Source organism: Kitasatospora sp. NPDC101108, from assembly GCF_055584725.1.
The window spans coordinates 54,222-162,578 of sequence record NZ_JBVJLM010000014.1; the positions used below are offsets into that span (position 1 = coordinate 54,222).

Annotated in this window: 94 protein-coding genes, 2 tRNA genes and 1 pseudogene (2 of these 97 running past the window's edge); 54 read left to right on the top strand and 43 right to left on the bottom strand. The window is 73.4% G+C overall.

From position 1 onward, the window contains the following. Positions 1 to 5: the 3' portion of a SigE family RNA polymerase sigma factor gene (locus ACZ6Z8_RS27100; RefSeq protein ID WP_465612640.1), read on the top strand. The gene continues 541 nt to the left of window position 1, outside the view; only the last 5 of its 546 coding nucleotides appear in the window; its start codon lies beyond the left edge, outside the window; the stop codon is at positions 3 to 5. Continuing rightward, a protein-coding gene (locus tag ACZ6Z8_RS27105) for a hypothetical protein (RefSeq protein ID WP_465612641.1) crosses the window boundary here: on the top strand, positions 1 to 1,152 show its 3' portion. The gene continues 3 nt to the left of window position 1, outside the view; only the last 1,152 of its 1,155 coding nucleotides appear in the window; the start codon falls outside the window, past its left edge; its stop codon occupies positions 1,150 to 1,152. Before ACZ6Z8_RS27100 ends, ACZ6Z8_RS27105 begins: the two co-directional genes overlap by 8 nt. 84 nt (positions 1,153 to 1,236) lie before the next feature. Then, positions 1,237 to 2,028 (top strand): SURF1 family protein, encoded by a 792-nt coding sequence (locus tag ACZ6Z8_RS27110; RefSeq protein WP_465612642.1) that lies wholly within the window; start codon positions 1,237 to 1,239, stop codon positions 2,026 to 2,028. 34 nt (positions 2,029 to 2,062) lie between these two features. On the opposite strand, the gene ACZ6Z8_RS27115 is transcribed toward ACZ6Z8_RS27110, so the two are convergent. The 4 genes from ACZ6Z8_RS27115 to ACZ6Z8_RS27130 form a co-directional block, all read right to left on the bottom strand. Continuing rightward, positions 2,063 to 2,743 (bottom strand): hypothetical protein, encoded by a 681-nt coding sequence (locus tag ACZ6Z8_RS27115; RefSeq protein ID WP_465612643.1) that lies wholly within the window; start codon positions 2,741 to 2,743, stop codon positions 2,063 to 2,065. Continuing rightward, the gene (locus ACZ6Z8_RS27120; protein WP_465612644.1) at positions 2,740 to 4,590 is read right to left on the bottom strand and encodes a S9 family peptidase; all 1,851 of its coding nucleotides are present in this window, start codon (positions 4,588 to 4,590) and stop codon (positions 2,740 to 2,742) included. The genes ACZ6Z8_RS27115 and ACZ6Z8_RS27120 overlap by 4 nt, the downstream gene beginning before the upstream one ends. Positions 4,591 to 4,805: 215 nt before the next feature. Beyond that, entirely contained in the window at positions 4,806 to 6,257 is a 1,452-nt protein-coding gene (locus ACZ6Z8_RS27125) for an MFS transporter (RefSeq protein ID WP_465612645.1), read from the bottom strand. Positions 6,258 to 6,407: 150 nt separating this feature from the next. Continuing rightward, a complete protein-coding gene (locus tag ACZ6Z8_RS27130; RefSeq protein WP_402817002.1) occupies positions 6,408 to 6,785 on the bottom strand; it encodes a nuclear transport factor 2 family protein in 378 nt (125 codons plus the stop codon). Between the two features lie 154 nt (positions 6,786 to 6,939). Here ACZ6Z8_RS27130 and ACZ6Z8_RS27135 point away from each other — a divergent pair, with 154 nt between their 5' ends. Then, a complete protein-coding gene (locus ACZ6Z8_RS27135) occupies positions 6,940 to 9,732 on the top strand; it encodes a helix-turn-helix transcriptional regulator (protein WP_465612646.1) in 2,793 nt (930 codons plus the stop codon). A 291-nt stretch (positions 9,733 to 10,023) separates the two neighbouring features. Here ACZ6Z8_RS27135 and ACZ6Z8_RS27140 read toward each other — a convergent pair whose 3' ends face one another. Genes ACZ6Z8_RS27140 through ACZ6Z8_RS27155 form a run of 4 tightly spaced genes read right to left on the bottom strand, consistent with a single transcriptional unit; the run spans position 10,024 to position 13,482 of the window. Next, positions 10,024 to 12,048: an Ig-like domain-containing protein gene (locus ACZ6Z8_RS27140; protein WP_465612647.1), complete on the bottom strand. Its 2,025-nt coding sequence runs from the start codon at positions 12,046 to 12,048 to the stop codon at positions 10,024 to 10,026. A gap of 49 nt (positions 12,049 to 12,097) precedes the next feature. Further along, on the bottom strand, positions 12,098 to 12,976 hold the full coding sequence (locus tag ACZ6Z8_RS27145; protein ID WP_465612648.1) for a hypothetical protein: 879 nt from the start codon (positions 12,974 to 12,976) through the stop codon (positions 12,098 to 12,100). A gap of 55 nt (positions 12,977 to 13,031) precedes the next feature. Further along, positions 13,032 to 13,316: a hypothetical protein gene (locus ACZ6Z8_RS27150; protein WP_465612649.1), complete on the bottom strand. Its 285-nt coding sequence runs from the start codon at positions 13,314 to 13,316 to the stop codon at positions 13,032 to 13,034. 4 nt (positions 13,317 to 13,320) lie between these two features. Beyond that, positions 13,321 to 13,482: a hypothetical protein gene (locus ACZ6Z8_RS27155; protein WP_465612650.1), complete on the bottom strand. Its 162-nt coding sequence runs from the start codon at positions 13,480 to 13,482 to the stop codon at positions 13,321 to 13,323. A 310-nt stretch (positions 13,483 to 13,792) separates the two neighbouring features. Here ACZ6Z8_RS27155 and ACZ6Z8_RS27160 point away from each other — a divergent pair, with 310 nt between their 5' ends. Continuing rightward, positions 13,793 to 14,794: a helix-turn-helix transcriptional regulator gene (locus tag ACZ6Z8_RS27160; RefSeq protein WP_465612651.1), complete on the top strand. Its 1,002-nt coding sequence runs from the start codon at positions 13,793 to 13,795 to the stop codon at positions 14,792 to 14,794. 412 nt (positions 14,795 to 15,206) lie between these two features. Here the strand turns inward: ACZ6Z8_RS27160 and ACZ6Z8_RS27165 are convergent. The 3 genes from ACZ6Z8_RS27165 to ACZ6Z8_RS27175 form a co-directional block, all read right to left on the bottom strand. After that, a tRNA-Pro gene (locus ACZ6Z8_RS27165) sits at positions 15,207 to 15,280 on the bottom strand. Positions 15,281 to 15,379: 99 nt separating this feature from the next. Beyond that, positions 15,380 to 16,324 carry a metallophosphoesterase gene (locus ACZ6Z8_RS27170; RefSeq protein WP_465612652.1) on the bottom strand — a complete coding sequence of 315 codons (945 nt, stop codon included), beginning with the start codon at positions 16,322 to 16,324 and terminating at the stop codon, positions 15,380 to 15,382. 24 nt (positions 16,325 to 16,348) lie between these two features. Then, positions 16,349 to 17,017, bottom strand: coding sequence for a CGNR zinc finger domain-containing protein (locus ACZ6Z8_RS27175; RefSeq protein WP_465612653.1), 669 nt, complete (start codon positions 17,015 to 17,017; stop codon positions 16,349 to 16,351). Positions 17,018 to 17,107: 90 nt separating this feature from the next. Here ACZ6Z8_RS27175 and ACZ6Z8_RS27180 point away from each other — a divergent pair, with 90 nt between their 5' ends. Further along, on the top strand, positions 17,108 to 17,560 hold the full coding sequence (locus tag ACZ6Z8_RS27180) for a GatB/YqeY domain-containing protein (RefSeq protein WP_030288130.1): 453 nt from the start codon (positions 17,108 to 17,110) through the stop codon (positions 17,558 to 17,560). Between the two features lie 197 nt (positions 17,561 to 17,757). Here ACZ6Z8_RS27180 and ACZ6Z8_RS27185 read toward each other — a convergent pair whose 3' ends face one another. Continuing rightward, positions 17,758 to 20,019 carry a transglycosylase domain-containing protein gene (locus tag ACZ6Z8_RS27185; RefSeq protein WP_465612654.1) on the bottom strand — a complete coding sequence of 754 codons (2,262 nt, stop codon included), beginning with the start codon at positions 20,017 to 20,019 and terminating at the stop codon, positions 17,758 to 17,760. A 504-nt stretch (positions 20,020 to 20,523) separates the two neighbouring features. Here ACZ6Z8_RS27185 and ACZ6Z8_RS27190 point away from each other — a divergent pair. Then, positions 20,524 to 20,847 (top strand): WhiB family transcriptional regulator, encoded by a 324-nt coding sequence (locus ACZ6Z8_RS27190; RefSeq protein ID WP_030240986.1) that lies wholly within the window; start codon positions 20,524 to 20,526, stop codon positions 20,845 to 20,847. 42 nt (positions 20,848 to 20,889) lie between these two features. On the opposite strand, the gene bagB is transcribed toward ACZ6Z8_RS27190, so the two are convergent. Continuing rightward, positions 20,890 to 22,044 (bottom strand): ATPase BagB, encoded by a 1,155-nt coding sequence (gene bagB, locus ACZ6Z8_RS27195; protein ID WP_465612723.1) that lies wholly within the window; start codon positions 22,042 to 22,044, stop codon positions 20,890 to 20,892. A gap of 17 nt (positions 22,045 to 22,061) precedes the next feature. Beyond that, entirely contained in the window at positions 22,062 to 23,150 is a 1,089-nt protein-coding gene (gene bagA, locus ACZ6Z8_RS27200) for an ATPase BagA (protein ID WP_465612655.1), read from the bottom strand. Between the two features lie 244 nt (positions 23,151 to 23,394). Between bagA and ACZ6Z8_RS27205 the strand changes: the two genes are divergently transcribed. From ACZ6Z8_RS27205 to ACZ6Z8_RS27225, 5 genes are all read left to right on the top strand, one after another. After that, positions 23,395 to 23,553, top strand: coding sequence for a DUF4177 domain-containing protein (locus ACZ6Z8_RS27205; RefSeq protein ID WP_094743074.1), 159 nt, complete (start codon positions 23,395 to 23,397; stop codon positions 23,551 to 23,553). Then, positions 23,550 to 24,017, top strand: coding sequence for a RidA family protein (locus tag ACZ6Z8_RS27210; protein WP_465612656.1), 468 nt, complete (start codon positions 23,550 to 23,552; stop codon positions 24,015 to 24,017). Before ACZ6Z8_RS27205 ends, ACZ6Z8_RS27210 begins: the two co-directional genes overlap by 4 nt. Before the next feature lie 63 nt (positions 24,018 to 24,080). Beyond that, positions 24,081 to 24,947, top strand: a complete 867-nt coding sequence (locus ACZ6Z8_RS27215; protein WP_465612657.1) for an NUDIX hydrolase — start codon at positions 24,081 to 24,083, stop codon at positions 24,945 to 24,947. Between the two features lie 112 nt (positions 24,948 to 25,059). Beyond that, the gene (locus ACZ6Z8_RS27220; protein ID WP_402816982.1) at positions 25,060 to 25,233 is read left to right on the top strand and encodes a hypothetical protein; all 174 of its coding nucleotides are present in this window, start codon (positions 25,060 to 25,062) and stop codon (positions 25,231 to 25,233) included. A gap of 34 nt (positions 25,234 to 25,267) precedes the next feature. Next, positions 25,268 to 26,101, top strand: a complete 834-nt coding sequence (locus ACZ6Z8_RS27225; protein WP_465612658.1) for an MBL fold metallo-hydrolase — start codon at positions 25,268 to 25,270, stop codon at positions 26,099 to 26,101. A 117-nt stretch (positions 26,102 to 26,218) separates the two neighbouring features. Here the strand turns inward: ACZ6Z8_RS27225 and ACZ6Z8_RS27230 are convergent, their stop codons facing one another. Both ACZ6Z8_RS27230 and ACZ6Z8_RS27235 read right to left on the bottom strand, forming a co-directional pair. Further along, positions 26,219 to 26,893: a Crp/Fnr family transcriptional regulator gene (locus ACZ6Z8_RS27230; RefSeq protein WP_030288117.1), complete on the bottom strand. Its 675-nt coding sequence runs from the start codon at positions 26,891 to 26,893 to the stop codon at positions 26,219 to 26,221. A 152-nt stretch (positions 26,894 to 27,045) separates the two neighbouring features. After that, complete coding sequence (locus tag ACZ6Z8_RS27235; protein WP_465612659.1) at positions 27,046 to 28,083, bottom strand: DUF5937 family protein; 1,038 nt, start codon at positions 28,081 to 28,083, stop codon at positions 27,046 to 27,048. Between the two features lie 113 nt (positions 28,084 to 28,196). On the opposite strand from ACZ6Z8_RS27235, the gene ACZ6Z8_RS27240 reads away from it, so the two are divergent. Beyond that, positions 28,197 to 29,015 carry an isocitrate lyase/PEP mutase family protein gene (locus tag ACZ6Z8_RS27240; RefSeq protein ID WP_465612660.1) on the top strand — a complete coding sequence of 273 codons (819 nt, stop codon included), beginning with the start codon at positions 28,197 to 28,199 and terminating at the stop codon, positions 29,013 to 29,015. 127 nt (positions 29,016 to 29,142) lie between these two features. On the opposite strand, the gene ACZ6Z8_RS27245 is transcribed toward ACZ6Z8_RS27240, so the two are convergent. Beyond that, positions 29,143 to 29,931 (bottom strand): alpha/beta fold hydrolase, encoded by a 789-nt coding sequence (locus ACZ6Z8_RS27245; RefSeq protein WP_465612661.1) that lies wholly within the window; start codon positions 29,929 to 29,931, stop codon positions 29,143 to 29,145. 143 nt (positions 29,932 to 30,074) lie between these two features. Between ACZ6Z8_RS27245 and ACZ6Z8_RS27250 the strand changes: the two genes are divergently transcribed. The 6 genes from ACZ6Z8_RS27250 to ACZ6Z8_RS27275 all read left to right on the top strand — a co-directional run bounded on the left by ACZ6Z8_RS27250 (position 30,075) and on the right by ACZ6Z8_RS27275 (position 36,391). Further along, positions 30,075 to 31,715, top strand: coding sequence for an FUSC family protein (locus tag ACZ6Z8_RS27250; protein WP_465612662.1), 1,641 nt, complete (start codon positions 30,075 to 30,077; stop codon positions 31,713 to 31,715). Between the two features lie 39 nt (positions 31,716 to 31,754). Continuing rightward, entirely contained in the window at positions 31,755 to 32,255 is a 501-nt protein-coding gene (locus ACZ6Z8_RS27255) for a MarR family winged helix-turn-helix transcriptional regulator (RefSeq protein WP_465612663.1), read from the top strand. A 260-nt stretch (positions 32,256 to 32,515) separates the two neighbouring features. Beyond that, positions 32,516 to 33,475, top strand: a complete 960-nt coding sequence (nth, locus tag ACZ6Z8_RS27260) for an endonuclease III (RefSeq protein ID WP_465612664.1) — start codon at positions 32,516 to 32,518, stop codon at positions 33,473 to 33,475. After that, positions 33,475 to 34,206: an NUDIX hydrolase gene (locus ACZ6Z8_RS27265; protein ID WP_465612724.1), complete on the top strand. Its 732-nt coding sequence runs from the start codon at positions 33,475 to 33,477 to the stop codon at positions 34,204 to 34,206. The genes nth and ACZ6Z8_RS27265 overlap by 1 nt, the downstream gene beginning before the upstream one ends. Positions 34,207 to 34,252: 46 nt before the next feature. Beyond that, a complete protein-coding gene (locus ACZ6Z8_RS27270; RefSeq protein ID WP_465612665.1) occupies positions 34,253 to 35,437 on the top strand; it encodes a MarP family serine protease in 1,185 nt (394 codons plus the stop codon). 252 nt (positions 35,438 to 35,689) lie between these two features. Further along, positions 35,690 to 36,391: a metal-dependent hydrolase gene (locus ACZ6Z8_RS27275; protein ID WP_402816960.1), complete on the top strand. Its 702-nt coding sequence runs from the start codon at positions 35,690 to 35,692 to the stop codon at positions 36,389 to 36,391. 109 nt (positions 36,392 to 36,500) lie between these two features. On the opposite strand, the gene ACZ6Z8_RS27280 is transcribed toward ACZ6Z8_RS27275, so the two are convergent. The 7 genes from ACZ6Z8_RS27280 to ACZ6Z8_RS27310 all read right to left on the bottom strand — a co-directional run bounded on the left by ACZ6Z8_RS27280 (position 36,501) and on the right by ACZ6Z8_RS27310 (position 46,937). Then, entirely contained in the window at positions 36,501 to 36,710 is a 210-nt protein-coding gene (locus tag ACZ6Z8_RS27280; RefSeq protein WP_465612666.1) for a hypothetical protein, read from the bottom strand. Between the two features lie 144 nt (positions 36,711 to 36,854). Continuing rightward, entirely contained in the window at positions 36,855 to 37,850 is a 996-nt protein-coding gene (locus tag ACZ6Z8_RS27285) for an alpha/beta fold hydrolase (RefSeq protein ID WP_465612667.1), read from the bottom strand. Between the two features lie 77 nt (positions 37,851 to 37,927). Beyond that, a complete protein-coding gene (locus ACZ6Z8_RS27290; RefSeq protein WP_465612668.1) occupies positions 37,928 to 38,404 on the bottom strand; it encodes a phage holin family protein in 477 nt (158 codons plus the stop codon). Between the two features lie 202 nt (positions 38,405 to 38,606). Then, entirely contained in the window at positions 38,607 to 40,145 is a 1,539-nt protein-coding gene (nhaA, locus tag ACZ6Z8_RS27295) for a Na+/H+ antiporter NhaA (protein WP_465612669.1), read from the bottom strand. Between the two features lie 719 nt (positions 40,146 to 40,864). Further along, positions 40,865 to 42,820: an acetate--CoA ligase gene (acs, locus tag ACZ6Z8_RS27300; RefSeq protein ID WP_465612670.1), complete on the bottom strand. Its 1,956-nt coding sequence runs from the start codon at positions 42,818 to 42,820 to the stop codon at positions 40,865 to 40,867. Between the two features lie 242 nt (positions 42,821 to 43,062). Beyond that, positions 43,063 to 45,474 carry a SulP family inorganic anion transporter gene (locus ACZ6Z8_RS27305; protein WP_465612671.1) on the bottom strand — a complete coding sequence of 804 codons (2,412 nt, stop codon included), beginning with the start codon at positions 45,472 to 45,474 and terminating at the stop codon, positions 43,063 to 43,065. 443 nt (positions 45,475 to 45,917) lie between these two features. Further along, on the bottom strand, positions 45,918 to 46,937 hold the full coding sequence (locus ACZ6Z8_RS27310) for an ATP-binding protein (protein WP_465612672.1): 1,020 nt from the start codon (positions 46,935 to 46,937) through the stop codon (positions 45,918 to 45,920). 216 nt (positions 46,938 to 47,153) lie between these two features. Between ACZ6Z8_RS27310 and ACZ6Z8_RS27315 the strand changes: the two genes are divergently transcribed. Further along, the gene (locus ACZ6Z8_RS27315) at positions 47,154 to 48,044 is read left to right on the top strand and encodes a Fic family protein (RefSeq protein WP_465612673.1); all 891 of its coding nucleotides are present in this window, start codon (positions 47,154 to 47,156) and stop codon (positions 48,042 to 48,044) included. Between the two features lie 426 nt (positions 48,045 to 48,470). Here ACZ6Z8_RS27315 and ACZ6Z8_RS27320 read toward each other — a convergent pair whose 3' ends face one another. After that, positions 48,471 to 49,379 (bottom strand): HAD family hydrolase, encoded by a 909-nt coding sequence (locus ACZ6Z8_RS27320; protein WP_465612674.1) that lies wholly within the window; start codon positions 49,377 to 49,379, stop codon positions 48,471 to 48,473. 723 nt (positions 49,380 to 50,102) lie between these two features. Here ACZ6Z8_RS27320 and ssd point away from each other — a divergent pair. From ssd to ACZ6Z8_RS27360, 8 genes are all read left to right on the top strand, one after another. Then, positions 50,103 to 51,227, top strand: a complete 1,125-nt coding sequence (gene ssd, locus ACZ6Z8_RS27325) for a septum site-determining protein Ssd (RefSeq protein WP_465612675.1) — start codon at positions 50,103 to 50,105, stop codon at positions 51,225 to 51,227. A 197-nt stretch (positions 51,228 to 51,424) separates the two neighbouring features. Continuing rightward, on the top strand, positions 51,425 to 52,594 hold the full coding sequence (locus ACZ6Z8_RS27330; protein ID WP_465612725.1) for a TadA family conjugal transfer-associated ATPase: 1,170 nt from the start codon (positions 51,425 to 51,427) through the stop codon (positions 52,592 to 52,594). Beyond that, on the top strand, positions 52,591 to 52,767 hold the full coding sequence (locus tag ACZ6Z8_RS27335) for a hypothetical protein (protein ID WP_465612676.1): 177 nt from the start codon (positions 52,591 to 52,593) through the stop codon (positions 52,765 to 52,767). The genes ACZ6Z8_RS27330 and ACZ6Z8_RS27335 overlap by 4 nt, the downstream gene beginning before the upstream one ends. Before the next feature lie 16 nt (positions 52,768 to 52,783). Beyond that, positions 52,784 to 53,800 (top strand): type II secretion system F family protein, encoded by a 1,017-nt coding sequence (locus ACZ6Z8_RS27340; protein ID WP_465612677.1) that lies wholly within the window; start codon positions 52,784 to 52,786, stop codon positions 53,798 to 53,800. A gap of 182 nt (positions 53,801 to 53,982) precedes the next feature. Next, a complete protein-coding gene (locus ACZ6Z8_RS27345) occupies positions 53,983 to 54,582 on the top strand; it encodes a type II secretion system F family protein (protein ID WP_465612678.1) in 600 nt (199 codons plus the stop codon). Positions 54,583 to 54,671: 89 nt separating this feature from the next. After that, the gene (locus tag ACZ6Z8_RS27350; protein ID WP_465612679.1) at positions 54,672 to 54,944 is read left to right on the top strand and encodes a DUF4244 domain-containing protein; all 273 of its coding nucleotides are present in this window, start codon (positions 54,672 to 54,674) and stop codon (positions 54,942 to 54,944) included. A 91-nt stretch (positions 54,945 to 55,035) separates the two neighbouring features. Next, positions 55,036 to 55,443 (top strand): TadE family type IV pilus minor pilin, encoded by a 408-nt coding sequence (locus ACZ6Z8_RS27355; RefSeq protein ID WP_465612680.1) that lies wholly within the window; start codon positions 55,036 to 55,038, stop codon positions 55,441 to 55,443. Further along, positions 55,431 to 56,060: an Rv3654c family TadE-like protein gene (locus tag ACZ6Z8_RS27360; protein ID WP_465612681.1), complete on the top strand. Its 630-nt coding sequence runs from the start codon at positions 55,431 to 55,433 to the stop codon at positions 56,058 to 56,060. Before ACZ6Z8_RS27355 ends, ACZ6Z8_RS27360 begins: the two co-directional genes overlap by 13 nt. Here ACZ6Z8_RS27360 and ACZ6Z8_RS27365 read toward each other — a convergent pair. Beyond that, positions 56,055 to 58,418, bottom strand: coding sequence for a DEAD/DEAH box helicase (locus ACZ6Z8_RS27365; RefSeq protein ID WP_465612682.1), 2,364 nt, complete (start codon positions 58,416 to 58,418; stop codon positions 56,055 to 56,057). The genes ACZ6Z8_RS27360 and ACZ6Z8_RS27365 overlap by 6 nt on opposite strands. A 221-nt stretch (positions 58,419 to 58,639) precedes the next feature. On the opposite strand from ACZ6Z8_RS27365, the gene bldG reads away from it, so the two are divergent. The 11 genes from bldG to ACZ6Z8_RS27420 all read left to right on the top strand — a co-directional run bounded on the left by bldG (position 58,640) and on the right by ACZ6Z8_RS27420 (position 75,376). Continuing rightward, positions 58,640 to 58,981, top strand: coding sequence for an anti-sigma factor antagonist BldG (gene bldG / locus ACZ6Z8_RS27370; protein ID WP_030289397.1), 342 nt, complete (start codon positions 58,640 to 58,642; stop codon positions 58,979 to 58,981). A 159-nt stretch (positions 58,982 to 59,140) separates the two neighbouring features. After that, positions 59,141 to 59,560, top strand: coding sequence for an ATP-binding protein (locus ACZ6Z8_RS27375; protein WP_465612683.1), 420 nt, complete (start codon positions 59,141 to 59,143; stop codon positions 59,558 to 59,560). A gap of 242 nt (positions 59,561 to 59,802) precedes the next feature. Continuing rightward, positions 59,803 to 60,171 carry a cyclophilin-like fold protein gene (locus tag ACZ6Z8_RS27380; RefSeq protein WP_465612684.1) on the top strand — a complete coding sequence of 123 codons (369 nt, stop codon included), beginning with the start codon at positions 59,803 to 59,805 and terminating at the stop codon, positions 60,169 to 60,171. 162 nt (positions 60,172 to 60,333) lie between these two features. Then, the gene (locus tag ACZ6Z8_RS27385) at positions 60,334 to 61,128 is read left to right on the top strand and encodes a small secreted protein (RefSeq protein WP_465612685.1); all 795 of its coding nucleotides are present in this window, start codon (positions 60,334 to 60,336) and stop codon (positions 61,126 to 61,128) included. 318 nt (positions 61,129 to 61,446) lie between these two features. Next, complete coding sequence (locus ACZ6Z8_RS27390) at positions 61,447 to 62,979, top strand: DUF7059 domain-containing protein (protein WP_465612686.1); 1,533 nt, start codon at positions 61,447 to 61,449, stop codon at positions 62,977 to 62,979. 140 nt (positions 62,980 to 63,119) lie between these two features. Beyond that, positions 63,120 to 63,590, top strand: coding sequence for a hypothetical protein (locus ACZ6Z8_RS27395; protein WP_465612687.1), 471 nt, complete (start codon positions 63,120 to 63,122; stop codon positions 63,588 to 63,590). Positions 63,591 to 64,015: 425 nt separating this feature from the next. After that, positions 64,016 to 66,880, top strand: a complete 2,865-nt coding sequence (gene topA, locus ACZ6Z8_RS27400; RefSeq protein WP_465612688.1) for a type I DNA topoisomerase — start codon at positions 64,016 to 64,018, stop codon at positions 66,878 to 66,880. Positions 66,881 to 67,027: 147 nt separating this feature from the next. Beyond that, positions 67,028 to 70,492, top strand: coding sequence for a dTMP kinase (tmk, locus tag ACZ6Z8_RS27405; RefSeq protein WP_465612689.1), 3,465 nt, complete (start codon positions 67,028 to 67,030; stop codon positions 70,490 to 70,492). 339 nt (positions 70,493 to 70,831) lie between these two features. Then, positions 70,832 to 72,043: a DNA polymerase III subunit delta' gene (locus tag ACZ6Z8_RS27410; RefSeq protein WP_465612726.1), complete on the top strand. Its 1,212-nt coding sequence runs from the start codon at positions 70,832 to 70,834 to the stop codon at positions 72,041 to 72,043. Between the two features lie 359 nt (positions 72,044 to 72,402). After that, positions 72,403 to 73,569 carry an alpha/beta hydrolase gene (locus ACZ6Z8_RS27415; protein WP_465612690.1) on the top strand — a complete coding sequence of 389 codons (1,167 nt, stop codon included), beginning with the start codon at positions 72,403 to 72,405 and terminating at the stop codon, positions 73,567 to 73,569. Positions 73,570 to 73,792: 223 nt separating this feature from the next. Beyond that, positions 73,793 to 75,376 (top strand): alpha/beta hydrolase, encoded by a 1,584-nt coding sequence (locus ACZ6Z8_RS27420; protein WP_465612691.1) that lies wholly within the window; start codon positions 73,793 to 73,795, stop codon positions 75,374 to 75,376. Positions 75,377 to 75,428: 52 nt separating this feature from the next. Here the strand turns inward: ACZ6Z8_RS27420 and leuE are convergent, their stop codons facing one another. Beyond that, positions 75,429 to 76,082 carry a leucine efflux protein LeuE gene (gene leuE / locus ACZ6Z8_RS27425; RefSeq protein ID WP_465612692.1) on the bottom strand — a complete coding sequence of 218 codons (654 nt, stop codon included), beginning with the start codon at positions 76,080 to 76,082 and terminating at the stop codon, positions 75,429 to 75,431. A 185-nt stretch (positions 76,083 to 76,267) separates the two neighbouring features. Between leuE and ACZ6Z8_RS27430 the strand changes: the two genes are divergently transcribed. After that, positions 76,268 to 76,341: transfer RNA gene (locus ACZ6Z8_RS27430), tRNA-Thr, on the top strand. A 78-nt stretch (positions 76,342 to 76,419) separates the two neighbouring features. Here ACZ6Z8_RS27430 and ACZ6Z8_RS27435 read toward each other — a convergent pair. Then, a pseudogene (locus ACZ6Z8_RS27435) lies at positions 76,420 to 76,794 on the bottom strand (site-specific integrase); the annotation flags it as partial. Between the two features lie 207 nt (positions 76,795 to 77,001). Beyond that, complete coding sequence (locus ACZ6Z8_RS27440; protein ID WP_465612693.1) at positions 77,002 to 77,712, bottom strand: Eco29kI family restriction endonuclease; 711 nt, start codon at positions 77,710 to 77,712, stop codon at positions 77,002 to 77,004. 179 nt (positions 77,713 to 77,891) lie between these two features. On the opposite strand from ACZ6Z8_RS27440, the gene ACZ6Z8_RS27445 reads away from it, so the two are divergent. The 6 genes from ACZ6Z8_RS27445 (at position 77,892) to ACZ6Z8_RS27470 (ending at position 86,509) form a co-directional block, all read left to right on the top strand. Beyond that, the gene (locus ACZ6Z8_RS27445) at positions 77,892 to 79,184 is read left to right on the top strand and encodes a DNA cytosine methyltransferase (protein ID WP_465612694.1); all 1,293 of its coding nucleotides are present in this window, start codon (positions 77,892 to 77,894) and stop codon (positions 79,182 to 79,184) included. Continuing rightward, complete coding sequence (locus ACZ6Z8_RS27450) at positions 79,181 to 80,065, top strand: very short patch repair endonuclease (RefSeq protein WP_465612695.1); 885 nt, start codon at positions 79,181 to 79,183, stop codon at positions 80,063 to 80,065. The genes ACZ6Z8_RS27445 and ACZ6Z8_RS27450 overlap by 4 nt, the downstream gene beginning before the upstream one ends. 467 nt (positions 80,066 to 80,532) lie before the next feature. After that, positions 80,533 to 82,881: an ATP-binding protein gene (locus ACZ6Z8_RS27455; protein ID WP_465612696.1), complete on the top strand. Its 2,349-nt coding sequence runs from the start codon at positions 80,533 to 80,535 to the stop codon at positions 82,879 to 82,881. Next, a complete protein-coding gene (locus ACZ6Z8_RS27460; protein ID WP_465612697.1) occupies positions 82,878 to 84,542 on the top strand; it encodes a DEAD/DEAH box helicase family protein in 1,665 nt (554 codons plus the stop codon). Before ACZ6Z8_RS27455 ends, ACZ6Z8_RS27460 begins: the two co-directional genes overlap by 4 nt. Beyond that, entirely contained in the window at positions 84,539 to 85,138 is a 600-nt protein-coding gene (locus ACZ6Z8_RS27465; protein ID WP_465612698.1) for a hypothetical protein, read from the top strand. Before ACZ6Z8_RS27460 ends, ACZ6Z8_RS27465 begins: the two co-directional genes overlap by 4 nt. Positions 85,139 to 85,147: 9 nt before the next feature. Beyond that, a complete protein-coding gene (locus ACZ6Z8_RS27470; RefSeq protein WP_465612699.1) occupies positions 85,148 to 86,509 on the top strand; it encodes a sigma factor-like helix-turn-helix DNA-binding protein in 1,362 nt (453 codons plus the stop codon). Between the two features lie 825 nt (positions 86,510 to 87,334). Here the strand turns inward: ACZ6Z8_RS27470 and ACZ6Z8_RS27475 are convergent. From ACZ6Z8_RS27475 to ACZ6Z8_RS27505, 7 genes are all read right to left on the bottom strand, one after another. Continuing rightward, a complete protein-coding gene (locus ACZ6Z8_RS27475; RefSeq protein ID WP_465612700.1) occupies positions 87,335 to 89,053 on the bottom strand; it encodes a phytoene desaturase family protein in 1,719 nt (572 codons plus the stop codon). Between the two features lie 427 nt (positions 89,054 to 89,480). After that, positions 89,481 to 90,035, bottom strand: coding sequence for a hypothetical protein (locus ACZ6Z8_RS27480; protein WP_465612701.1), 555 nt, complete (start codon positions 90,033 to 90,035; stop codon positions 89,481 to 89,483). A 154-nt stretch (positions 90,036 to 90,189) separates the two neighbouring features. Then, positions 90,190 to 91,848, bottom strand: a complete 1,659-nt coding sequence (locus tag ACZ6Z8_RS27485) for an ABC transporter permease (protein ID WP_465612702.1) — start codon at positions 91,846 to 91,848, stop codon at positions 90,190 to 90,192. Beyond that, entirely contained in the window at positions 91,842 to 92,738 is an 897-nt protein-coding gene (locus tag ACZ6Z8_RS27490; RefSeq protein WP_465612703.1) for an ABC transporter ATP-binding protein, read from the bottom strand. The genes ACZ6Z8_RS27485 and ACZ6Z8_RS27490 overlap by 7 nt, the downstream gene beginning before the upstream one ends. A 158-nt stretch (positions 92,739 to 92,896) precedes the next feature. Continuing rightward, positions 92,897 to 93,496 (bottom strand): TrmH family RNA methyltransferase, encoded by a 600-nt coding sequence (locus ACZ6Z8_RS27495; RefSeq protein ID WP_465612704.1) that lies wholly within the window; start codon positions 93,494 to 93,496, stop codon positions 92,897 to 92,899. Next, the gene (locus tag ACZ6Z8_RS27500; protein ID WP_465612705.1) at positions 93,493 to 94,137 is read right to left on the bottom strand and encodes a class I SAM-dependent methyltransferase; all 645 of its coding nucleotides are present in this window, start codon (positions 94,135 to 94,137) and stop codon (positions 93,493 to 93,495) included. Before ACZ6Z8_RS27500 ends, ACZ6Z8_RS27495 begins: the two co-directional genes overlap by 4 nt. A 273-nt stretch (positions 94,138 to 94,410) precedes the next feature. Next, the gene (locus ACZ6Z8_RS27505; RefSeq protein ID WP_465612706.1) at positions 94,411 to 94,878 is read right to left on the bottom strand and encodes a carboxymuconolactone decarboxylase family protein; all 468 of its coding nucleotides are present in this window, start codon (positions 94,876 to 94,878) and stop codon (positions 94,411 to 94,413) included. Between the two features lie 199 nt (positions 94,879 to 95,077). Between ACZ6Z8_RS27505 and ACZ6Z8_RS27510 the strand changes: the two genes are divergently transcribed. After that, positions 95,078 to 95,275, top strand: a complete 198-nt coding sequence (locus tag ACZ6Z8_RS27510) for a hypothetical protein (RefSeq protein ID WP_465612707.1) — start codon at positions 95,078 to 95,080, stop codon at positions 95,273 to 95,275. A gap of 111 nt (positions 95,276 to 95,386) precedes the next feature. On the opposite strand, the gene ACZ6Z8_RS27515 is transcribed toward ACZ6Z8_RS27510, so the two are convergent. Both ACZ6Z8_RS27515 and ACZ6Z8_RS27520 read right to left on the bottom strand, forming a co-directional pair. After that, complete coding sequence (locus tag ACZ6Z8_RS27515; protein WP_465612708.1) at positions 95,387 to 98,476, bottom strand: lysylphosphatidylglycerol synthase transmembrane domain-containing protein; 3,090 nt, start codon at positions 98,474 to 98,476, stop codon at positions 95,387 to 95,389. A gap of 56 nt (positions 98,477 to 98,532) precedes the next feature. After that, complete coding sequence (locus ACZ6Z8_RS27520) at positions 98,533 to 99,303, bottom strand: SDR family oxidoreductase (RefSeq protein WP_465612709.1); 771 nt, start codon at positions 99,301 to 99,303, stop codon at positions 98,533 to 98,535. 180 nt (positions 99,304 to 99,483) lie between these two features. Here ACZ6Z8_RS27520 and ACZ6Z8_RS27525 point away from each other — a divergent pair, with 180 nt between their 5' ends. From ACZ6Z8_RS27525 to ACZ6Z8_RS27540, 4 genes are all read left to right on the top strand, one after another. After that, positions 99,484 to 100,368 carry a helix-turn-helix transcriptional regulator gene (locus tag ACZ6Z8_RS27525; protein ID WP_465612710.1) on the top strand — a complete coding sequence of 295 codons (885 nt, stop codon included), beginning with the start codon at positions 99,484 to 99,486 and terminating at the stop codon, positions 100,366 to 100,368. Positions 100,369 to 100,405: 37 nt separating this feature from the next. Further along, positions 100,406 to 100,672, top strand: a complete 267-nt coding sequence (locus ACZ6Z8_RS27530; RefSeq protein WP_402816881.1) for a UBP-type zinc finger domain-containing protein — start codon at positions 100,406 to 100,408, stop codon at positions 100,670 to 100,672. 191 nt (positions 100,673 to 100,863) lie between these two features. Continuing rightward, positions 100,864 to 101,133, top strand: coding sequence for a hypothetical protein (locus ACZ6Z8_RS27535; RefSeq protein ID WP_465612711.1), 270 nt, complete (start codon positions 100,864 to 100,866; stop codon positions 101,131 to 101,133). Between the two features lie 150 nt (positions 101,134 to 101,283). Further along, a complete protein-coding gene (locus tag ACZ6Z8_RS27540) occupies positions 101,284 to 102,261 on the top strand; it encodes a sigma-70 family RNA polymerase sigma factor (RefSeq protein WP_465612712.1) in 978 nt (325 codons plus the stop codon). On the opposite strand, the gene ACZ6Z8_RS27545 is transcribed toward ACZ6Z8_RS27540, so the two are convergent. Beyond that, a complete protein-coding gene (locus ACZ6Z8_RS27545) occupies positions 102,169 to 102,504 on the bottom strand; it encodes a hypothetical protein (protein ID WP_465612713.1) in 336 nt (111 codons plus the stop codon). The genes ACZ6Z8_RS27540 and ACZ6Z8_RS27545 overlap by 93 nt on opposite strands. Positions 102,505 to 102,601: 97 nt before the next feature. Here ACZ6Z8_RS27545 and ACZ6Z8_RS27550 point away from each other — a divergent pair, with 97 nt between their 5' ends. After that, positions 102,602 to 103,093 (top strand): NUDIX domain-containing protein, encoded by a 492-nt coding sequence (locus ACZ6Z8_RS27550; RefSeq protein WP_402816873.1) that lies wholly within the window; start codon positions 102,602 to 102,604, stop codon positions 103,091 to 103,093. 66 nt (positions 103,094 to 103,159) lie between these two features. Here the strand turns inward: ACZ6Z8_RS27550 and ACZ6Z8_RS27555 are convergent, their stop codons facing one another. From ACZ6Z8_RS27555 to ACZ6Z8_RS27570, 4 genes are all read right to left on the bottom strand, one after another. Beyond that, entirely contained in the window at positions 103,160 to 103,921 is a 762-nt protein-coding gene (locus ACZ6Z8_RS27555; RefSeq protein ID WP_465612714.1) for a Clp protease N-terminal domain-containing protein, read from the bottom strand. A 120-nt stretch (positions 103,922 to 104,041) separates the two neighbouring features. Further along, the gene (locus ACZ6Z8_RS27560) at positions 104,042 to 104,779 is read right to left on the bottom strand and encodes a tyrosine-protein phosphatase (protein WP_465612715.1); all 738 of its coding nucleotides are present in this window, start codon (positions 104,777 to 104,779) and stop codon (positions 104,042 to 104,044) included. A 130-nt stretch (positions 104,780 to 104,909) separates the two neighbouring features. Beyond that, positions 104,910 to 105,623, bottom strand: coding sequence for a VC0807 family protein (locus ACZ6Z8_RS27565; RefSeq protein WP_465612716.1), 714 nt, complete (start codon positions 105,621 to 105,623; stop codon positions 104,910 to 104,912). A 213-nt stretch (positions 105,624 to 105,836) separates the two neighbouring features. After that, positions 105,837 to 106,019: a hypothetical protein gene (locus ACZ6Z8_RS27570; protein ID WP_465612717.1), complete on the bottom strand. Its 183-nt coding sequence runs from the start codon at positions 106,017 to 106,019 to the stop codon at positions 105,837 to 105,839. Between the two features lie 193 nt (positions 106,020 to 106,212). Here ACZ6Z8_RS27570 and ACZ6Z8_RS27575 point away from each other — a divergent pair, with 193 nt between their 5' ends. Next, entirely contained in the window at positions 106,213 to 106,989 is a 777-nt protein-coding gene (locus ACZ6Z8_RS27575; RefSeq protein ID WP_465612727.1) for an RNA polymerase sigma factor, read from the top strand. Continuing rightward, positions 106,986 to 107,960: a hypothetical protein gene (locus ACZ6Z8_RS27580; RefSeq protein ID WP_465612718.1), complete on the top strand. Its 975-nt coding sequence runs from the start codon at positions 106,986 to 106,988 to the stop codon at positions 107,958 to 107,960. Before ACZ6Z8_RS27575 ends, ACZ6Z8_RS27580 begins: the two co-directional genes overlap by 4 nt. Positions 107,961 to 108,357 lie beyond the last annotated feature (397 nt).

Below are 108,357 nucleotides of genomic sequence, written 5' to 3' on the forward strand. Positions count from 1 at the left end.
GCTGACGGCGCCTGGCAGCGGCCCGAGGACGACGACGTACCCGGCCTGTCCATCGAGGAACGGGCGTTGCGCGAGCTGATGCGGCACGCGGTGGCCGGCATCCAGCCCGGGGCCGGCGCCCTGCCCCGGATCCGGCAGGCCGTACCCCGGCGCCGGGCCGCCCGGCGCGGGGCCTGGACCGGCGCGGCGGCGCTGGCCCTGGCGGTCGCGATCGCCCTGCCCGTACTCCACGAGGGCGACCACCTCGGACTCTCCGGCGGGCCCGGCTCCACGACCGCCGACGGCGCGACCCTCGCGGCCCCCAGTGGTACCCCGGTCGGCGGCGAAGCCACCGGCACCGGAGTGCACACCGGCAGCGGCGGCGGCACCGCCTCCGTGCCGGGCGGCGGCCCCGCCTCCCCCAGCCCCGGCGCGGACGCCACCCGACCCGGTACCGCCACCCCCACCGGGGCCACCGGCACCGGCGAGAGCGGGATCCTCCCGCTCTGCACCCGGACCGATCTCGGCCAGGGCGCCGTCAAGGTCGGTCCGGCGGACGCCCAAGGTCGGATCTACGGCTCCTTCACGGTGTACAACGTCTCCGGGCACAGCTGCCGCCTCGGCGGGCCCGGCGCGGTGACCGTCACCGACGTCAGCGGCACCGACCGCGGCCGGGTCCGCAACGCCGACCACGCCCCGGGCGACCCGGCGGCCGGCCTGCCCGCGATGGACGCCGAACCGCCGGTGCTCGCGCCGCAGGCGGGGTACCGGGTGCCGTTCGCGTGGATCCCCGACCAGGGCTGCGGCTCCGGCGGCGCCACCACCGCGCCGAGCACCGGCGCCAACCAGGTCTCCCTGACCACCCAGGCCCCCGCCGCCGCCTCCGACGCCGCCCCGGCCTCCGGCGCCTCGGCCGCGCCGAGCGCCAACCCGCACGCCAGCTCCTCGCCCACCTCCGGCACCACCTCCGCGCCGAGCCCGACGGCCACCCCGAGCGGCAACCCCACCTCCGCGCAGGCCACCGCCACCATCGCCCACACCCCGGCCCCCGGCAGCCCGGCGGCCGCGACGGCCTCGCTGCCGGTCGGGTGCGGCGGGACGCTCTACCGGGGCGGCGTGCAGCCGGCCGCCGGCTCCGCGGCCCAGCCGACCGGGACGCCCGCGGCGGGCTGAGCGGACGCCCGCCCGGGCCGGCGCGGCGACCGGCGGCGGACCCTGTGGTCGGGAGCCGTGTGAGGAATGGTTACCGTGGGGGGTGTGTACCGGTTCCTCCTGACTCCGCGCTGGCTGGGCGGCACCGCCCTGGCGACGGCGGCCGTGGTGGTGTGCGTCTGGCTGGGCTCCTGGCAGCTCGGCCGGTTCGAGGACCGAGTCTCCACCCACCAGGAGACCAAGGCGTCGCTCACCGCTTCGGGTGACGCCCGGCCGATCGACGCGCTGCTCGGCCCGGCCACCCCGCAGGTGAGCACGGAGACCGTCGGCAAGCCCGTCACGGTGACCGGGACCTTCGACGCGGAACACCAACTCCTCGTCCCCAACCGGTTGCTGGACGGCAAGCAGGGCTACTACGTGCTCACCCCGCTGCGCACCGCCGACGGACACGCCGTCGCCGTGGTGCGGGGCTGGGCGCCCGGCGCCCCGTCCGGCTCGGCCCCTGCGGCCGAGGCCGCGCCCGGCGGGCAGGTGACCGTCACCGGGCGGCTGCAGGCCAACGAGTCGGTCGGCAGCAACGGCGCCGTCGCGGGCGGGCTGCCCGCCGGGCAGCTCGGCATGATCAACCGGGCCTCGCTGCTGAACGTGCTGGAGTACGACGGCTGGTACGACGGCTGGGTGGCCGCCGACCAGGTGCCCGCCGGGCTGACCGCGGTCCCGACCGTGCAGCCCCAGGGTGGGGACGGGCTCACCCTGCGGGCGTTCCAGAACCTGGGCTACACCCTGGAGTGGTTCGTCTTCGGGGGTTTCGTGATCTTCATGTGGTTCCGCCTGATGCGCCGCGAGGCGGAGGCGGAGCAGGACCGGGCCCTGGGTCTGGACCCGGTCCTGGACTGACCGGCCTGCGATCGACCGGCTTGGCGCTGACCGCTTATCTGGACGGCTTGCCGGTCGGAGTGGGCAGCGGCTTGGCCGGGGTCGCGACCGGCGTCGGCACCACGGTCGGCGTCGGCGTCGGCGACGGCGCCTGCGACTGCGACTGCGACTGCGAGGGGGCCGTGTCGTCGGCGTCCACCGGGGCGGAGCCGCCACTGCAGTGGCCGTTGCCGACCACGGTGTTCGTCGAGTCGTGGTGGTCGATGTGGTGGTGCGTGGTGCCGCCGCTCTTCGAGCCGGACGAGCCCTTGGAACCGGACGAGCCCTTGGAGCCGCTCGAACCGCCGGAACCGTGCGACCCGCCGGACCCGCTCGACCCGTGCGAGCCGGACCGGCCGCGCTCGGCCGCGTCCTCCTCCCCGCCCGAGGACTCCGTCGGGTCCGCCTCGTACGACGCCCGAACGACGACCGAGCCGTCGACCGAGCCGCTGCCCAGTGCGCTCGCCTTCGTCGCCGAACCCGTCGGAGCGACGGCCGTCGCGGCCGTCGCGGTGGCGGTCGCTGTCGGCGAGCCCGCTGTCGGCGAGCCCGCCGTCGGCACGCCCGCCGCCGGGCCCGCCGGCCGCGGTGCGACCGGCGGCGGGCAGTCCGCCTCGTCGCCGTGCGAGCCCGAGCAGCCGCTGAGCACCAGCGCCCCGGCCACAGCCGCCCCCGCGAGCGCCAGCAGACGTCTCACCCGGCCCCTCCGTTGCCGCCGCCCGGAACGCCGAGGTGCCGCCGGACGAAGTCGATCTCCAGCCGCAGCTGCTTGATCCGCTCCTCCACCACCAGCGAGCCGTGCCCGGCGTCGAACCGGTACACCTCGTGCGTCTTGCCGAGCTGTTCCAGCCTCTCGACGTAGTTGTCGATCTGCCGGATCGGGCAGCGCGGGTCGTTGACCCCGGCGCTGATGTAGACCGGCACCCGCACCTGCTCGACGTAGGTCAGCGGCGAGGAGGCGGTGAAGCGCTCCGGGACCTCCTCCGGGGTGCCGCCGAAGAGCGTGCGGTCCAGCGACTTGAGCGCCTCCATCTCGTCGGCGTACGCGGTGTGGTAGTCCGCGACCGGTACGGCGGCGACGCCCAGCGACCAGCTGTCGGGCTGCACGCCCAGGCCGAGCAGGGTCAGGTAGCCGCCCCAGCTGCCGCCGGTGAGCACCAACCGCTGCGGGTCGGCCAGGCCGCTGGAGAGCGCCCACTCCCGGACGGCCGCGATGTCCTCCAGCTCGATCAGGCCGACCCGCTCGTGCAGCGCGTCGGTCCAGGCCTGGCCGTAGCCGGTCGAGCCGCGGTAGTTGACCCGGACCACCGCGAAGCCGTGGTCCAGCCAGGCGGCCGGACCGGCCGCGAAGGAGTCGCTGTCGTGGTGGGTCGGGCCGCCGTGGATCTCGAACACGGTCGGGTACGGGCCCGGGCCGGCCGTGCGCGGGCGCTGCACCAGGGCGTGCACCCGCCCGCCGGGCCCGTCCACCCAGACGTCCTCGACCGGGACGGAGCCGGGCGGCACCGGGCCGGGCGCCCGCAGTACGACCGCCCCGGCGGTGGAGCGGACGGCGGACGGCTCGGCGGCGGAGGACCACAGGTACTCCACGGTGCCGTCCGGACGGGCGGTGGCGCCGCCGACGGTGCCGCGCGGGGTCTCCAGCCTGGTCAGCCGGCCGTCCGCGAGGGTGTACGTGAACAGCTCGCTGCGCGCCTCGTACTCGTGCTCGACCAGCAGCTCGGTGGCACCCGGGCGCCACTGCGCGGAGACGTCGCCGGGCAGCTCGCGGCCCTGCTCGTCGCGCAGCGGGAGGGCGGTCTCGGCGCCGGTGGCGACGTCCCAGATCATCGGCTCCCAGCGGCCGGTGCGCTGGTGGGCGACCAGCAGCCGGGTGTCGCCCTCGACCGGGGCGAAGCCCAGACAGGCGACGCCGCGCGGCTCGTCCCGGCCGGTGACCTCGTCCAGCTCGGCGACGGTCTCCACCCCGTCACCGGTGAGCCGGACGACCCGGATCGCGGAGTGCATGGCGTCGCCGTGCTCGGTGTGGTCGATGGCGAGCAGGGTGGCGTCGTGGCTGAGATCGCCGACGCCGCCGTACTCCTCGTGCCGGTAGATCTCGACCGGCTCGGCCGCGCCCGGGCGGCGCAGGTGCAGGGTGGTGCCGTCCTCGTCGGTGGACCGGCCGACGACCACCGTGCCGTCGCGGCCGAGGGCCAGGCCCGCCGAGTAGGAGGGGGCGAGGCCGGGCACGGCCTCCTCGTCCGGGCCGCCCGCGAAGGGCTGGCGGCGCCAGACGCCGAACTCGTCGCCGTCGTGGTCGTCGAACCACCAGATCCACTCGCCGTCCGGGGACAGCTCGGCGTCGGTGGTGCCGTTCGGGCGGTCGGTGACCCGGCGGTGGGTGCCGGTGGCCCGGTCCCAGGCGTAGACCTCGTAGGTGCCGGTCGCGTTGGACACGTACAGCGCCCGGTCGGGGGCGTCCTCGGCCCAGTCGGGCAGTGACACGCGTGCCGCCCGGAACCGCTGCTCCCATGCCGGTACGGCGCTCTTCTCCTCGCTCATCCGACCATCCAACCCGATCGGGGGGACGGAACGGAACGGGCGGGTGGGGGTAACCCCCACCCGCCCCGGCTCCCGCCCAATTCGCGTGCTGTGTTCACGAACCGCACGGACCGCACGGACCGTACGGACCGCACGGACCGCACGAAGTGCACGGAGATCGCGGAGTTCCGTAGTTCGCGGAGTTCCGAGGTTCGCGGAGTTTCGGAGTCCGGAGTTCACGGACGGCGCGGCAGCAGCCCGACCAGTCCCACCAGCACCAGCTCCAGCACCGCCAGCGCGGTCACGCTGCGGCCGAAGGCGGCGGCCGGGTCGCCGGCGCCGTAGTAGACCAGGCCGATCAGCGCGATCCCGACGGCCCCGCCGACCTGCTGCACGGTGGCCACCACCCCGGCCGCCGCACCGGCCAGTCGGGGCTCGACGGCCGCCAGGGCGACGGTGGTGACCGGCGCGATCACCAGGCCCATGCCGAAGCCGTCGACGAACAGCCCGGGCGCCAGCCACCAGACGCTCGCGTCCGCCGCGTCGTAGGCGGCGAGGGCGAGCAGGCCCAGCCCCGCGGCCATCAGCAGCCCGCCGACGGTGATCGTGCGGCGCTCGCCGAGGCGGGCGGTGACCAGGTGGGTGGCGTTCGAGGTGAGCAGGTAACCGAGGCCGATCGCGGTGAACACCAGCCCGGAGCCCAGCGCGTCCAGCCCGCGGCCCAGTTGCAGGTGCAGGGCGAGGACCAGGAAGAAGGAGGCCTGGCCGAGCCAGAAGGCGAGCTGGGCGAGCAGCCCGGTGCGGAACGCGCCGCTGCGGAACAGCCGGGTGTCGACCAGGGGGGTGCCGTGGGCGGCGGTCGCGCGGTGCTGGTGGACGGCGAAGGCGGCGAGCAGGACGCCGGCGGCGGCGAGGCAGAGCACCGTCCACAGCGGCCAGTGGAGTCCGGGGCCCTGGATCAGCGGCAGCACCAGGGCGGTCAGCGCGGCGGACACCAGCAGCACCCCGGCCGGGTCCAGGCCCGGCCGCTGCGGGGCGCGCGACTCCGGCAGGCAGCGGCGGACCGCGGCCAGGGCGGCCAGGCCGATCGGCAGGTTGATCAGGAAGCAGCTGCGCCAGCCGAGGCCCAGCAGGTCCGCGCGGATCAGCAGGCCGCCGATCAGCTGGCCGAACACCGCGCCGACGCCCATGGTCAGCCCGTACCGGGCGAAGGCCCTGGCCTGAGCGGCGCCGCTGAACGCCGTCCGCAGGATCGCCAGCACCTGCGGGCCCATCAGCGCGGCCGCCAGGCCCTGGGCGACCCGGCCGCCGACCAGCGCGGCGGCCGTCGGGGCGAGGCCGCAGCCCGCCGAGGCGAGGGTGAACAGGGCCAGGCCGAGCGCGAACACCCGTCGGCGGCCGTAGCGGTCGCCGAGCCGTCCGGCGGTGACCAGCCCGACGGCGATCGCCAGGCCGAACCCGGCCATCACCCACTGGACGACCGCCGGGCCGGCGCCCAGGTCGGCCTGGACGGAGGGGACGGCGACGTTGACGACGAAGGTGTCGAGGGCGGTCATGAAGGTGGCGGTCAGGACGACCGGCAGCAGGCCCCTGGGGGCGGGTGGCTGCTCCGTCGGGGTGGCGGCCGGGGCTTCTTCCGGGGCCTCCGGGGCTCCGTCGGGCCGCCGGGCGTCCAGGGCGGTGCTCATCTCGGGCTCTCCTCCGTCGGGCTCTCGGCGATCGGGTTCTCGTCCGGGGGGCTCTCTCGGCCACCGGGCTCTCGCTCACCGGACTCTCGTCCAGGGGTGGGGCGCCGCCGTGGGGGGTGCGGCGCCCCGGTCGAAGGGTTCGCGGACCGCTCAGGCGCCCGGCACGCGGTCCAGGAAGCCGTGCACGGTGGCGATCCGGCCCTCCGGGGTGGCCGCCAGCACGTCGAAGCCGATCACCACCGGCTCGGCGCCCGCCGGGCCGAGGTTCCAGGTGAACCGGGCGATGTCGTGGTGGGCGTCCACCGGGCCGAGGGTGAACTCCAGCCCCGGGAACTGGGCCTGGGCCGCGCCGATCAGCGCGTCGATCGCGTCCCGGCCGACCACGGCGGCCAGCGGGTCGGTGTAGCGGCCGTCCTCGGCCCACACCTCGTCGACCAGCTTGCGGCGGGCCGCCGGGTCGGTCTCGTTCCACACCGCGAGGTAGCGCTCGGCGAGCTGCTGGAGGGTGGCGGCGGTGATCTCGGTCATGGTCATCTCCCGTGTCCCGGTGGGCGGTTGGCGGGTCGTTCCCGCTGCTCACAAAGGTAGGGACGGACGGCCGCGGGCGAATCGGTCACGTATCCGTACCCGCCTACGTAGGTATCGCGCCCGGGTACCGGCGGCGGCTCGGTAGGGTCGGGACATGCTGCACGGGAGGGAACACGAACAGGCCGCCGTCGACGGCCTGTTGGCGCGGGCACGGGACGGACGCAGCGGAGCGCTGCTGCTCCGCGGTGAGGCGGGGATCGGCAAGACCGCCCTGCTGGACGACGCCGTCGCACGGGCCGGGCAGGGGTTCCGGGTGATCCGGGCCGCCGGCGTCGAGTACGAGGCCGAACTTCCCTTCGCCGGGCTGAGCCTGCTGCTGGCGTCCGGACTGGACCGACTGGACGCGCTGCCAGGGCCGCAACGGCGGGCCCTGGAAGCGGCGTTCGGCCTCGGCGACGGATCGGCCGGTGCGGGGGCCGAACCGGCCGTCGGCCCCACCGACCGGCTGCTCGTCGGCCTCGCCACCCTCGGCCTGCTCGCCGAACTCGCCGCCGACCGCCCACTGTTGTGCGTGGTCGACGACGTGCAGTGGCTCGACAAGGCCTCCCTGGACGCCCTGCTGCTGGCCGCCCGACGCCTCCAGGCCGAAGGCGTCGCCCTGCTGCTCGCCGCCCGCACCGAGGGCGGCGCCCCCGACGAGCGCCCACTCGGCCTGCCCGAACTGCGGGTGGCCGCCCTGACCGAGGCCGCCGCCAGCCGGGTGCTGACCGAGCGGGCCGGCCCCGACCTGCCCGCCGCCGTCCGTGACCGACTGCTCTCCGAGGCCGCCGGGAACCCCCTCGCCCTCACCGAACTCCCCGTCGCCACCGGCCCCCAGGCGCACACCGCGGGCGGTCTGCCGCTCACCAACCGGCTGCTGATCGCCTTCCACGGCCAGGTCACCGGTCTGCCCCCGGCCACCCAGACCCTGCTGCTGGTCGCCGCCGCCGAGGAGAGCGGCGAACTCGACGTCGTACTGCCCGCCGCCTCCGCGCTCGGCGTCGGCGCCGAACACCTCACCCCCGCCGAGGAATCAGGCCTGGTCACCGTCACCACCGACCGCCGGATCGCCTTCCGGCACCCGCTGCTGCGCTCCGCCATCCTCCAGCGCGCCCCGCACCACCAGCGGCTGACGGCCCACCGCACCATCGCCGAGGCCCTCCCCGAGGGCGACCGCCGCACCTGGCACCTCGCCCTCGCCGCCACCGCCCCCGACGCCGCCCTCGCCGACGCGCTGGAGCGCACCGCCGTCCGGACCGGAAGGCGCGGCGGCCACGGCGGCGCGGCCGCCTACGAACGGGCCGCCCGGCTCACCCCCGACCGCGACGGCGCCACCCGCCGCCTCGTCCTGGCCGCCGAAGCCGCCACCGAGGAAGGCGAGTTGGCACGCGCCGAAGCCCTCGCCGACGAGGCCTCCGCCCGTACCGACAACCCCCTGGCCCACGCCCTGCTGGACCACGTCCGGGCCACCGCGCACTTCTGGCGCGGCTCGTACCCGACGGCCTACCGGCTGCTGCTCGACGCCGCCCTCGCCGTGGACCACGCCGCCGCGAACGGCACCGCCGCGGACGGCTCCGCCGTCGAACCCGCCCACGCCGCCCGGATGCTGTTCCAGGCCTTCCACGCCGCCTGGTACGCGGGGGAGGAGTCGGTGGCCGACGTGCTCGACCGGCTCGCCGCCCTCCCCCTGGCCGCCGACGACCCCGTCGCCCCGCTCGCCCGCTACCTGCCCGCCGCCGTACTCCCGGCCCTCGGCCGTCCCGCCGCCCCCCTGCCGGCCGCCCGCGAGGCCGTCGAAACCGCCCGCCGCGCGGGCGCCGATAGCCCCGCCGACCTGGTCCAACTCTGCGGCGCCACCCTCGTCCTCGGCCGCGACGAGGAGACCGTCGACCTCGCCGGCGAACTGATCGCCGAGGCCCGCGCCAAGGGCACCCTCGGGGTGATGCCCACCCTGCAGTTCTTCCTCGCCGAGGCCGAACTCTTCCACGGCCGCCACGCCGACGCCGAACTCACCGCCACCGAGGCGCTCGCCCTCGCCCAGGACACCGGCCAGCACCAATGGGTCAGCCAACTCGGCGCACTGCTCGCCTACCTGGCCGCCCTCGACGGCCGCGCCGACCGCTGCACCGAACTGGCCACCACCGCCCTCGCCACCACCGGCCCGCAGACCGCCGCCCCCGCCGCCGGCCACCCCTGGGCCCACTGGGCCCTCGCCCTGCTCGACCTCGGCCAGGGCCGCGCGGCCGGCGCCGCCGACCGCCTCCACGCCCTCACCACCGGCCCGCACCGCCACCACGTCAGCGCCACCCGGGCCGTCCCCGACCTGGTCGAGGCCGCCGTCCGCCTCGGCACCCCGGACCGCGCCGCCGAACCCTACGAACGCTTCGCCCGCTGGACCGCCGCCGCCGACCGCCCCTGGGCCGAAGCCCTACGCCTGCGCTGCCAAGCCCTGCTCGGCCCCGACGAACTCGCCGAAGGCGCCTACCTCGCCGCCCTCGACCTCCACGCCACCGCCCACCGCCCCTTCGAACACGCCCGCACCGCCCTCCTCTACGGCGAATGGCTCCGCCGCACCCGCCGCCGCACCGACGCCCGCCCCCACCTCACCGCCGCCCTCGAAACCTTCGACCGCCTCGCCGCCCACCCCTGGTCCGCCCGCGCCCGCACCGAACTCTCCGCCACCGGCACCCTCGCCCCCCAGGCCCCCCTCCCCCAGACCCCCGCCACCCCCCTGAACTCCCTCACCCCTCAGGAACTCCAGATCGCCCGCCTCGCCGCCCAGGGCCTCACCAACCGCGACATCGCCGCCCAACTCTTCCTCAGCCCCCGCACCGTCGCCCACCACCTCTACAAGGCCTACCCCAAACTCGGCATCACCTCCCGCACCGCCCTCCCCACCGTGTTCTGACCGCTCAGCCGGGGAGCACCAGCCGGTAGCGGCAGATCAGGAAGCCCGACCGCCCCCTCTCGAACCAGCACTCCTTGACCCGCGAGGGTGGTGAAGTCGTTCGACAAGGCCCCGGACCTCCCAGGTGGCGGGCGTCTCTGCCGGGCGGGTCTCGCCCGGTTCACGGGGATTCTTCCGGACACGACGTCAGCGGGCCCGTCGGATCTCTCCGACGGGCCCGCTGCACCGGGTCGGGGTGGCGGGCTCTGAACCCACGGCCTCTTCGTCCCGAACGGCGTGTACCGGTTGCGGTCAGGCGAGGTCGGCGCGGAACCAGTTCCAGCTGCCGTTGACCTTGTCGTTGTTGTCCCAGGTGTTGACGGGGGTGTTGAGGGTGGAGCCGTTGCTGGCGAACTTGTAGAGGGTGACGAGGCTCTTGCCGGAGGCGTCCTGGCCGGCGTTGTACATGACGGTGAGGTCGGTCTTGCCGGTGCCGCTGAACTTGCCTGCGACGAGCTTGGCCTTGTCCCAGGTCCAGCTGCCGTTGACCTTGTCGTTGTTGTCCCACACGTTGACGGGGGTGTTGAGGGTGGAGCCGTTGCCGGCGAACTTGTAGAGGGTGACGAGGCCCTTGCCGGAGGCGTCCTGGCCGCTGTTGTACATCACGACGATGTCGGACTTGCCGGTGCCGCTGAAGTCGCCCGCGACGGCCTTGACCGAGTTCCAGTTCCAGCTGCCGTTGACGTTGTCGTTGTTGTCCCACATGTCGACGGGGGCGTTGAACGTCGAGCCGTTGCTGGCGAACTTGTAGATGGTCAGCATGTTCTTGCCGGAGGAGTCCTGGCCGCTGTTGTAGAGGACGCCGATGTCGTCCTTGCCGGTGCCGCTGAACTTGCCGACCACGGGCTTGATCGCGTTCCAGTTCCAGCTGCCGTTGACCTTGTCGTTGTTGTCCCACACGTTCACCGGGTTCAGGACGCCGCCTGATCCGTTGTTGGCGAACTTGTAGATGGTCAGCATGTTCTTGCCGGAGCTGTCCTGGCCGCTGTTGTAGAGGACGCCGATGTCGGCCTTGCCGGTGCCGCTGAAGTCTCCGACGACCGGCTTGAGGTTGTTCCAGTTCCAGCTGCCGTTGACGTTGTCGTCGTTGTCCCACATCTTGACCGGGTTGAGGAAGCCGCCCGAGCCGTTGTTGGCGAACTTGTAGAGCGTGGTGAGGTACTTCCCGGTGCTGCTCTGGCCGCTGTTGTACATCACGACGATGTCGGACTTGCCGGTGCCGCTGAAGTCGCCTACCAGGATCTTGGCGTTGTCCCAGGTCCAGCTGCCGTTGACCTTGTCGTTGTTGTCCCAGGCGTTGACCGGGGTGTTGAACGTGGCGCCGTTGCTCAGGAAGGTGTACAGCGTCACCAGGTTCTTGCCGGAGGCGTCCTGGCCGCTGTTGTAGAGGACGGCGATGTCGTCCTTGCCGTCACCGTTGAAGTCACCGGTGGTCGTGGTCGCCGTACCCCGGTTCGCCACGAAGAAGGTGATGGGTGTGGATGCGGTACCCGCCGCGCCGGCGGCGTTCTTCGCGCTGACCGTCAGGGTGTGCGGGCCGTCGCCCAGCTTCCTGGTGTCGAACGGCGCCGAGTAGTTGGGGCCGGAGCCCGTGGCGGAGGCGACCGGGTTGCCGTCGATCGAGAAGTCGGCTTCGGTCGGCGTGCCGGCGCTCTCCGACACCGACGCGGTCAGGTTGATCTGGCCGCTGACGATGGTGCCGGCGGAGAGGCCGGTCACCGAGGCGACGGCGGGGGACGCGTCGTCGGCGATGTTGTTGTAGCGCAGCGCGGTGTAGTAGTTGGTGGGCCAGCCTTCGACGGTGGAGTTGTTGATGTTGGCGGAGGACGGCCCGTGGGTCGGGTTGTGGGAGTTGCTCTCCGCGTAGTAGGTGAAGTCGCCGCTCGCCTTGTTGGTCCAGTTCGCGAACAGGAAGGTGTGCTCGGCGGTGTAGTCGAGCGCGTCACCGGGCTGCAGGTCGGAGAAGCTGATCGAGGTGGAGACGTCGGGCAGGGTCTGGGTGACCAGGCTGTCGGTCAGGTGCCAGGCCATGGATATGAACCCCGAACAGTCCTCGCGGTACGTGCCGTTGGCGTCGGTCTTGTAGCCCGACTGGTTGTAGGGCACGCCCTCGTCGACCCAACTCTGGGCGCGGGCCAGCACTTCGCCGCGGGAGATCGTGCCCCCGGCGCTCGAAGCGGCGTGGGCGGCGGGCATGGCGATGAAGAGCGAGGAGGCGGCACAACCGGCCACGACGACGGCGGTCGAGCGGAGGGCGGCACGGGAGATACGGGACATGGCGATGTGGTCCTGACGAGTGGAGGGAAGGTCTTCGGCGTGCTGCGAGCTACTTCGTGGCGCTCGCGGAGTTCATCTGGTCGGCGAGAGCGGTGAGCGCCGACTGGTCGTCCTTGGTGGCGTACTTGGCGCCGTTCTCGGCGAGCTCCGGGAACTGCAGGGCGGTCAGCAGGTTTCCGCGCTGGACGAGGTAGATGTGGCTGGTCTGGGGCCCGGCTGCGGACATACCGCCGACCGCGGTCCACTGACGGGCGTAGGCGGTGCCGTCGCCGGTGGTGGCGGTCCGGCTGACCTGGGCGTCGGCGTTCACGCGGGCCTTGGCCTGCAGAGCGCGGGAGGCGTCCTGGCAGGCATCCATCGCGGCCGTCAGCGACTGGTAGGCGCGCTGGGCGGTGGCGGAGTCGGCGAAGCTGAACGAGTCCTGGACCGCGGGGGTCTTGAACGCACTGACGTAGCCCTGCTGCTGCCAGGTCAGGGCGCCGTGGACGGACGCGCACTCGTTGAGGCCGATGTCATGGGTGACGGGCTGCGTGTGCGGGGGGGCCATCGGCTTCCAGGAGGCTGCGGCGCTGTCCGGCAGCTTGGCCGGCGCCAGCGGCGGCGGCGGGGTCGTGGCGCTCGGCGCGGCCGCGGGGGCCGCGGTGCCGCCCGGTGTCGACGGCGCGGCCGTCGCGGAGGTGGGCGCGGCGGCAGAGGCTACGGCGGAGGCGGAGGCGGCGGCCGAGGCAGCGGCGGGGACAGCGGAATCGCCGGGGGCGATGGCGGAGGGGGAGCCGGAGGGCGCGGCGGAGGCGGCCACCGGTTGATCGGGCGCGGCGGCCGGGTGGCCGGGCGACGCGTCCGCGAAGCCGCTCACGGTCAGAACCGCAGCGACCAGGGCCGGGGCGCCGGCGAAGAGAGCGATGCGCCGGATGCTGTGCTGAGACATGGGGAATTTCTCCGTGAGCGACCGGGAAAAGACCGGATTCATGGGGTGGCGGAATTCAGCTGTAGATTCCTGGAATTCCGTAGAGGGACAGCGCCGTGGCGTGCCGCGCTCTGCGCAGCAGGTCCTCGGACTGCGTCTTCGCCTGTTCCTGACCGCCGACCCCGCGGCCGAGGAAGAGCGTCAGGTCGATTCCGCCCGCCTCGGCCCGGGCCCGGACGTGCTCCAGCCGGTCGGCCGGTGTGGCGTGCGCCCAGAGGACGTCGTGCACCAACTGGGCGTCTGCGTCCGTGGGCTCGTCGGCGGTGACGGCCGGTTCCAGACGGGCAAGCGCGACGAACATCCGCTCAGTCCCAGCCGATGCCCGCGGCCCGGGCCTGGACGGTGCTGGCGCCCGCCGGGGCGACGTCCCAGCCGATGCCGCTCAGGACGCTCGCGGCCGGTGCGGCGGAAATCATGAGCGCGCCGGCCGCGGCGAAACCGGTGACAATGCGAGCGACCCTGGACATGGCGGTACCCCCGTACGAAATCGAATGGATTGGCTGTGCGGATATTCCGCGGCTTCCGTCGGTTCCGGTCTTTCCTCGTCCGGCGTTCCCGACGAGGAATACTCTGCCGGACCGGTAGGCCGCTGGGGAGGGGTTTCCGCTGTCACCAAGCGTCCTGGCACCTTGGTGCCAGGACGGCCGCACCGGCAACCGCCGTGCAGGCATTCTGGGTGGATTCGCCCCTTGAATCCGTTTTCTTGCACGGCCTGTATGCGACTGAAATGATCATCAACGCACGGGCACGGACACCGTGCCGATCGGGGGGATCTTGATGCAGGACGTACTGGGCCTTCTAGGGCTCGAAGCCACCGTCACCGCCGTCTACGAGACCATGCTCGCCTGCCCCGCCCACGGGGTGGCCGAGCTGAGCGCCCGGCTGTCCATGCCGGAGTCCCAGGTCCGCGACGCGCTCGACCAACTGGCCGACAGCGAGCTGCTGCGGCCTTCCCGCGACGCACCGGGCACCTTCCGGGTGGTCAGCCCGGAGCTGGCCCTGGAGGCCGCTCTGCGTCGACAGGAGCAGGAACTGCTCCGCCGCCAGCAGGAGCTGGTCGCACAGCGGGCCGCCGCTGCCCGCGCGGTCTCCGAGTACGCCGACCGGCGCCCGCTCGCCGAGCACGAGGGCAGTGTGCGCCTGGTCGGACTGGACGCCATCCAGGCCCAGTTGGAGGCGCTGGCGCGGGAGCTCAGCACCGAGTGCCTGAGCGTGATGCCGGGCGGTGCCCAGTCACAGGCCAGCCTGGACGCCTCCCGCCCGCTGGACGAGGACGCGATGAGGCGGGGGATCTCGCTGCTGACCCTCTATCAGAACAGCGTCCGCAATGACGCGGCCACCTTCGGCTACGCGCGCTGGATGACCGGGCTGGGCGGGCAGGTGCGGACCGCCCCGGTGCTCCCACCCCGGCTGCTGGTCTTCGACCGGAAGGTCGCCGTCGTCCCCATCGACCCCGCGAACACCCGGCGGGGCGCGCTGTGCACCCGCGAGCCGGCCATCGTCGCCAATCTCGTCGCCCTGTTCGAGCAGACTTGGGAAACCGCCGTCCCCCTCGGCGCCGACACCACCTCCGGCTCCGAGGTCGAGCCCGGGCTCAGCCCGGTCGAGAAGGAACTGCTCAAACTGCTCGCGACCGGACTCACCGATGAGACCGCGGCCAAGCGCCTGGGCGTCTCGCTGCGCACCGTCCGCCGGCAGATGGCCGCGCTGATGGAGCGCCTCGACGCCAGCAGCCGCTTCGAGGCCGGCCTGAAGGCGGCCCGGCTGGGCTGGCTCTGACCACCCCCGAAGGCTTGCCGCCCTCGGCGACCGGCTCAACCGCCACCCTCGCCGGACGCTCGGCTGGGAAACCCCAGCCGAGCGTCCGGCGGAGCGGGAGCACGGCTACGCGGCGAGCGGCATCAGGACCTGGCACAGCACGCTGCACCTGGTCCTCGGGGATGAGCGGAGTACTCCCGGCCCTGCCGGCCGGGCGGATCCAGGAGGCGCTCGCCGTCCGTCGGCGGATGTGTCCCCGCCCACCCGTGGCTGTGCTCGACGCCCCGCTGAAGGGGGGTCAGTGGAAGCCGGGCCGGAGCGGCCTTCCGTGATCCACTCCCGGCACACTCCCCAGCGGCCCCCCGAGGGGTCGAAAAACCAGTCAGGGCCGGTCTCCCTTGCGGGAGACCGGCCCTGAGCTGGTCCTACTGGGTCGGGGTGGCGGGATTTGAACCCACGGCCTCTTCGTCCCGAACGAAGCGCGCTACCAAGCTGCGCCACACCCCGGTCTTTCTTTTGCCGCTCCGTCTCCTTCGCGACGAGTAGAACTCTACCGGACGCTCGCCGAGACACGAAATCCGGTTTCGGGCGGGCGTCCGGCCGGGGTCAGCGGGGGGTGGGGGTGAGGGTGAGGAGGGTGGCTTCCGGGGGGCAGGCGAAGCGGACCGGGGTGTAGCGGTTGGTGCCGCAGCCTGCGGAGACGTGGAGGTAGGAGCGGTGGCCGCCGGCCTGGTGGGTGGAGAGGCCCTTGACCCGGCGGGTGTCGAGGTCGCAGTTGGTGACCAGGGCGCCGTAGAAGGGGATGCAGAGCTGGCCGCCGTGGGTGTGGCCGGCCAGGATCAGCGGGTAGCGGTCGGCGGTGAAGGCGTCGAGGACGCGCAGGTAGGGCGCGTGGACGACGGCGAGGGAGAGGTCGGCGTCGGCGGAGGGGCCGCCGGAGACCTCGGCGTAGCGGTCGCGGCGGATGTGGGGGTCGTCGAGGCCGGTGAACTCCATGTCGAGGCCGTTGACGGTGAGGCGGCCGCGGGTGTTGGTCAGGTCGAGCCAGCCGGCCGCGTCGAAGCCGTCGCGGAGCTTCTCCCAGGGGTTGTGGACGGCGCCGCTGATGCCGCGGTTGCCGGTGCCGTCGGGGTTGTTCATCCCGTGGACGCCGCTGCGCATGGCCTGGAGGTAGCGGGCCGGGTTCTTGCGGGCCGGGCCGTAGTAGTCGTTGGACCCGAAGACGTAGACGCCGGGGAAGTCCATGAGCGGCCCGAGCGCGTCGAGGGTGGCCGGGACGCCGAGCGGGTCGGAGAGGTTGTCGCCGGTGTTGACCACCAGGTCGGGGCGCAGGCCGGCCAGGCTCTTCAGCCAGCGCTGCTTCTTGCCCTGCCCGCTCACCATGTGGATGTCGGACACCTGGAGGATCCGGACGGGCTTGGCGCCGTGCGGCAGGACGGGGACCTCGACCCGGCGGAGCCGGAAGGCACGCACCTCGTACCCGACGGAGTAGGCGAGGCAGGCGGCGCCGGCGGCGGCGACACCGAGGGGAACGGAGTACAGCGGTCGCATCAGCCCATGCTCTCAGACGGTGGATCAGCTGGTGAACGTCCGGTGGCCCGCTGCGGGCACGGCCCCCGCGCCGGGCTCCTCGGACTCCCGCCGGGCGCGCAGGGCCCGGACCTTGTTGCGGTTGCCGCACCGCTCCATCGAGCACCAGCGCCGTCGCCCGGGCCGCGAGGTGTCGACGAAGACCAGCCGGCAGTTGTGCGCCCCGCACTCCCGGATCCGGTCCGCGTACGGGCCGGTGAGCAGGGCGATGGCGTCCCGGGCGAGGGTGGAGACCAGCTGGGCCCCGTCGGCGGGCAGCGGGGCGGCCGCGGTGCCGTCCGGGGCGATCTGCGGGACGAGCGGCGGGTGGGCGGCGGCCCGGTTGAGGGCGGCGTGGTCCGCCGCGGGACCGGTCGTGCCGTGGGCGCGGGCGGCGGCCAGCCGCCAGAGGGCGTCGCGCAGGGTGCGGGCGTCGGCGAGCTGCTCGGCGGTGATCCGTACGGCTCCGGCGGGCAGCCCCAGCCGGGAGCGGGGGAGCCAGTCGGCGAGGTCGGACGGGCGGTGCAGGACCTCGTAGCGGGCGAGGTCGCCCGGGCCGCCGGTGGTGAGCAGTTCGAGGCAGAGGGCGCCGGGGTCGAAGAGGAAGCTGCTGCCGCCCGGAGTGGTGAGGACCAGGCCGGGGGCGGGGTCCGGTGCTCCGTCTCGATCAGTCATGTAACCAGGGTAAGTGGTTACAGGTCGGGCACACGGGGCCCGGCGCTTAATGGCAAGCGACCGAACGGCGCAGGTGGGAGACTCGTGGCCATGACGACGCTCAAGGAGCAGCTGCAGGAGGACCTCACGGCTGCCATCAAGGACCGGGACGAGCTGCGCTCGTCCACCATCCGGCTCACGCTGTCCGCTGTCACCAGCGAGGAGGTGGCGGGCAAGGAGAAGCGCGAGCTGTCCGACGCCGAGGTGCTCAAGGTGATCACCCGCGAGGCGAAGAAGCGCCGCGAGGCGGCCGAGGCCTTCGACCAGGGCGGCCGGGTCGACCAGGCCGCGCGGGAGCGTGCCGAGGGCGAGGTGCTGGCGGGGTACCTGCCCAAGCAGCTGTCGGACGAGGAGCTGGCCGCGATCGTGGCCGCCGCCGTGGCCGAGAGCGGGGCGAGCGGCCCGCAGGCGATGGGTGCCGTGATGAAGCTGGTGAAGCCGAAGGTGGACGGTCTGGCCGAGGGCGGCCGGGTGGCCGCCGCGGTGAAGGCCGCGCTGGCCTGAGCGGGAAGCGCCGCACGCCGACGCACCGGCCCGCCGACCCGCCGACGCGCCGGCCCGCCGACCCGCTGACGCGCCGGCCCGCCGACCCGCTGACGCACCGGCCCGGCGACCCGCCGACACGCCGAAGGGGCGCCCCCCGGAAGATCCGGAGGGCGCCCCTTCGCCGTTCCTGCGGGTGAGAGGCGGGGCAGCCCCGGTCAGCCGTTGCCGCCGCCGTGCTTGCCGCCGTTGCCGTTCCCGTTGCCGTTCCCACCGCCGCCGATCATGCCCGGCGGGAGGGTGAACCCTCCTCCTATCACCCCACCGGGCCCGTTCCCAGGACCGGCCGGCGGCGGGTTCTGGGGCGCCGGCTGCTGCGGCGGCTGGGCGTTCGGGTCGGTCGCCGGGGGAGAGGCCGGCGGGGGCGTGGTGGCCTGGGGGTCCGGGATGTTGGTGGTCTGGATGGGCTCCAGGGGCGTGCCCTTGAGCGCCTGGTTCATCGCCATCTGCCAGATCGGACCGGGGCCGTCGGCGCCGAACACCTCGTCGAAGTGCTTGCCGCCGATGTTGATGTTCTTCATCTTGACGCCGCCGGCCGGGCCGCCGAGCCAGACCGCGGTGGCCAGCGACGGGGTGTAGCCGTCGAACCAGGCGGCCTTCTTCTCGTCGGTGGTACCGGTCTTACCGGCGATCTTGCGGCCGTCGTCGAGGCCGAGGGCGGCCGCGGTGCCCTTCTCGGTCACGTTGAGCAGGACGGTGTTGAGCGAGTCCGCGGTCTGCTCGGAGAAGACCTGGTTGCACTGGGACTGCGGGACCTTGAGGTCCTTGCCGTCGACCGTGGTGATCTTGTTGATCGCGATCGGGGTGCAGTACTTGCCGCGCGCGGCGAAGGTCGCGTAGACGTTCGCCATGGTCAGCGGGGAGAGCTCCAGGGTGCCGAGGACCATCGAGGGCACCTCCTGGAACGGGTCACCCTTGGCGGACTGGGTGATGCCCAGCTTGTTCGCCATCTGCTTCATCGCGCAGAGGCCGACCTGCTGCTCCATCTCGACGAAGTAGGTGTTGACCGAGAGCGCCATGGCCTGCTTGAGCTCGTACGGCCCGACCTCGCCGGCCGACTCGTTCTTCACCGTGGCCTTGGGCTTGTCGGTGTTCTTCCAGGTGCCGTTGCAGGTCGACACCTGGGGGTAGTCGATCTTGTTCTCGGACGGGAACGACTGGGTGTTCGACATGCCCGCCTCCAGCGCCGCCGCGGCGAGGATCGGCTTGAAGGTCGAACCGGTCTGGAAGCCGTTGCCGCCGCCCATCGAGGCGTCGACGTTGAGGTTGACGACGGTCTGGTTCTTGTTCGGGTCCAGGCCGTACGGGCGGGTCTGGGCCATCGCCAGGATCTTGCCGGTGCCGGGCTCCATCATGGTCGCCGCGGCCGACACCGGGTCGGTCACGTTGACCTTCTTGGTGACGGCGTTCTGGGCGGCGGCCTGCTTGTCCGGGTCCAGGGTGGTGTAGATGTTCAGGCCGCCGGTGTCCCAGAGCTTCTTGCGGTCGTCGGCGTTCTTGCCGAAGACCGGGTCCTGCTTGATCACGTGGCGGACGTAGTCGCAGAAGAAGCCCATGCCGGCCTGGGCGGTGATGCAGCCGTTCTGCGGGTCCTTGTACTTCAGGCCCAGCGGGGCGGCCTTCGCCTCCTTCGCCTGGTCGGCGGTGATGTGCTTGTTCTCCAGCATCTTGTCGATGACGACGTTGCGGCGCTTGATGGTGTTGTCCGGGTAGCGCACCGGGTCGTACTGCGACGGGTTCTGGACCAGACCGGCGAGGGTGGCGGCCTCGGCGACGGTCAGGTCCTTGTTGCTCTTGCTGAAGTAGCGCTGGGAGGCGGCCTCGACCCCGTAGGCCTGGTGGCCGTAGAAGGTGATGTTGAGGTAGTTGGTGAGGATCTGGTCCTTGGTCAGGTCCTCCTCCAGCTTGATGGCGACCTTGAGCTCCTGGATCTTGCGGCCCAGGGTCTTGCGCTGGGCCTCCAGGACGGCGGCCTGGTCGTCGCCGGCCTTCTCCACGTTGACGTTCTTCACGTACTGCTGGGTCAGCGTGGAGGCGCCCTGGGAGGCGGTGCCGCTCTCGGCGTTCTTGCCGACCGCGCGCAGGATGCCCTTGAGGTCGACGGCGCCGTGCTCGTAGAACCGGGCGTCCTCGATGTCGACCTGGGCGTGCCGCATGTACGGCGACATCTGGTCGGCAGCGAGCACGGTGCGGTCGCGCTCGTAGACCTTCGCGATCAGGCCGCCCTTGGCGTCGAAGATCTGGGTGGCCTGGGTGAGCGGCGGGGTCTTGAAGTCGTCGGGGATGTTCTGGAAGCTCTCCGCCGTGTCCTTGGCGGTCAGCCCCATGGCGCCGACGGCCGGCAGGGCGAGGCCTGCCAGCAGGACTCCGGAGAGCACGCTGACGCCCAGGAACTTCACGCCGTTGCCGACGTGGTCCATCGGTGATCCGCTGCTCCTGCGGCGCGGAGCTCCGGGGTTGCCTGGGGGCTGGGGGGCCGGTGGGCGCTTCGGTGCCATGGGGAGAACCCTACGTCCCCGAATACCGCACACAGGGGCAGGTGTTCGCCTAGGCTTGTCACAAGCTTGCGACAGCTTCGGTGCGTCAACATCACTCACTCTTGTGAGTGCGGAGACTTGCCCGAATTGCCCGCTGTTGCGCGGGTTTTGAGGCGGCTGAAGCCTGCCGCGTTCGAGTGGTCGGTCGCTCTCCGTGACGACGTCTGTGGCGAGAGTGCGGGCCTCCGGTCTGGCAAGGCCCGCGACCTGCGATCACTCCAACGAGTGAGATGACCGATACCCATAGTCCGATCGGGTCATTCGAGATTGAGCCCGAAGGGGCTGTTGCGCGCTGTCCTTCTTCCGTAACGTCCTCAACTGGCAACGGTGAATATGCCGTTGCCGCCGTGGGGGAGCCTCGAATCATCGGGAGAGGACGGCGCCGGCATGGGCTGGGTTGACGACTGGAGTGCGCAGGCCGCCTGCCGCACGAGTGATCCGGACGAACTGTTCGTCCAGGGGGCGGCACAGAACCGGGCGAAGGCGGTGTGCAGCGGCTGCCCCGTCCGTACGGAGTGCCTCGCGGACGCGCTGGACAACCGGGTGGAGTTCGGGGTGTGGGGCGGGATGACGGAACGCGAGCGCCGGGCGCTGCTGCGCCGCCGCCCGACGGTCATCTCGTGGCGCAGGCTGCTGGAGACGGCCCGCACCGAGTACGAGGAGTCCCTCGCGACCGGCGTGATACTGACGGACTACGCCCAGGCGGGCTGAGCCCGGCGGCAGCACGCCGTCGGCACCGGCCCCCCGGGGCGCTCACGCCGCGCCGCTGAGCCGCTCCCCGATGGCCCGCAGCCCGTCCAGGTCGTGCACGTCGCCCGGCAGCGCGGCCACCTCCACGATCGGCACGTCCGGGTACACCGAGACGAAGCGGTCCCGGGTGCGCCGCTCGCGCCCCATGATCTGCATCCGTTCGGCGTGCAGCCGCAGCAGTCCGGCCGCGAGCAGCTCCGCCTCGGGCGAGGAGTGCTCCGAGCCGTTCTCCTCCAGGGCCTCGGCGGCCGCCAGCGCCCGCTCCGCGGTGAGCTGCGGCGCGCCCGTGCTGTGCACCCGGTTGAGCACCAGTCCGGCCAGCGGCATCCGGTCCGCGGCCAGCCGGTCCACGAAGTACGCCGCCTCGCGCAGCGCGTCCCGCTCCGGCGCCGCCACCACCAGGAACGCCGTGCCCGGCGCCTTGAGCAGCTGGTAGGTGCGGTCGGCGCGCTCGCGGAAGCCGCCGAACATCGAGTCCGTCGCGCTGACGAAGGTCTGCACGTCGGTGAGCAGCTGGGCGCCGAAGATCTTGCCCAGGGTGCCGGTGAGCAGGCCCATCCCGGCGTTGAGGAACCGCATCGCGCTGCGCCCGCCGACCTTGGCCGGGGCGGTCAGGATCCGGATCACCCGGCCGTCCAGGAAGGACCCGAGCCGGTTGGGCGCGTCCAGGAAGTCCAGCGCCGAACGGGACGGCGGGGTGTCCACGACGATCAGGTCCCACTCCTCGGCGGCGCGCAGCTGCCCGAGCTTCTCCATCGCCATGTACTCCTGGGTGCCCGCGAAGCCGGCCGACAGGGACTGGTAGAACGGGTTCTCCATGATGGCCCTGGCCCGTTCGGGCTCGGCGTGGGCCAGCACGACCTCGTCGAAGGTCCGCTTCATGTCGAGCATCATGGCCTGGAGCTCGCCGTCGCCGGTGACGCCCTTGACCACCCGGGGGGTGTTGTCCAGCTCGGTCAGGCCCATCGACTGGGCCAGCCGCCGGGCCGGGTCGATGGTCAGCACCACGACCTTGCGGCCGCGCTCGGCGGCCCGCAGGCCGATCGCCGCGGCGGTGGTGGTCTTGCCGACGCCGCCGGATCCGCAGCAGACGATGATCCTGGTCCTCGGGTCGTCGATCAGCCCGTCGACCGCCAGCCGACTGCCGGTCGACGCCATGCCGTTGTCCGCCGCGGTCACGCCGCCCCCTGCCGCTTCAGTTCGCCCGCCAGCCGGTACAGCCCGGCGAGGTCCACACCCTCGCCCAGCAGCGGCAGTTCGTACGTCGGGATCCGCAGCTGCTGCAGGTCGGTGCGCTGCTCGCGCTCCAGCTCGACCCGCTCGGCGTGCTCCCTGGCCTGCTCCAGCAGCGGGTCGATCAGCGGCTCCACCGCGGCCCGCACCGTCTCCGCCCTGCGCGAGCGGCCCCCCAGCCCGGCCTCGCCGAGGGCCAGCGCCACCTCCTCGCGGTGGTCCCCGTCCACCGCGGAGACCGCCGCCGCGTCCAGCACCGGCGGCCGGACCATGTTGACCATCACCCCGCCCACCGGGAGCTTCGCCTCGCGCAGCTCCGCGATGCCGTCGACCGTCTCCTGCACCGGCATCTCCTCCAGCAGGGTGACCAGGTGCACGGCGGTCTCCGGCGACCTCAGCACCCGCATCACGGCCTGCGCCTGGGTGTGTATCGGGCCGATCCGGGCCAGCCCGGCGACCTCGGAGTTGACGTTCAGGAACCGGGTGATCCGCCCGGTCGGCGGGGCGTCCATGACCACCGCGTCGTACCGGCGCCGCCCGTCCGGGCCCTTGCGGCGGGCCGCCTCGCAGGCCTTGCCGGTGAGCAGCACGTCCCGCACGCCGGGGGCGATGGTGGTGGCGAAGTCGACGAAGCCGACCTTCTGCAGCGCCTTCCCGGCCCGGCCGAGCTTGTAGAACATCTCCAGGTATTCGAGCAGCGCCTGCTCGGTGTCGATCGCCAGCGCGAGCACCTCGCCGGCGCCCGTCCCGCCCGCGGGCGCCTCCCCGGCCGGCAGCCCCAGCTGGGACCGGGAGACCGAGGCGATCCGGCGCTCCTCGTACGGGAGCGCGGCGATCCCGAACAGCTCGGCGATGCCCTGCCGCCCCTCGACCTCGATCAGCAGCACCCGACCGCCGTCGGCGGCCAGGGCCAGGGCCAGCGCGGCGGCCAGTGTGGTCTTCCCGGTGCCGCCCTTGCCGCTGACCACGTGCAGCCGGACGCCTTCCCAGTCGGGGTCGCGCCGGGCCGCCTGGCCGGGGGTGCGTGCCACGCTCCGTCTCCGTCCGTCTCCGTCCCTACGGGCTCCCCTCCCGCGGGGCTCCCCTGTCGGGGGCCCGCGCGCGGACGGGGTCCCCCTCCATGAGGGTGCCCTCTCGCGAGGGTAACCAGGGAGCGCTCCCGATGCCTGGAGCACCCGGGGTGCCAGGACTGAATCATGCCCCCTTTGTGCCCCACCTCACACGCCGGTCGGCGGGCGGCGGCGATCGCCGGGACGCCTCGTCTAGAGTCTGGCCATGACCAAGTGGGAATACATGACGGCGCCCCTGCTCGTGCACGCCACCAAGCAGATCCTGGACAACTTCGGCGAGGACGGCTGGGAGCTCGTCCAGGTCGTGCCGGGCCCGAACCCCGAGCAGCTGGTGGCCTACTTCAAGCGGGAGAAGAACGCATGAGCCAGGTCGAGTCGAAGCTCGCCGAGCTGGGTCTGACCCTGCCGCCGGTGGCCGCCCCGGTCGCCGCCTACGTGCCGGCCGTGCAGTCCGGTGAGTTCGTGTTCACCTCCGGCCAGCTGCCGGTCGTCGGCGGCAAGCTGCCGAGCACCGGCAAGGTCGGCGCCGAGGTGTCCGCGGAGGAGGCCAAGGAGCTCGCGCAGACCTGTGCGCTGAACGCCCTGGCCGCCGTGAAGTCCGTGATCGGTGACCTGGACCGGATCGAGCGGGTCGTGAAGGTCGTCGGTTTCGTCGCCTCCGCCCCCGACTTCCACGGCCAGCCCGCCGTGATCAACGGCGCCAGCGAACTGCTCGGCCAGGTGCTGGGCGAGGCCGGCGTGCACGCCCGCAGCGCGGTCGGCGTCGCGGTGCTGCCGCTGGACGCCCCGGTCGAGGTCGAGATCCAGGTGCGCGTCAAGAACGCCTGAGTGTGATCGCGGAGGCGGGGTCGGGCCTGTCCAACCCCGCCTCCGTGCGCTTAGCATCCGGGCATGGACCATCGAGCTACGGCGCTCCCGATGCCGCCCGGCTGGCCCGCCCGGATCCGGGCGGTCGACTCCGGCCTGCTCACCCCGGCGGTGGCCAGGCCCGCCGCGACGGTCGTGCTGCTGCGCGACTGCCCCGACGGGCCGGAGGCCTACCTGCTGCGCCGTCGCACCTCGATGGCCTTCGCGGCCGGGATGTACGCCTACCCGGGCGGCGGGGTGGACCCGCGGGACGCCGAGGTCGAGCCCGGCTGGGCCGGGCCGTCCCCCGAGGAGTGGGCGCGCCGCCTCGGGGTGGACGCCCGGACGGCGCGGGCGGTGGTGTGCGCGGCCGTGCGCGAGACCTTCGAGGAGGCCGGCGTGCTGCTGGCCGGCCCGGACGCGCACAGCGTCGCCGAGCCGCGTGACTGGACCGCGGAGCGGGCCGCGCTGGAGGCGCACGAGCTGTCCCTCGCCGAGTTCCTGCGGGACCACGGGCTGGTGCTGCGCAGCGACCTGCTGGGCGGCTGGGCCCGCTGGATCACCCCGGAGTTCGAGGAGCGGCGCTACGACACCTGGTTCTTCGTCGCCGCCCTGCCGGCCGGTCAGCGCGCGGCGCTGGAGGTCGGCGAGGCCGACCGGGTCGCCTGGCTGACGCCGACCGAGGCGGTCCGGGGCTACCACGAGGGCCGGTTCGGCATGCTGCCGCCGACCGTGACGGTGCTGCGCGAGCTGTCGTCGGTCCGGACGGCCGCCGAGGCGCTGGCCGCGGCCGCCGGGCGGCGGCTGGAGCCGGTGCTGGGCCGGGCCGAGGTGCGCGGCGACCGGATGACGGTCCGCTGGCCCGGGTACGACGAACTGACCATCGACGGGGAGTTTCCCGAGGACTCCTGAGCCGGGGCCGCTGTTCCCGGGGCCGCTGACCACCACCGACCCCGGGGCCACTGACACCACTGACCACCGCTGAAAAGATGCCGATCAGACGATCAGAAAGGACCGATGACCGATGAACCACAACGACGTGGCTCGCCGGACGGCCCCCGAGCTGCCCGCCCGCCGACTGATCCCCCGTTCCCCGGCCTGCACCACCCAGGTCCCGTTCGTCGAGGTCGCCCAGCGCGCCCTCGTCCGGGCCCTGCCGCTGCGGGCCCTGCATCGCGACGGCGAGGGCGGCCGGTGAGCGAGCGGCGCGAGCGAACCACCGAGGGGTACGCATGAGCGGCCTCCTGCCGGGTGACCCCGCCGCCGTGGTCGGCGGCGAGGCCACTTCCCGGGCGCTGTGCGTGCTGGCGCCGAACCCGTCACCGATGACGCTGGACGGCACCAACACCTGGCTGCTCTCCGAGCCCGGCTCGGACCTCGCGGTGGTGATCGACCCGGGCCCGCTGCACGAGGGCCACCTGCGCCGGGTGATCGACCTCGCCGAGGAGCGCGGCAAGCGGATCGCGCTCATCCTGCTGACCCACGGCCACGCCGACCACTCCGAGGGCGCGGCCCGCTTCGCCGAGCTCACCGGCACCGAGGTGCGGGCCCTGGACCCCGCGCACCGGCTGGGCTCCGAGGGCCTGGTCGGCGGCCAGCGGCTGGACGTCGGCGGCCTCGACCTGCGGGTGGTCGCCACCCCCGGCCACACCTCGGACTCGCTGACCTTCCACCTGCCGGACGACGGCGCGGTCCTCACCGGGGACACCGTGCTCGGCCGCGGCACCACGATGGTCGCCCACCCCGACGGCCGGCTCGGGGACTACCTGGACTCGCTGCGCCACCTGCACACCATGGCCTCCGCCCACGGCGTCCGCACCGTGCTGCCCGGTCACGGGCCGGTGCTCGCGGACGCGCTCGGCGCCGTCGACTACTACCTGGCGCACCGGGCGACCCGGCTGGCCCAGGTGGAGACCGCGGTCGAGGCGGGCTGCCGGACGGCCGCCGACGTGGTCGCCCGGGTCTACGCCGATGTGGACCGGGCGCTCTGGCCGGCCGCCGAGCTGTCGGTGCGCGCCCAGCTGGAGTACCTGGAGGAGCACGGGCTGATCCCGGACCAGGACTGATCCGGGGCCCGGGCGTGCCCCGGGCCGGGAACGCCGAAGGGCCCGTCCGGTGGGACGGGCCCTTCACGGTGCTCGGGGCGCTCGGGGTGCTCGGACCCGCTGGACCCGCTCGGAGCGTCAGCGCGAGCGGCGGGACAGCCGCTCGACGTCCAGCAGGACCACCGCGCGCGCCTCCAGCTTCAGCCAGCCGCGGCCGGCGAAGTCGGCGAGCGCCTTGTTGACCGTCTCGCGGGAGGCGCCGACCAGCTGGGCCAGCTCCTCCTGGGTGAGGTCGTGGGCGACGTGGATGCCCTCCTCGGACTGGACGCCGAAGCGGCGGGAGAGGTCCAGCAGGGCCTTGGCGACGCGGCCGGGCACGTCGGAGAAGACCAGGTCGGACATCACGTCGTTGGTCCGGCGCAGTCGGCGGGCGATGGCCCGCAGCAGCGCGATCGAGACCTCGGGGCGGGCGTGCAGCCAGGGCTGCAGGTCGCCGTGGCCGAGGCCGAGCAGCTTGACCTCGGTCAGCGCGCTGGCGGTGGCGGTGCGCGGGCCCGGGTCGAACAGCGACAGCTCGCCGATCATCTCGCTGGGGCCGAGCACGGCGAGCATGTTCTCGCGGCCGTCCGGCGAGGCACGGTGCAGCTTCACCTTGCCCTCGGCGACGACGTACAGCCGGTCGCCCGGGTCGCCCTCGTGGAACAGCGACTCACCACGGGCGAGGGTGACCTCGGTCATGGAAGCGCGCAGCTCGCCGGCCTGTTCGTCGTCGAGTGCCGCGAAGAGTGCGGCGCGCCGCAGAACGTCGTCCACGTGCTTCCTCCTTCTCGGCCGTCCGGCGGGTGGGCCGTCCGGCGCAAGTTCCGTTCAGTGTTCTGCATCACCAAGCATGGCGCATGTCGCTCCGATCATATGAGGAGGGGGTGTGTCCGGGGGTGCGGTGCGGGGCCATTCGTACCGGCGGGTCACGGGGCGGGGCGCCCGGCGGGCGTCACCCGGTCGAACGTCTGCCCGTCGTGATCGAACAGGGAGTCGCCCACCGCCGTGCGGGCGGAGAGGACGGCGTGCCCGGCCCGGTGGGCGCTGGTCAGGCCCGCCGCGCGCAGGGCGGTGAGGTGCTGGGAGACGGCGGCCGGGGACAGTCCGGTCCGGCGGGCCAGCTCGGTGGTCGAGGCCGGGGAGTCCAGCTCGGCCAGCAACTGGGCCCTGGACCGGCCGAGGACGGCGGCCAGCGCGTCGGTGCGCGCCGCCGAGCCGGGCCGCTCCTCCCACAGCGTGGCCGTGCCGCGGGCCGGGTAGACCAGCTGCGGCGGGTCCGGCGGCAGCACCCGGGTAAGCACCCGCGGCCAGGCGAAGGCCGAGGGCACCAGCAGCAGCCCGGCCCCGGCGGTCAGCCGGGTGACGGCGCAGTGCCGCCGCTCCAGCCGCAGCGCGGTGCCGTCCCAGCGGACCGTCTCGTGCAGCTCGTCCAGCATCCGCGCGGGGCCGTGCTCGGCGGCCTGCCGGGAGCGGTGGAAGACGTCCGCCGCCAGCAGCGCCCGGATCCGCGCCCAGTACGGGGCGAGCGCCAGCTCCCAGTACGCCTCGATCTCGGTCGCGAGCCGGGGCAGCTGGCCGGACGGGTCGCGGTGCAGCGGCACCAGCGCGGAGGGCAGCCGGCCGCCGGCCTCGGCGGCCAGGATGTCGAGGTCGGCCCGGACCTGCTCGGCGCCGGTCGTGGTGATCACGGCCAGCTCCTCGGCGAGCGTGGTCGAGCAACCCGCGGGGGCGGGGTTGAGGAAGTCGGGCAGGTGGCCGTCGGGCGGGACCATCGCGGCCAGCCGGCCCCGGTCCAGCCCGGCGGCGGCCAGCCGGGCGCGCACCTGCCCGGCCCAGCGGCGGTGCAGCGCGGGGACGGCGGAGTGGGCGAGCGCGCGCAGGCTGGTCACCACCTCCTGCATGGGGCTGACGGCGAACCGGGTCAGTGCCAAGTCCTGGGTGGAGAACTGGAGTTCCGTCCGCATCCGCGGGCCCCCTTCGGAAGATTCGGCCCCAGCTTAATCACTGGTGGCGGCCTGCGGCCGGGGCGCAGGATGCCTGCGTCCCCACCGATCCGCACGAAAGCCGGTGACCCGATATGTCCACCACCCCCGAGGCCCGCGAGCGGGCGCTGCGGCTGCGCGAGCTCGTCGCGGAGGGCGTGCTCGTCCTGCCCAACGCCTGGGACGCGGGCAGCGCCGCGGTGATCGCCTCGGCCGGCGCCCGGGCGATCGCCACCACCAGCGGTGGCGTCTCCTGGTCGCTCGGCCACGGCGACGGCCAGCGGATGGACCGGGCGGCGGCGGTCGAGGCGGCCCGCCGGGTCGTCGCCGCGGTGGACCTGCCGGTCACCGTCGACGCCGAGGGCGGGTACGGGCCGCTGCCCGCCGACGTGGCGGCGACCGTCACCGAACTGGTCGGCGTCGGCGCGGCCGGGGTCAACCTGGAGGACTCGACGGCCGTCGGCGGGCCGCTGTTCGCGGTGGCCGAACAGACCGAGCGGCTGCGCGCGGCCCGCACCGCGGCAGCGGCGGCCGGACTGCCCGAGCTGCTGGTCAACGCCCGGACCGACGTGTTCCTGTTCGGTCTGGGCGGGCTCGACGACGTGCTGGCCCGGGCCGAGGCCTACGCCGAGGCGGGCGCCGACGGCCTGTTCGTCCCCGGGCTGCTGGACCTCGACGCCCTCAGCGAGCTGTCACGACGCTCCCCGCTGCCGGTGAACGCGATGGCCGGGGCGGGCGGTCCGAGCGTCACCGAACTCGCCGCCACGGGGGTGCGGCGAGTCAGCGTCGGCACCGGCCTCGCCCAGGCCGCGTACACCACGGCCCACCGGGCCGCCGTCGAACTGCTCGGCGCCGGGACGCTGACGGAGCTCGACGGGGCGCTCGGCTTCGGGGAGCTGAACGGGCTGTACTGAAGCGTGGGTTGCGGCGGCGTCAGCCGGTGCAGCCCAGTTCGGCCGGGCGATTCGACCCAAGGACAGCCGAGGCGTCGGTCAGGCGGAGGGTCGGACCCCCCGAGCGATGCCATCCACATCCTCACAGTCAGGCGTAGAACTTCAGCAGCTCCGGCACCAGTACCTCGGCCGCGACCTCGTGGGTCTGGTCGGCCAGCGTCCGGTACTCGGCGCCCGGCACGGCTTCGGCCACCGCGCGGGCGGGGGCCCGCAGCAGCTCCGGGCTGGCGCCGCCGTCCAGGACCAGGGTGGGCACCGCGACGGTGGCCAGCAGCTCGACCGGCACGGCCGCACCGGTCCGGGCGCCGAGCGCCGCCGCGTCGTACGCCAGGGTCGGCGCGACCGCCTCGAAGACCGGCCAGATCGGGGCGGAGCGCATCCCGTCCACCATCTCCCCGGGCATCCCCACGAAGGTCATGAAGGCCGCGACGGCATCCCCGCTCCGCCCCTCGGCGAGTGCTCCCTCCAGCTCGGTGACGTACCCGACGAAGCGCTCGGCCTGGCCGTCCTCGGTGCTGAACGGCGGCTCGTAGACGGCGAGTCGGGTCATCCCGACGCCCGCGGCGGCGGCCCGCAGCGCGAGTGCGGCGCCCGAGGAGATGGCGAAGACGGCCGCCGAGCCGCCGGCCGCCGCGACGACGGCGGCCAGGTCCTCGATCTCCCGCTCCACGGCGAACGGCGCGGTGTCCCCGCTGCCGCCGCGGCCGCGCCGGTCGTAGGCCCACACGGTGTGGTGCGCCGAGAGCTGCTCGGCGACCGCGACGCCCGGGTCGAAGGCGCGGTGGCCGATCGCCCCGTCGACCAGCACCACGGCCGGGCCGGAGCCGGTGACGGTGCAGGCGATGGTGGTGCCGTCGGCGGAGATCACGGTGCTCATGGGGGAGTTCCTTCTGTCGTCGTGCGAGTCGGTCATGGGGGTAGACCGGGGGTCACCGCAGAACTCATCGCTCCGGGAAGAAAATTTTTCCCGGCCCCCACGAGCAAACGTTTCACAGGTAAATTACCTGCTAATCTTCTTTCATGGCCACACCCGCCCAGTTCCGGCAGGCCCTCCGGGTCGGCCCGCCCGGGGACATCTGGCACAAGCCCGCGCTCAGCGCCGTCGTGACCCTCGGCCTCCTCAACCTCACCCTGCTCGCCCTCGGCCGACTCGACCTCGCGCTCTACACCTCGGCCGGCGGCCTCGGCGCGCTGTACGGCCACGGCCTGCCCTACCGCGCCCGGGCCCGCACCCTGGCCGGCGTGCTGCTGGGCACCGTGCTCAGCACCGCCGCCGCGCTCACCGCCTCCGCGCTGACCGGCGACGCCGTGGTGCTGGTCGCGGTGACGGCCGTGCTCGCCGCGCTGCACAAGCTGGGCTGCGACGCCGCCCGGATCGGGCCACCCGGCAGTCTGATCATCACCTTCACCACCGCCAGCTGCGCCTTCGTCCCGCAGCACCCCGCCGACCTCCCGCCGCACCTGGCGCTCACCGCGCTCGGCGCCGCACTGGCCTGGCTGGTCGGCATGGCCCCCGCGCTGCTGCGCCCGTACGGGCCCGAGCGGATCGCCACCGCCCGCGCGCTGGAGGCCGCCGCCCGGCTGGTCCGCACCCCGCCCGGCGCACCGGACGCGGCCGCCCGCACCGCCCTGGTCGGCGCGGTCGCCGCGGCCCGGCAGAGCCTCGCCCTCTCCTCCCCGACCCGGTGGCGCGCCCTCGGCGACGCGCCCGAGCGGCTGCTCGTCCACGCGGAGCGGGCGCTGGCCGCGCCCGCCGGGCGGGGCGACGAATCCGCTGGCGCCGCCGTCGCCGAGCGGTACCAGGCCTGGGCCCGTGACCTGCGCCGGGGCCGCCCCCTGCCGCTGCTCGACCTCACCGAGGCCGAGGCCGCCGAACTGCGCGCCCACCGCCCCGGCCCCCGCCCGCCGCTGCACCGGGTGCTGGGGCCGGGCTCGGCGCTGCTGCCGATCGGCCTGCGGGTCGCGGTCGGCTGCGCCGCCGCCGGGTGGATCTCGCTGGCGCTCGGCGTCGGCCGCCCGTACTGGGCGGTGGTCACCGCGGCCTCGGTGTTCCAGGCCAACAGCACGCTCTCCTGGCAGCGCGCGCTGCAGCGGGTGCTGGGCAACCTGATCGGCCTGGTGCTGTTCACCGCCGTGCTGCCCCTCGCCCACTCGGGGCAGCCCGCGATGATCGGGCTGGGGCTGCTGTGCCAGGTCGGCGCCGAGGCGACGATCGCCCGCAGCTACTGGCTGGCCACCGTCTTCGTCACCCCGATGGCCCTGCTGATGACCGAGTTCGCGGGCCTCCAGCCCGCCCGGACCCTGGTCGCCGACCGCTGGCTGGACACCTGCGTGGGCGCGTTCACCGGCCTCGCCGCCTGCCTGCTGGTCACCAACCGCCGCACCGCCACCCGGCTGTCCCGCGCCCTGGCCGCAGCCGAGACCGCCACCCGGGAGGCCCGGGCGGCGGTCGCCACCGCCGCGGCCGTCGGCTCCGGGTCCCTGGCGGCCCGGACCGGACTGGCCACCGCCCTGCTGGAACTGCGCGAGGCCGCCGACGCCGCCATCGGCGAGTGGCGCCGCCCCGCCCTCCCGCACCGGCGCACCGCCGACACCGAGCAGCACGCCCACCACCTGCTGGCGGCCCTCCTGGAGCGACGCGGCTCACCGGACACGCCCTAGGATCGACGGACGGTCGATCGCAGAACGGGAGCAGCGCACGTGGAGGACGTCGTCGCAGGTGTGCTGCGCCAGTGGGAGCGCGCCTACCCGGGCCTGGACACCGGGCCGATCGCCGTCCTCGGCCGGATCAACCGCTGCGCCGCGCTGCTCCAGCAGACGCCCGACCCGCTCACCCGGGCCGGCCTCACCCGCGCCGAGTTCGACATCCTCGGCGCCCTGCGCCGGGTCGAGGTCGAGCTGACGCCCACCCAGCTGGCCCGCGAGAGCTTCGCCTCCGGTGCCGCCGTCACCAAGCGCCTGCGACTGCTGGAGGAGCGCGGGCTGGTCAGCCGCCGCACCGACGAGCGGGACCGCCGGGTCGCCCACCTCTCGCTCACCGACGCCGGGCGGGAGCTGGTCGACGGCCTGATCCAGGAGCTCATCGCCTACGACCGGGCGCTGCTCTCCGGCCTCACCCCCGACGAGCAGGACCGCCTCGCCGAGGCCCTGGCCGGCCTGCTCAACACCCTTGAGGGCACCATCGGCCGCACACTGCGGTGAACGCCTCCCGGCCTCGGCCTCATGCGGCGTCAGCGGGTTCTCCCGCACCCCCAGCGCGGCGACGACCGTCAGATCGGCCTCGTACCCGAGCGGGGCGATCAGCCCCTGCCGCACGACGGTCATATTCTCGGCCAACAGGACCCTGATCATCCTTTCTCCCCCAGCCGGACCGCCCCCGTCGCACAACAGCCGCCCCGGCAGTCACTTCTTCCGTCCTTGATCGGCCCCGAGCGGTCCGCCGCTCGGCGTAGCCTTCGTGCATGGCAGAGAGCAAGGCCCGGAAGACCGCGACCGAGCCGGCCGCGGAGCCGGACGTGAAGCAGGCAGCGAAGCCTCCCGTGAAGCGGGCCGCGAAGGCTGCGAGGCCGGCCGCGAAAGCTGCGAAGGTTGCGCAGCCGGCCGCGAAGCCGAGGAAGCCGGAGTCGCACCTGGCGATGGTGCGGCGGGCCCGGCGGATCAACCGCGAGCTGGCGGAGCTGTACCCGTACGCCCACCCGGAGCTGGACTTCGAGAACCCGTTCCAGCTGCTGGTGGCCACCGTGCTGTCGGCGCAGACCACCGACCTGCGGGTGAACCAGACCACCCCGGCGCTGTTCGCGAAGTACCCGACGCCCGAGGACATGGCGGCGGCGAACCCGGAGGAGCTGGAGGAGGTCATCCGCCCGACCGGCTTCTTCCGGAACAAGGCGAAGGCGCTGATCGGCCTCTCCACCGCGCTGCGCGACGAGTTCGGCGGCGAGGTCCCCGGCCGGCTGGAAGACCTGGTGACCCTGCCCGGCGTCGGCCGCAAGACCGCCAACGTCGTGCTCGGCAACGCCTTCGGCGTCCCCGGCATCACCGTGGACACCCACTTCGGACGGCTGGCCCGGCGGTTCGGCTGGACCACCGAGGAGGACCCGGTGAAGGTCGAGCTGGCCGTCGCCGAGATCTTCCCGAAGTCGGAGTGGACGATGCTCTCGCACCGCGTGGTCTTCCACGGCCGCCGGATCTGCCACTCCCAGAAGCCCGCCTGCGGGGCCTGCCCGATCGCCCCGCTCTGCCCCGCCTACGGGGAAGGCGAGCTGGACCCGGAGAAGGCCCGCAAGCTGCTCAAGTACGAGATGGGCGGTCAGCCCGGCCAGCGGCTGAAGCCGCCGTCGGACTTCCCCGGCGAGGCCGCCGCCCGCGCCGACGCGGCCGCCCACCAGGGGCGGATCGCGGACCTGGGGGTGGACGCGTGATCAGGGGAGCCATCGAGCGGAGCGGCCTGCCGGGCTGGCTGGAACCGGTCCGGGACGCGGCCGAGCGGGTGCTGCCGGAGCAGCTGAGCCGCTTCCTGCCGCCGCGCGAGGGCGGCCGGGCGGCGGCCGTGCTGATGCTGTTCGGCGAGGGACCGGACGGACCGGACCTGCTGCTGATCGAGCGGGCCCGCTCGCTGCGCTCGCACGCCGGCCAGCCGTCCTTCCCGGGCGGCGCGCTGGACCCGGAGGACGGCGACCCGGACGGTCCCGGCCCGATCGCGGCGGCGTTGCGCGAGGCCTGGGAGGAGACCGGCCTGGACCCGGCAGGGGTGCAGGTCTTCGCCGCGCTGCCCCGGCTGTACATCCCGGTGAGCAGCTTCGTGGTGACCCCGGTACTGGGCTGGTGGCGCGAGGAGTCGCCGGTGCGCCCGGTGGACCAGGGCGAGACCGGCGCGGTGTTCCGGGTGACGATCGCCGAGCTCGCCGACCCCGCGAACCGGGTCCGGCTGCGGCACCCGTCCGGGCACATCGGGCCGGCCTTCGCGGTCGCCGGGCGGCTGGTCTGGGGGTTCACCGCCGGGGTGATCGACCGGGTGCTGCACCACAGCGGGCTGGAGCTGCCCTGGGACCCGTCCCGGATCGTCGACCTCTCGGACGACGCGCTCGCGCTCGTCCAGGGTGACCTCGAACACTCCCGTGCCCTGCCGGGCGGCGACGCCGCCGGCTCGTGACGGACCGTCGGCGCGGCACGGTCGCGAAGCGTGGGAGGGTGTCCGGGTGAACGTCCTGGATGTGCTGCTGATCCTCGCCGCTGTCGGATTCGCCGTTTCGGGCTACCGGCAGGGCTTCGTGGTGGGCGTCCTCTCCCTCGTCGGCTTCCTCGGCGGCGGCCTGCTGGCCGTCCAACTGCTGCCGCTGCTGCTCGACCACCTCAGCCCCGGCACCACCGCCTCGGTGGTGGCCGTCGTGGTGGTGATCGTCTGCGCCGCGATCGGCCAGGCGGTCACCGCCCACTTCGGCTGGAAGCTGCGGGGCCACATCGACCGCCGTCCGGCCCGGCTGCTGGACGCCTCCGGCGGCGCGGTGGTCAACGTGATCTCGATGCTGCTGGTGGCCTGGCTGATCGGCTCCGCGCTGGCCGGGACGTCGCTGCCGACGGTCTCCAAGCAGGTCCGGTCCTCGGCGATCCTCGGCGGCGTCCAGGACGCGCTGCCCGGTGACGCGCCGAACTGGTTCTCCGACTTCTCCAAGGTGCTCGCGCGCAACGGCTTCCCGCAGGTCTTCAACCCCTTCGAGCACGAGCCGATCACCCAGGTCGACACCCCCGACCCGGCGCTGGCCAACAGCCCGGCGGTGGCCAAGGCCCGGCAGAGCCTGGTCAAGGTGGTCGGCACCGCGACCTCCTGCGGCAAGACCCTGGAGGGCAGCGGCTTCGTCTTCGCCCCGCACCGGGTGATGACCAACGCCCACGTGGTGGGCGGCGTCGACGAGCCGACCGTGCAGATCGGCGGCGTCGGCCAGCTCTACGACGCCACGGTGGTCCGCTACGACTGGCAGCGCGACATCGCCGTCCTGGACGTGCCCAAGCTGAACGCGCCCCCGCTGACCTTCGCGGGCGAGGCGCGGACCAACGACAGCGCGATCGTCGCGGGCTTCCCCGAGAACGGCGCCTTCAACGTCCAGCCCGCCCGCATCCGCGGCCGGATCCAGGCCAACGGTCCGGACATCTACCACCGCGGCCAGGTGGTGCGCGACGTTTACTCGGTGCGCTCGCTGGTCCGCCAGGGCAACAGCGGCGGCCCGCTGCTCACCCCGGACGGCCAGGTGTACGGCGTGGTGTTCGCGAAGTCCCTGGACAGCGCGGACACCGGGTACGTGCTGACCTCGGCCGAGGTGCGCGAGGACGCGGTGGCGGGCGGCGGCGCGACCACCAGGGTGGACACCCAGGGCTGCGCGCTCTGACCTCCCGTCGTCCCGTGGGCGGTCGGTTCCGCGGGCGGTCAGCTCTGTGGGTGGTCGGCTCTGTGGGCGGTCGGTTCCGTGGGCGGTCGGTTCCGTGTGCGGCCGACGCGGGATTGCTGCCGGTGCGGGATTGCTGCCGGTGCGGGATCCGTCGAACCGTCAGTCCGCCCTGGTAGCCTCGGCCGCGCTCACCCGTTCGGCTCAACCGGGTTGCCGTCCCGGAGTGAGTCAACGGGAGGTCGTGGCAGTCCGATGATGGGTCATTCACACGCGGTGAGCGGGGCGATGCTGTACGCGGCCTCGGCCCCGTTCCTGCCTCCGCTGCTGCTGCACACCACGCTGCAGCCGGCGGACATACTGATGGGCACGGTGCTGTGCGCGGGCGCGGCGCTGCTGCCGGACCTCGACCACCACGACGGCTCGATCGCCAACTTCCTAGGCCCGGTCTCCAAGGCGCTCTGCCGCTTCGTGGCCTGGGCCTCCGGCGGGCACCGGCACGCCACCCACTCGCTGCTGTTCGTCGCGCTGATGGGCGGTGGCACCTGGGCGGGCGTCACCTTCCTGGGCCGCTACTTCACCCTTTCGGTGACGTTCTTCCTCCTGGCGCTGGCGATCCGGGCACTGCGACTCTGCCCGCCGAGCAACGGACCGGAGGCGTGGATCACCGTCATAGGCCTGGCCGCGCTCGGCACCTTCGGGATGAACACCTGGATGCCCAACTCTCCCGGCTGGCTGCCGTACGCGGTCGGACTGGGCACGCTGGCGCACCTGCTGGGCGACTGCCTGACCAAGAAGGGCGCGCCGCTGTTGTGGCCGCACAAGGAGCGCTACGAGATCGTGCTGATCAAGCGCAGCGGCAACAACGTCGAGACCAAGGTGCTGGTGCCGATCATGTCGGTGGCGACCTTCGTCCTGCTCTGGTTCACCGCGCTGTCGCCGCAGATCGTGAACTGAGCGACTGAGCGACTGAGCGGCTGTCCGGCTGTCCGGCTGAGTGACTGACCGGCTCAGCGGCTGCCCGGCCGTCGTCCGGTCGGTGGGAGCGGGGGAGCGGCGCGAGGCCTCAGGTCTCGCGCCGCAGTCGTGCGCCCACCCACCGGGCGCGCCGGCCGAGGATGCGCCGGATGCCCATCTGCCGTTGCACCCCGCGCTGACGGCGGTCGAGGCCGTCGAAGCCGAGGTCCTCCGCCCGGTCCGGGCGGTGTGCGGAGCGCTGGGGACTGCTGTGGCGTCGGCCGCGCGGGGCGTCGTCGCGATCGGGCATCCAGGTCATACCGGAATGGATGCCCCTGGGCCGGTGGGAGTAACCGCCCGGACTCGCCGAAACTGGCCTATGCGCTTGTCATATGAGCGCAACATCAGGGGAGTTGGGACGTTCGGCCCTTCCCTGGCGACCCTCTGCCGGGCCTTCCGGCCGTCACTCCTTGTGGCGGTCGACCCAGTCCAGCAGCTCGGTGGTGAACTCCTCCGGTGCCTCCTCGTGCGGGAAGTGCCCCACCCCCGGCATCAGCCGCCAGCGGTACGGTGCCGCCACGTACTCGCCGCCGCCCAGCGCGGTGTGCGACAGCAGCACCGGGTCCGAGGCGCCCTGGACGTGCAGGGTCGGCGCGGTGATCGGCTTCTTCATCCGCCGGGCGAACTGGATCCCGTCCGGGCGCGCCATCGAGCGCAGCAGCCAGCGGTACGGCTCGATCGAGCAGTGCGCGGTGCTGGGGATCTGGATGGCCTGCCGGTACGCGTGCACGGCCGCCTCGTCCAGCTTGTTCGGACCGGTCCACTCGTCGAGGTAGCGGCCGACCAGCGCGGCGTCGTCGGCGACCAGGCGGCGTTCCGGTATCCACGGCCGCTGGAAGCCCAGCACGTGGTCGAAGGCGGCCATCTGCTTGCGGTCCGTCAGCAGCGCCCGGCGCAGGTCCCGGGGGTGCGCCGCGGAGACCACGGTGAGGCTCTGGATCACCGACGGGCGCATCACCGCCGCCACCCAGGCCAGGGTGCCGCCGGACGCGTGCCCGACCAGGTGCGCCCGGCGTTCACCGAGCGAACGGATCACGCCGGTGATGTCCAGGGCCAGGTTGCCCGGGTCGTACCCTCGCGGGGTGCGGTCGCTGCCGCCGATGCCCCGCAGGTCGAGCGCCACCGCGCGGTAGCCGGCCGCGGCCAGCGCGGTCAGCTGGTGGCGCCAGGCCCACCAGTACTCGGGCCAGCCGTGCACCAGCAGCACCAGCGGGCCGGAACCCAGCTCGGTGATGTGGAAGCGGGCGCCGTTGGCCGCGAGGTCGCGGTGCGTCCACGGGCCCGGCTGCCGGATGCTCCAGGCCTCGGCAGCGCCGCCGCCGGAGCCGGGACCGGTGCCGGAGTCGGGGCCGGAGGTGGCGGACGGCTGCGCGGGCACGGGCGTCTGGTCGAGCGGCATACCGAGAGCGTGTCACATCCGCGAGCCCGACACGTGCCAGGTGCTCGTTGTCGGTGGGTTGGAGCCCCTCCCGCGGGTTACGGGATGCGGCCCAGAGCCCGGTCGATCTCCTCCTGGGTGGCCGGCCGCGGCCGGGCGTTCTTCAGCACCTCGGCGGTCTTCTGGACGCCCTCGATGGTGCGTTCCGGCTTGCTCACCTTCTTGAAGATGCGCACGGCAACGAAGCCGACCAACGCCGCGACGATCACGTGGAGGACGAACGAGATCGCGAACGACCAGCCCAGCGGCACACCCAGCCAGTGGAAGAAGAAGGCGATCGCGATGCTCGCCATCGGAATGCCGGCCAGGCCGATCACCCCGGCCACGACGAAGAAGATGCTGCCGGCGGCGCCGCGCTTGACGTCCGTCTTGATCTCGGCCTTGGCGAGCGCGATCTCGTCGTGGACCAGCGAGGACAGGTCGGCGGTGGCCGCCGCGAACAGCTGCCCCACCGAACGCTCGCCCTCGTAGGGCGCCCGGCCGTTGCTGGACGGGTCTGCGGCTCCTGCGGGCATCAGCGGTTCTCCTCTGCGGCTGTTGTGGCGTGACGCCGTCGCGGTGTGCGGTTTCCGGGGCCGGTGGGGGGTCCGGAGGCGTCAGTGGTGTGTCGACAGCTCAGAATCATGCCCCTACCGGTGAGTCGGACACCACTCCGGGGCCCCGGCGGAGGGACGTGTCCTGGCTTCGGAAGGCGTGCGGGACCCCTTCCGGGGGGCTTCAGCCGTCGGTGCCGTACCCCTCGCCGGGCAGGCGCCGGGCCGGTTCGGTGGTGGGCGCCGCGTCGGCTGCCGGTGTCGGGTCCGTGGTCGGCGTCGGGTCGGTGGTCGGTGTCGGATCCGTGGTCGGCGTCGCGCCGGTGGCCGGCGTCGCGCCAGCGGTCGGCGTCGGGTCGGTGGTCGGTGTCGGGTCGGCGGTCGGCCTCGGGTCGGCGGCCCGGGCCTGCCAGGCCGGGTCGTCCTGCTGGTGGACGTCCGGTACGCCGTCGCCGTCCACGTCCTGGTCTTCCTCCTCGCACAGCGCGCGGTAGCGCCGGTTGCGCAGCTTGAGCAGCACGGTGGCGACCGTCGCGCAGAGCAGGGAGCCGACCAGGACGGCCGTCTTCGAGCGGTCGGCGAGCGCCAGATCGTGCGGGAACGCCAGTTCGCTGATCAGCAGCGAGACGGTGAAGCCGATGCCGGCGAGCACCGAGACGGCGAACAGGTCGGCCCACTTGAGCTGCGGGTTCAGCTCGGCCCGGGTGAAGCGGGCGGCCAGCCAGGTCCCGCCGAATATGCCCACCGTCTTGCCGACCAGCAGCCCGGTCACGATGCCGAGCGGGGTGGCCTGGGTGAACACCTCGCGCAGCGCCGGGACGGAGATCGTCACCCCGGCCGAGAACAGCGCGAACACCGGGACGGCCAGCCCTGCCGAGAGCGGGCGGATCAGGTGCTCGATGTGCTCGCCGGGGGAGTGCTCCTCGTCGCCCTCCCGGTGGCAGCGCAGCATCAGACCCATCGCGACGCCCGCCACCGTGGCGTGGATGCCGCTCTCGTGCATCAGCGCCCAGACCACGACGGCCAGCGGCACGAACAGGTACCAGCCCTTCACCCCGCGCCGGTGCAGCAACCAGAACAGCACCAGGCCGGCGAAGGCCAGGCCGAGCGCCCAGAACTTGATCCCCGAGCTGTAGAAGATCGCGATGATCAGGATCGCGATCAGGTCGTCCACCACGGCCAGGGTGAGCAGGAAGGCGCGCAGCGCCGAGGGCAGGTGGGTGCCGACCACGGCCAGCACGCCGAGCGCGAAGGCGATGTCGGTGGCGGTCGGGATGGCCCAGCCGCCGGGGTGGCCGCCGCTGCCGGAGTTCATCAGGGCGAAGAGGATCGCGGGCATGGTGACGCCGCAGACGGCGGCGATCACCGGTAGCAGAGCGGCGCTCGGAGTGCGCAGCTCGCCCGCGACGAACTCGCGCTTGAGCTCGATGCCGGCCACGAAGAAGAAGATCGTCAGCAGGCCGTCCTTCGCCCAGGTGGCCAGGGTGAGGTCGAGGTGGAGCGGGGCCGACGGGCCGATCCGGTAGTCGAGCACGCTCTCGTACGCCTGCGGCCAGAGGTTGGCCCAGATCAGGGCGATCACGGCGGCGGTCAGCAGCAGCATGCCGCCGACCGTTTCGGCGCGGAGCGCGTCGGTGATGAAGGTGCGCTCGGGCAGTGACAGCCGGCCGAGGAACTGCCGGCGGCGGGTCGTCGGCTCGTGGACGGGCGGCTGGTCGGTCACGCGGGACCTCCTGGGGCGGGGAGCGGCAACGGATGCACGGGTGGTGCAGTTGCCGACCAGACTTCCCGGCGCGCCCTGTGACGCCCGCGACTCCTGCTCAAGGATCTTGATGCGTCCTTAGCAGTCTAACGAGACTTTCGGGTGACATCGGGATTGTCCTGTTAAAGGACTTAAGCCCTTCAGGCCGGTTCTGCACCCCCAGGGAACAGCGGACCGGCACCCGAACGACCGGGCCGAGCGCATCCGGGCGAACGCCTCCCCTCGCCGGTCGCAGCCCCGGACTGGTCGGGGCAGGCGCGCGGTGATCCGCGGCGACGAGCGGACGGTCGCCCGCCGGGCCACGCCGACCGCCCCGGCCGGTATCGGGCTGCTGCCGATGGCGGCCCCCGCCGGATCAACCGTCCGTACGCCACCTCCGGCCCGGCGCACCTGCTCAGGGCGCTGCCGCAGACCTCCGTCCGGGGAACGCCGGGCACCCGGGCGCACCCCTTCCTTCTCGGCTGCGGACCGCCGCCGACACGCCGTACGAGCCGTCGGCGGGCGCTACCGGCCGTGCGGGGGTGCAGGTGGGGCGGCGGGCGGCGGGCACGGCGGACGCGATGGCGTGCCCTTCTCCGCGGGCACGACGACGGGGCCCCGGGCGGTGGGAACACCACCCGAGGCCCCGCCGCAGCTTCAGCGCGTCGCGCCCGCTGCGCGCTCCGCCGTCAGCGCCGCACTCAGCCGTTGCTGCCGTTCGGCGGCAGCTGGGCCTGGATCTGGCTCATCACCGTGCTGTCGGCGAGCGTGGTGGTGTCACCGACCTCGCGGCCCTCCGCGATGTCCCGCAGCAGGCGGCGCATGATCTTTCCGGAGCGGGTCTTCGGCAGCTCGCCGACCACCTTGATCTGCTTCGGCTTGGCGATCGGGCCGAGCGTGCGGCCGACGTGCGCCCGCAGCTCCTCGACCAGCTCGGGGCTCTCGGTGACGCCGCCGCGCAGGATCACGAAGGCGACGATGGCCTGGCCGGTGGTGACGTCGGCGGCGCCGACCACCGCGGACTCGGCCACGGACGGGTGGCCGACCAGGGCCGACTCGACCTCGGTGGTGGAGATGTTGTGGCCCGAGACCAGCATGACGTCGTCCACCCGGCCGAGCAGCCAGATGTCGCCGTCCTCGTCCTTCTTGGCACCGTCACCGGCGAAGTAGCGGCCCTGGAAGCGCGACCAGTAGGTGTCGATGTAGCGTTGGTCGTCGCCCCAGATGGTGCGGAGCATGGACGGCCACGGCTCGGTGAGCACCAGGTAGCCGCCGGAGCCGTTCGGGACCTCGTTGGCCTCGTCGTCCACCACGGTGGCCGCGATGCCCGGCAGGGCGCGCTGGGCCGAGCCCGGCTTGGTCTCGGTGACGCCCGGCAGCGGGCTGATCATGATGGCGCCGGTCTCGGTCTGCCACCAGGTGTCCACGATCGGGCACTTGCCGCCGCCGATGTGCTCGCGGTACCAGACCCAGGCCTCGGGGTTGATCGGCTCGCCGACGCTGCCCAGCACCCGCAGCGAGGACAGGTCGAACTTCGCGGGGATGTCGTCGCCCCACTTCATGAAGGTGCGGATCGCGGTCGGCGCGGTGTAGAGGATCGTCACGCCGTACTTCTGGACGATCTCCCAGAACCGGCCCTGGTGCGGGGTGTCCGGGGTGCCCTCGTAGATGACCTGGGTGGCGCCGTTGGAGAGCGGGCCGTAGACGATGTACGAGTGGCCGGTGACCCACCCGATGTCGGCGGTGCACCAGTAGACGTCGGTCTCCGGCTTGAGGTCGAAGACCGCGTGGTGGGTGTAGCTGGCCTGGGTGAGGTAGCCGCCGGAGGTGTGCAGGATCCCCTTGGGCTTACCGGTGGTGCCCGAGGTGTAGAGGATGAACAGCGGGTGCTCGGCCTCGTGCGCCTCGGGGGTGTGCTCGGTGGACTGGCGCGCGGTGATCTCGTGCCACGAGACGTCGCGGCCTTCGGTCCAGGGGATCTCCTGCTCGGTGCGGCGGATCACCAGGACGTGCTCGACGCCTTCGACCTTGGTGAGCGCCTCGTCGATGGCCGGCTTGAGGGCGGAGGGCTTGCCGCGCCGGTAGCCGCCGTCGGCGGTGATGACGAGCTTGGCCTGGGCGTCCTGGATGCGGGAGGCGACGGCGTCGGCGGAGAAGCCGCCGAAGACCACCGAGTGGGTGGCACCGATCCGGGCACAGGCGAGCATCGCGACGACCGCCTCGGCGATCATCGGCAGGTAGACCGCCACCCGGTCGCCCTTGCGGACGCCGAGTTCCAGCAGCGCGTTGGCGGCCTGCGAGACCTCGTCCTTGAGCTGGGCGTAGGTGATCGAACGGCTGTCGCCGGGCTCGCCCTCGAAGTGGATGGCGACCCGGTCGCCGAGGCCGTTCTCGACGTGGCGGTCCACGCAGTTGTAGGCCACGTTGAGCTTGCCGTCGGCGAACCACTTGGCGAAGGGCGGGTTGGACCAGTCGAGCGTCTCGGTCGGCTCGACGGCCCAGCTGAGGCGGCGGGCCTGCTCGGCCCAGAAGCCCAGCCGGTCCTCGGAGGCCTGGGCGTACGCGTCAGCGGTGACGTTGGCGGCCGCGGCGAGCTCTGTCGGCGGGGCGAAACGCCGCTCCTCCTTGAGCAGGTTGGCCAGGCTCTCGTTGCTCAACGCGCACTCCTCATCGAGTCATGATCTCGGGCGATCCCGTGCGTGGGGATTGTCCCGTGTGTCCCAGCGCACAAGCTCACCAGGCGAACGGGTCAGTTGACAAGAGGCTCCCTGTAATTGGTGTAGACCTATGACCGAAGATCGAACGACCGGCCGCGCGGTCCGCCGCGCGGGGCGGTGGACCGCACGGCGGCCGGTGGGCCCGTGCCCCGGCCCGCCCGGCGGGGACACGGGCCCGGCTCTCAGGCGGCCAGCTGGGGGCCCTCCTCGCTTCCGTCGGCCGGAACCCGGCCGTCCTTTCTCACCCGTTCGGCCGACTCCCCGTCGGCTCGCGCGTCCGGCCGGGCACCGGCGCAGGCTCCGGTGGGGGCTTCGGCGCGGGCCTCGACCGGACTGAACGTCCCGGCGGCGCGGTCGAGGACGTAGGCCTGGGCGGTGGCGAAGTCGAAGTACATCCCGACCAGCCGCAGGCTGCCCTCCTCGACCCGGCGCTCCACCGCCGGATTCGCCATCAGCTGGTCCAGCTGCTGCACCACGTTGGTGATGCAGAGCTGCTCCACGAGGTCCACCACCGGCCGGTCGGCGAACTCGGCCGGGACCCGTCGCAGCCGGTCCAGCGAGCCGCGGCCGTTGCGCAGCCAGCGGGTCAGCGGGGTGGGCGATCCGCTGCGCTCGTGCACACCCTCCAGCAGGGCCTTCATCGCGCCGCAGCCGGAGTGGCCGCAGACCGTGATCGAGCGCACCTCCAGGACCTCGACCGCGTACTGCACGGCGGCGGCCACCGAGTCGTCGGCCGCGCCGGGCTCGAACGGGGCCGGCACCAGGTTGCCCACGTTCCGGACGGCGAACAGGTCGCCCGGCCCGCTGTTGGTGATCATGCTGGTCACCATCCGGGAGTCGGAGCAGGTCAGGAAGAGCTGGGAGGGTGTCTGCCCCTCCCGGGCCAGCCGGGCGAGTTCGGGCCTGATCAGCGGAGCGGTGTGCTGCTGGAACACCCGGACGCCGTCCAGCAGCCGGCCGTGCGGGTCCTCCTGCTGCTCGATGCAGTGGTGGCCGACCCAGGGCGTCCAGGCCCGGCAGCGGTGCGGGCCCGGTGAACTGCCGGTACGGACCGTGCCGTCGGGGTCGAGCACCTCGTCGTCCTGGCGCCGCGTCACCAGCGCTGCCCGACCGCCCGCGGCCTGGTGGTTCGTCCGCCAGTCGTGCAGCGTCTCGTACGCGGCGTGGTCCAGGAAGGAGCCGTCGTGCACCACGGTGACCTCGGCGGACACGGGGATCCCGGCCAGCACCCGGCTCAGCCGGGGAACGGCGGTGAAGGTGAGCGGCCCGTGGGTCTGGACGGTGACCGAGCCGTCGGGGCCGGTCTCGACGTCCACATGGGCGCGGGTCAGCCGGTAGAGCGCGAGCAGGACGGCGGTGGCGGCGCCGAGGCCGACGCCCCACAGCACACCGGAGGCGACCACGGCGAGCATGGTGATCAGGTAGACCGGGAACTCGCGGTGCCGGTGCACGTTGCGGATGTGCGCGAAGCTCACCATCTGCAGCCCGACCACCAGTACCAGCGCGGCCAGGGCGGCCAGCGGGATCCGGCGCAGCCCGCCGGTCAGTGCCAGCGCGGCCACGAGCACCCAGACGCCGTGCAGCACCGAGGCCCACCTGGTCCGCCCGCCGGCCCGCACGTTGGCGGTGCTGCGCACGGCGCCGCCGGCGATCGGCAGTCCGCCGACCAGCCCGCTGACCAGGTTGGCGAGGCCCTGTCCGCGAAGCTCGCGGTCGAGGTCACCGGTGCGCTGGGACATCCGGTCCACCGCCACGGCGGACAGCAGCGACTCCACGCTCGCGACGGCCGTGACGGTGAGGACGGCGGCGAGCACTCCGGCGAGCGAACCGTGCGGCAGTGCGGGCACGAGCGACTGCGGTTGCCAGGCGGGCAGTTCGATGTGGGCGAGCCGCAGGTCCAGGGCGAGGGCGAGTGCGGTGGCGGCGGCCACGGCAGCCAGCGGGCCGGGCACCTTGGTCAGTCGGGCGCCGAACTCGCCCGCGCGGCCGGGGAGTCGGTCGAGCCGGGGCCAGCCGAGCAGCACGACCACGGTCACCGTGCCGGCCAGCATCGCCGGTGGGTGCGGACCGGCCAACTGCCCCGGCAGCGCCAGGATGTTGGCGATCGCCGAGCTCTGCGGGGAGCCGCCGAGGACGACGTGCAGCTGCGCGATGGCGATGGTGAGCCCGACCCCGGCCAGCATGCCGTGCACGATCGCGGGCGAGACGGCGAGTGCCGTTCGGGCCACCCGGCGTGCTCCGAGCAGCAGTTGGAGCAGCCCCGCGGCGACGGTGACTGCGCAGGTGGCCCGCCAGCCGTACTGGGCGATCAGCCCGGCGGTGATCACGGTCAGCGCGGCGGAGGGGCCGCTGACCATCAGCGGGGTGCCGCCGGACAGTCCGACCACGATGCCGCCCACGGCCGCGGCTGCCAGTCCGGCGGTGAGCGGGGCGCCGGTGGCGAGCGCGATGCCGAGGGAGAACGGCACGGCGATCAGGAAGACCACCAGGGAGGCGGAGAGGTCGTGGGCCCAGCGGATCCGGGGGCCGGGGGCCGGTGGCGCGTGGTCGGTGGTGTCGGAGGCGATGGGGGCACTGGAGATGTCGAGGGTCATGGTCTTCCCGTCTGTCCGGGGGAACGAACGCAGTCAGGTCCGGTGGTGAGCCCGGGGTCGGGCTCCGGGGCGGATCGGCTGTCGTGGGTCGCGACGGTGTGGCGGGATGGCGTGGGCGCGGCGGGGGAGTGCGGGTGTCACCGGCCGGCGTCGACCATCTGACCCGCCGAGGGCCTGGGCGAGATGCGGGATGTCTCGCCGAGGGCCGTGGGGGCGGGCCGTCAAGGCTCGGTAAACCGAGGGTAATGAAAGCTTTGCACAGCGTCGTTCGCGGAGGGAAGCGGAAAATCGCCGGTTCACTCCATTGGGTGGAGCTCGAAGCGACGGGAATTCGCTGGTGAGCGGCCGTGCGGCGCCGACACGGCGGACGGGCCGCGGGCTCCCCTGGGTGGAGGGGAGCCCGCGGCCCGTCCGTACGGCGGCCCGCGTCTTCGCGCGCGGGATCAGGCGGTGGCGCCCGCCGGGGCGGCCGACGCGCCGTCGGTCGCGAACTCGCTCGGGAACCCACCGAGCACGAAGCCCTCGTCCACCTGGCTCGCGAGGTCGATGCCGACCTTGGCGTTGGCCCAGCTCTCCGCGTTGCGCCGGTGGAAGAGCACGGCCTGCTCGGTGTAGCGGCGCGCGTCGCGCAGCCCGTACGCCGCCTCGGCCTCGGTCCGCAGTTCCTCCAGCACGGCCCGGTTGGCCGGCTCCAGGGACTTCAGCGGAGGCTCGGCGCCCTGCTCCAGCCGGCGCACCCAGTCCGACTGCCCGAAGGTGGTGAACAGGTCCTCGCCGACCTCGCGGCGCAGGAACGCCAGGTCGTCCGGGCCCTGCACCTTGTTGCCGATCACCCGCAGCTGGACGCCGAAGTCCCGCGCGTAGTCCTTGTACTGGCGGTAGACCGAGACGCCCTTGCGGGTCGGTTCGGCCACCAGGAAGGTGAGGTCGAAGCGGGTGAAGAGGCCGGAGGCGAAGGAGTCCGAACCGGCCGTCATGTCGGTGACGAAGTACTCGTCCGGGCCGTCCAGCAGGTGGTTGAGCAGCAGCTCCACCGCGCCGACCTTGGAGTGGTAGCAGGCCACCCCGAGGTCCTCCTCGGTGAACGCGCCGGTGGCCAGCAGCCGGACCGAGCCCTCGTCCAGCGCGATCGGGCGGGCGCAGGCGGCGTAGACCGGGTTCTCCTCGACGATCCGCAGCAGGCGCGAACCGCGGCCGGGCGGCGTGGTCTTGATCATCTCGTCGGCCGAGCGGATCAGCGGATTGCTGCCGCGCAGGTACTCCTTGATCTCCGGCAGGTGCCCGCCGAGCGGGGGCAGTTCGGCCGCCTGGGCGTCGGTCAGGCCGAGGGCCGGGCCCAGGTGTTGGTTGATGTCGGCGTCGACGGCGATGACCGGCCGGCCGATGGCGGCCAGGTGGCGGATGAACAGTGCGGACAGCGTGGTCTTCCCGCTGCCGCCCTTGCCGACGAAGGCGATCTTCATCTGGGGCTCCGGCTCTCGCTCTGGGCCCTGGGGGCGGGCCGCGTGCTCAGGGGTGCGTGTGGGGGCACCCGTAATTGGAAATCGTTATCGTCTCCGATAGTGGCCATGCTAGCGGGGGTTTGCGCGCCGCCGGGGGAGGGAAGTGAGGATTGCCTCGAACGGGTGATGCGGGGTTGCTGTTCCGGGAGGGGCGGGCTGTTCATTACTCTCGGGTAGGTGAGCACTGGAACAGATCCCCTCGCCCCGCTGGCCCAGCTCCCCGGGGTGCCCGACGCCGTGGCCGAGGTGCGCAAGGCCGTCGACCGGCTTTACGGCCACCGGGTGATGCGCCGCCGCGCGGCCGAGGTCACCTCCGAGTCCGCGCTGCGCGGCGCCCGCGCGTCGGCGGCCGTGGCCGGGGCCGACTGGCCGCTGGAGGAGGTCCGGCGCCGTACCGACTTCAGTCTGGACGCCGAGGCCCGCACGGTCGGCGCGGCCCTGCGGATCGCCGCCGAGGCGGGGCAGCTGCTCAGCGTCTGGCGGCACTCGCCGCTGCAGGTGCTGGCCCGGCTGCACCTGCTCGCGGTCGGCGACGCCGACCCGTCCGCCGGTCGGCCGCGCCGGGCGGGGGAGCACGCCGAGGAACTGTTCCCGCTGGAGCTCAAGCCGGTGGAGAGCGTCGAGGTCGAGGCCGCGACGGGGCCGCTGCCGGTGCTGCCGCCCGCCCCGGGCGCGGAGGAGGTCGCGGCCCGGCTGGACCAGCTCTCCCGGCTGCTGGTGGCCCGCGCGGAGGGCCACGGGGTGGGCACACCCGCCCTGGTGGTCGCCGCGGTGGTGCACGGCGAGCTGCTGGCCCTGCGACCGTTCAGCGCCCACAACGGGCTGATCGCGCGGGCCGCCCAGCGGATCGTGCTGATCGCCGAGGGCCTCGACCCGAAGGCGATCTGCCCCGCCGAGGTCGGCCTGGCGGAGCTGGGCACCGACGCCTACCGTCGCGCCCTGGCCGGCTACCTGGCGGGCACGCCCGGGGGGATGGCGGCCTGGATCGGGCACTGCGGGAGGGCGCTGCGGCTCGGCGTGCGCGAGAGCACGGCGGTCTGCGAGGCGATGCAGCGCGGCATGGCCTGAGCGGGCCGAGCCTCCTCGCCCCGACGGGGCTGCGGGCCTGGTGGGCGCTGCCGGCCGGCGGGTGCCGCGGGCATCGTCGACCCCGCGAACACGAAGATGCGGCGGCACCTGATCCTGCTGGGTGCCGCCGCTGGTGCAGATACCGGGTGACCAAGCATGCACCGGAAGTGCCGATCAGACGGGGATCCTGCCCGTTCGTCTGGTCCGGCGGCCCGACAGCGGGTCGGCTGCATGTGGGTGCTCGGATATCTGTACGTGCGGTCCGTGGGGCCTGAACTGCGTTGTCGGTTTGACCTCTTCGGTCCTGACCGGGTCTCGCGGGCCGTGCTTCATTTGTATCGCGTTTCGGCCGAAAGGGGAACCCGAAACGAGAAGTCTGTGCCGATTGCCCGTTTCAGCGGCTTTCGTGCTTGATCACGGCTTCCGTCAGGAGCCCCGGACGGTGGGCCGGCGCCGACGCGCCAGGTACCAGATGACCCCGGCGGTCACCGCGGCCGTCCCGATCGCCACCGCGGTCAGCACCGAGCCGCTCGGCGCGGAGAACTCGGGCAGCCGCCGTCGCAGTTGCACCGGCCGGTCGAAGACCAGCACCGGCCACTCCCGGGCCTGCGCCTCCTTGCGCAGCGCGCGGTCGGGGTTGACGGCCGAGGGGTGGCCGACCGCCTCCAGCAGCGGCAGGTCGGTCGAGGAGTCGCTGTAGGCGTAGGACTCGGCCAGGTCGTAGCCCTCCGCCCCGGCCAACTCCCGGATGGCGGCGGCCTTGTTCTCGGCGTAGGCGTAGTACTCGATCTCGCCGGTGTAGCAGCCGTCCTCGACCTTGAGCCGGGTCGCGATCACGTGGTCCGCGCCGAGCAGCGCGCCGATCGGCTCGACCACCTCGGAGCCGGAGCTGCTGACGATCACCACGTCCCGACCGGCCGCGTGGTGCTGTTCGATCAGTGAGGCGGCTTCGTCGTAGATGATCGGGTCGATCAGGTTGTGCAGGGTCTCGGCGACGATCTCGCGGACCTGCTGGACGTTCCAGCCACGGGTGAGCGCGGAGAGGTACTCGCGCATCTTCTCCATCTGGTCGTGGTCCGCGCCGCCGACCAGGAAGACGAACTGGGCGTACGCACTGCGCAGTACGGCCCGACGGTTGATCAGGCCGCCCTGGTAGAAGGGGCGGCTGAAGGCCAGTGCGCTCGACTTGGCGATGATGGTCTTGTCGAGGTCGAAGAAGGCGGCCGTGCGCGGCCCGGTCGGCCGGGGACGGGCGGGCGAGGTCGGTTCGTCGGGCCCGGTGGGGCCGCCCTGGGACTCGTCGGCGTGGTCGTCGGCGTTCTCGGTGGTGTCCACGGGAACCGAGGATAGAGGGAGCCAGAAAACACCCCGCCATTCGGTGTACTCGTGGGCGTGCGGGTTTGTGTTTCTGGCCGCTCGGGTACACCATGGAAGTCACGGATCGTTCGCGACCGTGCTAACCCGGTCCGGCTCCTCCCCCCCGAGTCGGGCTGTGGATAGACGACCCCCGCTCTCCCCCCCGGCGGGGGTCGTCGCACGTCCGGGGCCATTTTCAGGGCTTGAAGCCCGTCGTGGCAGCTTCCGCGAAGCCTCGTCGTCGGGGTGCGGGGCTTGTCGACAGCTCCGTCCGTTCACCACCTTTCGTCACTCTGCGTCGCCGTTTGCTCATGCGGGCGCCTCGGGCGCGGTGCGGTTCCGATCCGGCCCGGAGGCCGCTCCGGCGGGGTGCGGAGGAAGCGGCCGCGCGGGTGTCGGTGAGGCGGCCGGGCCGAGGCAGACGGAGACCTGTTCATCTCCGTGACCCCCTTTCGTCAATTCTTCGCCGAATAGCCCCCCGCCCGGGTGAACGTTTTCGTCCACAGCCCCCGAGTTATCCACAGGCAATCGGAACGTGGATGACGGAATCGTGATCTCCCCCCCACCGTGATGGTCGGCGGCGGTCGCCGGGCAGGGCCTCATCCCCCTTCTTCGAGAGGTCCGCTCGGCGGCCGTCCGTCGGAACCGTCCGACGTGCGTCGTGGCCGCCCCGGTGGCCCGCGGCGCAGAGGGGAGAGCACCATGTCGACGCCGATCGCCGACCACGTCACCACCGAAGGCCCCGCGCCCGCCGGGCCGCTCGTCGTCACCGAGGACGAGGGCCTGGCCGAGCACCTGCTGCGGCTCTGCGCGGCGGCCGGCACCGAGCCCAGGCTGATCAGGGGTACGTCGCCGCCGCGCGAGCTCTGGGAGGCCGCCCCGCTGGTCCTGGTCGGGGACGACCAGGCCGAGCGCTGCGCCGGGCTGGGCAGGCGCACCGGGGTGCTGTTGCTCGGGCTGGACCTCGACGATCCCGGGGTGTGGGTCAGAGCCGTCCAACTGGGCGCCGAGCACGTGCTGTTCCTGCCCGACGCCGAGGCCTGGCTGCTGGACCGGATCGCGGACGCGGCCGAGGGCGTCGGCTCGCCGGCGGTCACCGTCGCCGTACTCGGCGGCCGGGGCGGTGCCGGGGCCTCGACGCTGGCCTGCGCCCTCGCGGTCACGGCCGCGCGGACCGGGCGGCGGACGATGCTGCTCGACGGTGATCCGCTGGGCGGGGGCCTGGACGTCCTGCTCGGCGGGGAGACGGCGCGCGGGCTGCGCTGGCCCGACCTGGCCGGTGCGCGCGGGCGGGTCAGCGGAGCCGAGCTGGCCCGGGCGCTGCCGGCCCTCAAACGGCTCTCCGCGCTGTCCTGCCTGTCCTGGGACCGCGGCGACACCCTGACGGTGCCCCCCGAGGCCATGCGCAGCGTGCTGGCCGCCTCCCGGCGGCGCGGCGGGCTGGTGGTGGTCGACGTGCCCCGCCATCTCGACGCGGCCGCCGGGCAGGCGCTGCAGCAGTGCGACCTGGCCCTGCTGGTGGTCCCGGCCGAACTGCGCGCGGTGGCGGCCGCCGATCGGGTCGCGGCGGCGGTCCGGATGCGGCTCGGGGACGTCCGGGCCGTGGTCCGGCCGATGCGGGTCGGCGGGCTCCCCGCGCACCGGATCGCCCGTGGGCTGCGGATGGAGCTGGCCGGGGAGTTGGAACCGGAGCCGGGCCTGGCCGAGGACGTCGAGAAGGGCGTCCCGCCCGGCATGAGGGACGGCGGCCCGCTCGCGCGCTTCTGCGCGACCTTCCTGAACGAAGTGCTGCCGCCGGTGTCGGCGGTCGGAGGAGGTGTGTACTGATGGTCCGTCTGCGCAGAACAGGTCTTCGGAGCGGTGCCCCGGGCCCGGGCGACGGTGTGCGGGAGCACCGGCCGCTCAGGAGTGTGCCGCTCAGTGGCGCGCCGCTCAGGAGTGTGCCGCCGCCCGGTGGGCCGCCGTCGGCCGAACACGGGCCCTGCCCGTACGGCCGGACGGCCCGCGAGGAACGGACTGCGGAGCTGGTGGACGCGGTGCGGCTGCGGCTCGCCGAGTCGGGGGCCGCCCCGACGGCGGGGTCGGTCGCGGCCGTCCTGCGGGCCACCCGGCCGCCGCTCGGCGGGGACGAGGTGCTGGACACCGTGCGCTCGTTGCGCGCCGAACTGGTGGGTGCGGGCCCGCTGGAGCGGCTGTTGTCGGCTCCGGACGTCACGGACGTGCTGGTGAACGGTCCGGAGGAGGTGTGGGTCGACCGTGGCGGCGGCCTGCACCGAGCCACCGGGATCCGGTTCGCCGACGCCGAGGCGGTACGGCGGCTGGCCCACCGGCTGGCCACCGCGGCCGGACGGCGGCTGGACGACGCCCGGCCCTGGGTGGACGCCCGGCTGCCGGACGGCACCCGGCTGCACGCGGTGCTGCCGCCTATCGCGGCCGGCTGCACGCACATCTCGCTGCGGGTGTGCCGGCCCCGGCCGTTCACGCTCGACGAGTTGACTGCGGGCGGGGCGCTGCCGCCGGAGGGCGCCGAACTGCTGGCCGGCATCGTGCGGGCGCGGCTGTCGCTGCTGGTCTCCGGTGGGACGGGGTCGGGCAAGACCACGCTGCTCGCGGCGTTGCTCGGCCTGGTCGGGCCGGACGAACGGATCGTGGTCGCCGAGGACTCCGCCGAGCTGCGGCCGGCCCACCCGCACGTGGTCCGGCTGCAGAGCCGACCGCCGAACCAGGAGGGGCTGGGCGAGTTCACCCTGCGGGACCTCGTCCGGCAGGCGCTGCGGATGCGGCCGGACCGGCTGGTGATCGGCGAGGTGCGCGGGGCCGAGGTGTCGGACCTGCTGGCCGCGCTCAACACCGGGCACGAAGGCGGCTCCGGGACCGTCCATGCGAACACCGCGTCGGACGTGCCGGTCCGGCTGGAGGCGCTGGGCTCGCTCGCCGGGCTCGACCGGCCGGCGCTGCACAGCCAACTGCGCGCCGCGCTGGACGTGGTGGTGCACCTGGTCCGGGACCCGGGCTCGGGGCGCCGCCGGGTGGCGGAGATCCACACCCTGACCGGGGACCGTGACGGGCTGGCCGTGACCACTCCGGCGGTGGAGTTCCCCGCGACGGGCGGCCTGGTGCCCGGGGCGGGCTGGGAGCGGCTGGTCAGGCTCCTGGCGGCGCGCGGGGTGGTGCTCGGGGCGGTGGCGCCATGAGTGCGGCGGCGGTGGCGGAGGTGTCGGTGCTGGTCACGTCGGTGTCGACGGCGTCGGCGGCTCAGGCGGAACGGCAGCTGCGGTTGGTCGAGATCGGTTTCGTGCTGTTGCTGGCCGCGTGCGCGACGGTCGCTGTGGTGCTGCTCGGCTCGTGCGGCCGGAAGGGGCGATGACATGGAGGTGAGGGACATGGCGCAGAGTCAGGTTGCCTTGTGCTGGGCGGCGGTGCTCTGCCTGCTGGCTGTCGCCGGGTGGCGTGCCGTCCAGGATCAGTTGCCGGGTGGGCGTCGCTCCAGGCTGGTGCTGGCGGGCAGTGGGCCTCCGGCCTGCGGGCCGGAGCCGCAGGCGGCGCGCTGGGAGCGGGCTCGGCTCCCGGGGCTGCTGGTGCCCGAACTGCTGCTCCTGCCGGTGGGCTTGGCCTTCGGGCTGGCCACCGCCTCGCCGGTGCCGGTGCTCGCGGCCGTACTGGCCTTCCTGCCGGTGCGGCGGTGGCGGCTGCGGCGGCGCCTGGTCGTGGAGGCCGGGCAGCGGGCCGCGGCGGTGGTGGAGCTATGCGCCGCGTTGGCGGGCGAGTTGCGCAGCGGCGCGACCCCGGAGCAGGCGCTGCACCTGGTCACCGTGCGGCTCGCCGCGGAGCCGGACGGACTGCGCCGGCTGGGCGCCGAACCGGTGGCCCGGCTGGCGGCGGGCCGCTACGGCGGGGACGTTCCCGCCGCGCTCCACCTCCTGGCGGAACTGCCCGGCGGCAGCGGGGCGGCGGCGATCGCGGCCTGCTGGCGCGTCGCCTCCGACGGCGGATCGGGGCTGGCCGCGGCGCTGGACCGGGTCGCGGAGGCGCTGCGCGGCGAGCGGGCCCTGGCGGAGGAGATCGCCGGGGAACTGGCCGGGCCGCGGACGACGATCGCGGTCCTGGCCGCCCTGCCGGGCGCGGGTCTGCTCCTGGGCAGCGGACTCGGGGCCCGCCCGCTGGAGGTCCTGCTGCACACCTCGGCAGGGCTGGGCTGCCTCGCGGCGGGGGCGGTCCTGGAGGGGCTGGGGGTGCTCTGGACGGCCCGCATCGTCCGGGTGGCGGCCCGGGGCGCCCTGGAGGCCCCGCGAAGCGCTGAGGGGCCGGGCGGCGGCGGTGATGGGCGTCGAGGACTCCTGCGGGCGCGGGCGCGGCCACGGGCGCGGACGGCATTCGGTGCCGGGGCGGGGATGGCGTGATGCGGGGCCTCGGATGGCTGGCGGCCGGGCCCCTGGTCGCGGCGGTGGCGACCTCGGCGGCCATGGCGGTGGAATCGGTGCGGCGCACCGCCGAGCGGCGGACGTTCGCCTGGGCGTCCGAACGTGAAGAGGTGCGACGGAGAACGCGCTTGAGGAGCCCGGGCGTTGGGGCATGGCGGCGATTGCTCTCGGCAGTTGGCGCGGGGCTGGCGGTGGCGGTGCTGGTCGGGGGTGTCGTCGGCGCTGCGGCCGGGGTGCTGGCAGCGGCGGGCGTCCATCGGTGGTCGGCCCGGGCCCGGTCGCCGACGGATCGCCGGGCGGCGCTGGAGGAGGAGCTGCTGACCAGGCAACTCCCGCTGGGTGCGGAACTGTTGGCGGCCTGCCTCGGATCGGCGGCGTTGCCCTCGGTGGCGGTCTCGGCGGTGGGCCGAAGTGTGGGCGCACCGCTGGGGCCCAGGCTGGTCGCGATCGGGGCCGAACTGGCTCTGGGTGCACCGCCGGAGCTCTGCTGGACCAGGCTGGGCGAACAGCACCCGGCACTGGCTCCGCTGGCGCGTTGCCTGGTCCGGACGAGCCTCGGCGGGGCTCCCGCGGCCGATCCACTGATCGGGTTGGCCCAGGCGCAGCGAACGGCGGCCGCCAGGGCGGCCCATACCCGGGTCCGCCGGGCGGCGGTGCTCGCCACCGCTCCACTCGGGCTGTGCTTCCTCCCGGCCTTCGTACTGATCGGGGTGGTGCCGGTGGTGATCGGCCTCACCAGCCGTTTCGCCCAGGCCATGTGAGTGCACGTCGGCTCCCGGATCACCGGAGCCGCCGGAGCCACGGGAAGACCGGAACGAACCGGAAGAAGATTCCAGACAGGAGAGTAATGATGGCTGCAGTGCTGATGATCAAGGCCGGGGCCGGGCAGCCGCTCCGGCAGCTGCTCGGGGTGTGGCGACGGAGGGGTCGCGGTGCCGACGGCCGGGTACGCCGGGCGCTCCGGTCCCGGGGCCGGTCGGACGCCGGAATGACCACCGCCGAATACGCAGTGGGGACGCTGGGCGCGTGTGCCCTCGCGGCCGGGCTCTACAAGGTGGTGACCAGTACGGCCATCACCGGAGCGCTGACCGAGATGCTGGAACGGGCACTCCATGCGACGTAGACGTACGGGCAGGCCGGTGCCTCGTGCCGCGCCCGCCCTCCGGGCGGCCGGCGGGAGTTGCGGGAGCTCGGCGGCGGTACGACGCCAGGCGGTGCGGCGCCCAGCCCGGCGGCCGCTGCGGCGCGGGGACGGTGGCTTCGTCACGGCGGAGACGGCGGTGGTCCTGCCGGCGCTCGTCCTGCTCGCGGCGATGCTGATCTGGGGCGTGCTCGCGGCGGCCGCGCAGATCACCTGCGTGGACGCGGCCCGGATCGGTGCCAGGGCGGCCGCGCGCGGCGAGGCGGACGCCGTCGAACTCGCCCGCGCGGCGGCCCCGCCGGGAGCACGGGTGCGGTTGGCGGTCGCGGCGGACACGGTGCGGGTCGACGTGGACGCCCCGTGCGCGGCGCCAGGCCGGCTGGGCGGTCTGCTCGCGGTGCGGGTCGGCGCGATGGCCGTGGCCGCCAGGGAGGACGTACTGGGCACCACGGAGGGAGGTGGAGGCCCGTGGCCCGCCTGACCGGCCCCTGGCACGCGGCGGAGCGGCTGGGGCGGGTCCGTACTGCTCGGGCCGCTGCCGCCGGCCGGCGCGGGTACGGGTCGGACGCGGGCTCGGCGACGGTCTGGCTGCTGGCCCTGGCGATGCTGGGCACGGTGGCCTTCACCGCGACGATCGCGGTCGGTGCGGTGGTGGCCGCCCGGCACCGGGCCGAGTCGGCCGCCGACCTGGCGGCCCTCGCGGCAGCGGACCGGTTGCTGCTGGACCCGGACGGGGGCTGTAGTCGGGCCGCCAGTATCGCCGCGACGCAGGGCGCCGCTCTGGCGTCCTGCGCGGTGGACCGGTCGGCGGACGCCGTCGAGGTGGTGGCCGAGGTGCCGGTCGGCGGGCTCCCGCTGCGGCTGCCGGTCGGTCCGGCGCGGGCGAGGGCCCGGGCCGGACCGGTTCGGGCTCCGGTCACCGCGGCCGACGCCGAGGCCGGCGCCGGCGCCAGTCCCAGTGCCAGCGCCAATCCCAGTGCCAGCGCCAGTCCCGGCGTCGGTCTCAATGCCGGCGTCGGCACCAGCACCGGCACCAGCGCCAGTGCTGCTACCGACGGCGTCCGGAGCAGCCCGGGCGGTGCGGCGGTGGTGTCATGAAGCGGCCGGCGCTCCACCGTCCGGGCCTGCCGCGGCGTCGGGCCCCGGCGCCCCGGCCAGCAGGACGTCCAGCAGCCGGACGGCTGCCGCCTTGTCCAGTGGGTCGTTTCCGTTGCCGCACTTGGGCGACTGGACGCAGGACGGGCAGCCGCGCTCGCACTCGCAGGAGGCGATCGCGGCGCGGGTGGCGGTCAGCCACGGGACGGCCCGCTGGAAGCCGCGTTCGGCGAAGCCGGCCCCGCCCGGGTGGCCGTCGTAGACGAACACCGTGGGTAGCCCGGTGTCGGGGTGCAGCGGGACCGAGACGCCGCCGATGTCCCAGCGGTCGCAAGTGGCGAACAGCGGCAGCAGGCCGATCGAGGCGTGCTCGGCGGCGTGGGCGGCGCCGGGCAGCCGGTCGAGCGGGAGGTCCGCGTCGAGCAGTTGCTCCTCGGTGACGGTCCACCAGACCGCGCGGGTGCGCAGGGTCCGGGGCGGGAGGTCGAGCTTGCTCTCACCCATGATCTCCCCGGTGGAGATCCGCTTGCGGAGGTAGCCGACCACCTGGTTGACCACCTCCACCGAACCGAAGCTGAGCCGGCCCTCGCCCCACCGGACGGTGGTGTCGGTGTCGAGGACGGAGATGGAGGTGATGTCACGGGCGGCCGTCGTGTACGGCGGGTCGGCCGGCTCGACCAGGGCGACCGAGTCCTCCAGGTCCAGCTCCCGGACCAGGTAGGTGCGGCCCTGGTGGAGGTGGACGGCGCCGGTGTGCACGGTGGTGTGGGCGGCCGCGGCGTCCACCGTGCCGAGCAGCCGGCCGGTGTCGGCCTCGACGATCTGCACCGGGCTGCCGCCGCTGCCGCGCAGGTCGACGGCGTCGGCGGCGCGCTCCCGGCGGGTCCAGTACCAGGAGCCGTCGGCGCGCCGGCGCAGCAGGCCGCGCCGTTCCAGCACCGGCAGCAGCGGTGCGGTGGAGGGGCCGAACAGCTCCAGGTCGGCGTCGGTGAGCGGTAGTTCGGCCGCCGCCGCGCACAGGTGCGGGGCCAGCACGTGCGGGTTGTCGGGGTCGAGCACGGTGGCCTCGACGGGCGTCGCGAACAGTGCCTCCGGGTGGTGCACCAGGTAGGTGTCCAGCGGGTCGTCCCGGGCGATCAGCACGGCCAGCGCGCCCTGGGCCTCACGGCCCGCCCGGCCCGCCTGCTGCCAGAGCGAGGCCCGGGTGCCGGGGTAGCCGGCCATCAGGACGGCGTCGAGTCCGGAGATGTCGACGCCGAGTTCGAGAGCGGAGGTGGAGGCGAGCCCGAGCAGTCGGCCGGAGTGCAGGTCGCGTTCCAGGGCCCGGCGTTCGTCGGCGAGGTAGCCGCCGCGGTAGGCGGCCACCCGCTCGGCGAGCGGTCGGCCGAGCTGGTCCTGGGCCTGCAGGGCGACGAGTTCGGCGGCGCGGCGGGAGCGGACGAACACGACGGTCCGGGTCTGCCGTTCGACCAGGTCGGTCAGCAGGTACGCGGCCTCGGCGGTGGCGGTGCGGCGCACCGGGGCGCCGTGCTCGCCGACGTTCTCGGTCAGCGGCGGCTCCCAGAGGCCGAAGACCATCGGCCCGCGCGGTGAGGCGTCCTCGGTGACGGCCACGGCGGGCAGGCCGGTCAACCGCCGGGCCGTCACGGCCGGGTCGGCGGTGGTGGCGGAGGCGAGCAGGAAGGCGGGTGACGAACCGTAACGGGCGCAGATGCGGCGCAGCCGCCGCAGCACCTGGGCGACGTGCGAGCCGAACACGCCCCGGTAGCTGTGGCACTCGTCGACGACCACATAGCGCAGCGCCTTGAGGAAGGAGGACCAGCGGGCGTGCGCGGGAAGGATGCCCCGGTGCAGCATGTCCGGGTTGGTGAGCACGTAGGAGGCGTACTGGCGGACCCACTCGCGCTCCTCGGGCGGGGTGTCGCCGTCGTACAGGGCGGCCCGGACCCTCGGCGGGGCGAGTTCGGCGGCGCGGCGGCGCTGGTCGGCGGCCAGCGCCTTGGTCGGGGCCAGGTAGAGCGCGGTGGCGCCGCGGCCGTTGCGGGCCTCGGTGCCCTCCAGCAGGTCGCTGAGTACCGGCGCCAGATAGCCCAGCGACTTGCCCGAGGCGGTGCCTGTGGCGATGACCACAGTCTGGCCGCTTTTGGCCAGGTTCATCGCTTCTGCCTGGTGCGCCCAGGGCTGTTCCACTCCGACGTCCAGGGCCGCGGCGACGATCTCCGGCCGGATCGAGTCGGGCCACGGTGAATAACGTGCAGGTCGGGCGGGAAGGTGCTCCGTATGGGTGAGCCGGTCGGCCCGCCCCCGACCGGTGGACAGGGTCGTGAGCAGTGCCTCGGGCAGGCTGTGTCGGGGCGGCATGAGGACCCAGTGTGTCACCGGCGTGACGGAGAATCGTCGTAAGCCATCGTGCGGGCATGGTCGCAGGTGGTTGAATGTGGCCGTGACGGCCGTACGGCCGTGGGTCGCAGCGCTGAGGCTTGCCACGCTCTGGCTTGGCGCGCCTGGCCTCGCGACCATGCGTGGCGGCCGCCCGGCCGAGGATCGCACATGACGTAGCAAGGCAAGGTGCTGGAGGTTCCGTGGACCTGTCCCTGTCGACCCGTGCAGTCGGCGATCGTACGGTCGTCGAGGTTGGCGGCGAGATCGATGTGTACACCGCCCCGAAGCTGCGGGAGCAGCTGGTCGAGCTCGTCAACGACGGCAAGTACCACCTCGTCGTCGACATGGAAGGCGTTGACTTCCTCGACTCGACCGGCCTGGGCGTGCTGGTTGGTGGCCTGAAGCGGGTGCGTGCCCACGAGGGCTCGCTGCGACTGGTGTGCAACCAGGAGCGCATTCTCAAGATCTTCCGGATCACCGGTCTGACCAAGGTCTTCCCGATCCACACCTCGGTGGACGACGCGGTCTCCGCGACCGACTGACGCGTCCGGGCCGGTCCACGCGGCCGGCCCGCCCGTTCCACGCGTCCGGGGCGCAGGGGCCCGCGAGGCCCCGTGCTCCCCGGACGCCTCAGGGCCGGTCGAGTGCCGGTCCGCGGGGCCGCACCGTCGGCCCCGGTCGGAGCACCCCGAGGGGGAGAGATGGCAACCGTCGAACTTCGATTCAGCGCGCTTCCCGAGCACGTGCGGACGGCCAGGCTGGTCGCCGCGGCCGTCGCCAGACGGGCCGGGGTCGACGAGTCGGTGCTCGACGAGGTGCGCCTCGCGGTCGGTGAGGCGTGCTCGCGTGCGGTGGGTCTGCACCAGCGCGGTGGTATCGGCGGTACGGTGCGGGTCGCCCTGACCGACCAGGAGAAGCGTTTCCTCATCGAGGTCGAGGACGAGGCGGGCCCCGCCGCAGTCCCGGCCCCCGGCGCCGCCGAGGGCGGCGACCCGGACGAGGACACCCTGGGTCTCGCCGTGATCTCCGGCCTGGTCGAGGACCTGGAGGTCAGCAACGGCGCCGACGGCGGCGTGATCCGGATGAGCTGGCCGGTCTCGGTCGCCTCCGTCGCGGTCTGACACCGCGGTCTGCCGGGCGTACCGGACTCCTCTCGCCGCGACTCCCTCGCTGCGATCCGTCTCGCAGCGATTCCTCTCGCGCAGGTCCTCTCCGCGGCGTTCTCTTCATGGCGTTGCCCTCCGGGCATTCCGGCGTTCCGCCCTCCGGGCACTCGTTGACAAATTGTTGAGCCTGGCGGTTCGCTGCTTCCGGCACGACCGGGTCCGATCCTCGATCGGACCAGTCGCGGAAGAGGAAGCACATGCGGATTCGCATCCTGTGGCCGGCCGGGCAGGCCACCGCCACGCTGGCGGCCACCCCCACCACCGAGGCGCTCTGGGCCGAGCTGCCGATCAGTGCGACGGCCAGCACCTGGGGCGAGGAGGTCTACTTCGGCACGCCCGTCAGCGTGCCGCGCGAGGACGGTGCCCGGCAGGTCGTCGAGCCGGGCACGGTCGCGTTCTGGACCGACGGCGACAGCCTCGCGCTGCCGTACGGCCCGACCCCGATCTCGCACGACGGCGAGTGCCGACTGGCCAGTCCCTGCAATGTCCTCGGTGCGCTGGACGAGGACGCCGGGGTGCTGCGCACCGTCCGGCCGGGCGACCCGATCAGGGTCGAGCGGGCCTGAGCAGCAGCGAGGGCATGCTCCGAGGGCGTGCTTCGAGGGCGTGCCGGGGGCGGGAGTTCGGGCAGGGGCGATCCGGGAGGCGGGCAACCGGGAACCGGGCGCCCGGTGACGGCCGTGTAGGTTCGACGACCGAAGACGACCGAAACCGAAAGGCTTCTCCCGGTGAACAAGCGACTGCTGGCCGTACCCGCCCTCGGCGTGCTGCTCGCGTTCGGAGCCGTCGGCTGCGGCGGCGACGACAACAGCAAGCAGCTGGAGTCCTGGGCGTCGAACGTCTGCGGCGCGGCCAAGGACCCGATCGCCCAGGCGCAGACCGCCCTCGCCGACACCGGCCAGGTGAAGACCGGCGAATCCCCGGCCGACCTGCAGAAGCGGCTCTCGACGGACATCGGGCGACTCGCCAAGACCAACCAGGACATCGCCGCCGCCATCGACGCCGCCGGTGCGCCGAAGGTGGACAACGGTGCGACGCTGCAGAAGGACACCGTCGACGAGCTGAAGAAGGCGTCCGACGGCTACCTGGACGTCCAGAAGAAGCTGGACGGTCTGCCCAGCAACGACCAGGCGAAGTTCGCGGACGCGCTGCACAGCGTCGCCGACCAGCTGCAGCGGCTGTCCTCGCTGTCCACCCAGGCGCAGGCCAAGCTGCAGCGCGGCGACCTGGGCGCGGCGATGGCCAAGCAGGAGGGCTGCAAGCCCACCCAGGCCACCCCGAGCGCCGGTGCGAGCGGCAGTGCCGGTGCCAGCGGCAGTCCCGGGGCTTCCCCGGCCGGTGCCGGCGGCGCGAGCGGCACCCCGAGCGCCGGTGCCTCCGCCTCGGCCGGTGCCCCCGGCGGCACGCCCGCCCCGGGCGCGACGGGCACCGCGAGCCCGTCGGCCACCTCCTCGGCGGGCGCCGGCACCACTCCGGCGGCCCCGGCCACGACCCCGGCCACCCCGGCACCCAGCGCGAGCTGATCGCGGGCGGGGAGACCTTGGAAGAAGGCGCAGGGGTGGGGGCCGTTCCCTCGAACGGCCCCCACCCCTGCGTCGGCGTCTGGCTTTCCGGTTCGGCCGGTGGGGCGCCTCGGCCGCGGTGGGGGCGTGCGGATGATCGCTCGCTCCCGGTGAGGGTCGGGACCCGGGGCCGGGGCCGGGCGGCGAGGTGGTGGTTCCCCCGTCGCCCCGGAGTCTGACCGGCGGCCGGGGGCGGCCCCTCGCCCGTCCCGTGCGGGCCGGTGGGGCCCGTGCGGGCCGGTGGAGCCGGGGCGGGGCGGGCCGGGGGACAATGGCGGGGTGATCAGTAGCCCCGTTCTCGACCCGACCCGTCTGGCCAAGCTGCGCGAGGCGCTGCTGGCCGCCTCGTTCACCGCCGATGGGTGCCTGGACCTGCTGGGGCCCACCGGCTACGCGGCGTTGGCCCGTAGCGAGGCGGTTCCGGCGCTGCGTGCGACGCGCGGCGGCAGCCCGCTGGAGACGCTGGTGCGGCTGTTCCTGCTGCAGCAGCCGGTGCCGTACAAGGCGGCGGCCGCCGCGCTGCCGGTGGAGGACTGCCTGGCGGACGGCTGGCTGCGCCCGGACGGCGATCTGGTGCGCGCCACGGTGGACGTCCGGCCGTACGCCAACGAGGTCGCCGGGCTGCCCAGTTCGGATGCCTGGGTGGTCTCCGACCTGGGGTGCGCGGTGGGCGGCGCGGGCGGGATCGGCTCCGGCGAGACTGCCCACGGGGTGACCCGCAAGGACCTGGTGCTGGGGGTCGGCGGGGCGTCGACGACGCTCGCCAACATCACCGTGCGCCGGCCCGTCCGGGCCGCGCTGGACCTCGGTTCGGGCTCCGGCGTGCAGGCGCTGCACGCCGCCCGGCACGCCCGTAGCGTCACCGCCACCGACCTCAACCCGCGCGCGCTGCGGTTCACCGAACTGACCCTGGCGCTGTCCGGGTTCGAGAACACCGAGGCGCTCACCGGGAGTCTCTTCGAGCCGGTCGGGGAGCGGAAGTTCGACCTGATCGTCTCCAACCCGCCGTTCGTCATCTCGCCGGCCGGCCGGTTCACCTACCGCGACGGCGGCATGGCCGGGGACGACCTCTGCCGCAGCCTGGTGCGCTCGGCCGCCGAGCACCTGGAACCGGGCGGCTACTGCCAGTTGCTAGCCAACTGGCAGCACGTCAGGGGCGAGGACTGGCACGAGCGGCTGGCCGGGTGGGTGGCGGGCACCGGGCTGGACGCCTGGATCGTCCAGCGCGAGGTCCAGGACGTGGCCCAGTACGCCGAGTTGTGGCTGCGCGACGGCGGTGACCACCGCGGTCCGGGCGGCGACTACCAGGCCCGGTACGGCGAGTGGCTGGACGCCTTCGAGGCGGGCCGGGTCGAGGGCATCGGCATGGGCTGGATCACCCTGCGGGCGGGCGGCGCCGAGCGTCCGACCGTCCGGGTGGAGGAGTGGCCGCACCCGGTGGAGCAGCCGCTCGGCCCGCACATCGACGAGTGGTTCGACCGGCAGGACTTCCTGCGTTCGCACGACGACGCCGGCCTGCTCGCGGCCCGCTACGTGCTGGCCGACGAGGTGGTCCAGGAGCAGGTCGGCGCGCCGGGGGCGGAGGACCCGGAGCACGTGGTGCTGCGGCACAACCGGGGCATGCGGCGGGCCACCAAGGTGGACACCGTCGGCGCCGGGTTCGTCGGGGTCTGCGACGGGACGCTGTCGGCGGGCGAGATTGTGGACGCCATCGCGCACCTGCTGGGCGAGGACCGGGTGGTGCTGCGGGACCGGGTACCGGAGTCGCTCCGGCTGCTGACCGAGCAGGGGTTCATCAACCCGGTCCGGTAGGCCCACGCGGCGACCCTCGGTTCACCCGCCCGTACCTTCTGGTTCGCCCGGCGGTCCCTGTCCGGCCGCCCCCTGTTGGCCGGGCACTGCGAGGCTCTGTCCACAGGCTGTGGACAGAGCTGGGGAGCCGGGGGCCAGGGGTGGACACGACGACGGCGGCCGTGAGCGGGCTGGTGCTCGCGCTCTTCGGTGGCGTGTTGTTGCTGTGGTGCGCCGCCGAAGTGCGCCTTCGCCACCGGGTGCGCCTCCGGGGGGTGCCGACGGTGGCCACGGTCGTCGCGGATCACGACGCGCACGGTCAGCTCGACAGTGCGCCGCTGCTCTCCTTTTCCGTGCTGCCGCCGGCGGTCGGCGCCGACGGCTCCGGGGCGGCCGGCCGGATCGCGGAGCTCGTGCTCACCCGGCCGCGCGGGTGCACCCCGCTGCGCCGACCGGAACGTTTCGCCCCCGGCGCCCCGGTGCGGATCTGCTACGACCCGGACCGCCCGTGCCGGGCCGTGCTGGCGGTCGGCGAGGCCGACGGGACGGCGGTCGTCGACCTGCTGTGGAGCGCCCTGGGCACGGCCTGTCTGCTGGCGGGCGCCGGACTGCTGGCCGCAGCCGGCCGCTGAGACCCCGACGCGAACCGGGCAGGAGCCGGACGCGGGCGCGAACCGGGCACGGAGCGGGCGCGAACCGGGCAGGAAACCGGACGCCGGGCGCGAACCGGGCGAACCGGAGAGCGCGATACCGCAAGCGCGCCGATTTTTCCGTTGACAGATCTTGAAATCCGTCATTCCATCCTCCGGAACCTGCCGAAGCCCCCCTCCACGGGGCGCGAACCTCCGTCATCGGGTTACCGTTCGAGTGGCGTCGGTGAGCGCGGCAAGCGAAAAAGCGGGATCCGTCCGTTTGACAAGGGTGGCCGGGGTACGGTCACACTCCGCTGGTGGGGTGTCGTTCAGCGGCGGCCCCGGGACGGTGGAGGGGTCGGGCGGAGCGCAGCCCGTGCTGCCAGCGCCGACCAGCCAATAAGGACCGGGAGAGAAGAGCGAAGGTGTCCCCGAGCAGCGAGACCGCGCACGGACAGCGACTCGTCATTGTCGAGTCGCCGGCCAAGGCGAAGACGATCAAGGGCTACCTTGGCCCCGGCTACATCGTCGAGGCGAGCGTCGGGCACATCCGCGACCTGCCCAGCACCGCGGCCGAGGTACCGGACAAGTACACCGGTGAGGTGCGCCGCCTCGGGGTGGACGTCGACCACGACTTCGCGCCCATCTACGTGGTCAACGCGGACAAGAAGTCCCAGGTCAGCAAGTTGAAGTCGCTGCTCGCGGAGTCCGACGAGCTGTTCCTCGCCACCGATGAGGACCGCGAGGGCGAGGCCATCGCGTGGCACCTCCAGCAGGTGCTCAAGCCCAAGGTGCCGGTGCACCGGATGGTGTTCCACGAGATCACCAAGACGGCGATCCAGGAGGCGGTGGCCAACCCGCGTGAGCTGAACCAGCGCCTGGTCGACGCCCAGGAGACCCGCCGCATCCTCGACCGCCTCTACGGCTTCGAGGTCTCGCCGGTGCTGTGGAAGAAGGTCATGCCGAAGCTGTCGGCGGGCCGGGTGCAGTCCGTGGCGACCCGGCTGGTGGTCGAGCGCGAGCGCGAGCGGATTGCCTTCCGCACCGCCTCGTACTGGGACCTGGTCGGAACCTTCGGCACCGGTCGCACCCCCGCCGACGCCGCCAACCCGGAGACCTTCGGCGCCCGGCTGGCCTCGGTCGACGGCAAGCGGATCGCCAGCGGCCGCGACTTCGGTTCGGACGGGCAGCTCAAGGCCGGCAGCACCAACACCCTGCACCTGGACGAGCAGGCCGCCCGCCAGCTGGCCGCCGCCCTGGCGCAGACCGCGTTCAGCGTCCGCAGCGTCGAGTCCAAGCCCTACCGCCGCTCGCCCTACGCGCCGTTCCGCACCACCACGCTCCAGCAGGAGGCCAGCCGCAAGCTGGGCTTCGGCGCCAAGCGGACCATGCAGGTGGCCCAGAAGCTGTACGAGAACGGCTTCATCACCTATATGCGCACCGACTCCACCACGCTGTCGGACACCGCGATCGCCGCCGCCCGCGCGCAGGTCACCCAGCTCTACGGCGCCGACTACCTGCCGGACGCCCCGCGCACCTACGCCAGCAAGGTCAAGAACGCCCAGGAGGCGCACGAGGCCGTCCGTCCCTCCGGCGACCGCTTCCGCACCCCCGCCGAGACCGGCCTGAGCGGCGACGACTTCAGGCTGTACGAGCTGATCTGGATGCGCACCGTCGCCTCCCAGATGAAGGACGCGGTCGGCCAGTCGGTCACCGTCCGGGTCGGTGGCGCCTCCGCCGACGGCCGGGACGTCGAGTTCTCCGCCTCCGGCAAGATCATCACCTTCCACGGCTTCCTCAAGGCCTACGTCGAGGGCGCCGACGACCCGAACGCCGAGCTCGACGACCGCGAGCGCCGGCTGCCGCAGGTCGCCCAGGGCGACCCGCTGGCCGCCGACCGGATCACCCCGGAGGGCCACGCCACCAAGCCGCCGGCCCGCTACACCGAGGCCTCGCTGGTCAAGGAGCTGGAGGACCGGGAGATCGGCCGCCCCTCCACCTACGCGTCGATCATCGACACGATCATCCAGCGCAGGTACGTGTTCAAGAAGGGCACGGCGCTCGTCCCGTCCTTCCTCTCCTTCGCCGTGGTCAACCTGCTGGAGAAGCACTTCGGCCGACTGGTCGACTACGACTTCACCGCCAAGATGGAGGACGACCTCGACCGGATCGCCGCCGGTGAGGCGCAGTCCGTGCCGTGGCTGAAGCGCTTCTACTTCGGCGAGGGCGAGGGCGCGGCCGGTGCCGCCGCCGAGGCCGGCAACGGCGACGGCGACCACCTGGGCGGCCTGAAGGAACTGGTCACCGACCTCGGCGCGATCGACGCCCGGGAGATCAGCTCCTTCCGGATCAGCGAGGACATCACCCTGCGGGTCGGCCGCTACGGCCCGTACGTCGAGCGCGCCTCCACCGTCGAGGGCGAGCCCGGCCAGCGCGCCGACATCCCGGACGATCTGCCGCCGGACGAGCTGACCGTCGAGCTGGCCGAGGAGCTGCTGGCCAAGCCCAGCGGCGACTTCGAGCTCGGCCCGGACCCGGTCACCGGCAACATGCTGGTCGCCAAGGACGGCCGCTACGGCCCGTACGTGACCGAGATCCTGCCCGAGGGCACGCCGAAGACCGGCAAGAACGCGGTCAAGCCGCGCACCGCCTCGCTCTTCAAGACGATGTCGCTGGACACCGTCACCCTGGAGGACGCCCTGCGGCTGCTCTCGCTGCCGCGCGTGGTCGGCACCGACCCCGAGGGCGCGGAGATCACCGCCCAGAACGGCCGCTACGGCCCGTACCTCAAGCGGGGCACCGACTCGCGCTCGCTCACCAGCGAGGACCAGCTCTTCACGATCACCCTCGAAGAGGCACTGGCGATCTACGCCCAGCCCAAGCAGCGCGGCCGGGCCGCCGCCGCCCCGCCGCTCAAGGAGCTGGGCACCGACCCGGTCAGCGAGCGTCCGGTGGTGGTCAAGGACGGCCGGTTCGGCCCGTACGTGACCGACGGCGAGACCAACGCCACGCTGCGCAAGGACGACGACGTCGAGACCATCACGCCGGAGCGCGGCTACGAACTGCTCGCCGAGAAGCGGGCACGCGGACCGGTGAAGAAGGCGGCGAAGAAGGCCCCGGCGAAGAAGGCCGCGGCCAAGAAGACGACCACCACCAAGACGGCGGCGACCAAGACCGCCGCCAAGAAGACGGCCGCGAAGAAGACCACCACCGCCAAGACGGCGACGGCGAAGAAGACGGCCGCGAAGAAGACCGCGGCCGGCAAGGCCGCCGCCACCGACGAGGGCTGATCCTCCGACAGCGGTACTCCGGGCCCGTGCCCCCGTCCGGGGGTGCGGGCCCGGGTCTGTGCAGGGATCGTCACAGGGCGGTGATGAGGGGGAACCGGAACCCCGTTCATCTCAATCGGGCAAAGCCCAGACCGCTACGCTGACCGTATGACGAGCGAGGAGCAGCCCACCCCCAGCGCCGCCCCGGCCGCCAGCGCCACCGGTCCCGACCTGCCCGAGGTCGCGCCCGCCGGAACCCCCGTGGACCGGGCCCGGGCGCTGTTGCGGACCAGGTCCTACCGGCGCCTGTGGACCACCCAGCTGATCGGCGGCACCGCCGACCGGCTCGGGCTGCTGGTGCTGCTCGCGCTCACCGTGATCGCCGCCGCCCAGGCGGGCCGGCTCGGCGACCTGCCCCGCAGCCTCGCCTTCGCCACCGCGGCCGTCCTGGCCGTGCGGGTGGCGGCCACCGGGCTGGTCGGCGTGGCACTGCTGGAGCCGGTGCACCAGCTGGTCGCCGGGAAGCTCGACCGGCGCTGGACGCTGTTCGGCGCGGACGCGCTGCGCGCCCTGCTGATCGGCGTCGCCCCCTGGTGGACGGTCTGGCTGGGCTCCGGATCGAAGCCCTCCGGCGCGGCCACCTACGTGCTGCTCGCCACGGTGTTCCTCACCGGTGCCGCCGAGCGGGTCTGGGGGATCGCCAAGGACGCCGCCGTCCCCGGCCTGCTGCCGCCGGCCAACCCGTACGCGCCCGCCGCCGAGCAGCGGCCGGCCGCCGCCAACCTGGACACCGTCCGGAGCATCGACCGGTTCACCGGCTGGGTCACCGTGGCGCTCGGCGCCGTCGGCCTGGTCGGCTTCACCCTGGTCAACAACATCGGCGCGGCGCTGGGCTCGGACTGGCTGCGCGCCCACCAGCTGACCTTCGCGGCGCTCGGCGCGGCCGGCCTGTTCGCCGCCGCGGCCGTCCGCGGCTACCTCCAGCAGCTGCCGGGCGGTCCGGTGGCCGTCGCCCCGCACTCGCCGCTGACCGGCCTGCGCGCCCCGACCGACGCGGCCCCCGGCCCCGCCCTGCGCAAGGGCCGCACCGGCAGCGCCCCGTACTTCACCTTCGCCGTCGCGGCCGGCTTCGCCTCGATGGCGGGCGTCGCCGCGCTGGCGCTGCTCACCGCCGCCGAGCACCGGGCCGGGCCGATCGGCTACGGCCTGATCGTGCTCGCCGCGGTCGCGGCCCCCGCGTTCGGCGCCGGGCTCACCCGGGCCGTCCTGCCCTCGCTCTCCCGCCGCCGACTGCTCGCGCTGGCGCTGCTCACGGAGGGCGCCGCGCTGATCCTGGCCGGGCTGGTGCTGGACTTCGTGCTGGTCCTGCTGCTCACCGTGCTGGCCGGGCTGGCCGCCGGGATCGTCATCTCGGCCGGGCGCACCCTGCTCGCCCAGGAGGTCGAGGAGGCCCGGCTGCCCAAGGTCACCGAGCACCTGCACGCGGTGCTGCGGACCGTGGTCGCCGCCGCGCTGGTCGCCGTCCCGCTGATCGCCGCGGCCTACGGGGACGTCGAGTACGGCACCGCCGAGCCCGGTTCCTTCACCTTCATCCACGGCGGGGCCGCCCTCGCCGTCGCCACCTCGGGGCTGCTCACCCTGGTGCTCGCCGCCGTCGTGCTGCTGCGCACCGACGACCGGCGCGGCACCGTGCCGTTCGGCCGGGACCTGGTGGACGCGGTCCGCGGCGGCAGCGGCCCGGTGCCGCACCGGGGCGCGGGCACCGGCTTCTTCATCGCCCTGGAGGGCGGCGACGGCGCCGGCAAGTCCACCCAGGCCCAGGCGCTCGCCGAGTGGATCCGCGGCAAGGGGCACGAGGTCGTGCTCACCCGCGAGCCCGGCGGCAGCCCGGTCGGCCAGCGGCTGCGCGGGCTCGTCCTGGACGTCGGCAACACCGGCCTGTCGCACCGTGCCGAGGCGCTGATCTACGCCGCCGACCGGGCCGAGCACGTCGAGAACGTCATCCGCCCGGCCCTCGCCCGCGGCGCCGTGGTGATCACCGACCGGTACATGGACTCCTCGATCGCCTACCAGGGCGCCGGGCGCGACCTGGCCGCCACCGAGGTCGCCCGGATCTCCCGCTGGGCGACCGGCGGGCTGCTGCCCGACCTGACCGTGGTGCTGGACGTCGACCCGACCAAGGCCCGGGAACGCTTCACCGAGGCGCTGGACCGGCTGGAGTCCGAGCCCACCGAGTTCCACCAGCGGGTCCGGTCCGGCTTCCTCGCCCTCGCGGCCGCCGACCCGGCGCGCTACCTGATCGTGGACGGCAGCCAGGCCCCCGGCTTCGTCACCACCGCCATCCGGCACCGCCTCGACCGCGAGCTGCCGCTCTCCGAGCAGGAGAAGGCCGCCCGCGCGGAGCAGGAGCGGCTGGCGAAGGAGGAGGCCGAGCGGCGCGCCGCCGAGGAGGCCCGCAAGAAGGCCGAGGAGGAGGCCGCCGAGCGCAAGCGCCAGGAGGTGCTGGCACAGCTGCGCGCCGAGCAGGCCGAGAAGGAACGGCTGGCCAAGGAGGAGGCCGAGCGGGTCGCCGCCGAGGCCCGGCGCAAGGCCGAGGAGGAGGCCCGCCGCCGCGCGGAGGAGGAAGCGCGCCGCCGCGCCGAGGAGGAGGCCCGTCGGCGGGCCGAGGAAGAGGCCCGGCTGGCCGCCGAGGCCGCCGAGCGCCGGCGGATCGCCGCCGAGGCGGCCGCCCAGGCGGAGCTGCAGCGGCAGCGGGAGCTGGCGCGCGAGGAACAGCGGCGCCGGGCGGAGGAGGCGCTCCAGCGGGCCGAGGAGGCCCGGCTGGCGCAGGCCGCGGCGCTGGCGGCGGCTGCCGCGGCGGCGGAGACGGCTTCGGACCGGGCGGCTTCGGGCTCGGGCGCGGCTTCGGGCTCTGCGGCCGGTTCGGGTTCGGGCTCCGGGGCCGGTTCGGGTTCGGATCGGTCGGCTTCCGGTCCTGCGGGTTCGGGTTCGGGCTCGGGTCCTGCGGGTTCGGGTCCGTCGGCCGGGGATGCGGTCACGACGGAGCTGCGGGCGGTCCCGGAGGCTCCGCAGGGCGCGGTGGACGGCATCGGAGACGAGGCGACGCGCGAGCTGACGCTGCGCGACCGGCAGGCGGCGGCTTCGGCGGCGGAAGCCGCCGACGCGACCGCCCGGCTGCCCAAGGTTCCGCCGGCGGACGAAACGGCGGTGCTGCCGAGGGTTCCGGCGGCGGACGAGACGGCCGTGCTGCCCAAGGTGCCCGCCGTGGACGAGACCGCGGTGCTGCCGCGGGTCGAGCCGGGGCGCCCGGGGGAGCGGGCGGACAGCACCCGCGAGCTGCCGGTGGTGGACGGTCGGTCCGCCGCCGAGCCGCTCGCCGCCCCGCCCGCGGTCGACCCGCAGTCCACGGCCGAGCGGCCCCGACCCGAGTGGGCCGAGGAGACTCCGATGGACGACCTGCCGAGCCTGACCGACACCCTGCTCGGCTCGCGCGACGAATGGGCGCGCTGGGAGCAGGGCGGCGGTGACCAGGGTGAGCCGGGCGGGCATGAGGGGGACGACCGGCGCGGCGGGGACGACCGCGGTGAGGGCGGCGGCAAGGGCAAGGGCCGTCGCTGGGGTCGCCGGGGCTGAACCGGCACGGACGACGGACGGGCTGACGGGCGGCATCGTCGGGGCACTGGTCCCCGGGGGGCGCCGCCCGTCGCCGTACTGCCGTACTGCCGTACTGCCGTACTGCCGTACTGCCGTACTGCCGTACTGCCGGCTGGGTGGCCGGGTGGCCGGGTGGCCGGGTGGCCGGGTGGCCGCGTTGCTCCGGGGCTCCGTGGCTGCGCAGGCGCCGTGGTCGCGCGACCCGTGACCGCGCAGCCCTGTGCCCCGGACGGAGCAGTGGCTGTCGGAGCGGAGACGTATGCTCGACGGCGGGGAATCGGCGCCGGGAGCGCTGCCGTACGGAGCTTGGGAGCAGCAGTGGCCGTCTGGGACGACCTGGTGGGCCAGGATCGGGTGGTCGACCAGCTGACCGCCGCGGCCCGGGCGGCCTGGGCGACGGTCGAAGCCGGCCGCGGCGCCGCTCCTGGCCAGGGCGGGAACGCCTCCCTGATGACCCATGCGTGGCTGTTCACCGGCCCGCCCGGGGCGGGGCAGGTCACCGCGGCGCGCGCCTTCGCGGCCGCCCTCCAGTGCACCAGCCCCGACCTCGCGCTCGGCGGCACGCCCGGCTGCGGGTTCTGCGACGGCTGCCACACCGTGCTGGCCGGCAGCCACGCCGACGTCAAGTACGTGCGGACCGACGGCCTGTCCATCGGCGTCGGCGACATGCGCGACCTGGTGCTGCGCGCCTCCAGCTACCCGACCGGCGGCCGCTGGTCGGTGATCCTGGTGGACGCCGCCCACCGGCTCACCGAGGCCGCCGCCAACGCGCTGCTCAAGGGCGTGGAGGAGCCCTCCCCGCGTACCGTCTGGCTGCTCTGCGCCCCCTCCGTCCAGGACGTGCTGCCGACCATCCGCTCGCGCTGCCGCCTGCTGGTGCTGCGCACTCCCGCCGCCGACGCGGTCGCCGACATGCTGGTCCGCCGCGACGGTGTCGACCCGGAGACCGCCCGGCTGGCCGCGCTCGCCGGGCAGGGCGACATCGAGCGCGCGCGCCGCCTCGCCGTCGACGAGCAGGCCCGCACCCGCCGCGCCGAGGTGCTGCGGATCCCGCTGGAGGTCGCCGACATCGGGGGCTGCCTGACCGCCGCCCAGCGCCTGGTCGACACCGCCAAGGCCGACGCCGAGGCGCTTGCCGAGACCCAGGACGCCAAGGAGACCGGCGACCTGAAGGCCGCCTACGGCGCCGCCGAGGGCGGCAAGGCGCCGCGCGGCATGGCCGGGGCGGTCAAGGAGCTGGAGAAGCGGCAGAAGAGCCGCGCCACCCGCACCCGCCGGGAGACCCTCGGGGTCGCGCTGCTCGACCTGCTCGGCTTCTACCGGGACGTGCTGGCGATCCAGCTCGGCTCCACCGGCGCGCTCGCCAACGAGGACCAGCGGCAGGCCCTGAACCGGGTCGCCCAGGCCGGTCCGGTGGAGGGCACGCTGCGTCGGATCGAGGCGGTGCTCGCCTGCCGCACGGCGCTGGACCGCAACGTGGACCCGCTGCTCGCGGTCGAGGCGATGACGGTGGCGCTGCGGGCCGGCTGAGGCCGCCTCTTCCGCAGGCGCCCGCGGGCGGGCCCTCCCCGCGCCGTTCGCCCTCCCCCGCGCTGCTCCGGTTCCCCGCGCCGTTCGCCCTCCCCGCGCCGCCCGCTCTTCCCGAGTCGCCCCGGCTGCCCGTCGTAGGCCTCCCGGAGTCGGCCCGGCGTCCCACCTTCGAGTGAACGGGCGATACTCGCCGGGCACACCCGCGTGTGACGGCGCACCCGTTGTGCACGCTGGGGGCCGACTGTGCCCCGGCCGCACCGGGCCTCCCCGTCCGGGAGGGCCCGCCGCCGGAGCGGTCGCCTCCCGTACGGCACCGGGTCCGGTCCGGCGTCGGCCCTCCTCCCGAGGTGGTGCGTTCCGTGGTTCGTCCGCTCCTCGTCATCCCCCTGTTGGCCGCCGCCCTCGGCGGGATCTGGCTGGCGCGCGGTGCGCTCCAGCGCTGGCGCGACCTGCGGGCCGCCGAGACCTACGAGCTGGCCGGCGACCGGTTGCCGATGCTGGTGCGGGCGGGCGGGGCGATGATCTGCGGGGTGTGCGTCACCGCGCTGACGCTGCTCACCGCGCTCGGGGCGTTCGGCGGTCTGAGCAGGAACCGAGCGGGGGCGGATCAGGCGCAGTCCGCCGTGGACGCGGCCGGGGCGGGCGCCTGGCCCGGGTCGGCCCCGGGTGCGGCGGTCCGGCAGCAGGCGGCGCCGCCCACGGCCCCCGGGTCGGCCGCCGCGACGCCGGCCGCGAGCGCGGCACCCGCCGGGGCGTCCGTCGTGGCCAGCCGCTTCGACAGCGTCGGGCACCCGGGCGGCGGCGAGCTGCTCCAGTCCGCCGTGCTCGGGCCCGACGGGAAGCCGCGCAACGTCCGGGTCTGGCTGCCGCCGCAGTACGCCAAGGAGTCGAACGCGCGCTTCCCCGTCGTGGTGATGCACGCCGCCACCCCCAGCAAGACCGCTGACGCGGAGGTGCCGGACGTCTTCGAGGGCGTTGGCGCCGCCCTGCAGACCGGTCGTGTCCGGCCGTTTATCCTGGTCGCGCCCGAGGCACCGAACGGGACCGCGCACCCCTGCGAGCTGGTCGCCGCCGCCCCGGCCGCCGTCGCCGACGACGCGACGCTGCGGGCCACGGTCGCGGCCTCCTTCCGCACCCTCCAGCCGGGCCCGGCCTCCTGGGGCGTCCTCGGGATCGACGGCGGCGCGCCCTGCGCGGCCGCGGCCGGGCTGGCCAGGCCGGATCTCTACGGCGCGGCCGCCGCGGTCTCCGGTCACTACGACGCCGCCTCGCTCGCCCAGGCCGGCGCCGAAGCCCCGGCGGGCAGCTCGGCCAAGCTGCTGCTGGCCGCCGCCAAGGGCGACGCCGCCGGGTTGGACGCGGCCCGCAAGCTCCAAAACGCGCTCAAGGCCGGGCCGGGCCCGGCGGCCAAGGCCGAGGTGCGGGTCTCGGACAACGTGCAGGACTACACCCCCGACCGGGAGCGGCTGAGGCTGGTCCGGCAGGCGGCGCAGTTCCTGGCCGAGACGCTGGCCAAGGCGTCCTGAGCGCCGGCTGCGCGGGCGTCGTTACGCTGCCCGGTACCCGGGGTGGGTGCCGGGCAGCGGCGTTTCTCGGTTCTCGTACTTTGCTCGGTTTCCCGGAGTGGTGGAGAGGAATTGGATGAGGGCCGTCGGGCGGGCGCGGGCGCGGGCGCTTGTGAGGGTGCGGTTGCGGGCGCGGGTCTGGGGGCAGCTACGGGCGCGGGGCTGGGTTCCGGTCCGGACGCGGGTGCTCGCGGCGGCGGTGCTCGCGGTCGGGACGGTCGCCGTGTCGGCGGCCGGGTGCAGCGGGCCGACCGTCGCGTCCGGTGGCCCCGACCCGTCCGTCTCCACCGCCTCCACCGGACCCGGCGCGCCCGCCGCCGCCACCCCGCTGGAGCCGCTGCCCGCCGCCGTACCGGCCGCGCTCGCGCCGTACTACGCGCAGCAGCCGGCCTGGCAGCCGTGCGACGGCGGGTTCGAGTGCACCACCTTCCGGGTGCCGATGGACTACGACCGGCCCGGCGACGGCGACCTCACCCTCTCGGCCGCCCGCGCGACCGCCGAGACGAGCGGCTCGGCCGACCCCCGCCTCGGTTCGCTGCTGCTCAACCCGGGCGGCCCCGGCGGTTCGGCGATCGAGTACCTGGAGGCCGTCGCCAGGACGTACGACCGCGCCGTGCACGCCCGCTACGACCTGGTCGGCCTCGACCCGCGCGGGGTGGGCCGCAGCAACCCCGTCAGTTGCCTGAGCGGCGACCGGATGGACGCCTTCACCGCCGCGGACCTGGCCCCCGGGAACCAGCGGGCGGTCGACGCGCTGGTCGCCGCCGACAAGGAGTTCGCCGAGGGCTGCCGCAAGCAGGCCGGACCTGCGCTCGGCCACCTCAGCACCGTCGAGTCGGCCCGCGACATGGACGTGCTGCGCGCCCTGCTCGGCGACGAGCGGCTGAACTTCGTCGGCAAGTCGTACGGCACCTTCCTCGGCGCCACCTACGCCGGGCTGTTCCCGAGCCGGGTCGGGCGGGTGGTGCTGGACGGCGCGATGGACCCGGCGCTCGACTCGGTCACCGGCAACCGCACCCAGGCCGGCGGCTTCGAGACCGCCTGGGCCGCCTTCGCCAAGGACTGCGCCAAGCGGGAGGACTGCCCGCTCGGCCGCACCGAGCAGCAGGTCGGCGACCGGCTCACCGCCCTGCTCGCGGCCGTCCACGCCGATCCGCTGCCCAGCACCGACAACGGGCGCCGGCTCACCGGGTCCCAGGCCACCACCGGCGTCATCCAGGCCATGTACGCCGAGTTCCTGTGGTCCCAGCTGCGCACCGCGCTCACCGACGCCAAGGCGGGCGACGGCACCGGGCTGCTGAGGCTCTCCGACGCCTACTACGGGCGCGCGGCGGACGGCTCCTACCCCAACCTGATGTTCGCCAACACGGCAGTGAACTGCCTCGACCTGCCCGCCCCGTTCGGCTCGCCGGAGGACGTCCAGCGGGCCCTGCCGGACTTCGAGCGGGCCTCGCCGCACTTCGGGCGCGACATGGCCTGGATGGCGCTGACCTGCGCCTACTGGCCGGTCCGGGCCACCGGCGCGGCGCACACCATCCGGGCCGCCGGCGCCGCCCCGATCGTCGTCGTCGGCACCACCCGCGACCCGGCCACCCCGTACGACTGGGCCCGGTCGCTGGCCGGGCAACTGGAGTCCGGTCGGCTGCTCACCTACGACGGCGACGGCCACACCGCCTACGGGCAGCGCAGCGCCTGCGTGGACGGCGCGGTCAACCGCTTCCTGCTCACCGGGGAGGCGCCGGAGCAGGGCAAGCGCTGCGACTCCTAGCCGTGCTCGCCCGCCGCCGTGCTCGCTGCTCTGCTCGTTGTGCCGCCGTCGGTCAGGCGGAGGAGACCGCCAGCTTCGCGGCGAAGCCCGCGAACAGCACGGCGACACCGCTGGTCAGGGTCGCGGACAGGCGCCTGCGGCGGCGGAAGGCGGTGGCGAGCGTGGTGCCGGCGAAGATCAGCAGCGAGAGGTAGAGCAGGCTGAAGGTCTGCAGGATGCCGCCGAGCAGGACGAAGGAGAGCACGGGCTGCCCGTAGGAGGGGTCGACGAACTGGGTGAAGAACGACAGCAGGAACAGGATCGCCTTCGGGTTGAGCAGGCTGATAACCAGCGCCCGCCGGAACGGCCGCTCACCCGCCTCCGGCGCCGCCTCGACCGCCGGGTCGGCGGCCTCCGCCCGGCGCTCGCGCCAGAGCTGGCGGGCGGCCCGCAGCATCCCGAACCCGATCCACAGCAGATAGGCGGCCCCGCCGAACTTGACCACGGCGAACACCGCCGGGTTGGCCTTCAGCAGCGAGGCGGCCCCCAGCGAGGTCAGGCTGATCAGCGTGAGGTCACCCACGAACACGCCCGCCGCGGCCCGGTACCCGGTCCGGATGCCCTTGCGGGCGGCGACCGACAGCACGTACAGCGAGTTGGGGCCGGGCAGCAGGATGATGACGAGGGCGCCGAGGACGTACGTCGCCAGGTCGTTGACACCGAACACGGTGCGCTCCGCAGGTGGGGGAGGGGTGACAGGGGGCCGCTCATCGTAACGTCGTACCGGCGATCGCTTGAAGCGACAACCATCCGCCCCTCACCCACCCCCCACCCGCCCCCGACCACCCCGGCTACGGATCACCTGCGAACCTGTGTAGACTGACCCGCGTTGCCACCACACGTGGCAACGGTGCCGCCTTAGCTCAGTTGGCCAGAGCAACGCACTCGTAATGCGTAGGTCGCGGGTTCGAATCCCGCAGGCGGCTCAGAGAAGGCCCAGGTCACATAGCCCGTGACCTGGGTCTTTTGCCGTTCCTTGGCGTGTGGGCAGGCGTCAGTGACGCGCTAACGTCCTCGTTGGTGAAGACCCGGCCGGTGTCCTTCCAGGCCGGCCCCCAGTTGGCCCGCTCCTTCTGCTGCCGCTCGCGGTGACGCCGCAGGACGGCCACCGTGTCGTCGTCCAGCGCCACGGTCCGGAAGCTCCCGTCGGTCTTGGGGGCGGACTCCTCGACCTCCCACCCGTCCTGCACGAGCTGGGCCGTCACGGTCAGCGAGCTGTTGTCGAGATTGGTCTCGGACCACGGCTGGCCGCACGCCTCGCCCCGGCGAAGCCCGCGGAAGGCGATCACGTGCCACATCGCGTACAAGCGGTCGGCAGCCACGTAGTCGAGGAACGCGCCCGTCTGCTGCGGCGTCCGGACCATCACGGGACCGGGCTGGGGCGTCAGGCCCGTAGCTGTCGCCGCCGCTGCTGCGTAGGGTGGGCGAGCCGAGGAGCCTGATCGGCGGTCACCCACCCCAGGCGTGTGTCGTTCTCCAGAGCGAAGCGTCGCGCGTGGCGGCGACCGGGGTCGGGATGGAGGACTCGGAGATGACCGCGTACAGGTGGATCAGGCCCATGGCCGCGCGAGGTGAGCACCGTGCGCTCAGATCAGGCTGAGATCCGTTAGGCCGGGTTGACCTGGTTCGCCGTCGGAGGAGGAAGGAGCCGAGCCGTGACGCTCCAAGTGAGCGACTATCGCCGCGCGCAAAGGCTCCGGTCCCCCCGGTTGCGCGGGCATGGCATCCGCCCAATCGATACCGCGGTGCACCTCGTGCCACTTCGGCCGAAGCTGCTTGTCCTCGCGACCTGACCCCTGTTGGTTGACACCGAACCCTTCCAACACCACGTTCCACGCGGGTTGTAGGTCGCTGATCATCAGCCGTTCAGCCATGGGTGTGAAGAGATCATCGGCGGGTAGGTATCGCGCGAAGAAGTCGCTGAGATCGAGGTCCAGCGCCTTGTCGATCTTGCGGGAGTGCTGCCTGAGCCGGTCCCGCAGTTTGGTGCCTTCCCAGGCCGCGCCCACGTTCTGGCCCTTGCGGCTTCCCTCTGGATCGGCCTTGCCCACGTAGATGGGCACGTCGCACTTCGTGGAGGAGATGCGGGTGTACAGCTCGTGGGGTCCCGCGTAGTAGATGGCGTAGATGCCGGAGCCGCGGAAGTCGGGTATGTGGCCGAGGGGTACCGGCTTCGACGACACCAGGGCCCAGAGCACGCTTCGCCCGAGGTTCTCACGTCGCAGCGGGTCGTAGATGCGGTCGCGCCCGGACTCCGCGGATCGATCCCGACGACCGCGATCGCTGGACTCGGTCACGGGACGGACTCCTTCGCTGGGCTCGGTCTCCCCCTGCCTCGGCCCGCGACGGTTGGGGAGACGTGGGTCATCGAAGGAACTGTAGTCGCCCCGTGGTGAAGATTTTGGCCATAATGGCACCATGATCACCAACTCCGCGGTATGGTTTTACCCGTACTGATCTGCTAGGAGCGTGAAACATGGCACGGACGTCGGTCGAACTGTTCGCCGGAGGCGGTGGGCTGGTGCAGGCTGGCACGAACGCCGGCTTCCGCCATCTCCTCGTGAATGAGTACGCGAAGTGGGCGTGTGAGACGTTGAAGGCGAACGACTTCGTGGCCTACCCGGAAGGGTCGTCTCCTCCCGTGCCGGAAGAGCTGAAGGAGGGGGAGGAGAAGACCGACAAGCACAAGACTCCGCTGGTCATGGGTGATGTCCGCAAGCTGAACATGACCTACCTGGGAGAGCACGAGGTCGATCTCCTGGCCGGCGGCCCACCGTGCCAGCCGTTCAGTCTCGGCGGCGTCGCCAAGGGAGACGAGGACGAGCGGAACATGTTCCCCGAGATGTTCCGGGCCGTGCGGGAGATCAGGCCGAAGGCGGTCCTTTGCGAGAACGTCCGTGGCTTGCTGCGTCAGTCTTTCGCCCCGTATTTCAAGTACATCAAGCGCGAGCTGGAGCTGCCCTTCGTGGAGCGCGCTGATACGACATGGCAGGAGCACGATCGGCTGCTGCAGGAGCGGCTGCGGGCGAAGGACACGGACCCGACGCAGAGGTACGAGGTCTTCGAGTTCCCTGTGAACGCCGCCGATTATGGGGTGCCGCAGATTCGGAATCGCGTTATCCTCGTGGCCTTTCGGGCCGACCTTGGTGTGGATCGCGAGAAGTTCGAGGAAGCGGTCAAGGAGACGCACTCCAAGCGGTCTTTGATCCGGTCCTTCCTCGATCACACCTACTGGGATCGGCACCGAACCGTCGAGAAGCATGTCCGTGAAGGTGTCGCGCGCCTGTACGGGCAGGAAGAGCTCCAGATCGATGACGAAGACTCTCTGGCGCCGTGGCTGACGCTGAGGGACGCGTTGGTCGGTTTGCCCGAGATCGACTTGAAGAAGTTGGACAAGAAGACGCCGCAGGGCTTCCCGGACCACATCGGGTGGCCGGGTGCGAGGATCTACCAGGGCCACACGCCGAACGTGCTGGACCACCCGGCGAAGACCGTGAAGGCCGGCGTACACGGTGTTCCGGGAGGCGAGTCCGTGATGCTCCTGGACAAGCGTGAGCGAAACCAGGAGACAGGGCGCCTGGAGCATATTCACCGGTACATGACCGTCCGAGAGACCGCCCGTGTCATGACGTTCGGCGACGATTGGAACCTGATGGGGCCGCGCGGGGAGCGGATGCGTCAGCTGGGTAACGCTGTGCCGGTCCGCCTGGGGGAGGTCTTCGCTAAGGCCATCCACGAGGCATTGGATGATGTGGAATCGCGATCGTGAACGATACGCGGCGTGGTGGGCAGAGCGGTTGGAACGATCAGCCGCCGCCGAAGCATGCCTGGAAGGGTCGAGCTGGCCGCAGCAGAGAAGCCCTGGCGGCGGAGCAGGATCGCGCGGCTGGTGGTCGTCAAGGGCGCTATGTCCGTCTGGATGATGAGCGGTACGCTCTCGCCTCCGTCGAACTCAAGGTGTTGCCCAATACTCGACGCATTCGCGCCTACTTGCGGTGGTCCGACAAGGGCCGTTCACCCACCAAGTACCTTGGGCAAGTCGACAAGGACACCCGAGCGGCGAACCTCGTCGCCGGGTGGGAGGTGGCGGTGGAGAAAGGGCTCGTGGGTGCCCGACCCGTGCCGCAGGGCTCGTGGGCCTCATCGGACGCGGTTCGCGCGTCGATGCGTGGCAACCGGGGCAAAGACACGGGCCCTGAGCTCAGGCTCCGCTCTCTCATTCACCGTGAGGGGCTGCGGTATCGCGTATCCACGCGGCCGCTGCCCGACCTGCGCCGTACCGCCGACCTCGTGTTCACGAAGGCCCGCGTGGCGGTGTTCGTGGATGGCTGCTTCTGGCACGGGTGCCCGGAACATCACAGGCCGGCGACGACTCGAAATCCTGAGTTCTGGCGCGACAAGATCGAGGTCAACCGCTCACGGGACGGGGAGACGAACCGTCGCCTCTCCGAAGCCGGGTGGACGGTTATCCGTATCTGGGAGCACGAGGACCCCGTTGACGCTGCTCAGCGTGTCATCGCGGTGGTGCGCGGGACGCGGAGGCTAAAGGGTGCCGTGGCTGAGCAGGTCCTCGACCGCGTCTGTAGCGCGCCGCAGGGTGATCCGGCCGTCACCGTCACTGAAAGCGAGCAACCGCTCGCCGATGTGTAGGCCGGCCTCGACCAGAACACCTATCGGGATCTCGGTGGTCCCGTCTTCCGCCACGGTCACCTCGGCGGGCTCTCGAATCATCCTCCCAGGAAGCCACGAGAGTGGAGCAGAGCCCTCGGGGTGGTCCTGTGTTGACCGAGGGCTGGGGCTGCGGTTTAGAGGACGCGAGCCCCCTGAGCCGGCAGCGGCACACGTCAGGGGCCAGACACGCAAGATCCCCGGCCGCGGAGCCATGCCTCACCTGCCGCGACCGAATCACACCACTTCATGACGGTTCGTCACTCCATTGCCCGTCTCCGGTAGCCGCATGATTCGCCGGGGTTCGCAAACTCCGGACGGATTGTCAGTCGCACCCTCTACCCTCAGGATCGGATGCTCGACTCATGAGAGTCGGGCGGCTTCGGCGTGCCCACATACGCCGCGGCCGCCGTGACAGCGTCCCGATCCTTCAGGAGGGTTCCGCCGGAGTGAAGATCACCCCTTCTTCCCGCGTGCTGAGCATGCTGGGCGAGATCGATTTCGACGAGTGGCAGTGCCTGGCCGAGCTCGTCGACAACCCCTTCGACGACTTCCTCGACATCCTTCGCTCGGGGGCGGAGTGGCCTGACGGCTTCACAGTGAGCGTGACTCTGCCGTCGTCTTCGAAGGGAGTTCTGGAGGTCCGCGACACCGGTCGGGGCATGTCGCATGACCGCCTGGCGCGCGCGGTACGGGCCGGCTGGTCCGGGAACGACATGCACGACAAGCTCGGCCTCTTCGGCATGGGCTTCAACATCTCGACAGCCCGGCTCGGCCGACGGACCCGAATCCTGACGACCCGAGCGGGTGACGCGGACTGGATCGGCGTCGAGATCGACCTCGACCAGATCAAGGACGACTTCGAGGCGAAGGACATCGTCGAGCCGAAGAGCGACCCGTCCCAGCACGGCACCAGGATCATCGTCGACCGCCTGCACGTGACGCGCGCTGACTGGCTGCGGCGCAACGGCGCCTCACTTCGCAACATCCTGGGCTCGGTGTACTCGTGGATCCTTACGGAGCACCCCTTCGAGCTCTACGTCGGCGGGACCCGGGTCAAGCCGGTCCGTCACTGCCGCTGGGGCGATGACCGTTTCGTGCTCTACAACGGCAAGGAGCGGATCCCCGCATACATCCCGATCGATGAGAAGCTCCAAGACGGAATCGCCTGCCGAGACTGTGGGGAGTGGCAGCTTGGGTCGGGCGAGGTTTGCTCGGTCTGTGGCGGCGGCAACTTGTCGGTGCGTGAGCGCCGGATCCACGGCTGGCTCGGCGTCCAGCGTTACCTCGACAAGACCGAGTACGGGATCGACTTCCTGCGCAACGGCCGGAAGATCCTGCGTTGGGACAAGCAGCTCTTCACCTGGAACAACCCCGACGGGATCGCGGGGAACGAGGAGCCGGAGTATCCGGTCGACCTTGCCCACCAGGGCGGCCGCCTCATCGGCGAGATTCACCTCGACCACGTCCCCGTCACCTACCAGAAGGACGCTTTCGAGTACGGCGACCGCAGCTGGCTCACCGCCGTGGAGGTTCTGCGCGGCCTGGCGCCACTCCAGCCTCAGCGTGCTCAGAAGCTCGGTTACACGGAGAACGAGAGCCCGCTGGCCCTCTTGTTCAAGGGTTTCCGCCGTAACGACGCGGGCCTACGCTGCCTCGTCCCGGGCGACGGCAACAAGCCGATCCACGCGGATACCCGAGACTGGGGTCGCAAGTTTCAGGCAGGCGTCTCCGAGTTCCAGACCGACGATCACTGGTGGCAGGCGGTCCTGCGGCACGAGGAGATCAAGAAGCAGGGCAAAGAAGCGAAGACGGCCGCCAGCCTACCGGCCCAGCCCGACGAGCAGGCGGTTCTGGGCGCGCTCGGCATGCCCGCTAACATCCCCGCCTCTGGTACCGCCAAGCCCGAGACCGGGGCCAAAGCTGTCTCCACCGTGCCCGCCCCGGCTGTGGCGATCAAGGAGAGGGCGGAGACCCGTAGTGAGCGACTGGCCCGGTACGAGGGCGCGGCGTTGCCACACGCCTACCTGAGTCGATCGTTCGGGCACCCCGAACTCGGTTACCTGAAGGTGCGGACCTTGCTGCTGACGCCGGGCGAGCGGCTCCTCGATGACAACGGGCTGCGCGTTCCGGTCCTCCTTGACCAGCGGTCCGGCAACGAGCTCACCGCCCTTGTAGACCCCGAGCACGCCGCGTTCTGTCGGTTTGGCACGGATTACGCCGATCTCCTCCTGGTCGAACTGGCCGCCATCCTGAAGGTGCGGGCGCGCTCCGACTGGAGCCCGTCGCAGCTCGTCGCCGCGATCCGCGCCGAGTCCCTGCAGGACAGCGCACTCGACGGCACCACCGTCGGCGCGGAGGCCCGAGACCTCCTCGGGGAGATCCGCGAGCGTCTGGCCGAGGCCCTCGACCGGAGCGGCGGCTTCACGCTTGCCTACGGCCACCTCTCTAAGGAAGAGAAGACCGCGACCGAGGAGGCGATGATCGCCGCCGGACGGGTCGGTCTCATCGGCTGTCTCGGCCTGGACTCCGGATTCGTCCACCACGTTCCCGCGCTGGCTCTGGTCCGGCTCGTCGAGGCGATGCCGGCGGCGTTCATGGATGGCGCCGCTTTCCGTGGCCCGTACACCAGGGTGTCCTCGCCGTCCGGGAAGGCCCTGAGTCTGGCCCGGGTCACGGGCTGCCTTGCTGATGTTGCGACGCTCGGCACCTTCGCGGGTGAGGCGACCGCGCCGCAACTGCGGCGTGCCCGCCTGAGTATCGCCCTCCTGCGCGATGAACTGGCAGGTGGGGAGTGAGCGCCGCGTTCCTGACGGCCGCCGAACTCCGTGACGGCGGCCCTGAGGGACTGATCAAGGCGCTCGAACGAACCTTGTGGCACCTTGGCTTCCAGGATGTCCGCGTCATTGACGGTGCCCACGACCACGGCGCCGATCTGCTCGCGGTCCGCGACCACGAGCAGTGGGTGTTCCAAAGCAAGTGGAAGGCGCACGGTACCGCCGACGACGCAGGTATCGACGACCTCGAGCGCGCCCGTACCTACTACCGCGCCGACAAGGCCGTCCTGGTCACCAATACTGACATCACCGCGTCTGCTCAGACACGGCGACGGGCGCTGGCGGGGATCGGCGTCGACATCACCCTGTGGCACGGAGCCACCTTGGACGCCATCGGTGAGAGGATGCCCGATCGCGTACCCGTCCCCTACGCCCTGAGGCCGTACCAGAAACGGGCCGTAGCCGCGATTGAGCGGGACCTCGACGCGGAGGGGACGGCGCTGCTGGTCCTGGCGACAGGCCTGGGCAAGACGGTCATCGGCGGTGAGGTCATCGGCAATTTCCTCGCCTCGCGTCCGGACGCGCGTGTCCTGGTCGTCGCGCACATGCGCGACCTGGTGGGTCAGCTTGAGAAGGCACTGTGGCGACACATCCCGAAGGGTGTGCCGACCCGTCTCCTCACCGGCGAGAACAAGCCCAGGGCCCTCGACGGCGTCGTCGTCGCGACCGTTGAGTCCGCGCTGTCCGCCGTACGCGTGGGCTATGAACCCGACCTCATCATGATCGACGAGACCCACCACGTTGCCGAGACCGGCAGATTTGCGGAACTCCTGGATCTGTGTGGGACTGCGGGGCGATTCGGAGTCACCGCTACTCCGTGGCGTGGCGACAAGTTCGACATCACTGCCCGCTTCGGCCAGCCCAGCTTCAAAATGGGCATCGCCGAGGGCATGGCGGCGGGCTACTTGTCGGCCGTCGACTACAAGCTGTACGCGGATGGCGTCGACTGGGACGCTGTCCAGGACATCAGTCGCCACGGCTACTCGATCAAGGACCTCAACCGCCGTCTGTTCCTTCCCCAGCGGGATGAGGAGATCGTCGAGCACCTGCGGGCGACCTGGCGGGAGACCGTCGAGCCCCGCGCCATCGTGTTCTGCCAGACCATTGAGCACGCCGAGCACATGGCCGGCCTCCTCGCTATCTCGGACCCGGCGTGGTCCAGCGCCTCCCACCTGCACAGCGGTCTTTCGAAGCGTCACCGTGACGTTCTACTCAACGAGTTCCGTCTCGGCCGCGTCCCGGTGATCACATGCGTGGACGTATTCAACGAGGGCGTCGACGTGCCCGATGTGAATCTGATCGCGTTCCTTCGCGTCACTCACAGTCGAAGGATTTTCGTGCAGCAGCTAGGCCGGGGGCTGCGTCTGAGCCCGGGCAAGAAGGCTCTGAAGGTCCTCGACTTCGTCACTGACATCCGCCGCGCCGCGGCAGTGCTGAACCTGCGCCGGACGCTGGAGGCCGAGGAGACCGAGCATTTGGAACTCCCGCACGTCTCCCGCATCGAGTTCCAGGACGAGACGGTCGGTTCCCTCATGGACATGTGGATCCAGGATGCCGCCGACCTTGAGACCGCGGCGGACGAGGTCCGACTCCAGTTCCCCCTGCCGAAAGGAATCCTGTGACTGACTACAAGATCCCGCCCGCCGTCGAGAAGGCCCTGGTCACCCGGATCTACGCCCAGGCCGACGAGGCCCAGTGGCCGCACCTCCAGGACGCGGACCGCACCCGCCTGTACCAGGAATGGACAGAAGATCCGGAGATCGGCGGCCGCCTCCTCGGCTTCGTGGGGCAGCAGGCCAACATCCGCCCGTGGCTGAAGGACTGCCCTATGAAGGAGTACGAGCGGGCTAGGCGCGGGGAGGGCAAGTACGCCAAGTATGTGACCCGTCCGGCGGCAACGCTCGAGCAGATGGTCCTGGCGATCTACGGACCCGGCTGGGAGATCATCCCGGACACTACGCGACAGAAGCCGATGCGCGCGAGAGTCCGCGAAGTCGGGACTGAAGACGAAGAGCAGCACTTCGTGGCCGGCACGGCGGCGAACCTCAAGCACCTCGTGTGGCCCGCCATCCTGGATCGGTCCACTGGTGAGACCTGGCCCTGGACGATCTGCGTCGTCGATCCGTTCCGCGACCCCGTGTCGCCCGAGACGAAGGAGGAGCACCAGCGCATGGCTAAGTTTCTCGGCGTGCGGGTCGTCTACTTCAGCGAGATGTGAGGGGTTTCGGTGGGGGACGAGTGGTCGAGGGGCGAATGGCTGGTCAGGGCGTGGGAGTCAGGGGTCTTCGATGAGCGCGAGCGAGCCGTCATCGAGGGCCGGTCCAAGGGCCGGACTCTGGACGAGGTCGGAGCGCTGCTGGGGCTGAGCCGCGAGCGCGTGCGCCAGATCCAGAGCGGGACGAGAAGGTGGCTCGTGGTGGCGGCGGACATGTTCCACGACGGGTGGCGGGAGAAACTGCGCGCGATGGGCGCGGGCGTGGCCGCCCCGCGGGAGGACTACGCCACGACGCTCGGGGTCGTCGACCACTTGTTGCTGGACGAGCTGCTGATAGCAGCGGGGCTGGCCGCGCCGCGGACGTGGGCGGGGCCGTTGAGGGGGTGGTGGAGCGTCGACCCGGGGATACTGAATGGCGCCCTACGTCGCCTGGTCGACACGGCGCCTTTCCGCAGCGACGACCTCAGCCAAGCGGCCTCCGAGGCGGGATTGCCCGCACGGCTCCCTCTGCAGCGGCTGCTGAGCCACTCCGAGTCGCGGCTCGCTCTGAGCCCCAACGGGCACTGGGTCCGCCGCAAAGCACGGAGACGCGACGCGGCGTACCTATGGTTGCTGGAGACGGGGCGCCCGTGTCGGGCCGACGAGCTGCTCGCCCCAATGGGCGCGACGACCACCGCGGCCGTACGGGAGGCACTGCGCCGTGATGACCGCTTCCGCCAGACCCGCCCCGAGGGCACCTGGTCTCTGGTCGAGTGGACGCACCTGCGCGCATCCCCGTACGCCAGTGCGGTGGAGGCGATGGTCTCGGTGGTCACCGAGTCGGGCCCCCTCTCCCGCGCGCAGCTATTCGCCAAGGTAACTGAGCTGTACCCGGTCACCCCATGGCGCCTGAAGCAGTGCCTGCTCAGCGACCAGCTCGGTGAGACCCTCGACGGCTTGGTCGATCTCGTTTCACGTGGCGCGCGCCCCTTCGAGGAGGAAGAACCGGTCCAGCCGGACACGATGGCTGTCGAAGGCGAGGTCCTCGGCATGCGAATTCTTGTAACCGGGGACATCCTGCGTGGCAGCGGTGTCAACGTGCACACGTGGCTGACCTGGCGGCTCGGGCTGCGCAGGGCCCCGATGGGCCGTGCGTTCACGACTCCCGGCGACCACTCGCCGATCGTTGTGCGGCGCGGCACCAGCAGCGCCCAGATCTCCAGCCTGCGCCGCCACGCGCTCGAACTCGGGGTGGCCGATGGTTGCGTGCTCGCCGTCCTTCTCCGCCTCGACAACGGCACCGCGCGCGTCGGCCACGGCTGCGTGCCAGAGACCTGTCCGGCGCGGCGGCCGTTGGCCGCCGCGCCGCCAGAGGTGAACGCCGTCGAGATGTAGGACGGGTGAGTTTAGGACGCCAAGCGATTCAGGCGAGTGGTGGCCTCGACTGGTCCCCTCGTCCAGACGCATACCATCGGCTGGGGAAGGGCCTCCGGCTCTGGGGCGCGGCGCTCCGGCGAGGCCTGCGGTGCCTGGGCGCGCAAGGTCCAGCGGCGCGACCGTGTTCACCATGGACGCCTCTCCACAGGCCCGGACAGCGCCGTCCTCGACTTCAGTGCCGACGACCCGCACGTCTCACTGTCGATCCGGCGGCCCGGCGAGAGGTTTCATGGGTTCGCATCGAAGTCTCCCCTCAAGGCCGAGCATGGCCGCTATCCCAAGGATGTGGGACATGAGTTGTCCTGTTAGTGACGCCAAGGGGGGCGACGATGAGGCCTCTCGGCCAGCTCGACGACAACAGCCCTTCTCGGCGGCGATCACTTGATGAGTGGCGTCCAACGTGCGCGTCGCCAGGCGCTGTCGCGGATCGTTCTGTGCATGCCTGCCGAGGCTGATCTGCGTGAGCGATGCGTGAGCGGACGGGGAAACACGTGCCGGTTCGGGCGGGGCCATGGATCACGGCGCATCGCCCTGACCTGCAGGTTCAGCATCAAGTGGTCGATGCTGGCAGCAGCTAGCATGATCACTCTCGGGCTCGTAATGCGTAGGTCGCGGGTTCGAATCCCGCAGGCGGCTCAGTGAAGGAAGGCCCGGTCAGGTTTCTGACCGGGCCTTTTGCATTGCTTGGGCGGCAGGCTGGGCTGCTGGTGGTCGAGGTGGGTGGGGGAGTGGAACGGCGCGACGCCCGCTCCGGGGAGGGGCGGGCGTCGCGTGGGGGCGGGGTCAGCCGAGGCGGGCGAAGCCCTTGGCGTGGCGGCGGGCGAGGCCGCGGGAGACGAGGAGGGGGTCCCAGTCCGGGCCGCGGTCGGGCAGCTTGGCGGGGTCGCCGAGGACGGCGCCGGCTGCCACTTCGGGCAGCAGCTGGCGGCCGAGGATCTGTCCGGCGGCGGCCATTCCGCCGGTGGCGACCGCGCTCAGGCCGCTGCCGAAGCGGATGCTCTGGCCGACCACGTAGAGGCCCTCGACGTCGGTGCGCACGTCCGGCCGCTGGCTGACGTTGCCCCAGCGGGCCATGCCGTACGGGGTGCCGCCGGTGCCGCGGATGTAGCGCTCCTGGCTGAGCGGGGTGGCCGCCTCCAGGTGGGTGACGCGGTCACGGAAGGGGCCGATCACCTTCTCGGCGGTCGTCACCATCAGTTCGGTGAACTGGCGCTTGCGGGCCTGGTAGGCGGCGTCGCGGCGGTAGGGTTCGCCGTCGACGGGGCCGCCCCGGACGCCCCAGAAGTCGTAGCCGGGCGGGCAGAGGGTCATCAGCTGGAAGTTGCTGTGGCCGGGCGGGCAGACCGCGGCCGCGCCCGGGTCCTTGTGGGAGGCGAAGGAGAACAGCAGCTGGGGGATCGAATCCACCATGCCGTCGCGTTCCCAGTCCTCGACCATCGCCGCGTAGGCGGCCTCCATGTCGTCGCTGCCGTGCCACCAGATGTTGGCGTTGGGCAGGCCGGGCAGTTCGGTGTCGAGCGCGACGTACACCGCGACCAGGCCGCCGCGCATGGTGGCGGCGCGGGTCCGGGCGACCAGCTCGGCGGGGAAGGCCTCTTCGCCGCCGCACAGGTCGAGCACGGTGCGGCGGTAGTCGGCGTTGGAGATCACCAGCGGGGCGGATATCCGGGTGCCGTCGGCGAGTTCGACACCGGTGGCACGGCCCTGGTCGATCAGGATGCGGCGCACCTCGCAGCGGGTGCGCAGTTCGCCGCCGTAGGACTCCAGGGCCTCGACGAAGGCGGCCACCAGGGTCTGTCCCCCGCCCTCCGGGTAGTAGGCGCCGCGCATGTAGTGGTCGAGCATGGCGGCGTGCTCGGCGAAGGTGATGCCGTCCGGCATGGTGCCGTAGTTGCCGGCCTGGGCGGCGACCAGGGTGCGGGCCTTCGGCGAGAGCCCGCAGTGGTCCAGGGCCTGGGCCAGGGACCGGTTCCGGCGGGCCCACCGCATGGTGTCCGGGAACTCGCGGAACAGCTCGACCATGTGGTGGCCGACCAGGCTCTCCCGGGTGGCACCGGACACCGTCTGGGCGATGTGGACGAAGCGGTCGACCCCCTCGGTCTCCTCCGGCAGCGCCGCGCGGAGCCGGTCGCGGTAGGCCTCCCAGCCGGCCGGCACGTCCAGCGTGGCGGTGGGGGTGATGATCCGGTCGAAGCCCTGCTCGTCCATCGGGCGGAAGGCCACCCGGTCGCGGACACCGAGGCCGGACAGGATGGCCGGGAGGATGCCGTTCGGCCCGCAGTCGCCGATGTAGTGGGTGCCCACGTCGAACTCGTACTTGCGCCGACGCCGGAAGACGTGGGCGTTGCCCCCGGCCACGTCGTGCTGTTCGAGGACGAGCACCCTGCGCCCGTCGGCGGCCAGGTAGGCCGCGCTGACCAGTCCGCCGAGGCCGCTGCCGACCACGATCGCGTCGTAGTGGTCCTCGCCGGCTCTGGCCGCCGGACCTTGCACTCCCCGCATTTCCGCCCCCACTCGTCTGCCCATCGGAAGGTGCCGCCGCCGTGGACGTGGATCCCGAAGGCGGGCCCGGCGATGTGCGTCGCCCGATCGGACGGCAGGGAGGAGACCGGATCAGCCCCCACCTCGGGCTTGCCGACCCGGTCGAGCGCAACGTTCCCCCATCCGTTCCAGCGCGGCCCCGGGCAGGTCGCCGACCGTGTCGGTGGCGATCGGATCCGGGGCGACCGCGTTGGCTCGCACGCCGCGCGGGCCGCACTCTCGGTCGGGGGCCCGGTGATTCCGATGACCCCGCCTGAAACACGGCATAGTCGGCGCGGGCGACGTTACCGCAAATCCCGGACAGTGACGATGGGTTGACGATCAGTCCGCTGCTGTGCTCGTCGGACGGACAGGGGCGGGGCGGATCCCACGGGCGCGGGCCGTACCGTCACCGCCGCAGCACGGTCCCACCGTCGACGACCCAGAGACTGGCCGGGACCGCACCGCAGGTGACGACCTCGGAGTGCAGGTCGGGGTCGGTCCGGCTCCAGCCGACCCGGCGCTGGTGCTGCTCGTCGGTCGGGTAGAAGGTGAGGCCGGCCTCGGGGTGGTGGCCCTCGTCGAAGAGGTACGGCTTTCCTCCGAGCGGGGTGACCACGGTCTTCGAGATGGGCCCGGTCACGGTGATGGCGCCGTTCCCGTCGACGGTCAGGCAGTCGACGTCGAACTCGGCCCGGACCGTGCCGGACGTCTCGAAGACGTGCTGCACCACCACGTGCCCCCGGGCGCGGCCGTCGACCGTGCGGGCGCTGACCTGCGCGGTGAGCCGCTCGCCCGGGGTGGGGCCCGGGCCGTGGTCGTTGAGCAGGGTCCAGCTGTGCAGCGTGAGGTGCGTGGCGGGGCGTTGGGCCGGTACGGGCGCTGCCGAGGCGGTGCCCGCGGTCACCGCGGCCAGGGCCACGGCCGCAGTGGTGAGCGCGACGGCGGCGGTGGGCTTGCGCATGGTCAATCCTCCATGAGGAGAAGGGAGTCGGCCGGCTACCCGGCTGCCTCCAAGCTCCCAGCCCACCCCTGGTCGCGGCCTCCGCCACGGGAAGGGACCGGCTCCCCCCGGCGGGGGAACCGTCCCTCCTCCGCCCGGCGCACCGAGTGGCGTGTCACCGGACGGCGTGGCGTATCGCGTCCAGGGCGAGGGCGGCCGCGGCGAGCGCGGCGGCCAGGCCCGCGACCGCCGACGGGGCCGGGGCGCGATCTCCGGAGACGCCGAGGAAGTCCAGCCCGGAGACGTGGTTGATCATCCCGTACCAGAGCAGCGGGTAGACGGTCTGGAACAGCCGGGGCCCGCGGGTGAGGCCGCCGCAGAGCAGCGCCAGGGCGGGGATCAGCAGGGCGCCCGCGAGCGCGCCGGCCGCCGCCCGGGCCTGCCCGGCGCCGACCAGTCGCAGGGCGGGGACGGCCGCCACCGCCAGCGCCGGGACGATCCCCGCGAGCAGACCGGCCAGACCCCGGCGCAGCGGGGACGGGCAGGCGCCGAGCAGCTGGTCGATGCTGCCGCCGTCGGCCCGGTGGCCCATCCGGGACCAGAGCGCCATCGGCCAGAGCATCGCGAACGGCAGCACCGCGTGGCTCGGCCCGTCCGGGGTCACGGCCGCCGCCGCCATCGCGAGCACGGCCACCCCGGCCCACCAGAGCCGCTGCCCCCGCACCAGGATCCGCAGCTCCCCGAGCAGCGCGTCGTACCCGATCCGCCCCTGGCGGGGAGCGGTCAGCCGGGTCGGGTCCAGGGCGAAGCCCGCCGGGCCGGTCGGGGACGCCGCCGCGCCTCCGGCCGGACCGTCCGGGCCGGTCGAGCCGGTCGAGCCGGTCGAGGCGCTCGGCCGGGCCGCCCCGAAGGACCCGAGGGATCCGAGCGACCCGAAGGGCCTGAGCGACCCGAGCGTCCCGGCGCCCGGATGGGCCCGGGGCCCGTCGAAGCGCCGGAACCACAGCGCCCCGAGCAGCGCGATCCCCACCGCCGCACCAACCAGCAGCACCCCCGTGGCCGCCGGTCCGGACGCCTCGCCCAGCCCGAGGCCGGGCCAGTCGAAGGTGCCGAGCACCCGGTTGTCCGCCGTCAGGCCCACGCCGAACTCCACCCCGTCGGCCGGTCGCCCGCCTGCCGCGAGCACCTGCCGGATCGAGGCCGTGATCCGCTGCATGCCCAGCAGGTCCGGCCCGCCGCCGGCCTGCGCGCCCAGTACGAGGACCAGCCAGACCGCGAACCAGACCGCCGCCCCCAGCCCGCCGCGCAGGCCTGGCACCGTGTCGAACAGCACCGCGCACCCGGCCACCGCCGCCAGCAGCGGCAGGGTGATCAGGACGTACGGCAGCAGCAGCCGTACCGCGTCCACCTGGTCGGAGTCGCCCTTGATCAGCTGCACCGCGACCGCCGTACCCGCCAGCGCGAGCAGCATCGAGCCGAACAGCAGCAGGTTGCTGACGAACTTGCCCGCCAGGTAACCGATCCGGCTCAACGGGGTGGCGGCGAGGAGCCGGCCGACGCCGTTCCGCTCGTCCCGCCCGATGGTGCCCCGGGCGATCCCGAAGCCCGCCAGCGAGAGCCAGACCGCGCCGCCGAGCGCCGTCACCGTCCCCACGTAGCCGCTGGTGTAGCGGCCCTGCAGGTCCGTCACCTGGAAGACCTCCCAGCGGGAGTCGCCCACCGGCGCGGCCAGCAGTCCGAGCGCGAGCGTGCCGAGCAGCACGACCAGGTAGCCGGGCCGCCGTCGGCGCTCCCGGAAGTCGGCCAGGGCCAGGGCCCCGACGCGCGTCACCATGCGGCCACCTGCTCCGTCGCGGCCCGGTCGGCGGTGAGGAGCAGGTACGCGTCCTCCAGCCGGGGCGGCACCGGCCGCGCCTCGGCGGCGGGTGCGTGCCGGGACAGCACCCGCGCCCGGACGCCCTGCGGGGTGCGGGTGGTGCCGCCAAGGAGGAACCGCGAGCGCAGCGGCGGGACTCGGTCGGCCGGGACGGTCAGCTCCCAGACCGCGCCCTCGGCGCTGCGCAGCAGTTCGTCCGCGCTGCCGTGGTGCAGCAGCCGCCCGGCGCCCATCACCGCGATCCGGTCGGCGGTGGCCGACACGTCCGGGACGATGTGGGTGGAGAGCACGACGATCCGGTCGGTGCCGAGCCCGCTCAGCAGACTGCCGAAGCGCAGCCGCTCCTCGGGATCGAGCCCGACCGTCGGCTCGTCGACGACCAGCAGCGCCGGGTCGTTGAGCAACGCCTGGGCGATGCCGACGCGTTGGCGCATTCCGCCGGACATCGCGCCCAGCCGCTGCCCGGCCGCGTCCGAGAGGTTGACCAGGTCGAGCAACTCCTCGATCCGGGCGCGGGCGGAGCGCCGCCGCAGCCCCTTGGCGGCGGCCAGGTAGGCGAGGAACTCGCGAGCGGTGAGCTGCGGGTAGACGCCGAAGTCCTGCGGCAGGTAGCCGACGGCACGGCGCAGCGGCCCGGGCCGGCGGGCGATGTCCACCCCCTCCCACAGCACCCGCCCCGAGGTGGGCCGGGTGACCGTGGCCAGGATGCGCATCAGGCTCGACTTGCCGGCGCCGTTGGCACCGAGCAGGCCGAGCACGCCGGGCCGGAGCGTCAGCGTGAAGGAGTCCACGGCGCGCTTGCCGCCGCGGTACTCCTTGGTGAGGTCGAGGATCTGGAGTTCGGTCACGCCCGAAATGCTTCCGTCCGGGCCGCGTCCGCACATCTGCCGTTCGGCAGATATCCGGGGGCTCCCGGCACGGAAAACGCCGGAGGGGTGGGCCTATCGGCACACCCCTCCGGCCATCTGATCCGACGTCAGGCCCGGCCGGCCCTCGTCAGTCCGCTTCAGTCCTCGTCGCCGAAGTCGCCCGCGAGGTCGCCCACGGCGTCGCTCCCGGCGTCGCTCCCGTCGGGAGTGCCGCTGAGCGCGTACCCCTGGCGGCGCGCCTCGTAGCAGGCCACCGTCGCGGCCGCCGAGACGTTCAGCGAGCCGACCCGGCCCAGCTGCGGCACGAACACCACCTGGTCGCAGAGCGCCAGCGCCTCGGGCGTGATCCCGCGGTCCTCGTGCCCGAGCACGAAGGCCACCGCCGGGGTCAGCTCGGCGGCGAACATCGGCACCGCCTCGTCCGCCAGCTCCAGCCCGACCACCTTGAAGCCGTCCGCCTTCGCGGCCGCGACCGCCTCGGCGACCGTCGGGAAGTGCTCCACCTTCAGGTACTTGTCGGTGCCCATGGCGGCCTTCTGCGCACCGGACGAGCGCACCGACGGGGTGTCCCCGGTCAGGTACAGCTTCTCGGCGCCCATCGCCGCCCCGGTCCGGACCACCGAGCCGACGTTGAACGGCGACTGCAGGTTCTCCAGGATCATCGCGAGCCGGAACTCGTTGCTGCGCCGCCACGATCGGTGCAGTCGCTTCAGTTCGGTCCCGCGCAGCTGCTTCACGACGTCGTTCCCCGTCCACTCTCCGAACCCTCGCCCATGTCCGGGCGGGGCCGCGCTTCCAGAATCCGGAACCCGTTGACCGACGTGACCCGGGAGGTCGGGTAGCCCTGCTCGTTGAGCCACTTCTGCAGCGAGTCCGAGCCCAGGTGCTTCTGCACCACGAGGAACGCCGAGCCGTCCGGGGTCAACCGGCCGAGCCAGCGGGTCAGCAGGCGGCGCAGCTCGGCCTTGCCGATCCGGATCGGCGGGTTGGAGTAGATGGTGGCGAACCGGAGGTCCTCGGGGACGTCGTCCGGCAGCGCGGCCTGGACGTTGCCCAGCCGCAGTGCCTCGGCGTTCAGCCGGACCAGTTCCAGCGCGCGCTCGTTGACGTCCACCGCCCACACCGGCAGCCGCCTGCGCCTGGTCGCCCAGGTCAGCGCGATCGGGCCGTAGCCGCAGCCGACGTCCAGGATGGGGCCGCGCACCCGCGGCTGCGGGGCGTGCTCCAACAGGATCCGGGTGCCCGGGTCGAGCCGACCGTGCGAGAACACCCCGGTGTCGGTGGTCAGTTCGAGGGTCAGGTCCGGCAGCGAGACCGTGATCGGCCGGCGCTCGCTGGCGACCTCGGGTGCACTGGAGAAGTAGTGCGAGCCGGACATCTTTTCCCCGTCGTCGGTATGGGCCTCGGGGCCACCGGGTGGGTGTGGGTAAGCCCTGGGTACGGCACCGATCGTACCCCCGGTGGCCTGCGGCGCGTTCCGCCCGGCCCCGCGGTGCGGGCCCGCCCGGCCCCGTGCGCCGACCCCCGGGCGAAGGGACCGAGCGGACCGAGCGGACCGGACGGACCGGACGGGCCAGAGGGAGCAGGCGGGCCGGAGGGGCCGGACACCGGGGACCACCGGGCCGGGCCCGGCGTGCCGCGGTGGCCACGGCTAGCGGATGCCCGGGGCCTTGCGGGTGGCGACGTTGATCCGGTTCCAGGTGTTGATGGTGAAGCACACCGAGATCAGCTGCGCCAGCTCCGCCTCCGCGAAGTGCTCGGAGGCCCGGGCGTACACCGCGTCCGAGACCCCGCCGTCGATCCGCACGATCTCCTCGGCCAGCGCGAGCGCGGCCCGCTCGCGCTCGCTGTACACCCCGGCCGGGGCCTCGTGCCAGACCGGCAGCAGATAGATCCGCTCGTCGGTCTCGCCGGCCTTGCGGGCGTCCTTGGCGTGCATGTCCAGGCAGTACGCGCAGTTGTTCAGCTGCGAGGTGCGCATCTGCACCAGCTCGACCAGTGCCGGGTCCAGGCCCTCGCGGGCGGCGGCGTCCAGGGCGATCATCGCGCGGAACACCTTGGGGACGGTGCGGGCGTAGTCGAGGCGGGCGGGGGCGGTGGTGATCTCGTTCGTCGTCATGGCTACGACCCTAGGAGCAGAATGCACCCCTGCCATGGGTCATTCGGAGGCAGGATCCATGGGTCAATTGCGAGCCCGGCGGCACGGCCGGAGCAACACGCCGGAGCGGCCCCGGCGCGTCGCGTCCGCGCGCCCGGCGACGGATACTGCCAGTACGCCATCCGGGCCCTGGGAGTTTCCGACAGTGAGGACGGACACCATGCCGCAGGACCACGAGGAGTACCTGATCGACGAGGCCGTCGAGACCGTCGAGCCCGACGAGGAGGAGACCACCAGCGACGAGTACGACGAGGTCGCCGAGCGCCGGGCCCTCGGAGCGGACCCGGCCACCGACGTCGCGGACGCCGCCGAGCAGAACCGGATCGTCCAGCTCGACGAGGACGACTACCGCGAGTAGGCCGCCCGCGCCGCGGCTTCCGCAGCGCCCCCGTCCCCGCCCCTTTACAGCCCTCGCCCCTTTACAGCCCCCGCCCCTGACAACCACAGCGCCTTGCAGCACCAGCCACGGCTACAGCGCTCTGCGGCGCTGCAGCCAGGTCATCGCCGCCCAGCCCGGCAGCACCGGCAGGATCAGCGTCAGCAGCCGGAACAGCACCACCGCCGCCGTGGCACCGCCCTGCTCCATCGACGCGGTCTGCTGCATCAGGCCGATCAAGGCCATGTCGGCCGCGCCGGCCCCACCCGGGGTCGGCGCGGCGTTGCCCGCGGCGTTGCCCACCAGGAACACCACCGCCACCGAGGCGAAGGACGGCTCCTTGCCGATCGCCAGGGCGCAGCAGTACAGGCAGGCGATCAGGCAGAGCGACACCAGCACCTGCCCGGCCACTCCCACCGCCAGCCGTCCGGGGTTGCGCAGCAGGTCCAGCAGCCGCGGCAGCACCTCCGCCGTCAACGGCCGCAGGCGCGCCGCCAACCAGCGGCGGGCCGGGGGAATGGCCGACACCACCGCGAGCAGCACCGCGGCCACCACCAGACCGGCGACCACGGCGGGCAGCGCCTCCAGCTCCGAACCGCCCGGCTGCGCGTCCACCAGGTAGACGAAGGCGCCCAGTTGCAGCAGGTGCAGCACCAGTCCGATCAACTGCCCCACGCCGACGCTGGACAGGGCCTTCGCGGTCGGGATGTTCGCCTGCTGCAACAGCCGGGTGTTCAGCGCGATCCCGCCGACACCCCCGGGCGACACCAGCTTCACGAACGCCCCGGCCACCTGCGCCAGCACCGCGTTGCGGAAGTTCAGCCGCTCCGGCACGAACCCGACGAACCCCATCGCGGCGGCCACGTGGCTCAGCCCCGCCGCCGACACCGCCAGTGCCAGCCACCACGGATCGGCGTCCGCCAGGGCCGCGATCGGGTTGTCCTCCGTCGCGAAGAACTGCGGGATCAGCAGCCACCCGGCCACCACCCCGCCCACTACGGCCAGCAGCGTCCGCGGCCGCAACCGCTCCAGCCGCACTGGCCGCCCGATCACCTCCGGGCGACCGCGCAACACCTCCGCCCGGATCTCCTCCAGCAACCCGCCGGTCGGGTCGGTCTCACCGGTGGCCCGGTCCCGCTCCTGCCCCGCGGGGGCGACGGCGGCCGTGCCGGACCGGTCGCCGTGCGGGCCGTGCGGCTGGTGGCCGACGGCGCTCCCGGGCGTTGATCGGCGTCGGCCCGACTCCTGTCGGCCCGTCGCCCCGGTCGGAGCCGTCGCCCCGGTCGGAGCCTCGGGCGGCGGTGCGGCGGACGACTCGATGGGGACGGCGGCGCTGCCCGGGCCGCCGTCCCCACCCGCGGTCGTCCCGGCAGCCGCGGCACCGGTCCCGCCGGCCGATCCGCCGAACGGCGCGGGTTCGCCGCTGCCGCCGTACCCCGGCCGCCCCTCGCCCGGCGGTACCGCCGGTACCGCCGGTACTGCTGGGACCGGTTCCGCCGTGCCGACCTCACGGGTGAGCAGGAGCGGGGCCGTGTGCCGCCCGCTCGGGCCCGCACCGCCGGGCGCCTCCGCCGGGCCGCCCTCCAGCGTCTGCGGGCTCGCGTCCGTCGCCGCCTTCCCGCCCTGGCCGCGCTTGAGCGACTGGCGGGTGGTGCGGGCGAGGGCTATCGGCTGCAGCAGGGGCAGGGCGGCGCCCAGCGGGTCGGGGCCGAGGACGGCGGTGGCCGTGCGGACGGAGCGGGCGGCGCCGGCGCGCAGGGCGAGGGTGGTGAGGAGCTGGACGACGTCGCAGCGCAGGACGAGTTCGCTCGCCGCGATGTCGCCGTCGGCGAAGTCGACCAGGTGGACCGCGCCGCCGTCGTCGACCAGCAGGGAGGACGGGACGAGGGCGCGGTGGGCGATCTCGCGGCGCTGGAGCAGGGCGAGCTGGCCCCAGGCGTCGGTGAGGAGTTCGTCGGTGATCTCCGCGTCGTCGAGCTGGTCCAGGGTGCGCCCGGCCAGGTGTTCGTACGCGATCAGGGCGGTGTCGTGGCCGAGGCCCGCGGTGGCGGCGATCCGGCGGGTGCGCACTCCGGCGGCGAGGGCCGCGTACGTGACCAGGGCCTCGTGCTCCAGCCCGGTGCGCGGTGAGCGCAGGGCGCGGGGGTGGGGGGCGGTGCGCAGCCGCAGGCGGCGCCAGGCGCGTCGGACGGCGGCGGCGGTGACGGCCTGCCGGTCGAGGAGGTGGACGTCGAGGTCGGGCCGGTCCTCGGCCTGCCGGATCAGGTAGCGGTCCGGTCCGGCGGGGAGGGCCTCGACGGGCCGCAGTCCGCTGTCCCGCAGGGCACGCAGCACTTCCCCCGGCCTCGGCCGCGGGTCCGGGGTACCGACGGCGTACAGCGTGGCGTGGGCGCCGGTCCAGCCGATCAGCAGGCCGAGCAGCAGCGCGGTGGGGGTGGCGTACCCGCCGGCCAGTCCCGCGAGGCCGGAGAGGGCGAGGACGGACCAGGGCAGGCGCCGTTCGCGGCTGCCGGAGGCGGTCATGAAGGCGAGGACGGGCGCGAGGTAGCCGTAGACCGGTTCGGTGTGCCCGAGGACGTCGCCGGGCAGCCGCTGGGTGAGGGCGGTGAGCAGTGAGGCCGGGGCGAGGTCGTCGGCCCAGAGGTCCAGGGCGAGGGTCGCGCCGTACGCGGTGACGGCGGCGAGCAGGCCGTCGGAGACCTGTTGGAGGGCGCGCCGCCGGTCCGGGCCGAGCAGGCGGCGGACGGCGAGCCCGACCGGCAGCAGCAGGACGGCGGCGGTGGTGAGTCCGCCCGCCAGGCTCGCCAGCGGTCGCGGCACCAGTGCGGCGGCCTCGGCGACGTCGGCGGCGAAGCCCCCGGTGGTGGCCCGGGCGTAGTCGGCGAGCAGCAGGGTGAGCGCGATCGCGAGCAGACCGGTGAGCAGCCGGATCAGGGCGACGGGCTGCCGGATCCGACCGGTGTCGGACAGCGGTCGGGCCCGCCGCCGCTCGCCGCCCGGCTGCCCGGGTATGCCTCCGCCGGTACCTCTGCCAGTGGTTCTGCCGGCACCTCCGCCGGTAGCTCCGGCAGCACCTCCGCCGGCACCCGGGCCGGTGCTCCCGCTGCTCTCCGGCCGTCCGGCCGGGCCCGTACTGCCGCCCCCGCCGGTGTCGCCGTTCGTTCTCCCCGTCGCGATCGCCACGGATGGCATGCTCCCATGCCACCTGTGGGCCCGGAGCGGGATCCGGCGGCAGTCCGTCACGCCTGCCGGGTCGGCAGCACCACCTGGTGGCGCAGGTTGACGTGCCGGGGGCGGCTGACGGTGTAGGCGATGAGGTCCGCGACGTCCTCCGCGGCGAGCGCCGGGATGGCCGCGAACATGCCGCCGAGCTGCTCCCGCAGGGCGGGGTTGTCGATGTGGCCGCCCAGCTCGGTGTCGGTCAGGCCGGGCTCGACGGCGCTGACCCGCACGTCGCGCGGGCCGAGTTCGGTGCGCAGGGCGGCGGACAGCTGGGTGAGGGCGGCCTTGGTCGCGCCGTACACGGCGTAGTCGGGGAAGACCACGTGGGAGGCGATGGAGGAGACGTTGACCAGGTCGGCGGTGCGGCCCTCGGCGGCGGCCGCGGTGAGGTCGGCGGCGAAGGCGCGGACGATCCGCAGGGCGCCGGTGAGGTTGGTGTCCACCATCCGGGTCCACTCGTCGATCCGGCCCTCGGCGAGCGGGTTCGGCAGCATCACCCCGGCGTTGTTGACTACCAGGTCGGCGGGGCCGTACGCGCCGTGGACGGCCGCGGCGGCCGCGGCGGCCGCGTCGACCGAGGCCTGGTCGGTGATGTCCGCGGTGACGGCGAGGGCCTGCCCGCCGGCCGCGGAGATCTCGGCGGCGAGCGCCTCGATCCGGTCGGTGCGGCGGGCGAGCAGGGCGACCCGGGCGCCGTTGGCGGCGAGCAGCCGGGCGGTGGCGGCGCCCATGCCGCTGGCGGCTCCGGTGACGACGGCGGTGCGGGCGGCGAGGGCGGGGTAGCTCATCGGGGACTCCTGGATCGGGTCGGCGGGCTGACGTCGACCACTCTGCGCCGGTGCCGCGCGCCCACCCAGGGCCACGTCCTTCCCGGGAACCCGGTACCCGGGAACCGCTCACCCGGGAAGTCCTTTCCTGGGAAAGGCAGTACCACCCTCCGCCGCCCGCCCGGAGCTACCCTGCCCGGCATGGAGAACACCTTGGGGGACTTCCTCCGCTCGCGCCGGGCCCGGATCCAGCCGGAGGAGGTGGGCCTGCCCGCACACGGCCGCCGCCGGGTGCAGGGCCTGCGCCGCGAGGAGGTGGCGCAGCTCGCCGGGGTGAGCGTGGACTACTACATCCGGCTGGAGCAGGGCCGCGGTGGCAGCGCCTCGGACGCGGTGCTCGACGCGGTGGCCCGGGTGCTGCGGCTGGACGAGGTGGAGTCGGCGCACCTGCGCTCGCTGAACCGCCCGCCGAAGGCCCCGGCCGACCGGGCCCGGGGGGACCGGCGGGTCCGCCCGGGGACCCGGCTGCTGCTGGACCTGATGACCGGGGTGCCGGCCTTCGTGCTGGGCCGCCGGATGGACGTCCTGGCCTGGAACGCCCTGGGCGACGCGGTGAACGGTTTCTCCAGCCGCGCGGGCGCCACCGTGGGCTCGCCCCCCAATCAGGCCCGGGACGCCTTCCTCGACCCCGCCGCCCGCGAGTTCTACCCCCAGTGGGACGCCGTCGCCGCGGAGACCGTCGCCCACCTGCGCCGGGACGCCGGACTGCACCCCGACGACCCGGCCCTGGCCGCCCTGGTGGGCGAGCTGTCGCTGCGCAGTGAGGAGTTCCGCCGACTCTGGGCGGACCACCTGGTGCGGGAGAAGACCAGCGGGGTGAAGCTGCTCCGGCACCCGCTGGTCGGCGAGCTGGAGCTCGGGTACGAGACCCTGACCGTCAACGGCTCGCCGGACCAGATGCTGGTCGTCTACACCGCCCCGCCGGACTCTCCCACCGCCCAGAAACTGGCCGTACTGGCCAGTTGGACGGCCCCGGACGCCGCCCCCGACGCCGCGCCCGCCGCACCGCCCGCCCCGGCGTCCTGAAGCGGCGCCCCGGCCCGGGCCGTCATAGCCTTCGAACATGAGCGCCTGCGAAGACCTCGCCGTGGCACCCCGGGAGATCGACCCCCTCCCGCCCACCGACGGCTGCGCCGACTGCCTGGCCCAGGGCCGCCGGGACTGGGTGCACCTGCGGATCTGCCTGGACTGCGGCCACATCGGCTGCTGCGACTTCTCGCCGCAGCGGCACGCCACCGCGCACTTCCACGACACCTCCCACCCGGTGATCCGCTCGTACGAGCCGGGGGAGGACTGGCGCTGGTGCTTCGTCCACGAGGTCATGGGCTGAGCGCACCCCGGCCTCCGCGAGGTCGCCGGCCTCCGCGGTGACACCGGTTCCCGCAAGGTCACCGGCCGCCGCGGTGACACCGGCCGCCGCGGTGGCGCCGTCCCGCAACCCGGGTAAAATCCCGACATAACGCCCATGCGGCCCCTCCGGTCGGCACCCGTCCGGCCGCGGCCGCCGAAGGGAGGCCGACGATGACCAAGCACACAGCGGGCAGCGCCGCCAAGTTCCGCCAGGGAGCCCAGGACCTGCTGGACCGCCGGGGCATGGCGAGCACGCCCAGCCGGCTCGGACCGAAGCTGCGGTCCGGCCTGGTGACCGCCGACTCCGGGCGCGGGCACGGTGACGCCTTCCGCCACATCGGCCGCGATGTCACACCCTCGGGGACGCACTCCGCCCCACCGGTCCAGGGGGAGCTCAAGGGGCACCGGCACCGCGGCGCGGAGAAGCACTCCGCCCACTGACCGGCGGCCCCCAGGGGCGGACGCCACCGGCCCGGCGTCCGCCCCTGACGCGCGCTCAGGGTCCTTGTCCGGCAGGCATCGGGGATTGTCGGTGGCGTGCGTTACCGTCGTCCCGTTCACCAGCACGCGGCAGCACGACGGGGGCGCACGATGACCGATGTGATCACGGAGGAGCCGGTCGAACTCCAGCTGGAGCGGTACCGCACCGAACTCACCGGCTACTGCTACCGGATGCTGGGCTCGGTCTTCGAGGCCGAGGACGCGGTGCAGGAGACCATGGTCCGCGCCTGGCGCGGCCACAAGGGCTTCGAGGGGCGGGCCGCGCTGCGCTCCTGGCTGTACCGGATAGCCACCAACGTCTGCCTGGACGCGCTGAACGGCCGCAAGGGCCGTGCCCGTCCGATGGACCTCGCCGGGCCGGTCACGGTGGCCACCGCGAGCGACACCCAGCTGCCCGAGGTGACGTGGATCGGCCCGGCGCCGGACGGCCGGGTGCTCCCCGAGACGGGGGACCCGGCCGAGGTGGCCGCGCAGCGCGAGTCGGTGAAGCTGGCCTTCGTCGCGGTGCTGCAGCGCCTAGCGCCCCGGCAGCGGGCGGTGCTGATCCTGCGCGAGGTGCTCGGCTGGAAGGCCGCCGAGGTGGCCGAGCTGCTCGGCGTCACCGTCGCGTCGGTCAACAGCGCGCTGCAACGGGCGCGTTCGGTGCTCGCCGCGGACGCCTCGGCCGCCCGCCCGGCCCCCGCGCTGGACGACGCCCACCGGGCGCTGCTGGACCGCTACGTGCGCGCCTTCGAGGCGTACGACATGGACGGCCTGGCCGTGCTGCTGCACGAGGACGTCACGCTCAACATGCCGCCGTTCTCGATGTGGCTGCAGGGCCAGGAGGAGATCCGGGCGTGGATGCTGGGCCCGGGGCAGGGCTGCCGGGGCTCCCGGCTGCTTCCGGTGACGGCCAACGGCGGCCCGGCCCTGGCCCAGTACCGGCCGAGCCCGGCCGGCGGGCACGAGCCGTGGGCGCTGATCGTGCCGGAGGTGTCAGAGGGCCGGATCACCGGGCTCACCAACTTCCTGGACACCGACGTGCTCTTCCCGCTGTTCGGCCTCCCGGACCGGCTCCCCGCCGAGTAGGGCGGCCGGGCAGGCCGGTTCCACGGCGTCCAGCGGGTCGTCCGCTCCGGGCAGCAGTGCCGCGAGCCCGCTGAACGCGAGCAGTTCCCGCAGCGGGCCGCTCGCGTTCAGCAGCACCACGCCCACCCGGTGCCGCCCGGCGGCCAGCCGCAGTCGGGCGAGCGCGTCGACGACGGCCAGGTCGGGGGCGGTCAGTGCGCCCAGGTCACAGGTCAGTACGGCTTCGGCCGCGATGGTCTCCATGCGGATTGGACCGTCGCGCGGGCGCCGACTCATCGGTCCGGTCCCACGGCGGTGGCAGAGTGGGGACGACCGAACCGCCCTGCCCCTGGAGGAACCCGTGACGGCTGAGCCCTTGAGATCCCGCGAGGAGTGGCTGGCGTCCCTGCCCCGGATCTACGCGGCGGCGGGCTGCCTGTTGCGCGACGAGTCCGGCCGGATCCTGATCGTGAAGGCCGGGTACCGCGAACACTGGCAGTTCCCTGGCGGGACGATCGACCTCGGCGAGGGCCCGGTCGAGTGCGCCGTACGGGAGTTGGAGGAGGAGACCGGCATCGTCAAGGAAGCCGGCGACCTGCTGGCCATCTCCTGGACCCACGCCTCGGCCGAACTCGACCACCCGGCCCAGCACTTCATGTTCGACTTCGGCACCGTCCCGGACGGCACCCCGGTGACCGTGCCGGCCGGCGAGCTGGACACCCACCGCTGGGCCCCGCCGGAGGAGGCGCTGGAGCTGCTCGGTCCGGCGCGTTCGGCCCGGCTGCGGGCGGCGCTGGAGGCGGCCGTCGACGGCCGGGTCCGGATCGTCACCACCCACGTCTCCGGCTTCTGAGCGGACGCGCAGCGGCCGTGCCCGGGGCGGGAGTTCCGCCCCGGGCACGGCCGGTCGACGGTTGGCTCACTGCTGCTGCTCGGACTCCGCGTCCCGGGCGGCGACGATGGCGGCGATGGCCTCCGCGGTGAAGGTCTCCGCCTCGGACTTGTCCACCTTCAGCCCGGTGAGCACGCCCTCGCCGTTCTCGAACTCCAGCAGTGCGAGCAGGATGTGCTCGGTGCCGACGTAGTTGTGGCCGAGCCTGAGCGCCTCGCGGAAGGTCAGCTCGATCACCTTCTTGCCCTGCGCGTCGTACGGGATCAGCGCGGGGATCGTCTGCTCGACGGCGGCCGGCAGGGCGGCGGTGGCAGCCGCCCGGACCGCCTCCGGGGTGACGCCCTGGGCGGCGAGCGCCTTGAGGCCGATGCCCTCGGGCTCGGCGAGCAGGCCGAGCAGGATGTGCACGGCGGTGATCTCGGGGTTGCTCGCCTTCCTGGCCTCCTCCTGCGAGGCCACGATGACCTTGCGGGCCCGGGGAGTGAACCGGGCGAAGCCCTGGCTGGGGTCGAGGTCGGCCGTGGTGCCCGGGCCCTTGGGGACGAAGCGCTTCTGGGCGGCCTGCTTGCTGACGCCCATGCTGCGGCCGATGTCGGTCCAGGAGGCGCCGGAACGGCGGGCCTGGTCCACGAAGTGGCCGATCAGGTGGTCGGCGAGCTCGCCGAGGTGGTCGGCGGCGATGACCGCGTCGGAGAGCTGGTCGAGCGCGTCGGTGTGGATCTTCTTGATCGCGGCGATCAGGTCGTCGAGGCGCAGCGGAGTCGTGCTGGGAACAACGGGATTCTCCATGCGTCAACCGTAGGTTGTCGATCCGAGGATCGTCAACCATCAGTTGACGCTTACCCGTAGGTAGCTTGTTCTCGTGGCTCCTCGAACGCCCCTGCCGCTCCGAGTCCCGCCGCCTGCGCCCTACGCGCCGGGCAGCAGTCGCTCCCGAACCGCCGCGATCCGGGCCGGCGTGACCCCCGCCGCGAGCAGGTAGTCCACCGGGTCGAGCTCGTCGAGGGTGGCCTCCAGGGCGGCCTCGGCGGTCGTCCCGGCCTCGGCCAGCACCGTGTCGATCCGCCGGTACGGGTCCGGCAGGCCGAGCATCCCGTACAGCGGGCGGACGTTGGGGCCGCTGAGCAGGTAGTCCTCGGCGATCGCGGTCCGGTCGACCCCGGCCAGGGCGAGCAGCAGCAGGGCGGCCAGGCCGGTGCGGTCGCGGCCGGCGCCGCAGTGCACCACCAGTCCGCCGGGCCGGGCGTCGGCGATCGCGGTGACCAGCGCGGCGGCGGCGTGCGGGCAGTGCTCCAGGTAGGGGCGGAAGACCAGCGGGGTGCCGTCCAGCCGGCCGTGGGCCTGCCACCAGGCGGGGCCGGCCAGTTCGTCCAGCGGGACACGGACCAGCTCGACGTCCTCGGGGAGCGGGAGGAGCGGCTTGTACTCCTCGGCGTTGCGCAGGTCGACCACGGTGCGGACGCCGTGGTCGAGCAGGGCGTCCCAGCCCTCGCGGGTGAGGCGGTCCAGGTTGTCCGCCCGGACTATCGCGCCACGGGTGGTCGGACGGCCGGAGGCGGTGGGCAGTCCGCCCAGGTCGCGGACGTTCAGGCAGCCGTCCCAGACGAGGGTGCGGTCCTCGGTGGTGGTCAGCGCGTCGGTCCGCATGGTGGGGCTCCCCGTTTCCTCGGTCGGGGGTCCGTTACCCCCTCGTTATAAGGACTCCCGGGCCACCCCGATGGTTCCTGACTGTTCGAACGGTCGAAACCGGCAGTTCGAACGGCGGTCGGAGCGGGACTCAGGCCGCGGTGGGGGCCTCGGCCTCGGCCTCGACGAGCTTCTCGATCGGCTCGACCGCGATCTGGCCGAACAGCGAGCCGCCCACGATCGCACCGATCAGGAACACGGTGGACAGCCAGGCCATGGTCGAGACCGGCAGGGTGAAGGCGCCGACCACCCGGGCCGCGCACTCGGTCAGCAGGGCGGTGCCCCAGATGCCGGCGAACACCCGCTCGTGGCGCCGGAAGGTCCGCGAGGCGGCCGCCCGACCCTCGACCAGCCGCTGCCAGGCGGCGGCGCGGTCCCGGTTGCCCTTGGTGACGAAGGGCATCAGCATCGGGGTCATCACCGGTCGGCCGATCAGCGCCGAGGCCAGGATCGCCAGCGCCACGCTGCCGCTCAGCAGGCCGTCCTTGGCGATCATCATCCGGGCGTCACCGCTGACGAAGGTGAGCGCCAGGCCGGCCAGGTTGACCACCAGCATCAGCGAGGCCCACAGGTTGAGCGTGCGCTCGCGCAGCAGGCCGAGGACGGTCCGGCCGGCCGGGAAGGCGCTGCTCCAGGCCAGCGCGGCGAACTCGCTCAGGCCACAGGCGGAGTGCAGCAGGTAGTACCCGGCGAGCGGGGCGGCCACGTCGAGGACGAGCGGGCGGAGACCGGAGACCAGCGGGTTGGGCGTCCCGGCGTCCTGAGCGACAGCGGCGGTGGCGGCGGTGACGGTCTGGCTGCTCATGGTGGGTTCCTCCCCCGACTGGTGACTGCGGGCCGCTGCCCGCGTCGTGCCTCCAGTCTTTCCGGCCGACCCTCCGTCAGAGCAGTGCCGTCCGTTGCGGGATCCGCATGACAGTTGTCACTGCGCGGCCCGTGACACGCCCGCTGACCTGCGGGGAGAGGGGGCCTCGCCCCCGGGGGTGCGGCCCGGCGCCGCGGCTCCGGCAGTCCGTGGTCACGGAACACCGCGACGGCGTCGTCCAGCGGCAGCTGTCGGCGCGGCCCCGGGCAGCACCTCGCCGATCCGGCCCCGCCGGACCTCGGACCCCGGACCGGTGCGGCGGACGACGCCGAGCCCGAAGGCGAACGCCACCCGGCCGGAGCCGGGACGCCGGGCGGCTGTCGTCGCAGTGGTCATCGCGGTCTTCCCTGCCGGTCGTGCGGTCCTCCCGGCTCCGGGTGGGGACACGGCCGAAACGATTCGCCCACCGACAACCCGGACGATGGGCGGCATCCGGGGCCGCAGGCGAACGACAGCCGTCGACGGGACCTTCGCCCCGACCGGTCCGGTCCTTCGACCGGAGCCGACGTGTTCGCCCGGATGGCGCATGATGTGGCGGGTGCAGAGTGCAGAACGCCCCGGAGCGGGCACCGGCAGCCCCCTCGGCCGGTCCGGAGCAGTACCACCACCGGGCGGGGGCCCCGTTCCCACCGACCTGACCGAGGCGGTCCGCGCCGCCCAGGAGGGGGACGAACAGGCGTTCCGACTGCTGTTCCGGACCGTTCAGCCGGGCCTGCTGCGCTACCTGAGAGTGCTGGTCGGCGGACGGCCGGAGGACGTGCAGGACGCCGAGGACATCGCCTCCGAGACCTGGCTGCAGATCGCCCGCGACCTGCGCGGCTTCTCCGGCGACGGGGACGGCTTCCGCGGCTGGGCCGCCACCATCGCCCGCAACCGCGCGATGGACCACCTACGTGCCCGGCGCCGCCGCCCGGTCGCCGACCTGCCGTTCGAGTACCTGGTCGAGCTGGCCGCCGGGGACGACACCGCACGCGCCGCGCTCACCACCGTCGGCACCGCCGACGCACTGGCGCTGATCTCCCGGCTGCCGCGGGAGCAGGCCGAGGCGGTGCTGCTCAGAGTGGTCATGGAGCTGGACGCCGAGAGCGCCGCCCAGGTGCTCGGCAAGCGGGCCGGCACCGTCCGGATGGCCGCCCACCGGGGGCTGCGGCGGCTGGCCAAGCTGCTGGAGCAGCCCTTCGCCGCCGACGCCGGGATCCCGGCCGCCAGGAAGGTCACCGGGGACGCCGCCGGAGAACCCGCGAAAAAAAGTTCTCCGCAGGGTGTGACAGAACGCCGGGCCGCGACGCTGAAGGACATGAGATGAGCACCAACCGATCCCGTCGGATCGACCGTGATGCCGCCGAGCAGCTGCTCGGCGGTGCCGTGGGCGGCCCGTCGGCCGGGCAGGACGCCTCGCTCACCGGACCGGACGGTCCCGGGCAGGTCGCCCGGGTACTGGCCGCGGCCGCCGCCCCGGCGACGGCCGCGGAACTGGCCGGGGAGGAGGCCGCACTGGCCGCGTTCCGGGAGGCGAGTCTCACGCCCGAACCCGTAGTGACCCCCGTCCGGAGACGATCGATGGCAACCGCCGCGCTGGCCAGGGCCTTCAGCACGAAGGCCGCTGCCGCCGTGCTCGGCGCCACCGCGCTGTGCGGGGTCGCGGTCGCCGCCGGCACCGGCAACCTGCCCGCCCTCGGCGGCGGCCCGACCGAGCCGGAGCACACGGTGGCCGCCTCGGACAGCCCCACCGCGTCTCCGCACGGCACCACCGGCAGCCAAAACGGCACCGCCTCCCCGGGCGGATCCGCGAGGCCGAGCGCCGGCGCCCAGGCCGACCCGCCCCGCCCCGCCCCGTCCGCCTCCGCCACACCCGACGCCTCCCCGCCCGGCACCCGCGGCGCCCACCCCAGCCCGCCCGCCGCACTGGTCCCGCTCTGCCAGAGCTTCACGGACCGTACGAACAAGGGTGAGCGCCCCCACCAGCTGGCCGCCGACCCGCTCTTCGGCCCGCTGGTCGCGGCGGCCGGCGGAGCGGACGACGTGCCGGACTTCTGCGCGGTCGCCCCCGGCCACACCAACGGCGACCACCAGGGCACCCCCGCCCAGCCGAGCCCCTCCGGCCGCAAGGGCAACTCGAACGGCAACACCACCGGCGAGGACAACAACGGCGGCAACGGCGCCAAGCCCGGCAAGGGCGGCGTGACCGTCCCGACCCCACCGACCCTCCCCACCCCACCGGACACCCGTCCGAGCAGAACCGGCCCCTCCGAGGACCAGCAATCGGCCCGGAGATGACCCCCAGAACTCCGGGTGGGCGGCGAGCGACTCCCCCCGGGCTCGCCGCCCATCCGGACCGCACCACCCCGCAGTAACCGCAGGACGCACAACCACCCGAACCCCGGGTGGCCGGTCGGCTCCCCCGTGCCCGCCGTCCACCCGGCCGGCCCCCGGCCGGACCGGCAGGCGCTCTCCCCGGACGCGCCCCGGCCCGGCCGGCCCGGAACGTGCGGCCCGCCCGCCCGCAGTCCGGGCGGGCCGCACCCCGATCCGGCGGTCGGGGGACCGCTGCCCGGTCCCCCGGCCGCCCACCCCCACACACACGCCCACGCCCCTCCCCCTCAGCGGGCGCGCAGACACCACCCCTCCCCCCACCGTGGGCGCGCGGGCAACGCCCCGCGCGCCCACACCCACC

What these genes read in the sequence shown, in the direction of transcription:
- ACZ6Z8_RS27120 (WP_465612644.1), bottom strand. Translation starts at nt 4,590, where the DNA reads ATGAGCGAGGAGAAGAGCGCCGTACCGGCATGGGAGCAGCGGTTCCGG.
- ACZ6Z8_RS27125 (WP_465612645.1), bottom strand. Translation starts at nt 6,257, where the DNA reads ATGAGCACCGCCCTGGACGCCCGGCGGCCCGACGGAGCCCCGGAGGCC.
- ACZ6Z8_RS27130 (WP_402817002.1), bottom strand. Translation starts at nt 6,785, where the DNA reads ATGACCGAGATCACCGCCGCCACCCTCCAGCAGCTCGCCGAGCGCTAC.
- ACZ6Z8_RS27135 (WP_465612646.1), top strand. Translation starts at nt 6,940, where the DNA reads ATGCTGCACGGGAGGGAACACGAACAGGCCGCCGTCGACGGCCTGTTG.
- ACZ6Z8_RS27140 (WP_465612647.1), bottom strand. Translation starts at nt 12,048, where the DNA reads ATGTCCCGTATCTCCCGTGCCGCCCTCCGCTCGACCGCCGTCGTCGTG.
- ACZ6Z8_RS27145 (WP_465612648.1), bottom strand. Translation starts at nt 12,976, where the DNA reads ATGTCTCAGCACAGCATCCGGCGCATCGCTCTCTTCGCCGGCGCCCCG.
- ACZ6Z8_RS27150 (WP_465612649.1), bottom strand. Translation starts at nt 13,316, where the DNA reads ATGTTCGTCGCGCTTGCCCGTCTGGAACCGGCCGTCACCGCCGACGAG.
- ACZ6Z8_RS27155 (WP_465612650.1), bottom strand. Translation starts at nt 13,482, where the DNA reads ATGTCCAGGGTCGCTCGCATTGTCACCGGTTTCGCCGCGGCCGGCGCG.
- ACZ6Z8_RS27160 (WP_465612651.1), top strand. Translation starts at nt 13,793, where the DNA reads ATGCAGGACGTACTGGGCCTTCTAGGGCTCGAAGCCACCGTCACCGCC.
- ACZ6Z8_RS27170 (WP_465612652.1), bottom strand. Translation starts at nt 16,324, where the DNA reads ATGCGACCGCTGTACTCCGTTCCCCTCGGTGTCGCCGCCGCCGGCGCC.
- ACZ6Z8_RS27175 (WP_465612653.1), bottom strand. Translation starts at nt 17,017, where the DNA reads ATGACTGATCGAGACGGAGCACCGGACCCCGCCCCCGGCCTGGTCCTC.
- ACZ6Z8_RS27180 (WP_030288130.1), top strand. Translation starts at nt 17,108, where the DNA reads ATGACGACGCTCAAGGAGCAGCTGCAGGAGGACCTCACGGCTGCCATC.
- ACZ6Z8_RS27185 (WP_465612654.1), bottom strand. Translation starts at nt 20,019, where the DNA reads ATGGACCACGTCGGCAACGGCGTGAAGTTCCTGGGCGTCAGCGTGCTC.
- ACZ6Z8_RS27190 (WP_030240986.1), top strand. Translation starts at nt 20,524, where the DNA reads ATGGGCTGGGTTGACGACTGGAGTGCGCAGGCCGCCTGCCGCACGAGT.
- bagB (WP_465612723.1), bottom strand. Translation starts at nt 22,044, where the DNA reads ATGGCGTCGACCGGCAGTCGGCTGGCGGTCGACGGGCTGATCGACGAC.
- ACZ6Z8_RS27205 (WP_094743074.1), top strand. Translation starts at nt 23,395, where the DNA reads ATGACCAAGTGGGAATACATGACGGCGCCCCTGCTCGTGCACGCCACC.
- ACZ6Z8_RS27210 (WP_465612656.1), top strand. Translation starts at nt 23,550, where the DNA reads ATGAGCCAGGTCGAGTCGAAGCTCGCCGAGCTGGGTCTGACCCTGCCG.
- ACZ6Z8_RS27215 (WP_465612657.1), top strand. Translation starts at nt 24,081, where the DNA reads ATGGACCATCGAGCTACGGCGCTCCCGATGCCGCCCGGCTGGCCCGCC.
- ACZ6Z8_RS27220 (WP_402816982.1), top strand. Translation starts at nt 25,060, where the DNA reads ATGAACCACAACGACGTGGCTCGCCGGACGGCCCCCGAGCTGCCCGCC.
- ACZ6Z8_RS27225 (WP_465612658.1), top strand. Translation starts at nt 25,268, where the DNA reads ATGAGCGGCCTCCTGCCGGGTGACCCCGCCGCCGTGGTCGGCGGCGAG.
- ACZ6Z8_RS27235 (WP_465612659.1), bottom strand. Translation starts at nt 28,083, where the DNA reads ATGCGGACGGAACTCCAGTTCTCCACCCAGGACTTGGCACTGACCCGG.
- ACZ6Z8_RS27240 (WP_465612660.1), top strand. Translation starts at nt 28,197, where the DNA reads ATGTCCACCACCCCCGAGGCCCGCGAGCGGGCGCTGCGGCTGCGCGAG.
- ACZ6Z8_RS27245 (WP_465612661.1), bottom strand. Translation starts at nt 29,931, where the DNA reads ATGAGCACCGTGATCTCCGCCGACGGCACCACCATCGCCTGCACCGTC.
- ACZ6Z8_RS27250 (WP_465612662.1), top strand. Translation starts at nt 30,075, where the DNA reads ATGGCCACACCCGCCCAGTTCCGGCAGGCCCTCCGGGTCGGCCCGCCC.
- nth (WP_465612664.1), top strand. Translation starts at nt 32,516, where the DNA reads ATGGCAGAGAGCAAGGCCCGGAAGACCGCGACCGAGCCGGCCGCGGAG.
- ACZ6Z8_RS27275 (WP_402816960.1), top strand. Translation starts at nt 35,690, where the DNA reads ATGATGGGTCATTCACACGCGGTGAGCGGGGCGATGCTGTACGCGGCC.
- ACZ6Z8_RS27280 (WP_465612666.1), bottom strand. Translation starts at nt 36,710, where the DNA reads ATGACCTGGATGCCCGATCGCGACGACGCCCCGCGCGGCCGACGCCAC.
- ACZ6Z8_RS27285 (WP_465612667.1), bottom strand. Translation starts at nt 37,850, where the DNA reads ATGCCGCTCGACCAGACGCCCGTGCCCGCGCAGCCGTCCGCCACCTCC.
- ACZ6Z8_RS27290 (WP_465612668.1), bottom strand. Translation starts at nt 38,404, where the DNA reads ATGCCCGCAGGAGCCGCAGACCCGTCCAGCAACGGCCGGGCGCCCTAC.
- ACZ6Z8_RS27305 (WP_465612671.1), bottom strand. Translation starts at nt 45,474, where the DNA reads ATGACCCTCGACATCTCCAGTGCCCCCATCGCCTCCGACACCACCGAC.
- ACZ6Z8_RS27310 (WP_465612672.1), bottom strand. Translation starts at nt 46,937, where the DNA reads ATGAAGATCGCCTTCGTCGGCAAGGGCGGCAGCGGGAAGACCACGCTG.
- ssd (WP_465612675.1), top strand. Translation starts at nt 50,103, where the DNA reads ATGTCGACGCCGATCGCCGACCACGTCACCACCGAAGGCCCCGCGCCC.
- ACZ6Z8_RS27335 (WP_465612676.1), top strand. Translation starts at nt 52,591, where the DNA reads ATGAGTGCGGCGGCGGTGGCGGAGGTGTCGGTGCTGGTCACGTCGGTG.
- ACZ6Z8_RS27340 (WP_465612677.1), top strand. Translation starts at nt 52,784, where the DNA reads ATGGCGCAGAGTCAGGTTGCCTTGTGCTGGGCGGCGGTGCTCTGCCTG.
- ACZ6Z8_RS27350 (WP_465612679.1), top strand. Translation starts at nt 54,672, where the DNA reads ATGGCTGCAGTGCTGATGATCAAGGCCGGGGCCGGGCAGCCGCTCCGG.
- ACZ6Z8_RS27365 (WP_465612682.1), bottom strand. Translation starts at nt 58,418, where the DNA reads ATGCCGCCCCGACACAGCCTGCCCGAGGCACTGCTCACGACCCTGTCC.
- ACZ6Z8_RS27375 (WP_465612683.1), top strand. Translation starts at nt 59,141, where the DNA reads ATGGCAACCGTCGAACTTCGATTCAGCGCGCTTCCCGAGCACGTGCGG.
- ACZ6Z8_RS27380 (WP_465612684.1), top strand. Translation starts at nt 59,803, where the DNA reads ATGCGGATTCGCATCCTGTGGCCGGCCGGGCAGGCCACCGCCACGCTG.
- tmk (WP_465612689.1), top strand. Translation starts at nt 67,028, where the DNA reads ATGACGAGCGAGGAGCAGCCCACCCCCAGCGCCGCCCCGGCCGCCAGC.
- ACZ6Z8_RS27445 (WP_465612694.1), top strand. Translation starts at nt 77,892, where the DNA reads ATGGCACGGACGTCGGTCGAACTGTTCGCCGGAGGCGGTGGGCTGGTG.
- ACZ6Z8_RS27475 (WP_465612700.1), bottom strand. Translation starts at nt 89,053, where the DNA reads ATGCGGGGAGTGCAAGGTCCGGCGGCCAGAGCCGGCGAGGACCACTAC.
- ACZ6Z8_RS27480 (WP_465612701.1), bottom strand. Translation starts at nt 90,035, where the DNA reads ATGCGCAAGCCCACCGCCGCCGTCGCGCTCACCACTGCGGCCGTGGCC.
- ACZ6Z8_RS27485 (WP_465612702.1), bottom strand. Translation starts at nt 91,848, where the DNA reads ATGGTGACGCGCGTCGGGGCCCTGGCCCTGGCCGACTTCCGGGAGCGC.
- ACZ6Z8_RS27500 (WP_465612705.1), bottom strand. Translation starts at nt 94,137, where the DNA reads ATGTCCGGCTCGCACTACTTCTCCAGTGCACCCGAGGTCGCCAGCGAG.
- ACZ6Z8_RS27505 (WP_465612706.1), bottom strand. Translation starts at nt 94,878, where the DNA reads ATGACGACGAACGAGATCACCACCGCCCCCGCCCGCCTCGACTACGCC.
- ACZ6Z8_RS27510 (WP_465612707.1), top strand. Translation starts at nt 95,078, where the DNA reads ATGCCGCAGGACCACGAGGAGTACCTGATCGACGAGGCCGTCGAGACC.
- ACZ6Z8_RS27520 (WP_465612709.1), bottom strand. Translation starts at nt 99,303, where the DNA reads ATGAGCTACCCCGCCCTCGCCGCCCGCACCGCCGTCGTCACCGGAGCC.
- ACZ6Z8_RS27525 (WP_465612710.1), top strand. Translation starts at nt 99,484, where the DNA reads ATGGAGAACACCTTGGGGGACTTCCTCCGCTCGCGCCGGGCCCGGATC.
- ACZ6Z8_RS27530 (WP_402816881.1), top strand. Translation starts at nt 100,406, where the DNA reads ATGAGCGCCTGCGAAGACCTCGCCGTGGCACCCCGGGAGATCGACCCC.
- ACZ6Z8_RS27535 (WP_465612711.1), top strand. Translation starts at nt 100,864, where the DNA reads ATGACCAAGCACACAGCGGGCAGCGCCGCCAAGTTCCGCCAGGGAGCC.
- ACZ6Z8_RS27540 (WP_465612712.1), top strand. Translation starts at nt 101,284, where the DNA reads ATGACCGATGTGATCACGGAGGAGCCGGTCGAACTCCAGCTGGAGCGG.
- ACZ6Z8_RS27545 (WP_465612713.1), bottom strand. Translation starts at nt 102,504, where the DNA reads ATGGAGACCATCGCGGCCGAAGCCGTACTGACCTGTGACCTGGGCGCA.
- ACZ6Z8_RS27555 (WP_465612714.1), bottom strand. Translation starts at nt 103,921, where the DNA reads ATGGAGAATCCCGTTGTTCCCAGCACGACTCCGCTGCGCCTCGACGAC.
- ACZ6Z8_RS27560 (WP_465612715.1), bottom strand. Translation starts at nt 104,779, where the DNA reads ATGCGGACCGACGCGCTGACCACCACCGAGGACCGCACCCTCGTCTGG.
- ACZ6Z8_RS27565 (WP_465612716.1), bottom strand. Translation starts at nt 105,623, where the DNA reads ATGAGCAGCCAGACCGTCACCGCCGCCACCGCCGCTGTCGCTCAGGAC.
- ACZ6Z8_RS27570 (WP_465612717.1), bottom strand. Translation starts at nt 106,019, where the DNA reads ATGACCACTGCGACGACAGCCGCCCGGCGTCCCGGCTCCGGCCGGGTG.
- ACZ6Z8_RS27575 (WP_465612727.1), top strand. Translation starts at nt 106,213, where the DNA reads ATGTGGCGGGTGCAGAGTGCAGAACGCCCCGGAGCGGGCACCGGCAGC.
- ACZ6Z8_RS27580 (WP_465612718.1), top strand. Translation starts at nt 106,986, where the DNA reads ATGAGCACCAACCGATCCCGTCGGATCGACCGTGATGCCGCCGAGCAG.